This window comes from Streptomyces himastatinicus ATCC 53653, from assembly GCF_000158915.1.
GTDB lineage: Bacteria > Actinomycetota > Actinomycetes > Streptomycetales > Streptomycetaceae > Streptomyces > Streptomyces himastatinicus.
Map to the genome: position 1 here is coordinate 10,140,979 of NZ_GG657754.1, position 97,702 is coordinate 10,238,680.

Annotated in this window: 81 protein-coding genes and 3 pseudogenes; 46 read left to right on the top strand and 38 right to left on the bottom strand. The window is 70.9% G+C overall.

The genetic code is table 11. From position 1 onward, the window contains the following. Positions 1-1,385 (bottom strand): M6 family metalloprotease domain-containing protein (locus tag SSOG_RS42675; RefSeq protein WP_009720541.1); only part of this gene is annotated, 1,385 nt, incomplete at its 3' end. 301 nt (positions 1,386-1,686) lie between these two features. On the opposite strand from SSOG_RS42675, the gene SSOG_RS42680 reads away from it, so the two are divergent. Together SSOG_RS42680 and SSOG_RS57055 are read left to right on the top strand one after the other, a co-directional pair. Then, positions 1,687-3,036, top strand: coding sequence for an AMP-binding protein (locus SSOG_RS42680; RefSeq protein WP_245606513.1), 1,350 nt, complete (start codon positions 1,687-1,689; stop codon positions 3,034-3,036). 4 nt (positions 3,037-3,040) lie between these two features. Then, positions 3,041-3,310, top strand: a complete 270-nt coding sequence (locus SSOG_RS57055) for an AMP-binding enzyme (protein ID WP_245606514.1) — start codon at positions 3,041-3,043, stop codon at positions 3,308-3,310. Between the two features lie 78 nt (positions 3,311-3,388). Here the strand turns inward: SSOG_RS57055 and SSOG_RS42685 are convergent, their stop codons facing one another. Further along, on the bottom strand, positions 3,389-3,757 hold the full coding sequence (locus SSOG_RS42685; protein WP_009720543.1) for an arsenate reductase family protein: 369 nt from the start codon (positions 3,755-3,757) through the stop codon (positions 3,389-3,391). Positions 3,758-3,894: 137 nt separating this feature from the next. On the opposite strand from SSOG_RS42685, the gene SSOG_RS42690 reads away from it, so the two are divergent. Then, positions 3,895-4,179: a hypothetical protein gene (locus tag SSOG_RS42690; protein WP_039940094.1), complete on the top strand. Its 285-nt coding sequence runs from the start codon at positions 3,895-3,897 to the stop codon at positions 4,177-4,179. Between the two features lie 75 nt (positions 4,180-4,254). On the opposite strand, the gene SSOG_RS42695 is transcribed toward SSOG_RS42690, so the two are convergent. Together SSOG_RS42695 and SSOG_RS42700 are read right to left on the bottom strand one after the other, a co-directional pair. Further along, positions 4,255-5,586, bottom strand: a complete 1,332-nt coding sequence (locus SSOG_RS42695; protein WP_009720545.1) for an MFS transporter — start codon at positions 5,584-5,586, stop codon at positions 4,255-4,257. A gap of 5 nt (positions 5,587-5,591) precedes the next feature. Further along, positions 5,592-6,584, bottom strand: coding sequence for a 2-hydroxyacid dehydrogenase (locus tag SSOG_RS42700; RefSeq protein WP_009720546.1), 993 nt, complete (start codon positions 6,582-6,584; stop codon positions 5,592-5,594). Between the two features lie 124 nt (positions 6,585-6,708). Between SSOG_RS42700 and SSOG_RS42705 the strand changes: the two genes are divergently transcribed. Beyond that, positions 6,709-7,596: a dihydrodipicolinate synthase family protein gene (locus tag SSOG_RS42705; RefSeq protein WP_009720547.1), complete on the top strand. Its 888-nt coding sequence runs from the start codon at positions 6,709-6,711 to the stop codon at positions 7,594-7,596. A 4-nt stretch (positions 7,597-7,600) separates the two neighbouring features. On the opposite strand, the gene SSOG_RS42710 is transcribed toward SSOG_RS42705, so the two are convergent. Beyond that, on the bottom strand, positions 7,601-10,618 hold the full coding sequence (locus SSOG_RS42710; protein WP_245606515.1) for a SpoIIE family protein phosphatase: 3,018 nt from the start codon (positions 10,616-10,618) through the stop codon (positions 7,601-7,603). 138 nt (positions 10,619-10,756) lie between these two features. Between SSOG_RS42710 and SSOG_RS42715 the strand changes: the two genes are divergently transcribed. The 3 genes from SSOG_RS42715 (at position 10,757) to SSOG_RS42725 (ending at position 12,485) form a co-directional block, all read left to right on the top strand. Then, positions 10,757-11,236, top strand: a complete 480-nt coding sequence (locus SSOG_RS42715) for a YflT domain-containing protein (protein ID WP_050800183.1) — start codon at positions 10,757-10,759, stop codon at positions 11,234-11,236. 116 nt (positions 11,237-11,352) lie between these two features. Continuing rightward, positions 11,353-11,778 (top strand): DUF6153 family protein, encoded by a 426-nt coding sequence (locus SSOG_RS51750; RefSeq protein ID WP_009720550.1) that lies wholly within the window; start codon positions 11,353-11,355, stop codon positions 11,776-11,778. Positions 11,779-11,837: 59 nt separating this feature from the next. Then, entirely contained in the window at positions 11,838-12,485 is a 648-nt protein-coding gene (locus tag SSOG_RS42725) for a DUF305 domain-containing protein (RefSeq protein ID WP_245606516.1), read from the top strand. Between the two features lie 35 nt (positions 12,486-12,520). On the opposite strand, the gene SSOG_RS42730 is transcribed toward SSOG_RS42725, so the two are convergent. Beyond that, entirely contained in the window at positions 12,521-13,306 is a 786-nt protein-coding gene (locus SSOG_RS42730) for a M56 family metallopeptidase (protein ID WP_342634397.1), read from the bottom strand. Positions 13,307-13,430: 124 nt separating this feature from the next. After that, positions 13,431-13,799, bottom strand: coding sequence for a BlaI/MecI/CopY family transcriptional regulator (locus tag SSOG_RS42735; protein WP_009720553.1), 369 nt, complete (start codon positions 13,797-13,799; stop codon positions 13,431-13,433). Between the two features lie 229 nt (positions 13,800-14,028). Here SSOG_RS42735 and SSOG_RS42740 point away from each other — a divergent pair, with 229 nt between their 5' ends. Next, on the top strand, positions 14,029-14,559 hold the full coding sequence (locus tag SSOG_RS42740) for a TerD family protein (protein ID WP_009720554.1): 531 nt from the start codon (positions 14,029-14,031) through the stop codon (positions 14,557-14,559). A gap of 40 nt (positions 14,560-14,599) precedes the next feature. Here SSOG_RS42740 and SSOG_RS49910 read toward each other — a convergent pair whose 3' ends face one another. Both SSOG_RS49910 and SSOG_RS49915 read right to left on the bottom strand, forming a co-directional pair. After that, entirely contained in the window at positions 14,600-16,030 is a 1,431-nt protein-coding gene (locus SSOG_RS49910; protein ID WP_050800184.1) for a CHAT domain-containing protein, read from the bottom strand. After that, entirely contained in the window at positions 15,996-17,678 is a 1,683-nt protein-coding gene (locus SSOG_RS49915) for a tetratricopeptide repeat protein (protein WP_050800185.1), read from the bottom strand. The genes SSOG_RS49910 and SSOG_RS49915 overlap by 35 nt, the downstream gene beginning before the upstream one ends. A gap of 164 nt (positions 17,679-17,842) precedes the next feature. Between SSOG_RS49915 and SSOG_RS58775 the strand changes: the two are divergent. From SSOG_RS58775 to SSOG_RS42755, 4 genes and pseudogenes are all read left to right on the top strand, one after another. Continuing rightward, positions 17,843-18,778, top strand: a pseudogene (locus SSOG_RS58775) (alpha/beta fold hydrolase); the annotation flags it as partial. 507 nt (positions 18,779-19,285) lie between these two features. Beyond that, a pseudogene (locus SSOG_RS58780) lies at positions 19,286-20,148 on the top strand (ATP-binding cassette domain-containing protein); the annotation flags it as partial. Then, positions 20,134-20,637, top strand: a complete 504-nt coding sequence (locus SSOG_RS57730; protein WP_425385480.1) for an AAA family ATPase — start codon at positions 20,134-20,136, stop codon at positions 20,635-20,637. The pseudogene SSOG_RS58780 and the gene SSOG_RS57730, both read left to right, overlap by 15 nt. Continuing rightward, a complete protein-coding gene (locus SSOG_RS42755) occupies positions 20,634-21,509 on the top strand; it encodes an ABC transporter permease (RefSeq protein ID WP_009720557.1) in 876 nt (291 codons plus the stop codon). The genes SSOG_RS57730 and SSOG_RS42755 overlap by 4 nt, the downstream gene beginning before the upstream one ends. A gap of 6 nt (positions 21,510-21,515) precedes the next feature. Here SSOG_RS42755 and SSOG_RS42760 read toward each other — a convergent pair whose 3' ends face one another. After that, positions 21,516-22,700, bottom strand: a complete 1,185-nt coding sequence (locus SSOG_RS42760; protein WP_039940097.1) for an FAD-dependent monooxygenase — start codon at positions 22,698-22,700, stop codon at positions 21,516-21,518. A gap of 629 nt (positions 22,701-23,329) precedes the next feature. Between SSOG_RS42760 and SSOG_RS42765 the strand changes: the two genes are divergently transcribed. The 3 genes from SSOG_RS42765 to SSOG_RS52880 all read left to right on the top strand — a co-directional run bounded on the left by SSOG_RS42765 (position 23,330) and on the right by SSOG_RS52880 (position 27,685). Further along, the gene (locus tag SSOG_RS42765; protein WP_039940100.1) at positions 23,330-25,711 is read left to right on the top strand and encodes a glycosyltransferase; all 2,382 of its coding nucleotides are present in this window, start codon (positions 23,330-23,332) and stop codon (positions 25,709-25,711) included. Continuing rightward, a complete protein-coding gene (locus SSOG_RS42770; protein ID WP_078510673.1) occupies positions 25,708-26,958 on the top strand; it encodes an acyltransferase family protein in 1,251 nt (416 codons plus the stop codon). Before SSOG_RS42765 ends, SSOG_RS42770 begins: the two co-directional genes overlap by 4 nt. Positions 26,959-27,157: 199 nt before the next feature. Then, a complete protein-coding gene (locus SSOG_RS52880) occupies positions 27,158-27,685 on the top strand; it encodes an extensin (protein ID WP_154686051.1) in 528 nt (175 codons plus the stop codon). A gap of 54 nt (positions 27,686-27,739) precedes the next feature. Here SSOG_RS52880 and SSOG_RS42780 read toward each other — a convergent pair whose 3' ends face one another. From SSOG_RS42780 to SSOG_RS42800, 5 genes are all read right to left on the bottom strand, one after another. After that, positions 27,740-28,519 (bottom strand): lysozyme, encoded by a 780-nt coding sequence (locus SSOG_RS42780; RefSeq protein WP_425385450.1) that lies wholly within the window; start codon positions 28,517-28,519, stop codon positions 27,740-27,742. A 315-nt stretch (positions 28,520-28,834) separates the two neighbouring features. After that, a complete protein-coding gene (locus SSOG_RS42785) occupies positions 28,835-29,455 on the bottom strand; it encodes a TetR/AcrR family transcriptional regulator (RefSeq protein WP_009720563.1) in 621 nt (206 codons plus the stop codon). Positions 29,456-29,465: 10 nt separating this feature from the next. Next, positions 29,466-31,640: a xanthine dehydrogenase family protein molybdopterin-binding subunit gene (locus tag SSOG_RS42790; protein WP_039940105.1), complete on the bottom strand. Its 2,175-nt coding sequence runs from the start codon at positions 31,638-31,640 to the stop codon at positions 29,466-29,468. Next, positions 31,637-32,638: an FAD binding domain-containing protein gene (locus tag SSOG_RS42795; RefSeq protein ID WP_009720565.1), complete on the bottom strand. Its 1,002-nt coding sequence runs from the start codon at positions 32,636-32,638 to the stop codon at positions 31,637-31,639. The genes SSOG_RS42790 and SSOG_RS42795 overlap by 4 nt, the downstream gene beginning before the upstream one ends. Beyond that, positions 32,635-33,231, bottom strand: coding sequence for a (2Fe-2S)-binding protein (locus SSOG_RS42800; RefSeq protein ID WP_009720566.1), 597 nt, complete (start codon positions 33,229-33,231; stop codon positions 32,635-32,637). The genes SSOG_RS42795 and SSOG_RS42800 overlap by 4 nt, the downstream gene beginning before the upstream one ends. A gap of 50 nt (positions 33,232-33,281) precedes the next feature. Between SSOG_RS42800 and SSOG_RS42805 the strand changes: the two genes are divergently transcribed. Beyond that, on the top strand, positions 33,282-34,433 hold the full coding sequence (locus SSOG_RS42805; RefSeq protein WP_009720567.1) for an XdhC family protein: 1,152 nt from the start codon (positions 33,282-33,284) through the stop codon (positions 34,431-34,433). 81 nt (positions 34,434-34,514) lie between these two features. Continuing rightward, complete coding sequence (locus SSOG_RS42810) at positions 34,515-35,864, top strand: MFS transporter (RefSeq protein ID WP_009720568.1); 1,350 nt, start codon at positions 34,515-34,517, stop codon at positions 35,862-35,864. Positions 35,865-35,916: 52 nt separating this feature from the next. Here the strand turns inward: SSOG_RS42810 and gndA are convergent, their stop codons facing one another. The 9 genes from gndA to SSOG_RS42850 form a co-directional block, all read right to left on the bottom strand. After that, complete coding sequence (gndA, locus tag SSOG_RS42815) at positions 35,917-37,371, bottom strand: NADP-dependent phosphogluconate dehydrogenase (protein WP_009720569.1); 1,455 nt, start codon at positions 37,369-37,371, stop codon at positions 35,917-35,919. Positions 37,372-37,573: 202 nt separating this feature from the next. Beyond that, complete coding sequence (gene argB / locus SSOG_RS42820) at positions 37,574-38,515, bottom strand: acetylglutamate kinase (RefSeq protein ID WP_039942714.1); 942 nt, start codon at positions 38,513-38,515, stop codon at positions 37,574-37,576. 24 nt (positions 38,516-38,539) lie between these two features. Continuing rightward, positions 38,540-40,246 (bottom strand): carbamoyltransferase N-terminal domain-containing protein, encoded by a 1,707-nt coding sequence (locus SSOG_RS42825; RefSeq protein WP_009720571.1) that lies wholly within the window; start codon positions 40,244-40,246, stop codon positions 38,540-38,542. Beyond that, the gene (locus tag SSOG_RS42830) at positions 40,243-41,016 is read right to left on the bottom strand and encodes an SDR family NAD(P)-dependent oxidoreductase (RefSeq protein WP_009720572.1); all 774 of its coding nucleotides are present in this window, start codon (positions 41,014-41,016) and stop codon (positions 40,243-40,245) included. The genes SSOG_RS42825 and SSOG_RS42830 overlap by 4 nt, the downstream gene beginning before the upstream one ends. A 96-nt stretch (positions 41,017-41,112) precedes the next feature. Then, on the bottom strand, positions 41,113-42,351 hold the full coding sequence (locus tag SSOG_RS42835; RefSeq protein ID WP_009720573.1) for a hypothetical protein: 1,239 nt from the start codon (positions 42,349-42,351) through the stop codon (positions 41,113-41,115). A 38-nt stretch (positions 42,352-42,389) separates the two neighbouring features. After that, complete coding sequence (locus tag SSOG_RS42840; RefSeq protein ID WP_009720574.1) at positions 42,390-46,094, bottom strand: non-ribosomal peptide synthetase; 3,705 nt, start codon at positions 46,092-46,094, stop codon at positions 42,390-42,392. Beyond that, the gene (locus SSOG_RS49920) at positions 46,091-46,729 is read right to left on the bottom strand and encodes a phosphopantetheine-binding protein (RefSeq protein WP_342634398.1); all 639 of its coding nucleotides are present in this window, start codon (positions 46,727-46,729) and stop codon (positions 46,091-46,093) included. The genes SSOG_RS42840 and SSOG_RS49920 overlap by 4 nt, the downstream gene beginning before the upstream one ends. A gap of 64 nt (positions 46,730-46,793) precedes the next feature. Then, complete coding sequence (locus SSOG_RS58125) at positions 46,794-48,620, bottom strand: AMP-binding protein (protein ID WP_009720576.1); 1,827 nt, start codon at positions 48,618-48,620, stop codon at positions 46,794-46,796. Beyond that, the gene (locus SSOG_RS42850) at positions 48,617-54,292 is read right to left on the bottom strand and encodes a non-ribosomal peptide synthetase (protein WP_039940110.1); all 5,676 of its coding nucleotides are present in this window, start codon (positions 54,290-54,292) and stop codon (positions 48,617-48,619) included. The genes SSOG_RS58125 and SSOG_RS42850 overlap by 4 nt, the downstream gene beginning before the upstream one ends. A gap of 818 nt (positions 54,293-55,110) precedes the next feature. Here SSOG_RS42850 and SSOG_RS42855 point away from each other — a divergent pair. From SSOG_RS42855 to SSOG_RS58785, 5 genes are all read left to right on the top strand, one after another. Beyond that, entirely contained in the window at positions 55,111-56,448 is a 1,338-nt protein-coding gene (locus tag SSOG_RS42855; RefSeq protein WP_078510540.1) for an MFS transporter, read from the top strand. A gap of 64 nt (positions 56,449-56,512) precedes the next feature. Next, positions 56,513-58,114, top strand: coding sequence for an MBL fold metallo-hydrolase (locus SSOG_RS42860; protein ID WP_039940113.1), 1,602 nt, complete (start codon positions 56,513-56,515; stop codon positions 58,112-58,114). Further along, a complete protein-coding gene (locus tag SSOG_RS42865) occupies positions 58,111-58,869 on the top strand; it encodes a thioesterase II family protein (RefSeq protein ID WP_167542550.1) in 759 nt (252 codons plus the stop codon). Before SSOG_RS42860 ends, SSOG_RS42865 begins: the two co-directional genes overlap by 4 nt. Beyond that, positions 58,866-59,903, top strand: coding sequence for an arginine beta-hydroxylase, Fe(II)/alpha-ketoglutarate-dependent (gene vioC / locus SSOG_RS42870; protein ID WP_039940114.1), 1,038 nt, complete (start codon positions 58,866-58,868; stop codon positions 59,901-59,903). Before SSOG_RS42865 ends, vioC begins: the two co-directional genes overlap by 4 nt. Positions 59,904-60,004: 101 nt before the next feature. Then, on the top strand, positions 60,005-60,517 hold the full coding sequence (locus SSOG_RS58785; protein ID WP_425385481.1) for a hypothetical protein: 513 nt from the start codon (positions 60,005-60,007) through the stop codon (positions 60,515-60,517). Here the strand turns inward: SSOG_RS58785 and SSOG_RS42875 are convergent. The 3 genes from SSOG_RS42875 to SSOG_RS42885 all read right to left on the bottom strand — a co-directional run bounded on the left by SSOG_RS42875 (position 60,427) and on the right by SSOG_RS42885 (position 63,554). Then, positions 60,427-60,732 carry a PepSY domain-containing protein gene (locus tag SSOG_RS42875; protein ID WP_009720581.1) on the bottom strand — a complete coding sequence of 102 codons (306 nt, stop codon included), beginning with the start codon at positions 60,730-60,732 and terminating at the stop codon, positions 60,427-60,429. The genes SSOG_RS58785 and SSOG_RS42875 overlap by 91 nt on opposite strands. A 199-nt stretch (positions 60,733-60,931) precedes the next feature. Beyond that, on the bottom strand, positions 60,932-61,804 hold the full coding sequence (locus SSOG_RS42880; RefSeq protein ID WP_245606693.1) for a poly(ethylene terephthalate) hydrolase family protein: 873 nt from the start codon (positions 61,802-61,804) through the stop codon (positions 60,932-60,934). Positions 61,805-62,081: 277 nt separating this feature from the next. Then, positions 62,082-63,554, bottom strand: coding sequence for an FMN-binding glutamate synthase family protein (locus tag SSOG_RS42885; protein ID WP_425385482.1), 1,473 nt, complete (start codon positions 63,552-63,554; stop codon positions 62,082-62,084). 567 nt (positions 63,555-64,121) lie between these two features. Between SSOG_RS42885 and SSOG_RS42890 the strand changes: the two genes are divergently transcribed. Further along, positions 64,122-64,754, top strand: coding sequence for a restriction endonuclease (locus SSOG_RS42890; protein WP_009720584.1), 633 nt, complete (start codon positions 64,122-64,124; stop codon positions 64,752-64,754). 15 nt (positions 64,755-64,769) lie between these two features. On the opposite strand, the gene SSOG_RS42895 is transcribed toward SSOG_RS42890, so the two are convergent. The 3 genes from SSOG_RS42895 to SSOG_RS42905 all read right to left on the bottom strand — a co-directional run bounded on the left by SSOG_RS42895 (position 64,770) and on the right by SSOG_RS42905 (position 69,160). Continuing rightward, positions 64,770-65,654 (bottom strand): SDR family oxidoreductase, encoded by an 885-nt coding sequence (locus tag SSOG_RS42895; RefSeq protein ID WP_009720585.1) that lies wholly within the window; start codon positions 65,652-65,654, stop codon positions 64,770-64,772. A gap of 68 nt (positions 65,655-65,722) precedes the next feature. Continuing rightward, the gene (locus SSOG_RS42900; protein WP_039940116.1) at positions 65,723-67,762 is read right to left on the bottom strand and encodes a CocE/NonD family hydrolase; all 2,040 of its coding nucleotides are present in this window, start codon (positions 67,760-67,762) and stop codon (positions 65,723-65,725) included. A 93-nt stretch (positions 67,763-67,855) separates the two neighbouring features. Continuing rightward, on the bottom strand, positions 67,856-69,160 hold the full coding sequence (locus SSOG_RS42905) for an ATP-grasp domain-containing protein (protein ID WP_039940117.1): 1,305 nt from the start codon (positions 69,158-69,160) through the stop codon (positions 67,856-67,858). A 161-nt stretch (positions 69,161-69,321) separates the two neighbouring features. On the opposite strand from SSOG_RS42905, the gene SSOG_RS49930 reads away from it, so the two are divergent. The 6 genes from SSOG_RS49930 (at position 69,322) to SSOG_RS42930 (ending at position 74,677) form a co-directional block, all read left to right on the top strand. Further along, positions 69,322-69,675, top strand: a complete 354-nt coding sequence (locus SSOG_RS49930) for a hypothetical protein (protein ID WP_009720588.1) — start codon at positions 69,322-69,324, stop codon at positions 69,673-69,675. 695 nt (positions 69,676-70,370) lie between these two features. Next, the gene (locus tag SSOG_RS42910; protein WP_009720589.1) at positions 70,371-71,579 is read left to right on the top strand and encodes an FUSC family protein; all 1,209 of its coding nucleotides are present in this window, start codon (positions 70,371-70,373) and stop codon (positions 71,577-71,579) included. Positions 71,580-71,717: 138 nt separating this feature from the next. Further along, a complete protein-coding gene (locus tag SSOG_RS42915) occupies positions 71,718-72,299 on the top strand; it encodes a DUF2243 domain-containing protein (protein ID WP_050800187.1) in 582 nt (193 codons plus the stop codon). Further along, positions 72,299-73,126, top strand: a complete 828-nt coding sequence (locus tag SSOG_RS42920; RefSeq protein WP_009720591.1) for a cytochrome c oxidase assembly protein — start codon at positions 72,299-72,301, stop codon at positions 73,124-73,126. Before SSOG_RS42915 ends, SSOG_RS42920 begins: the two co-directional genes overlap by 1 nt. 211 nt (positions 73,127-73,337) lie before the next feature. Further along, positions 73,338-74,132 (top strand): SigB/SigF/SigG family RNA polymerase sigma factor, encoded by a 795-nt coding sequence (locus SSOG_RS42925; RefSeq protein ID WP_009720592.1) that lies wholly within the window; start codon positions 73,338-73,340, stop codon positions 74,130-74,132. Further along, positions 74,129-74,677: a DUF6328 family protein gene (locus tag SSOG_RS42930; protein WP_009720593.1), complete on the top strand. Its 549-nt coding sequence runs from the start codon at positions 74,129-74,131 to the stop codon at positions 74,675-74,677. The genes SSOG_RS42925 and SSOG_RS42930 overlap by 4 nt, the downstream gene beginning before the upstream one ends. Before the next feature lie 36 nt (positions 74,678-74,713). On the opposite strand, the gene SSOG_RS42935 is transcribed toward SSOG_RS42930, so the two are convergent. Continuing rightward, positions 74,714-75,286 carry a PadR family transcriptional regulator gene (locus SSOG_RS42935; protein ID WP_009720594.1) on the bottom strand — a complete coding sequence of 191 codons (573 nt, stop codon included), beginning with the start codon at positions 75,284-75,286 and terminating at the stop codon, positions 74,714-74,716. Positions 75,287-75,375: 89 nt separating this feature from the next. Between SSOG_RS42935 and SSOG_RS42940 the strand changes: the two genes are divergently transcribed. Beyond that, entirely contained in the window at positions 75,376-75,807 is a 432-nt protein-coding gene (locus tag SSOG_RS42940; RefSeq protein WP_009720595.1) for a nuclear transport factor 2 family protein, read from the top strand. 11 nt (positions 75,808-75,818) lie between these two features. On the opposite strand, the gene SSOG_RS42945 is transcribed toward SSOG_RS42940, so the two are convergent. After that, a complete protein-coding gene (locus tag SSOG_RS42945) occupies positions 75,819-76,460 on the bottom strand; it encodes an RraA family protein (RefSeq protein ID WP_039940118.1) in 642 nt (213 codons plus the stop codon). A 567-nt stretch (positions 76,461-77,027) separates the two neighbouring features. Here SSOG_RS42945 and SSOG_RS42950 point away from each other — a divergent pair. The 7 genes from SSOG_RS42950 to SSOG_RS42980 all read left to right on the top strand — a co-directional run bounded on the left by SSOG_RS42950 (position 77,028) and on the right by SSOG_RS42980 (position 83,658). Then, positions 77,028-78,404 (top strand): MFS transporter, encoded by a 1,377-nt coding sequence (locus SSOG_RS42950; RefSeq protein ID WP_009720597.1) that lies wholly within the window; start codon positions 77,028-77,030, stop codon positions 78,402-78,404. An 18-nt stretch (positions 78,405-78,422) separates the two neighbouring features. Continuing rightward, entirely contained in the window at positions 78,423-79,229 is an 807-nt protein-coding gene (locus SSOG_RS42955; RefSeq protein WP_009720598.1) for a 5-oxoprolinase subunit PxpA, read from the top strand. A gap of 19 nt (positions 79,230-79,248) precedes the next feature. Beyond that, positions 79,249-79,986 (top strand): 5-oxoprolinase subunit B family protein, encoded by a 738-nt coding sequence (locus SSOG_RS42960; protein ID WP_039940119.1) that lies wholly within the window; start codon positions 79,249-79,251, stop codon positions 79,984-79,986. Further along, complete coding sequence (locus tag SSOG_RS42965) at positions 79,983-80,987, top strand: 5-oxoprolinase subunit C family protein (protein WP_050800188.1); 1,005 nt, start codon at positions 79,983-79,985, stop codon at positions 80,985-80,987. The genes SSOG_RS42960 and SSOG_RS42965 overlap by 4 nt, the downstream gene beginning before the upstream one ends. A gap of 65 nt (positions 80,988-81,052) precedes the next feature. Next, entirely contained in the window at positions 81,053-81,850 is a 798-nt protein-coding gene (locus SSOG_RS42970) for an SDR family oxidoreductase (protein WP_009720600.1), read from the top strand. Positions 81,851-81,874: 24 nt separating this feature from the next. After that, positions 81,875-83,044: a pyridoxal phosphate-dependent aminotransferase gene (locus SSOG_RS42975; protein ID WP_039940121.1), complete on the top strand. Its 1,170-nt coding sequence runs from the start codon at positions 81,875-81,877 to the stop codon at positions 83,042-83,044. A 32-nt stretch (positions 83,045-83,076) separates the two neighbouring features. Then, a complete protein-coding gene (locus tag SSOG_RS42980) occupies positions 83,077-83,658 on the top strand; it encodes a TetR/AcrR family transcriptional regulator (RefSeq protein WP_039942718.1) in 582 nt (193 codons plus the stop codon). Between the two features lie 46 nt (positions 83,659-83,704). Here the strand turns inward: SSOG_RS42980 and SSOG_RS42985 are convergent, their stop codons facing one another. Next, on the bottom strand, positions 83,705-84,214 hold the full coding sequence (locus SSOG_RS42985) for a GNAT family N-acetyltransferase (protein WP_009720603.1): 510 nt from the start codon (positions 84,212-84,214) through the stop codon (positions 83,705-83,707). A 330-nt stretch (positions 84,215-84,544) separates the two neighbouring features. On the opposite strand from SSOG_RS42985, the gene SSOG_RS42990 reads away from it, so the two are divergent. Genes SSOG_RS42990 through SSOG_RS43005 form a run of 4 tightly spaced genes read left to right on the top strand, consistent with a single transcriptional unit; the run spans position 84,545 to position 88,452 of the window. Further along, entirely contained in the window at positions 84,545-85,603 is a 1,059-nt protein-coding gene (locus tag SSOG_RS42990; protein ID WP_009720604.1) for an ABC transporter substrate-binding protein, read from the top strand. Beyond that, a complete protein-coding gene (locus SSOG_RS42995; RefSeq protein WP_009720605.1) occupies positions 85,600-86,466 on the top strand; it encodes an ABC transporter permease in 867 nt (288 codons plus the stop codon). The genes SSOG_RS42990 and SSOG_RS42995 overlap by 4 nt, the downstream gene beginning before the upstream one ends. Continuing rightward, positions 86,442-87,197, top strand: a complete 756-nt coding sequence (locus SSOG_RS43000) for an ABC transporter ATP-binding protein (protein WP_009720606.1) — start codon at positions 86,442-86,444, stop codon at positions 87,195-87,197. Before SSOG_RS42995 ends, SSOG_RS43000 begins: the two co-directional genes overlap by 25 nt. A gap of 10 nt (positions 87,198-87,207) precedes the next feature. Next, entirely contained in the window at positions 87,208-88,452 is a 1,245-nt protein-coding gene (locus SSOG_RS43005) for a vanadium-dependent haloperoxidase (RefSeq protein ID WP_039940122.1), read from the top strand. A gap of 91 nt (positions 88,453-88,543) precedes the next feature. Here SSOG_RS43005 and SSOG_RS43010 read toward each other — a convergent pair. Further along, a pseudogene (locus SSOG_RS43010) lies at positions 88,544-89,074 on the bottom strand (P-loop nucleotide/nucleoside kinase family protein). A gap of 2 nt (positions 89,075-89,076) precedes the next feature. Beyond that, the gene (locus tag SSOG_RS43015) at positions 89,077-89,739 is read right to left on the bottom strand and encodes a TetR/AcrR family transcriptional regulator (RefSeq protein ID WP_009720609.1); all 663 of its coding nucleotides are present in this window, start codon (positions 89,737-89,739) and stop codon (positions 89,077-89,079) included. Between the two features lie 73 nt (positions 89,740-89,812). Here SSOG_RS43015 and SSOG_RS43020 point away from each other — a divergent pair, with 73 nt between their 5' ends. Beyond that, the gene (locus tag SSOG_RS43020) at positions 89,813-90,235 is read left to right on the top strand and encodes a Dabb family protein (RefSeq protein WP_009720610.1); all 423 of its coding nucleotides are present in this window, start codon (positions 89,813-89,815) and stop codon (positions 90,233-90,235) included. Positions 90,236-90,695: 460 nt separating this feature from the next. Here SSOG_RS43020 and SSOG_RS43025 read toward each other — a convergent pair whose 3' ends face one another. Together SSOG_RS43025 and SSOG_RS43030 are read right to left on the bottom strand one after the other, a co-directional pair. Next, the gene (locus SSOG_RS43025) at positions 90,696-90,878 is read right to left on the bottom strand and encodes a hypothetical protein (RefSeq protein WP_009720611.1); all 183 of its coding nucleotides are present in this window, start codon (positions 90,876-90,878) and stop codon (positions 90,696-90,698) included. Next, positions 90,875-92,233, bottom strand: a complete 1,359-nt coding sequence (locus tag SSOG_RS43030; protein ID WP_009720612.1) for an NtaA/DmoA family FMN-dependent monooxygenase — start codon at positions 92,231-92,233, stop codon at positions 90,875-90,877. Before SSOG_RS43030 ends, SSOG_RS43025 begins: the two co-directional genes overlap by 4 nt. A gap of 656 nt (positions 92,234-92,889) precedes the next feature. On the opposite strand from SSOG_RS43030, the gene SSOG_RS43035 reads away from it, so the two are divergent. Beyond that, positions 92,890-93,972 (top strand): LLM class flavin-dependent oxidoreductase, encoded by a 1,083-nt coding sequence (locus tag SSOG_RS43035; protein ID WP_009720613.1) that lies wholly within the window; start codon positions 92,890-92,892, stop codon positions 93,970-93,972. A gap of 19 nt (positions 93,973-93,991) precedes the next feature. Here SSOG_RS43035 and SSOG_RS43040 read toward each other — a convergent pair whose 3' ends face one another. Then, a complete protein-coding gene (locus SSOG_RS43040; protein ID WP_009720614.1) occupies positions 93,992-94,996 on the bottom strand; it encodes a LacI family DNA-binding transcriptional regulator in 1,005 nt (334 codons plus the stop codon). 110 nt (positions 94,997-95,106) lie between these two features. Between SSOG_RS43040 and SSOG_RS43045 the strand changes: the two genes are divergently transcribed. The 3 genes from SSOG_RS43045 to SSOG_RS43055 all read left to right on the top strand — a co-directional run. Further along, the gene (locus SSOG_RS43045) at positions 95,107-96,261 is read left to right on the top strand and encodes a Gfo/Idh/MocA family protein (RefSeq protein WP_009720615.1); all 1,155 of its coding nucleotides are present in this window, start codon (positions 95,107-95,109) and stop codon (positions 96,259-96,261) included. Next, the gene (locus SSOG_RS43050; RefSeq protein WP_009720616.1) at positions 96,258-97,256 is read left to right on the top strand and encodes a Gfo/Idh/MocA family oxidoreductase; all 999 of its coding nucleotides are present in this window, start codon (positions 96,258-96,260) and stop codon (positions 97,254-97,256) included. Before SSOG_RS43045 ends, SSOG_RS43050 begins: the two co-directional genes overlap by 4 nt. Positions 97,257-97,259: 3 nt before the next feature. Then, a partial coding sequence (locus tag SSOG_RS43055; protein WP_009720617.1) for a Gfo/Idh/MocA family protein occupies positions 97,260-97,702 on the top strand: 443 nt, incomplete at its 3' end.

Below are 97,702 nucleotides of genomic sequence, written 5' to 3' on the forward strand. Positions count from 1 at the left end.
TTGTTCTTCGTCTTGCTGATCAGCACTCCGTTGTCCGGGGTGAACGAGTCCATGCCCATGCGGTCCACGACCTCGACGGTGTAGTTGTCGTAGCCGCCGCCGTCGCACAGGGGGTCGGTCTTCCGGTCGCAGGACGGCGAGAGGTCGCTGCCCAGGGTGATGTTGACGCCCGCGAGCCCCTTCTCGCCCGGTGGCGCGGAACGCGCCGTGACCCGGGCGACGGCCATTCCGGAGTCCGCCAGCGCGTCCCGGTCCAGGCGCAGCACGTTCTTCTCGTCCACGATGCCCAGCTTCAGCTTGTCGCGCAGCACATGCTGGGCGCCCATCGAACCGCCGGCAGTGGCGGGTATCTGCCACCGGGTGTGCGGGCCGCCGGGGCCGTTGAACGAGCCGCGGGAGAGCATGCCCCAGATGCCGGTGTAGGAGCGGCTGAGGGGAGTGCCGTACGGGTTGTTGTAGTTGTCGCCTATGCCCAGGATGTGGCTGAGTTCATGGGCGTACACGGCCATGCCGGAGCTCTCGGTCTGGAGGGACGAGCCGTCCGTGGCGTTGGGCCAGATACGGGCCGCGGCCTGCCACGACGTCCACGGTACGTAGCGGGTCGCCGCCGCGTTGCTCCCGGTGGAGACGGGCGGGCCCCACACGGCCGGTACGTCCTGCCGGTCGGCGAACTTCATCTGGCCGAACTCCTGCCAGGTGGACGACTCGTCCTGCCCGGCCGTGAGATAGAAGACGAAGTCGAACTTCTTGGTCTCCTCGTCGCCCACCTCGGCGGTCCACGCCGCCTTCCCGTCGGCCCGGATGTCCATGTCGCAGGTGTCCCCGGCCGGGCAGGCGCCGGGGTTCATCGAGTCCTCCACCCCGTACTGGTAGGACTTCGCGGGCATGCGGTACACACCGAACGCCGTCAGGTCGACGCCGATGCGGCCACCGGAATCCTCCATCCAGTACTCGTTGATGGTGTGACCGTTGTTGAGCGCGCCGGGCTTGTTGAGGAAGTCCTCGTAGAACTGGGGCAGACGGTCGCGCGGTATGCCGGAGGCGGACGGCTGCGGGTTGCCGAACAGGGTCGATCCCGCGGGCTGGCTGACCGTGAACTCCTCGTCCGGATAGTCGAGGAGCACCAGCGCGCCCTTGAAGGTGCGCTGGGTGGGCTCGACGTCCGGGTCGGCCCAGCGGGTGCCGGGGACAGCGCGGTAGTCGGCCCACGTCATGTCGTCGGGGTTCTGCCAGCGCTGGGGGTCGATCGGGTCGACGAGGGGCGGCCGGGCGCTCGGCGTACGGTCGGGTGCGGCCCCCGCGGGCCCCGCCGCGACGGCGGCCAGGGCGGCGAGGAGGGTGGCGACGACCGTTAATCGGCGGACTCGTCTTCGGCGGAGGAACAAGGCTCACCTCTTGTCCGGAAGTGGTGCTCAGACATGACCAGACATGCGAACGGGAGGACTACGGCTGCCACGGTAAGCCGGGGGTCGAGGTGACGCCAGAGTGCCGTTGTGGCTTCCGCGACAGAAACCGCACGTGCCGCCACCGCGCTGACGAGCCGTTCGAGCCGTTGACGAGCCGGAATCCCACCGCACACGGCTGCGGAGCACATCGGAAAGCGCGATAGCGTGTACAGGCCAACGGGAAGGCTGGCGCCGACCTCCCGTATGGCGCGACGTGTGGAAACCAGTCCAAGGAGCCCTCTTGACCAGCCCAGAACAGCGTATGGCTGACCTGCTCAAGACCTTCGGTGAGCCAGCGGCGTGCACCGCGTATCTGCTGTGCGACCGGCATCCGTCCGACGCCGTGGCGTTCACCTTGGTGAGCAAGGACCTGACCAGCCATGACATGACGTTCGCTGAGCTCCGCGACCGCTCGTCGCGCATGGCAAGTGCCCTCGCCGCCCTGGGCGTCGGGGCCGGTGACCGGGTGGCCACCCTGATGGGCAAGTCCGCCGAACTGCTCATCGTGTCCCTCGCCATCTGGCGGCTCGGGGCCGTCCAGGTGCCGCTGTTCACCGCGTTCGCCCCGCCCGCCATCGCGCTGCGGACCATCGGCAACGGCACCAAGGCGGTGGTCACGGACGCCGACCAGCGCCCGAAGCTGGACCCGGAGTCCGGTTTCCCCGGTGAGCGGCCCTGGCAGATCATCACGACCGGCCCGGTCACCGGCTCCGACCTCGCCTTCTCCGAGCTGCTGGAGTCGCACGCACCGCAGCCGGAGCCGGTGGCGGTCGGCGGTGACGCCCCCATCGTGGAGCTGTTCACCTCCGGTACCGCGGGCTCTCCGAAGGCCGTGCCGATCCCGCTGAGCGCCGTCGCGGGCTTCGTGATGTACCAGGAGTTCGGCCTGGACCACCAGGACACCGACGTGTTCTGGAACGCGGCCGACCCGGGATGGGCGTACGGCCTGTACTACGCCATCATCGGCCCGCTCGCCCTCGGCCGTCGCAGCCTGCTGCTGAACAGCCTGTTCTCCGCCGAGGGCACCTGGGACGTGCTGTCCCGCTTCGGTGTCACCAACTTCACCGCCGGGCCCACCATCTACCGTAAGCTGCGCGCCGCCGGTGGCGCCCCCGGCGACCTGCGGTTGCGCTGCTGCTCCGCGGCCGGTGAACCGCTGCCCCCGGACGTGGTCGACTGGGCGCGGGAGGCTCTCGGCGTCCCCGTACGCGACCACTACGGCCTGACCGAGACCGGCATGGTCATCGCCCACGCCTGGCATGCGGCGCTGCGTACCGACCTCAAGACCGGCTCCATGGGACGCCCGCTGCCCGGCTGGAGCGTGAAGATCCTGCGCGAGGACACCAACTCCGCCGAGGCGGCGACGGGCGTCCCCGGCCGGGTGGCGATCGACGTCGCGGACAGCCCGCTGATGTGGTTCAAGGGGTACCTGGGCGCCCCGGAGCGTACGGCCGAGAAGTTCAGCCCCGACGGGCGGTGGTTCTACACCGGCGACACCGCGGCGCAGGACGAGGAGGGTGTTCTGTTCTTCTCCGGGCGCGGCGACGACGTCATCTTGATGGCGGGCTACCGCATCGGCCCCTTCGAGTGAGAGCGTGCTCCAGGAGCATCAGCCGTGTGAGCCGTCGCGTGGCATCCCCGACGACGAGTACGGCGAGGTCATCGAGGCGTTCGTCGTCCTGCGTCCCGAGGCCCGGCCGGGCGAGGCGCTCGCCGCCGAGCTGCAGCAGGTCGTCCGGGACAAGTTCGCCAAGCACGCGTACCCGCGGCAGATCCACTTCGTGGACGCGCTGCCCAAGACCTCCAGCGGCAAGACGCAGCGCTTCCTGCTGCGTCCGCAGCCGACCACCGGCCGGGGCCGCTGACGCGGCGGACCCCACGGCCATGGGCCCCGGTTCCCGTGCGCGGCACGGGGACCGGGGCCCAAAGTGTGTGTACGGGCGTCAGCTCGTGGAGCGCGACAGCGCTTCCCGCACCGCCTCCTCCGTACGCCCCACCACCGCGGAACCGTCGTCGGCGGTGATGATCGGCCGCTGGATCAGCTTGGGGTGTTCGGCGAGCGCCGCGATCCAGCGGTCGCGCGCGCCCTCGTCGCGCGGCCAGTCCTTCAGCCCCAGCTCCTTCGCCGCGGCCTCCTGCGTCCGGGTGATGTCCCACGGTTCGAGCCCGAGCCGGGCCAGCACGCCGCGGATCTCGTCCTGGCTCGGTACGTCGTCCAGGTAGCGGCGGACGGTGTACCCGGCGCCCTCGGCGTCGAGCAGACTGAGCGCGCTGCGGCACTTCGAGCACGCCGGATTGATCCAGATCTCCATGGCGCAACCGTACCGCGAGACCCCTCCCGCAACGCCCGTCGAATCCCGGTCATCTGGCGCCTGACCAGGCTGCTTTGTCAGTGCCCCCCAGTAGAATGGAGGCATTGAAAGAGAGCGTGACCGACCGTCCCAGGAGGATGCCGATGGCCACTGCCGCTACCCCTCTTCCGGACCTGCCGAGCTTTACGACCCTGCCGAAGAAGCGCATGCCCGCCGGGCGTCCGCGTGAGTGGTACGAGACCCACAACCGCCGGCTGAAGGCCATGCGCCTGGCCATCGCTCTGCTCAACTCCGGTGTGTACCGCCCCGAGCAGGCGCGCAACCGCAAGATACGGGCCACCGCGGTCCGGATCGGCGTGCACCCGCCGTCCAACACCACGTGCCGCATGGTGCGCGCGCTCCTTCAGGAAAACGACCGCTGACCGGCCCGGGTCCCCGCCGCGCCCTCTTCACCGGGGCGCGGCGGGGACCCCATCCCCCTCACTCCGATTCCCCTGTCACTCCGCCAGCTTCAGGCGCTCGACCTTCGGCAGCAGGAACGCGTAGGTGGCGGCGCCGAGCAGGGCCACACACCCCGCCAGGGCCAGGGGCAGCATGAACGAGTGGGTGATGCCCTTGAGTACCCCGAGCAGCAGCGGAGAGAGGATGCCCGCGATGTTGGCCGCCGTGTTCTGGATCCCGGCGATCGAGCCGACGTGTGCGGCCGTCGGGGCCACGTCGGCGGGCAGCGCCCAGACGCTCGCCGCCGCGAAGGTGGAACAGAAGTAGGAGACCGACAGGGCGGTCAGCGCCGTGCCGACACCCGGCGAGATGACCGCGAGCGCGATCACCGAGGTGCCCAGCAGCCCGCCGACCAGCGGGATCTTCCGTGCCTTCGTGCGCTCGGTACCGCGCCGCACCAGCCAGTCGGAGAACAGCCCGCCGGACCAGCCGCCCAGCATGGACGCGATGCCGGGAATCATGCCGAGGAACCCGAAGGACAGCGCGTCGAGGTGGTATTCGTCCACCAGAAAGGTGGGGAACCAGGTGATGAAGAAGTACGCGACGAAGTTGACGCAGAAGAAGCCGAGCATCATCGCCCAGATCATCCGGAAGCGGAACAGGTCCCGCCATCCGATCCGGGCGCTCGCCGCGGCCTCCTCGGCCGTCTCCTTCTCCTGTCCCGACTCGATGTACTCGCGCTCCGCGGCGCTGAGCTTCGGGTGCTCCTTCGGGTCGCGGTAGTAGAGCCACCAGCCCAGCGCCCACAGCACCCCGAGGCCGCCCGCGATGGCGAACGCCCAGCGCCAGCCGAGGCCGGTGACCACCAGGGTGACCAGCGGGATGGACAGGGCGCCGCCGACCGCGTTGCCGTTGTTGAAGGTCGCCGAGGCGAAGCTGCGCTCGGACGCCGGGAACCAGCGGGAGACCACCTTGGCGCTCGAGGGGAAGCTGGGTGCCTCGCCGAGGCCGAGCAGGGCGCGCAGCCCCACCAGCGACGCCACGCCACGGGCCATGCCCATCGCGGCGGTGGCCAGCCCCCACCACAGGCTCGCGACCGCGAGCATGATGCGCGGGCCGACCTTGTCGGCGAGCCAGCCGCCGGGCATCTGCCCGAAGGCGTACGTCCAGAAGAACGCCGACAGCAGCAGTCCGCCGACCCCGTCCGACAGGCCGAGGTCATCGGTGATGTGCGGCAGCGCGACGCTGAGCGTGGCGCGGTCGATGTAGTTGATCGTGATGCCGGCGAACAGCAGCCCGAGGACGACGAAGCGGACCTTGCCTACGCGGCCGCCTGATCTCTTCGGAGCGGTGACCGGGGCCTGTGCGGATGTCTTGCCGAGAGCCATCGCACTCACACCCCCGCCGACGGCCGGACGCCGTCGCTGATGACACCGTTGACCACGTTGCGCGGGGCCTCGCCCGACAGCACCCGGTCCACGCTCTCGACGAGCCGTGCCCGGATGGCGTGGTACGCCTCGACCGTGACCCCGGCGGTGTGCGGGGTGAGCAGCACATCGGACCGGCCGCGCAGCGGGGAGTCCGCGGGCAGCGGCTCCTCGGCGAACACATCGAGCGCGGCGCCCGCCAGCTGTCCCGAGTCCAGCGCCTTGACCAGCGCGTCCTCGTCCAGGACACCGCCACGTCCGGCGTTGAGGACATAGCTCCCCCGGGGCATCCGGGACAGCAGGGCGTCGCCGACGACACCACGGGTGGCCTCGTTCAGCGGCATGTGAAGGGTGAGTACGTCGGAGCGGGCGGCGAGGTCGTCCAGGCCCACATACGTACGGTCGGGCTCGGAGGGCACCGGGTCGTGCACCAGGACGTCGCTTCCGAAACCGTCGAGGCGGCGCGCGACGGCGCGGCCGATGCTGCCGAACCCGGCGATGCCCACGGTGAGCGCGGACAGATCGCGCCCCCGCAGCCCCTCGGGCCCCCAGCCACCGCTTTCGATCTTCGCGTGACCCGCCGCGTAGCGGCGCAGGAGGGAGAGCAGGGCGCCGACCGTCCAGTCGGCCACGGCGTCGGTGTTGAAGCCGGGGATGTTCGCGACCGGTATGGAGTGCTCGGCGGCGGCGTGGTGGTCGACGCCGTCGAAGCCGACGGCCACCGACTGCACGAGGCGGCAGCGCCGCATCCCGTCGAGCAGCTCCGCGGTGATGCGGCGCTCCTTCTCCAGCGGGGCGAGGACGATCGTCGCATCGGCCAGCGCGTCCCGGTGGTCGTGCGGGTCCTCGTCCGGCCCGATCTCGGTGATGCGCAGATCGGGGTGGCCGGGCAGCAACCGACGTAGCTCGTCGGCGCCGAGATCGTTCAGGTGGTACAGGGTCACGAGATGTTCGGACATCACATGCGGCTCCTGGAGTGATGTTGGGGGCCCTGGGGGGTGGCATGAGTTTTCGCCACGGTTACGATCGCTGTCAACGGTTAACCGAAAACGGATAACGGTTTTCCGAGTGAGGAGTACGCACATGGACCGTCAGCGCACCGTCGTCACCGCGCTCACCACGCCGTTCACCCCGAGTGGCGATCTCGACCTGGACGCGGCACGCGCCCAGTACGGCTTTGCCGCCCGCACCACCGGACAGCTGCTCGTGGCCGGAACCACCGGAGAGTTCCCCGCCCTGAGCGAGGGCGAACGGCTGCTGCTGATCGAGACCGCGTTGCAGGAGGCGGGCACCGACGGGGTGATCGCCCACATCGGCGCGGCCGACGCGCACACCGCCGTCCGGCTCACCCGGGCCGCCGTGGCGGCCGGTGCCCGGCGCATCGCCGCGCTCACCCCGTACTACCTGCCCGCGAACGCGGACGAACTGGAGGCGTACTTCAGCCGCATCCGGCTCGCCGCCCCCGATGCCCAGCTGTACGCGTACCTCTTCCCCGAGCGCAGCGGCCTGACGGTCGACCCGGTGGAATTCGGCAAGCTGGCCGCCTCGTGCGGGCTGGCCGGCGTCAAGCTGAGCGGAACCCCCTCCACCGAGGTGGCCGCGTACCGCGCCGAACTGCCCGAGGAGTTCGAGGTCTACTCGGGCAACGACCAGCGGCTCGCCGATGTGCTGGCCGCCGGTGGCGCCGGGGTGGTCTCCGGCTGCTCGGCCGCCTTCCCCGAGCCCTTCCTCGACCTGGCAGCGGCGCTGCGCGACGACACCACCGACCCGGCCCGGCTCGCCGCGCTCCAGGACCTGGTGGACCGCACGGTCGGTCTCCTCGGCCCCAGCATCGGCCGGATCAAGCACGCCCAGACGGCCCGCGGGCTGCCCGCCGGAACCTCGCGGATGACCGTCGGCGACCCGGACCGGGCGACCGCCGCCGACATCGAGGCGCTGGCCGGTGAGGTGTCCGGCCGCCCAGGCGCCTGAGCGATCAGCTCGCGGGCAGCGGCTGCTCCGCCCAGATGCACTTGCCCGTCGGCGTGAAGCGGGTGCCCCAGCGGTGGGAGAGCGCGGACACCAGCTGGAGGCCCCGCCCGCCCTCGTCGGTGTCCGAGGCCCGGCGGATCCGCGGCGTGGTGGGGCTGCCGTCCGACACCTCGCAGATCAGGCTGCGGCTGCGCAGCAGGCGCAGCCTGATGGGGCCCTTGGCATGCCGGACCACATTGCCGACCAGCTCGCTGACCAGCAGCTCGGTGGTCATGGCCAGCTCGTCCAGCTGCCAGGCGCCGAGCTGGTCCCGGACGTGGTGGCGGGCCTCCCCGGCGGCGATCGGCGCATCGGGCAGCCGCCAGGACGCGATGCTGTCCGCGGTCATCGAATGCGTCCGGGCCACCAGCAGCGCCGCATCGTCCTGGGTGCGCGACTGCTCGGGCAGCAGGGTGGCGACGAGGGTGTCGCACAGCCGGTCGAGCTGGCCGAGGACACGTCCGTCGCCGTCGTCCACCGCCGAACCGCCGTCACCGGTGGCGCTCGGACGCGGCAGCAGATCCGGCGTCCTGGCCAGCGCGTCGGCCAGAATGCGGGAGAGGTACGCCATCCCGTGGTCGATGTCACGGGTCGCGGACTCGATCAGCCCGTCCGTGCACAGCACCAGGATGCTGTCCTCCGGCAGCTGCACCTCGATGGTCTCGAACGGCGGGGTCGCGGCGCCGAGCGGCGGGTCGGGGGAGAATCCGGGGGAGTGCACCGTGCCATCGGGGTGGATGATGGCGGGCGGCGGATGCCCCGCGCACGCGAAGGCGCACACGCTGGTGGTCGGGTCGTAGATGGCGTACAGACACGTGGCGTAGAAGTCGTCGCCGAGCGCCCCCACCAGATCGTTGAGGTGGGTCAGCAGCTCATCCGGCGGCAGCTCCAGATCGGCCAGCGTGTGCACGGCGGTCCGCAGCCGCCCCATGGTGGCCGCCTCGGACAGCCCGTGGCCCATCACGTCGCCGATGACCAGCGCCACCCGCTCCCCGGACAGCGGGATCAGGTCGTACCAGTCGCCGCCAACCTCCATGCCCTCACCGGCCGGCAGATAGCGCGCGGCGGCCGTGACGGCGGGCAGCGCGGGCAGGGTACGGGGGAGCAGTCCGCGCTGGAGCTCCTGGGCGCGGGTGTGCTCGGCGTCGTACAGCCGGGCCCGCTCCAGCGCCTGGGCGACCAGCCCGCTGATCGCGGTGAGCAGCGTGCGTTCCTCGTCGCTGAAGTGGCGCGGCCGGTCGAACGAGACGACGCAGTAGCCGGCCCGGTGGTCCGAGGCCACCAGGGGGAGGAATGCCCACGCCTTCTTCTCGCTCAGCGGCAGATAGCCGACCACCTCCGGGAAGCGCTTGGCGTAGTCCTCGGGCGAGGAGATGAACAGCGGGGTGCGGGAGCCGAGGATCTGGACGACGGGCGTGTGGAGGGGGGCTTCCGGCGGCAGGGGAACGTTGTCGAGGAAGCTCACAAACGCGTCCGAGTAGCCGGTGGAACCCACCACCCGCAGCCGCTTGTCCTCGATGAGCTGGCAGATCAGCCCGGTCGCCCCGAACGGCGGCAGCACCCGGTCCGCGACCGCCTTCACCACGTCCTGCGTGGTCAGCGCCTCGGCGAAGGCACTGGTCAGCTCGGCGATCCGGGTGGCGCGCTCGGTGGCGGCGTGTGCGGCGGCCGAGCGCTCGGCGTCCAGCGCCCGGCGGTCGGTGACATCCGTGATGTGCACCGTCATCCCGTCGGGCACCGGGACCAGCCGGATGTGGTACCAGCGGTTGCTGCGCGGCCAGCGGGCATGGAAGTCGATGGGCGCCCGTGCCTCCGCCGCCCGCCGGAACCGCGGCTCCACACCGATCGCCCGCGCCCGCGGAAGCTCCCACAGCACCTGGCCCCGCAGCTCCCCGGAGGCCCCGAGGAAACGCTCGGCCTCGACGTTGCCGAACATGATCCGCCCGCCCTCGTCGACCACCAGGAACCCGTCGCCCATGTATCGCAGGGCGCGGCTGAAGGCGTCCCGGGAGCGGCGGGTCTCGGTGATGTCCCACAGCGTGCCGACCACCTGGGCCGGAACGCCGTCCGTGCGGGCGGCCACGGTCCCGCGCGCCTGCACCCAGCGGTACGTCCCGTCGGGCTGCCGCACCCGGTACTCGACGCTGTACTCGTCGCGGCCGCGCAGCGCCTCCGCGTTGGAGACCGCCTGCACCCAGGGCATGTCCTCGGGGTGGATGGCGCTCAGCCAGGTGTTGACCTGGCCGTCGAAGCTGCCGGGCTCGAACCCCAGCAGCGTCTGCGCCTGGTCGTCGCAGGTCAGGGTGGCGCCGCGGAGATCCCACTCCCAGGCGCCGATCCGCGCTGTGTGCAGCGCCCGCTGCACCCAGGGGCCGGATCGCCGCTCCTCCGGCTCCCGGACCCGGTCGCCGTCCGCGGTGGCCGTCGCCAGCAGCCGCAGCCGCCGGGCCAGCCAGCCGGTGACCGTATGGGCCAGATGGCGCTGGGCCGCGTCGCCCGCCCGTGGCGCGGACGTCAGCACCGACAGCACCGCGAGCGGCGGCCTGCCGTTCATGGGCACCGGGATGGCCGCCATGCACACACCGGGCGGGATGCTCAGGGCGAGGGGGCCGCCCTCGGCCGGGGCGGCGGCCCAGAGGGCGGCGCCACTGTGGAAGGCGGTCATCGGAGCGACCGACGCGCCCCACTCGATGTCCTGCCACGCCCTGAGCAGCGGACCACTGATGCCGCTGGTGGCCACCAGCCGCAGCCCCAGCCCGTCCGGCCTGCGCAGATGCGCCATGCCGCCCAGGCCCTGGAGCCCGGACACCAGATGGTCGAGCGCCAGCCGCAGCAGCTCCGCGTCGCCGACACCTCCGCTCGCGGCTTCGAGCAGCCGCAGCCGGGCCCGCTCCGCCTCCCGCGCCGGGGTGCGCTCCTGCGCCGGGGGATGGTTCTGTGCCGGTGCATGGCCTTGTGCCGGGTGCCGATCGTCTACACCCACGCGATCACCTGTGCTCTGCGAGGCGGACGGACTGGCCCGGCCCTCGGCGGGGTCAGTCTCTCTAGTAAGAATATGTCCGTATTTTCAAGCGTTTCACCCTCGATGGCGCTGTCAATGCGCCGCGGAGGGAGTTCTGCGATGACCCAGCAACTGCCGTCGGCGGTGGTCGACCGTCCGGTCGTCGGTTCGTACGCGACCTACGCCGCCGCCCAGCGCGCGGTCGACTTCCTGTCGGACAACAAGTTCCCCGTCGAGCACACCGCGATCATCGGCTCCGACCTGCGCATGGTCGAGACGGTGCTCGGGCGCCTCACCCGCGGCCGCGCCGCCCTCGCCGGGCTGGGCACCGGCGCCTGGTTCGGTCTGCTGATCGGGCTGCTGCTGTCGGTGTTCGCCCAGGGGTCCCACAGCGTGCTGGTGCTGATCCTGAGCGGCATCCTCTACGGCGCGGTCTTCGGCGCCATCGCGGGCTTCGTCGGACACGCCATGACCGGTGGGCACCGCGACTTCTCCTCCCGGAGCCAGATCGTGGCCGCGCGCTATGACGTGGTCGCGGACACCGAGGTGGCCGAAGAGGCGAAGAACATGCTGGTCAAGCTGGACTGGCGGGAGGGCTGACCCGCCCGGCCCCCGCCTCCGGCGGCTGACGGGGGTCCCCGTCGTGTACTAATTGCCTTAGCAGTAAGGTGATCGCGACGGACTACCCATCATCGTCATCTGTCGGAGGGGACGGCATGCACGCGAGCGGACGCGTACGAGCGGGCGGCGTCCTGCGACGCCTCTTGTTTGTCGTCCTGCTCGCGCTCGGTGTGCTGATGATGCACTCCATGGGCCACCCCGACGGCGGCCCGGGCACTTCCGAACATGCCTCCGCACACGTCTCCGGTGGGATGCACCAGGCGACGGGGAGCGATGTGCGAACTGAGCGGCCCGCCATGACCTCGCACGACACTCAGTCCGCACCCATGGCCGGGATGGACATGGCGTCGCTGTGCGTGGCGGTGCTCGGTACATGGGTGCTCACGGCCGTGCTGCGGGCCGCCTTCGTACGGCGCCGTGGCCCGCCCCCGCCCCGCTCCGCACCGGTGGCCGCCGTCCCGCGGCCCGTCCCTCCCTCGCCGGGACCCGACCTCACGACGCTGTCGGTCCTGCGGATATAGGCCGTACCGCCGCCACCCCGCAGAACACCGACATCACACACGACATGAGGTACATCGGCATGACCAACTACCGACACCGCCGCCTGGCACTGGTGGGCATCGTCGCCACGGGCGGGCTGCTGCTCACCGCCTGCGGCGGGAACGACGACATGAAGAGCATGGACCACGGGAGCAAGGACTCCTCCGCCTCCGCGAAGGCCACCGGGACCCCGGCGCCGGGCGGTTTCAACGACGCGGACGTCTCGTTCGCGCAGATGATGATCCCGCACCATCAGCAGGCGCTGGAGATGGCGAAGCTCGCGGACGGCCGGGCCGGGGACCAGCAGATCACCTCGCTGGCCGGGAAGATCGAGAAGGCCCAGGACCCCGAGATCAGGACCATGAAGTCCTGGCTGAAGTCCTGGGGCAAGTCGGTCTCGCCCTCCTCGGGCGGTAAGGACAGCATGCCCGGCATGGATCACGGATCGGGCGGCATGGACGGGATGATGTCCGAGAAGGACATGGACCGGCTGGAGGCCGCCAAGGGCGCCGCCTTCGACCGCGCCTTCGCGCAGATGATGATCGACCACCACAAGGGCGCGATCACCATGGCCGAGGACGAGCAGAAGAAGGGCCGCAACGTCACCGCCAAGAAGCTCGCCGGTGACGTGATCAAGAACCAGTCGGCCGAGGTGACCACCCTGCGGAAGATCCTCGACCGGCTCTGACGGCTCTGAGCCGCGGCGCCCCGGGGGCGGCTACATCATCCCCGGGGCGCAGCCCACCACCACGGGCAGCAGCGGGAGGGCCGCGGCGGCCGTGGCCACCGCGAACCGGAGTGCGGGATGCGGGCGGCGGTGCGGGCCCAGCATGCGGCGCAGCCGGAGCCGGACCAGGGGCACCCGGGGCCACCGGCCGCGAAGGCCCCGCGGGGGGTACGGCCCGCCGCCATCTCGTACAGCGCCGTGGCGAGCGTCTCGCGCGGGTGGCGGCGCAGCGCGCGGTCGTCCGCCGCCATCTCCAGCAGCATCGCCGTCTGCTCGCGGGCGGCGCGGGCCAGCGGCAGCCACCGGAAGGCCCTGGCGAACGCCTCGGCCGCGGCCAGCGCCAGATGGTGGCGGCCCACGATGTGCGCACGCTCATGGTCCAGTACGGCGTCGAGCTGGGCGCCGGACAGCACGCGCAGCGCCCCCGTACTGACGACCACGCGCGGGCAGCGCCCCGGCAGGCAGTACACGGCGGGCAGCTCATGGTCGAGGACGGTGGCGCGCAGCCCCGCCGAACGCCGGCCGACCAGGTCCAGTACGCCCAGGTGGCGGGAGCGGGCCCGCCGCGCCCGTAACACCTCGAGACCGAAGCGGGCGAGCGTGAGCAGCGCCACGAGGAGCGGCAGCACGACGGCCGGGATATCGAAGGGGCCGGGCACGGGAACGCGGGCGTGCCACGTCAGCCCGCAGAAGTGCACTAAGCCGGACACTCCCGCGTCGAGGTGTCCGGTCGGGACGGCGAGGTGGTACGCGGCCAGCGCCAGCGCGTCCGTGAACGACACAGCCAGGCCCTGCACGCCGGCTCGGCGAGCGCGGGGGAGCGGTGCGGCCAGGCGCTGCGCAGCAGGATCCGCGGGGCCAGGATGCCGACCGCGGCCGCGTAGCAGGCCAGGGCGAGCGCCGGGATCACTCCTGGTTCCGCCGCCCGGCCGCCCGCAGCGCCTTGCGCAGGGCGCTGACCTCCTCGGGGCCCATCTGCTCGACGAAGTGGGCGAGCGCCGCGGGGCGGTCCTGGCTGGTGCCCAGCGCGTCCTCCATCAGCGCGGCGGAGTACTCCTCACGGCTGCGTACCGGCGAGTACAGCCAGGCCCGGCCCTCTTTGCCGCGCTGGAGCCAGCCCTTGTTGTAGAGGATGGTGGCCACGGTCATCACCGTGGTGTAAGCGACCGGCCGCTGTGTGTTGATGTCGTCGACGATCTCCCGCACCGTCGCCGGACGCCGCCACGTCCACAGACGGTCCATGATCTCCGCCTCGAGATCCCCCAGCCGCCGCATGGACGCTTCCTTCCGCCGTCAGACGCTTACCTCCGTTAGTACGGAGGCCCATAGTAGAGAGCCCTCGTCGCGAGGTGGACACCGGGGGGAATGCCGGGCGGGCCCGGAAGATCGCCGATCATCCGGAGCGCCGGGCGTTCCGCCCCTGGCCAAAGCCTCAACTGGCCTTGCGCACGATAGGATTGACCGGACGCGTATTCAACACGGGTAAGGGGAAAGGGAAGTCTGGATGAGTGGTCTGAACAAGGGGCTCGGGAAAATCGAGGTGGCCCTCAAGTGGGACCCCAGCCCCAGCGGGGAGCCCCCCAATGATCTCGACATCGTCGCCGGGACCTACCGTGCGGCCGATCCGTACGGTGAACCCGCGTATCTGGTGCATTTCGACAGCCGGTCGCCCGACGGCACCATTTACCTCAACCGGGACAGCCGTACCGGCCAGGGACTGGGCACCGACGAGGCGATGACCTTGGAGTTCGAGCGGCTCTCCGAGGAGTACTCCCGGGTCGTCGTGGGTGTGGCCATCCAGCAGAACGCCGGGCGGAAGACCTTCGGCGATGTCCGGAACACCAGCGTCCGGATTGTCGAGGGATATACCGAGCTGATGGAAGGCGATTTCACCGGCGTCCCCGGAGCCACAGCAGCCACGGTTGCGGAGTTCACCCGGGACGAAGCGGGGGAGTGGGGAATCCACAGCGTCATCCGTGGATTCGACGTCGACCCGGAAGCGTTTACGGATGTGATGGGCAAGGATTATTCCTGACCGCATTTGTGCGTTTTCTCTGTCGCCCGGGCGCACCCCGCTACGGGCCGATGTGAATCATTGACGCCCAGAACAGCGGTCCCGCGTAGCGCCGTTCAGTACGCAGCCGCTGGACCGCCCGGTGCAGCGCGTGTGCCGAGCCTGCCGTCGACCGCGCCGCGCCCAGCGCCCCGTACGTGTCCCGGGCGAGAGCGGGTGTGATCGCGTCCTTCAGCGTCCACAGGCTGCCGATCACATGGCGGTAGCCGCACAGCTGGAACGCCGAGGCGAGCGTGATCACCTCGTCGACCAGGGCGGTGCCGGGTGCGGCGGTGTGGCAGGCGGACAGATAGGCGAACTCCGCCTGGTCCAGCCGCTCGGTGGTCAGATCGTGCACGGTCAGCTCGCCGCCGTGCAGCAGCAGCCCGCCCGCCGACGGATCCTCGGGGTCGTACGAGCCGTGGCACGCCAGATGCGCGCACGGAGCGTCGCGCAGCGCGGCGAGTACGGCCTCGGGGGTGGCGTCCGCGCCCAGCAGCCGGGACTGCCCGACCGCCAGCCCGGCCACCGCCGCCAGCTCGTCGTACACCGCGGGTAGCGGCGGAAGCGCGGCGCCGTCCGCACCGGGCGGGGGCGCGGGCACTCCCACCGCGACCAGCGCGGGCGGCCTGCCGGACGGTGCCGCCCGGTCCCGGGCGTGCAGCAGGGCGCCCAGCGTCGGGGTGTACGACGACACCACCCGGTCCTGCACATGGCTGCCGTCCGAGGGGCACCGCGCCGCGTGCAGCGGCAGCAGGGCCAGGGGTCCGGTGGGACACCACCACAGCCGTGGCCACTCCCCGCCCTCGGCCCCCACCGGCCGGTCCAGCCCGAGCCGGGTGAGGACGGGGCCCGCGATGTGCTCCCACAGCCACTCCAGTGTGTCGTCCATGGTCCGCTGGTGGGTGTCCGCTTCGGCCAGACCCGCGGCGGAGGACAGCGCCGCGACCGCGGCGTGGAAGCCCGCGGAGCGGCGGCCGACCTCGGTCCGGGTGATCCCGGCGAGCGGAAGCACGTCGACGCCGGTCCCGCCGTCGGCGTCGGCGCGCAGCAGCAGGGCGTCACAGCGCAGCTCCGCGATGTTGAGCACCACGACCGGCCCGTGCGCGGCCACCGTACGCAGCCGCTCCCAGTCGAGCGGCCGGTGGAACCGCTCGAAGCCCTCGAGCCGCCGGATCTCGGTCAGGAGGGACGCGAACTCCGCGTTCAGGGCGGCGCGTTGCGGGGCGGTGCCGCGCTCCTCGATCAGCTCGGCGCACACCCGCTCGAACCGCCCGGCCAGTTCGGGCGCCGCCGCGTCCAGTTCGGGGTGGCGGCCGCGCAGCCGCAGCGCCTGGGCCAATAACACGCCACGGCCCTGTTCGAGCCGTACCAGCGCTTCTTCGGGACGGCCCGCGCTGATCTCGACGGCGGCGGCGCTACAGGCCGGCGACGGCAGCTCGCGCAGCCGCACCTCCCTGGACCGCCGGTCCAGCGCCCGGCCGGTGAGCTTGTGGTTTTAGATCGTCCAGCGCGACCCCGAACGCCCGCGTGGCCTCGGGCAGATCGCCGAAGTACGCGCCGTTCAGCCCCCAGAGGCAGGCCGCGCGCAGCCGGATGCGGATGTCCTCGCCGGGTGCGAGCGCGGTGGCGCGGAACTGCCGCGTGGCGGCGAGGAGATCTCCCGGGGCGTGGGTGATTCCCGAACGTGCCGTCAGGAGCGCGCCCAGCTCCATGCTCGCCGCCTGCCAGTGCGGGCTGGCGGCCGGAAGCCCGGCGAGCACCGACCGCAGCACCTCGACACCGCGGTCGACCTCGGCGACCTGCCCGGTGTGCCGCCCGCGCGCCCCGAGGGCCACGGCCAGTTTGATCCGCATCACGGGATGGTCGTGCTGATGGGTCGGAGTGGCGGCCACCGCGTGCTCCAAGTGGCGGATGGCCTCAGCCAGTTCTGCCAGTGCGCCGTGGGCCTGGAAGCGTGTGTGCAGGACGGCGGCCAGATTGGTGAGCAGCTGGCCGTGGTGGGGTGACAGGGGAGTGCTGCCCGCCATCGCGCTCCGGGCGGCCGCGGTCGCCGCGTCGAGGTCGGCCGGGTCGCCGGTGTTGACGTACTGGTCGAGGAGGGCGAGGCCGAGCAGGGAGTACGCCGGGGACCGCAGCGCGTCGTCGGTCACGGTCCGCAGGGTGTCCCGCAGGAGGCCGATGGCCTCGGTCAGATCGCCGAGGTGGCCGGTGGCCTCGAAGCGCATGCGCAACAGATTGCCCAGACTGATCCGGTGCCCCTCGCGGGCCGGATCGCCGGTGGGTGTGGCGTCCAGTTCCGCTCGTACGCCCGCGATGGAGGTGTCCAGATCGCCCGGCGCCCCCGTCAGGCCGTACCGGGCCATGCGCCCGCCCGGCGTGGCATCGTCGGCCGCGGGGGCGGGCGGTGCCACTTCGGCCTGCGCCGCGGCCAGCGCCTCCAGCACCGCGGCGGGCGGCTCCTCGTCGTCGGGGAACGCCGCCACGGCCTGCCGCATCAGCGCGACCGCCGCGATGATCAGCGTCTGATCCCCGGTGAGATCGAAGAGCGTGGCCAGCGCGGAGCCCTCGTTGAAGAGGATCCGGGGAGCGTCCTTCTCGGGCGCCATCTCCCGCGTGTGACGGAACATCTCGGCGGCCCGCCACAGCCCGGCCTCGTCCCGGGCGGACGCACTGGCGGAGAACAGCACGACGGAGATCGCGTGCAGGATCTTCCAGGCCGGTGCCACGCGCGCGGTCGTGCCGGCCAGCCCCTCCCTGAGCGACCGGGGGAGGGCGGCGGGCCGCAGCGCGTGCACGACCGAGAAGAGGAAGCCCGCGGCGAGGCGGTCCTCCGCGGCCTCGGCCTCGGGGGCGTGGGGGCCTCGGGCCAGATGGAAGCAGGCCGCCAGATAGACCGCCTCGATGTCCACCTCGGCCGGACTGACCTGCGCGGGCGTCAGACGGCCCCGGGCGCGGTCGACGATCCCGGCCATGTTGCGCAGGGTCTCCGGGGACAGCACCGACTCCCGGCGGTCGGCGGAGAACGGGCGGTTACGGTCGGGATCGGCCATCGCCTCGCGGAGCAAACGGCGCAGATTTTCGTCCAGATAGTCCCCCATGGGCCACATTGTGACGCGTGCCGCACCTCCGCGAGGGCGGAACGGAGTGATCCGCGGCGTACCGCACCGGGTGTACGGCGCGTTGCCGGATACTCCTTGAGAAGCAGGACGGAATCCGTCTGATGTCAGCGCCGACGTCGGGATCTCATGCCTAGGGTTCTGTCATGGATCTCCGAAAGGCCCTGCGCGGTCGGCGGCTGCTCGCGACGGTGGCCGCTGTCGCCGTCCTCGCGGGCACGGGCACCTGGGCCACCGTCGTAGCCGCCGACGACCGGCCGGCCGTGCACCGTACGGACCGGGTGCTGGACATGCCCGGGACGCGTCTGGACACCTCGTACTTCACCGCGGGCCAGGGCCGCCGTCCCGCGGTGCTGCTCGCCCACGGTTTCGGGGGCAGCAAGGAGGACGTCCGGGAGCAGGCCGAGGAGCTGGCCCGGGACGGCTACGCCGTCCTGACCTGGTCGGCGCGTGGCTTCGGCACATCGACCGGCAAGATCGGGCTCAACGACCCGGACCATGAGGTGGCCGACGCCCGGCGGCTGATCGACTGGCTGGCCAAGCGGCCCGAGGTGCGGCTCGACGCCCAGGGCGATCCGCGCGTGGGCGTCGCCGGAGCCTCGTACGGCGGGGCGATGTCGCTGCTCGCCGCGGGGTACGACCGACGGGTCGACGCGATCGCGCCCGAGATCACCTACTGGAACCTGGCCGACGCGCTGTTCCCGAACGGCGTCTTCAAGAAGCTGTGGGCCGGGCTCTTCTTCACCACCGGCTCGGCCGATCTCTCCGGAGGTCAGCAGGGCCAGGACTCCCAGGGCTCCGAGGACGAGTCCGGCCCGCAGGGCGGCGGCGGAGGCGGCCAGGGCGGTGCCCAGGGCGGTGGTCAGGAAGGCCAGGGCGGTCAGGCCGCCCCGAGCGCCCCGCCCGGCGCGGACGGGCGGAACCAGGGCTGCGGCCGGTTCGAGAAGCAGCTGTGCGCGATGTACGAACGCGTCGCGGTCGCCGGGAAGCCGGACGACGCCGCCCGGCGCATGCTGGAGGCCCGCAGCCCGTCCGCCGTGGCCGACCGGATCAAGGTCCCGACGCTGATCTTCCAGGGCCAGTCCGACTCCCTCTTCCCGCTCGGCCAGGCCGATGCGATGGCGAAGGCGATCAAGGCCAACGGCGCCCCGGTCGACGTCGACTGGACCGACGGGGGACACGACGGCGGCGACCGCGAGACCGGGCGGGTCCAGTCCCGCACCCGGGACTGGTTCGACCGCTACCTCAAGAACGACAAGGCCACCGACACCGGGCCCGCCTTCCGGGTCACCCGCTCCGGCGGGGTCGACTCCACCAACGGCGCGATCCAGCTGCGCGGCGCCACCGGCGACCGCTACCCGGGCCTGGAGGACGGCCGCCGGAACGTGGCGCTGCGCGGCCGCGAGCAGTCGTTCGCGAACCCGCCCGGCGGCGGACCGCCGTCGGTCTCCACGGTGCCGGGCATCGCCGCGCTGTCCCAGGCGTCCTCGTTCGGGATCGGCGTCTCCCTCGACGTCCCGGGCCAGTTCGCCCGGTTCGACTCCGCGCCGCTGAAGCAGTCCCTGCGCATCACCGGCACGCCCGAGGTGAAGGTCCGCGTGCGGGCGGACACCGACGACGCCGTGCTGTTCGCCAAGGTGTACGACGTCGGGCCGGACGGACAGCAGACACTGCCCTCCCAGCTCGTCACCCCCGTTCGCGTCACCGACGCGAAGAAGGGGAAGACCGTCACGCTCCGGCTGCCGGCCGTGGACCACGAGGTCATCGCGGGCCACTCGCTGCGACTCGTGCTCGCCTCCACCGACCTCGGCTACGCCTCCCCGGACCAGCCCGCCACGTACCGCGTCGCACTCGCGGGCGACGGCCTGAGCGTGCCGACCGCCCCCGGGGTGCACACCGAGCCCGCCTCGCTGCCGTGGTGGGTGTGGGGGCTGCCGCTGGGCGGCGCCGTGGTGGCGCTCGCCCTGCTGCTGACCGGCAGGCGGCCGACGTCCGCGCCGCCGCCGGACCCCGCGCTGACCGACGTACCGCTCCAGATCACCGACCTCAGCAAGCGCTACGCCAAGTCCGCCGACCGGTACGCCGTGCGCGACCTCTCCTTCCGCGTCGAGAAGGGACAGGTGCTCGGACTGCTCGGGCCGAACGGCGCCGGAAAGACCACCACGCTGCGCATGCTGATGGGCCTCATCAGCCCGGACGGCGGGGAGATCCGCGTCTTCGGCCAGGCCATCAGGCCCGGCGCGCCCGTCCTGTCCCGGGTGGGCGCCTTCGTCGAGGGAGCGGGCTTCCTGCCGCATCTGACCGGACGGGCCAACCTGGAGCTGTACTGGGGGGCCACCGGGGGGCCCGCCGGAGGACGCGCACCTCGACGAGGGCGCTGGAGATCGACGGACTCGGCGAGGCACTGGAGCGCGCGGTGCGCACGTACTCCCAGGGCATGCGGCAGCGGCTCGCCATCGCCCAGGCCATGCTGGGCCTGCCCGATCTGCTCATCCTGGACGAGCCGACCAACGGCCTCGACCCGCCCCAGATCCGCGAGATGCGCGAGGTGATGATCCGGTACGCGGCCGCAGGCCGCACGGTGATCGTCTCCAGCCATCTCCTGGCCGAGGTCGAACAGTCCTGCACCCATCTGGTCGTCATGGACCGCGGGCGGCTGGTGCAGGCGGGCCCGGTCGGCGAGATCACCGGCACCGGGGAGAGCCTGCTGGTCGGCCACGAGGGCGAGCTGAACGACGCCCTGGTCGACAAGGTGAGCGCGCTGCCCGGCATCACCTCCGCGGTGCGCACCGACGCCGGGCTGCTCGTCCTGGTCGACGGCGCCGCCCCGGCGCGGCTGCTCGCCGAGCTGGTGCGGCTGGAGATCCCGGTGACCAGCTTCGGGCCCAACCGGCGCCTGGAGGACGCGTTCCTGACGCTGATCGAAGGAGGATCCGCATGAGCAGCTCCGTGAGCCCCGTGAGTTCCGTTACGGAGGCGGCGCCCGGCTACCGGGCGCGCCACACCCTGCCCCTGCGGGTCGAGGCGGTACGGCAGCTGCGCCGGCGCCGCACCCTGGTGATGGGCGTGGTGCTGGCCGCGCTGCCGTTCGTCCTCGTCGCCGCGTTCGCGATCGGCGGTACGCCCGAGGGGCGGAACGACCGGGTCAGCCTGATGGACACCGCCACCTCCTCGGGCGCCAACCTCGCCGCCACCGCGCTCTTCGTCTCGGCGGCCTTCCTGCTGGTCGTGCCCGTGGCGCTGTTCTGCGGTGACACCGTCGCCTCGGAGGCCAACTGGTCCTCGCTGCGCTATCTGCTGGCCGCGCCCGTGCCCCGGGCGCGGCTGCTGGCCGGAAAGCTGGCCGTGGCGCTGGCGTTCAGCGCGGCCGCGATGGTGCTGCTGCCGCTCGTCGCGCTGCTGGTGGGGACGGTGGCGTACGGCTGGGGGCCGCTGAGCCTGCCCACCGGGGGCGAGCTGGCCACGGGCGATGCCCTCGCCCGGCTCGCCCTGGTGGTCACGTACATCTTCCTGTCCCAGCTCATCACCGCCGCCCTCGCGTTCTGGCTCTCGACCGTCACCGACGCACCGCTGGGTGCGGTGGGCGGCGCGGTCGGGCTGACCATCGTGGGCAATGTGCTGGACGCCGTCACGGCGCTGGGCTCCTGGCGCGAGTTCCTGCCCGCGCACTGGCAGTTCGCCTGGGCCGACGCACTCCAGCCCCAACTGGAGTGGGGCGGAATGCTGAAGGGCACGGCGGTGTCGGTGGCGTACGCGCTGGTGCTCTTCGCCCTCGCCTTCCGCGGCTTCGGCCGGAAGGACGTGGTGTCCTAGGGGCCCTCAGTAGTCCTTGAGGGTCAGCGAGTCGACCAGCTTGTAGAAGTCCTCCACGTAGAAGTCCTCCGGGGCGAACTCGTCCTGGCCCGTCCCGGTGGCCTCGGCTTCCATCCGCTCCCGGTTCTCCAGGGCGAGATTCTGGTTGGCGGTCACGAAGTCGCGCAGCTCCCGCTCGTAGGCGGCGAAGGCCGTGGTGTGGTCACCACCCGCGGCCTTCAGCTCACCCGCCAGGACGTACGCCCCGATCAGGGCCATGGAGGTGCCCTGGCCGGAGGCGGGCGAGCCGCAGTAGCCCGCGTCGCCGAGCAGCGCCACCCGGCCACGGGACCAGGAGTCCATATGGATCTGGGCGACCGCGTCGAAGTGGAAGTCGGGCGCTCCCCACATGTACTCCAGCAGCCGTGGAACCTCCCAGCCCGCGCTCGCGTACCGCTCGGCGATCAGCTGTTTGTGCTCCGAGGAGGTCCGTTCGCCGAGGATCCGGGCGGGCGGCTCGTCCGAGTCGAATCCGACGAAAACCCTTGCCTCGGTGTTGTCACGGACGCTCATCACCATCGCGCCCCACGCGCTGCTGTCCTTCGTCAGGTAGGCCACCTGCCAGCGGTCCAGGCCGAGATAGTTCGGCACGGTCCACACCGCCAGATAACTCCCCAGTGGGCGGAGGAAGTTCTCTTCGGGGCCGAATACCAGCCCCCGGGTGCTGGAGTGCACTCCGTCGGCGGCCACCACCAGATCGAAGGTGCGCGACACACCGCTGCGGAAGGTGACGGCCACTTCGTCGGGACCCTGGGCGAGTGCGGCGATCGAGTCGTCGAAGAGATATTCGATGTTCTTTCCTCCCGCGCCCACGAGAATCGTCGCCAGATCGTCGCGGAGAATCTCGACGTCGGGGCGGTCGAGCTGCCCGCCGCTCATGGTGCGTTCGGTGGTGCTGGACAGTTCCTTTCCGTCCTCGTCGACCGTCGACATACCGCGCAGACCGGTGCTGTGGGCGCGGACCTCCTCCAGGACTCCCATGCGCTCGCACACCTCCAGCGCCGTGCCCCGGACATCGATGGCCTGCCCGCCGGGCCGCAGCCGGGCGCTCCGCTCCACCACGGTGACCTCGTATCCGTAGCGGTCCAGCCAGTACGCCAGAGCCGGTCCGGCGACACTGGCGCCGGAAATCAGGACTCGCATATTCCGCATCGTGAACTCCTTTTCCGTCCCCCGAAACCTTCTGCTCGTAAGAGTGAGCGATGCCACCGACACCGCACCGACGCACCGCCTATGCGGCACCGACAGGACACCGACGAGATGCCGACGGGACGCCGACGGGACGCCGACAAGGCCGAACGCCGCGGGATCTACCTGCGCGCAGTGATCGATTAATGAGAGTGTTACCTGATGGTGTTGTGCGGTTCTGTTGTCATCGATGAGACTGGGGTTTCCGACTGGCCCGTACAAAAAGCCGGTTGGTCGCACTGGTGACGTTCGGTCCTCCCCCCACGATCCGAACAAGGATGGGCCCCATGCACACTTCGCTGGAACACGCTCGCGTGTCCCGCGGCCCGGCAAGAGCGGTACGCGCCTGTTCCGGGCAGCGCCGGAGACCCGGCCCTTGCGGCCGCGGACCGGCCACGGCCTCCGCGTAGCAACGCCGAAAACCCTCACGCGAAGCCTCACCAACGGCGATTCGCCATTCCACAGGCCCCTCGGGCGGCTATTCGGTCGCGCTCGGCATATGCCCCCGCGCGGACGGCATTCCGTATGCCCCGGCATAGCGCCCCGGTGTCCCGTTCGGTGACGCACGACCTGGCAAGGAAGGAAATCCTCAGGTGCTGATTTCGCACCATCCGCGGTCACTCGAATCATCCGAAACATCGTCCGAAGGAACGTCCGGAGGATCGGCCGAACCCGGCGCGTCCGGGACGCCCCAGGCCATCGCCGACGGCCCGAGCGGACATGTGCTGGCGGTCGGCGATCCCGGCCCGGGCATCGACCGGCTGACCCGGACCCTGGTGTCCGCGGGCCACGAGGTGAGCCACGCCCGGCCCGGCGACGTGGACCGACAGCTCCGGCAGACCCCGCCCGACGCCATCGTCGCCCTCGACGGCAGCGACGACGGGCTGGAGGTGATCCGCGAGGTCCGTGCCGCCCCCGCGGGCCGGGCGCTGCCCCTGCTCATGGTCACCACGGACCCCGGGCCCACCGGCGTCGCCGACATGCTGCGCGGCGGCGCCGACGACTGCGTACCGGACACCTCCGACCCCGTCGAACTGGCCGCCCGCATCGAGGCCAAGCTGCGCCGGGTCCCGGTGCCGGTCGAGAACCTGCTGCTGGACCCGCGTACCGGCCTGTACTCCCAGCCGCACTTCCTGGGCGAACTCGACCGGGAACTCAAGCGCGCCGACGACAGCCGCAGCGGCGGCGTCGTGGCCATGGTCGGCGTCGCCGAGATGGCCGCGCTGGAGGTCCGGCTGGGGCCGCGGGTGCGCCGCGAGGTCGCCGAGCGGCTGGCCGGCGTGGCGGAGAAGCTGGGCGGGGTGTGCGACCGGCTCGGCTGGGACGACGACGGGCGGCTGCTGATGCTGATGCCCGGCGTTGACGAGGACACCGCGCGCGGCGCCCTCCAGCAGTTCGCCAACACCGTGGCCGGCACCCGCTTCGTCGTCGCCGACGAGAACGTGCGGCTGACCCCCGCCATCGGCTGGACCCCGCTCACCGACTGCCCCGACCGCCACCAAGCCGTGGACCAGGCCCGGGACGCGGTGGCCGAGTCCATCCGCCACCGGGATCTGCGCCCGGTCAAGTACGCGGCCTGGATGCGCGGCGCCCCCCGCGCACGACGCCGTGTCACCGTGGCGGTGCAGGCCCTGCTGTCGGCCCTCTCGCCCTTATTCGTCCTCGTCCTCGGCGTGGCCATCCCCTTCGTGTTCTACCAGCAGATGTACGAACTGGGCTGGGACATCGGATCGGCGGCCTACTGGGTGGTGGTCGGCGGTCTCATCGTCTCCGCGGTGCTCATCGTGCTGGAGTGCCTCTTCTCGCTCGACGCCGCGTCCCGCCCCGAGCGGCCCGCGCAGCCGTATCCACCGGCCAGCGCCGTCATCGCCGCCTATCTCCCCAATGAGGCCGCGACCATCGTCGACACCGTCGAATCGTTCCTGCGGCTGGACTACCCCAACGAGCTCGAAATCGTGCTCGCCTACAACACCCCGCACCCGATGCCCGTCGAGGACACCCTCCGGGACATGGCCCGCAGCGATCCGCGTCTGGTGCTGCTGCCGGTGGCGGGATCCACCTCCAAGGCGCAGAACATCAACGCCGCCGTCACCCGGGTGCGCGGCGACATGGTCGGCATCTTCGACGCCGACCACCACCCGGCCCCCGACGCCTTCAAGAACGCCTGGCACTGGCTGTCCCACGGGTACGACGTGGTCCAGGGCCACTGCGTGATCCGCAACGGTGACAGCTCCTGGGTCGCCAAGCTGGTGGGCGTGGAGTTCGAGGCCATCTACGCCGTCAGCCACCCGGGCCGCACCCGGCTCTACACCTTCGGCGTCTTCGGCGGCTCCAACGGCTTCTGGCGCACCGATCTGCTCGCCCGCACCCGGATGCACGGCTCGATGCTCACCGAGGACATCGACGCCACCATGCGCGCCCTCCACGAGGGCGCCAAAATCGCCACCGACCGCACCCTCGTCTCCCGCGAGCTGGCGCCCACCACCGTCAAGGCGCTGTGGAACCAGCGGTCGCGCTGGGCCCAGGGCTGGCTCCAGGTGTCGCTCAAGTACCTGTGGCCCGCGCTGCGTTCGTCTGCCTTCACCTTCCGGCAGAAGGCGGGGCTGTTCGTCCTCCTCGGCTGGCGTGAGGTGCAGCCGTGGCTGACCCTCCAGATCCTGCCCGTCCTGCTGTACGCGGCCTGGCGCGCGGGCGGCCCCGGTGAACTCGACTGGGCGGTGCCGATCGGCCTGCTGGCCACGCTGGTGACGCTCTCCGCCGGAGTGGTGCAGGCGCTGTTCGCGTGGCGGCTGGCGATACCCGAACTGCGCCGCCGCAGGGCGTGGTTCTGGCGGTATCTCTTCGTGGCGACCTTCTTCTACAGCCACTTCAAGAACATCGTGGCCCGTCAGGCGCTCCTCAAGGAGGTGCTGCGGGACCAGCAGTGGCGGGTCACCCCGCGGTCCGGCGGCGGCAAGGCGGTGCCCCGCGCATGAGCACCCTGTCCACGGTCAACAACAACACCCACCACCCCGCCGCGTCCACGGCCGTGAAACCGGCGCAGTCGGCGACCGGCCGCCGCCGCAACGGTGAGATCCAGGGCTACCGCGGGCTGGCCGCGATGGCCACGGTCGTCTTCCACGTGTGGCAGCAGTACTTCACGTACGACCAGGACGGCTCCCACGCCCCGGTGGCCAACCCCTACGCGAACGCGCTCGTCTCGCTCGAGGTCATCGACTTCTTCTTCGTCCTCTCCGCGTATCTGCTGACCCTGTCGTACGCGCGGGCCGCGATCGACGGCGGCTCGACCAAACCCGCCCGGGTGTTCCTCTTCCGGCGCGCCATCCGCATCGTGCCGCTGTACTTCCTCGCCATCCTGTTCATCTGGGCGACCCGCAATCCGTCCCTGCCAGGAGACTGGGCCGACCTGCTCCGGCATCTCACCTTCACCCAGGTGTTCGACAAGGAGCAGATCTTCTACACCATCGGCCCCACCTGGTCGTTGTCGCTGGAGATCATGTTCTATCTGGCGCTCGTCGCACTCGGCCCGCTGGCCGCCCGCGCCTGCCGGCTGCTGCGGAGCAGGGCCGCGCGGGTGGCGGTGTGCGCCGCCGGATGCGCGCTGCTGTACATCGGGCCGATGGTCTGGATCGCCGTCGCACACTACGGGTTCGAGGTGCCGTACACCGAATGGCCGGTGTACTTCGGGCCGCAGGCCCGCTTCGGCGGGTTCGCGGCGGGCATGGGGCTCGCGGTTCTGACGGTCGCCCTCGGCGACCGCGGACGGCTCGGCCCGAAGGTGACGATCCCGCTGCGCGTGGCGCCGCTCGTGGCCCTGTACGTGCTGTCGCTGCTCAGCGCGGGCCCCGAGGACTTCGCCACCACCTTCTACCATCCGCTCTCCGCCGTGCTGTGGACCGTGCTGCTGTTCGCCACCCTCCATGTGCGGAAACCGGGGCGCTGGGAAGCGTGGCTGTCGGCCCGGTGGCTCACCGCGATCGGACTGGCCAGCTACAGCCTCTTCGTCTGGCACGAGCCCATCATGCTCGGCCTCTACGAGGGCGGACTGCTGCCGCCCGCGGGCCAGGAGGGCTTCCCGTTCGCCGTGCTGATCGTGCTGGTGGTGGCGCTGGCCGCGGCGTTGGTGAGCTACTGGGTCATCGAGTACCCGGCGAGCCTGCTCGGGCGGCTGAAGGACGCCAAGGGGCGGTCGCGGGACTTCTATCCGGAGGTGGCGCGGTAGCAACCTGCCACAGTAAGTGCTGGTGTGTCACGTGTTGTCCCCGGTGTGCGGCTCTTCGCACACCGGGGACACGTGACTATGATCTGGCTTGTTCTTGACGTCATAACGGGGAGACATCAGCGATATGGGCCGACACAGCCGTCCCACCCCTGCTCAGCTGGCCCGAGCCAACTCGCTCAAGGCGGTCACCGTCCTTGGCGTGGCCGGGACCATAGCCTTCGGCCTTCACTCCTCGGTCGGGGGCGACAAGTCCACCCAGGCACGCTCCGATGTCCACGCGTCCCAGGAGCAGAAACCGGACATCGACCCCACGGCCGATGACAAGCCCTCGGGCAGCCATATTTCGCCATCCGAGTCCGCGAAGCCCCGGCCACTCCCGGACCAGAGCGACCACACGGACGGTTCGGGCGGCGGCGGTACGGAGCCCTCTGGGGCGGCCACCCCGTCGCACACCCCGACCGCGACGCCCTCCACGCCCGCGCACACCGATGTGGCCACCTCGCCCACCCAGCGTGGCGACCAGGCCCCCGCCGCCCCCTCGTCGCCGGCCCGGACGCTCAGCGACGACCCGTCCACTCCCGGCACCCCGAGCGGGCAGCCCAGCGAGTCGCCGCAGCCGGGGAACGGCGGCGGCCAGGGGAAGGGTGTGGTCGGCGACGTGGTGGACGGCGTCGGCAACACGCTGGACGGTGTGGTCGGCGGCCTGAGCGGCGCACTCGGCGGCTGACCCGCTCCCGCACCCCGCCCCGGAGCGGGGCGGGGTGGTTACCCTGGTGGGCGGTTACCCCTTGGCCAGCGCCTTCAGCGCGGTCAGGCTTCCGTTGAAGCGGTTGTGGTCACCCACCACCGGGCCCGTGGAGGTGTACTGCCAGAAGGTGTGGGTCTTCCACCCCGCGGGCAGCGCCCCCGGCGAGGCGGTATAGCGCGCCACCCACAGCGGGTTCTTCGAGGCGAAGGCGCCGCTGTTGCCGGTGCAGGACTTCCACCAGCTGGTGGTCGTGTAGATCACCGGATCGCGGCCGGTGAGGGATTTGACCCGGCTGCTGAAGTCCTTGATCCAGCCGACCATCTGAGCCTTCGTCTTGCCGTAGCAGGTCCCGCCGTACGGGTTGTACTCCATGTCCAGTACGGGTGGCAGCGTCTTGCCGTCGTTCGACCAGTCGCCGCCGTTGCGCACGAAGAAGTCCGCCTGCTTGCTGCCGCTCGACTTGTTCGGCAGGGCGAAGTGGTAGGCGCCGCGGATCATGCCTTTCTTGAAGGCGCCGTTGTATTGCGAGGAGAAGGCGGGGTTCTTGTACGTCGTGCTCTCGGTCGCCTTGACGTAGGCGAACCGGACGTTCTTGTTCCAAAGGGATGTCCAGTTGACCGAGCCCTGATGGTTGCTGACGTCGACACCCTCTACCGTCGCGGCGTCGGGAGTGGCCGCCGGAGCCGCCTTCGGGGCGGCCTTCTCGTGCGCGGAGAGCGTCGAGCCCATCCAGTCCCGCTCGGGGTGCGGGACGGACGCGGACAGGGTGCGGTTCGGGGCGGAGTCGGTGTCAGGTTCGGTCGTCGATGCCATCGCGGGCACGAGAGTGGCGAGGGCGGCCGCGCCGACCGCGGCCCCCAAACCGCCGATGGCATACGGCGAGCGCCAGCGCGAGGGGGCCCGGTGTCGCCCCTTTCCGGCCTTTAAGGACATCTGTTCCTCCGGAATTGGTGCTCCGTGGGGAGAGCAGTCCGCACCGAAGGTACGCGCGTAGATGAAACATATGGAAGAGATTTTGGAAATTCCATGGGTCCACCGTGCGGTTGCCGCCGTCACCGCCGACGATATGGCCGACCATAAAGCGGGATAACTTGAATTTCCGTTCCGGGCAGGGAATTTCGGAGGAAATCAGTCGTCCGCCGAGGTGACGGAAGATCCCGCCACCAGGGCCCGCGCCGAGCGCGTCGCCCGGGCGGCGACATCCTCCGCCACCTCGTCCGGGTCGCCGAACACGCCGTCGAGCAGCAGGGTGGCGTACCCGCGGGCCAGCGCCTGCAACGCCTCCAGCAGCGCCACCGCCGCCCCGTGTTCCTCCGATACCACCTCGAAGGCGCTCGGCAGCAGCAGGTCCACGAACTCCCGCTTGGCCGTCACCACATCGGGGTGGGCGGTGCGCACACCGGGGGCGTAGAGGAGTTCGTACCCGCCCCGGAAGCGGGCGGCCGCCCGCACCACGCTGCCCGCCATGGTGGCCAGCCGCTCCTGCGGCGACTCGACCGTGGCCACCGCCTCCAGATAGAGGGCCCGCAGCCGCCGCGAGACCTCCAGCGCGGCGGCCGCCAACAGCGCGTCGCGGTCGGCGAAGTGGCGATAGGGCGCGCCGGGGCTGACGCGGGTGCGGCGCGCGGCCTCCGCGACGGAGAAACCGCGCACCCCGACCTCGTCCACGATCTCCAGCGTCACCCGCACCAGCGCGGCGGCGAGATCGCCGTGGTGGTACGTGGCGCGCCCCTTGCAGCTGGGTGCCATCCGGGCGACCCTACCCGACCGGTTTTCCCTGCTCCGCCGCCCCCGGCCCGCGCTTTTGGGCCTCGGCGCGCGCCGCCCGCAGGGCCTCACGCGAGCGTTCGACGCGGATCGGCAGATCGCGCACCCGCTGTCCGGTCGCGTGGTGGAAGGCGTTGGTGACCGCCGCCGCGGCGCCCACGATGCCCAGCTCGCCGATGCCCTTGCCGCGCACCGGATTGGGGTTGTCGTCCTGCTCGTCCAGCCAGAGCGCCTCCAGCTTCGGGACATCGGCGTTGGCCGCGACGTGGTAGCCCGCGAAATCGTGGTTGGCGAAGTCGCCGAAGACCGGGTCGACCTCGCCGATCTCCAGCAGCGCCATCGACAGACCCATCGTCATGGCGCCCACGAACTGCGAACGGGCCGTCTTCGGATTGACGATCCGCCCCGCGGCGAACACGCCCAGCATCCGGTCGACACGGATCTCGCCGGTGTCGGTGTCCACCCGGACCTGCGCGAAGTGGGCGCCGAACGAGTGGCGGGAGAACGACGCCCGCAGCTCCACGTCCTCGGTGGTGTCGGCCCGTACCTCCAGGCCCCCGTCCGGGACGGCGCCGCCGTACGTGTCCAGCTCCGCCAGCAGCGCACGGCACGCCTTGTCCACCGCCCAGCCCCAGGACGCCGTGCCCAGCGAGCCGCCCGCGAACGGCGCCGGGCCGAGCGAGGCCCGCCCGATCTCCAGCCGCAGCCGTTCGACCGGGATGCCGAGGGCGTCCGCCGCCAGCTGGGTCAGCGCGGTGCGCCCGCCGGTCCCGATGTCGACGGCGCCGACCCGCACCGTGAACGTCCCGTCGGCCTCGGCACGCGCCGTCGCCGACGAGGGGAACACATAGTCCGGGTGGTGTGCGGAGGCGACGCCGGTGCCCACCAGCCAGCGCCCCTCGCGCCGGATGCCGGGCTTCGGATCGCGCAGCGCCCAGTCGAAGCGCGCGGCGCCCTCCCGCAGACACGCCACCAGACCGCGGCTGCTGAACGGCTTGCCACTGTCGGGGTCGACACCGGTGTCATTGCGGATCCGCAGCTCGACGGGGTCGATCTCCAGCTCGGTGGCCAGCTCGTCCATGGCCGACTCCAGCGCGAACATGCCCGGTGTGTGGCCGGGTGCGCGGAACCACGCCGGGGTGAGCACATCGAGCGGCGCCGTCTTCACCGTCGTACGGATGTTGGGCGCCGCGTACATCACCCGTGTCGAGGACCCCGTCTGGTCGGCGAACTCCGCCATCGCGGAGCGCTGCTGCACCACCTCGTGGTCGATCGCGGTCAGCCGGCCGTCGCGCTCGGCGCCGAGCCGGATCCGCTGGATGGTGGGGGCCCGGTAGGGGATCAGCTGGAACATCTGCTGCCGGGTCAGCGCGATCTTCACCGGCCGCCCGAGGTGCTTCGCGGCGAGCGCCGCCAGCACGGCGGGGGAGCGCGGAATGCCCTTGGAGCCGAAGCCGCCGCCGATGTACTCCGCGACCACCTCCACCGCGCCCTGGTCGAGCCCGAACACCGCCGCCAGCAACTGGGAGGACATGAACGGGCCCTGGTCGGCGTTGTACAGCGTCAGCCGGTCCTCGTCCCAGGCGGCGATGGTGGCGTGCGGCTCCATCGGGCTGGTGTGCTCGACCGGCGTGGTGTACATCGCCTCGGTCCGCACCGGCGCGGCCGCCAGCGCGCCCTCGGCGTCCCCGTGTTCGACGAACCCGGGGCTGCCGTCGGTCACCGTCTCAGCGACCTGGGCCCGCTCGTCGTCGAAGCGCAGCACCACATCGTGCGGCTCCTGTTCGTAGCTCACCCGTACCGCCGCCGCGCCCTCGCGCGCCGCCTCCAGCGAGGTGGCCACCACCGCGGCCACGATCTGCCCGTGGTACGCCACTTCGGGGGACTGGAGCACGAACAGATCGGGGCCCGCCTGCGCCTCCGTGTTCAGCCGCGGGGCGTTGCCGGAGTCCAGCACCGCCAGCACACCGGGCCGGGCCAGCGCCGGGGCGCCGTCGACCTCCGTCACCCGGCCACGGGCGATGGTGGCCTGCACCGGCCAGACATAGCCGACGTCCGGCGTCGGGAACTCATACGCGTAGGTCGCCGCGCCGGTGACCTTGTCGAGGCCGTCGACGCGGGTCATCGGCGTGCCGACGGTCTGCCGGGTGGTGGTCGCGGTGGTCATGCGCGGTCCTTCCTCGCGACGAGATCGCGGATGACCGCGACGATGAGATCGGTGGCCAGGTCGACCTTGAACGCGTTGTCCGGCAGCGGGCGCGCCTGCTCCAGTTCGGCCCGGGCCGCCTCGCGCAGTGTCTCCTCGTCCGGCCGGCCGCCGCGCATCCGCTCCTCGGCGATCCGGGCGCGCCACGGGCGCGGCGCCACACCGCCGAGCGCGATCCGCACGTCCGCGAGCGTGCCGTCGTCCGCGACCGCCACCGAGGCCGCCACGCTCACCAGCGCGAACGCGTACGACCAGCGGTCGCGCACCTTGCGGTACCGCATGGCCGCGCCGCCCGGCGGCGGGGGCAGCTCGACGGCGGTGACGAGGTCGCCGTGGCCGAGCACGGTCTCACGGTGCGGAGTGTCGCCGGGCAGCCGGTACAGCTCCGCCACCGGGACGGTGCGCGTCGTGCCGTCCACCGACCGCAGATGCGCCACCGCGTCCAGCGCGACGAGCGCCACCGCCATATCGGACGGATGGGACGCCACACAGTGGTCGGAGGTGCCCAGCACGGCCAGATCGCGGTGCGCGCCCCCGATGGCCGGACAACCCGACCCCGGCTCGCGCTTGTTGCACGGTTTGGACACGTCCTGGAAGTACACGCAGCGGGTGCGCTGGAGCAGGTTGCCGCCCACCGTGGCCACCGTGCGCAGCTGACCGGACGCGCCCGCCAGCAGCGCCTGGGCCAGCAGCGGGAAGCGCTCCCGTACGCCGGGGTCGCCCGCCAGATCGCCGTTGCGCACGGTGGCGCCGATCAGCACCGAACCGTCGTCGCGGTGCTCGATCCGGTCGTACGGCAGCCGGGACACGTCGACGAGCAGCCCCGGGCCCGCCACTCCGAGCTTCATCAGGTCCACGAGATTGGTCCCGCCGCCCAGATACGTGGCGTCGGGCCGCTCGGCCATCAGCGCGGCCGCCTCGGCGGCATCGCCCGCACGGGCGTAGGCGAACTCCTTCACCGCACGCCTCCGGCAGCGCTCGCGGACCGGGCGCCCTCGACGCCCTCGGCACCGGCCGCCTCCATGACGGCGTCCACGATGCCCCCGTACGCACCGCAGCGGCACAGGTTGCCGCTCATGCGCTCGCGCACCTCCGCCTCGTCCAGCCCCGCCACGTCCGGCACACCGGCGGCGGTGTCCTCGGTGACATGGCTGGGCCAGCCGCGCCGCGCCTCGCCCAGCGCCCCGATCGCCGAGCAGATCTGGCCCGGGGTGCAGTAGCCGCACTGGAGGCCGTCATGGTCGAGGAACGCCTGCTGCACCGGGTGCAGCCCCTGACCGTCCGCCAGTTCCGCGACCCCCTCGATCGAGACGATCTCGCGTCCCTCGGCGGCCACCGCGAACATCAGGCAGCTGTTCACCCGCTCGCCGTCCATCAGCACCGTGCACGCACCGCATTGCCCGTGGTCACAGCCCTTCTTGGTGCCCGTGAGACCGACCCGCTCGCGCAGCACATCGAGCAGCGTCGTCCGGTTGTCGATGGTCAAGGCGTGGGTCGTCCCATTGATCCGCAAGCTGATGTCGCTACTCGGAGAGCGATGTGAGAGGCTCATACATTGAATGTATCAACCTCTTACATGCATGGCGAGGGGAATGGAGTTCCATGCGAGACGTCGAAGCGGAGATGCACCGATGGTGGCGCGCCGGCGAGCCCTTCGCCCGGGCCACGGTGGTCGCCACCTGGCACTCCTCACCGCTGCCACCGGGGACGAGCATGCTGGTCGGCCCGGACGGCTCCGCCGTCGGCAGCGTCTCCGGAGGGTGTGTGGAGGGCGCGGTCTACGAACTGGCCCAGGAGGTCACCGAAAGCGGCACTCCGGTCCTGGAGCGCTATGGCGTCAGCGATGACGACGCCTTCGCGGTCGGACTGACCTGCGGGGGAGTCATCGACGTCTTCGTGGAGCGCATCGACCCCGCCGCCTTCCCCGAATACGACGACGTGGCCGCGGCGGTGCGCGAGGGCGAGCCGGTGGCCGAGGTCATCTGCGTGGCGGTCGACGGCCCCGACCCGGCCGGGCGGCTCGGCCGACGGCTGGTGGTCCGGCCGGACACCGCCACCGGCTCGCTGGGCTCGGACCGGCTGGACGCGGCGGTCGCCGAGGACGCGCGCGGACTGCTGGCCGGCGGGCGCACCGGCACCCTGCGCTACGGCTACGACGGCACCCGCACCGACGAGGAGCTGACCCTCTCCGTGTCGGTACACGCCGCACCACCCCGGATGCTGGTATTCGGCGCCGTGGACTTCGCGGCCACCATGGCCCGTATCGGCACCTACCTCGGCTACCACGTCACCGTCTGCGACGCGCGGCCCGTCTTCGCCACCAAGCGCCGCTTCCCCGAGGCCCACGAGGTGGTGGCCGACTGGCCGCACCGCTATCTGCGCACCGAGGCCGAGGCGGGCCGGGTGGACGAGCGGACCGTGGTCTGCGTCCTCACCCACGACCCCAAGTTCGACGTACCGCTGTTGGAGGAGGCGCTTCGGCTGCCGCTGGCGTACGTCGGCGCCATGGGCTCCCGCCGCACCCACGAGGACCGGCTGCGCCGACTGCGCGACACCGGGATCGACGAGGGCCTGCTGGCCCGGCTCGCCTCCCCGATCGGCCTGGACCTCGGCGCCCGGACCCCCGAGGAGACCGCGGTCAGCATCGCCGCGGAGATCATCGCCGACCGCTGGGACGGCAGCGGCGCCCGGCTGACCTCGCTCAGCGGCCGCATCCACCGGCCCCACTCGGTGCACCCGGCGGCCGAGGGCTGAGACGGGGGCACGGCGCTTGGCCGTGGACCGTCACAATGGTCCGCGACCGAAGTGAGTGGAGTGAGGGACTCAATATCTGCCGTGGAGACGACGCGAGGCACCGACGACGCCAGAGAACCGCTTCCCGACGACACCCCCGCCGACCGGGCAACCGACCCGGACGCCCCGCCGAAGACCGGCTGGCGCCGCTGGGTCATGGACACCCGGCCGCTGCGCCACCGCCCCTTCCGACGACTGTGGACGTCCACCACGGTCACGGCCGTCGGCAGTCAGCTGACCGCCGTCGCCGTACCCAAGCAGATCTACGACATCACCGGCTCCTCGGCCTGGGTCGGCTACGCGAGCTTCGCGGGACTCCTGCCGCTCGTGGTGTTCGCGCTGTGGGGCGGTGTGGTGGCCGACCGCATGGACCGGCGCACCCTGATGCTGGTCACCAACGTGGGGATCGCCGTCACCTCGCTGCTGTTCTGGGCGCAGTCCTTCGCCGGTCTCGACTCGGTACCGCTGCTGATCGGGCTGCTCGCCGCCCAGCAGGGGTTCTTCGGGATGAACTCCCCTGCCCGCAACGCCTCCATCGCCCGGCTCGTCCCCGCCGATGAGCTGCCCGCCGCGGGCGCCCTCCAGTCCACCGTCGCCCAGACCGGCATGATCGTCGGCCCGTTGCTGGCGGGCGCGCTGATACCCGTCCTCGGCCTGCCCATCCTCTATCTGGCCGACGCCATCGCGCTCTGCGTCACGCTGTGGGCCGTCTGGCGGCTGCCCGCGATGCCGCCCCTCAAGGACCTCAAGGACCTCAAGGACAGCGGTGGTGGCAGGTCACGGGCCGGATGGCGGGATGTCGTGGACGGCTTCCGCTACATCACCGCCCACCGCGTGCTGCTGCTGTCCTTCCTCGCGGACATCATCGCCATGGTCTTCGGCATGCCCAGGGCGCTCTTCCCCCAACTCGCCTCGCACACCTACGCGCCCTGGGGCGAGGGCTTCGCGCTTGGCCTGCTCTTCGCCGCGATCCCGCTCGGCGCGGTGGCGGGCGGGCTGCTGTCGGGCACGTTCTCCCGGGCCCGCCGCCACGGCCTCATGGTCATCGTCGCCGTGGTGGCCTGGGGCGTGGCCATCAGCGGCGTCGGCCTCAGCTCCAGCCTGTGGTGGGCGGCGGTGTTCCTCACCGTCGCGGGCGTGGCCGACATGGTGTCCATGGTGTTCCGCGGCGCGATCCTCCAGTCAGCGGCCACAGACGACATGCGCGGCCGGATGCAGGGCGTGTTCACCGTGGTGGTGGCGGGCGGCCCGCGCATCGCCGATCTGCTGCACGGCACGGCGGGCTCCCTCCTCGGGCCCCGCACGGCGGTCGCCGCGGGCGGGCTGCTGGTCGCCGTAGCGATGCTCGGCCTGGCCGTCGCGGTGCCCGACTTCCGGCGCTACACGGCCTGACGGCCGCCCATGCGCGCGCCCATGGACGGGCGCGCGCACGGGCCCGGCCTTTTTAGGCCTCGCGCTCGCTGCGGTCCTGGCCCCAGAGGGTGTGGAACGAGCCCTCGCGGTCGGTGCGCCGGTAGGTGTGCGCGCCGAAGAAGTCCCGCTGCCCCTGCACCAGCGCCGCGGGCAGTCGCTCCGAGCGCAGCGCGTCGTAGTACGCCAGCGCCGCCGAGAAACCGGGTGCCGGTACGCCCAGCTCGACGGAGGTGGACACCACCCGACGCCATGCGTCCTGCGCCTCGCCCAGCGCCTGCGCGAAGTAGTCGTCGGCCAGCAGCGTGACCGGCTTGTTGTCCTTGCCGTACGCCTCGGTGATCCGGTTCAGGAACCGGGCCCGGATGATGCAGCCGCCCCGCCAGATCCGGGCCACCGCCCCCGGGTCGATGTCCCAGCCGTACTCCTGGCTGCCCGCCTCGATCTGGTGGATGCCCTGCGCGTACGCCACGATCTTCGACGCGTACAGCGCCTGCTCGACCTCATCGGCGAACCGCTCCGCCGCCTTACCCGTGAGCTGCTTGGCCGCGGGCCCGGGCAGCCCCTGCGAGGCGTCCCGTACGTCGGCGTGGCCGGACAGCGAGCGGGCGAACACCGCCTCGGCGATGCCGCTCACCGGAACGCCCAGGTCCAGTGCGGTCTGGACGGTCCAGCGGCCGGTGCCCTTCTGCTCGGCCTGGTCCTGCACCACGTCCACGAACGGCTTGCCGGTCGCGGCGTCGGTGTGCGCCAGCACCTCGGCGGTGATCTCGATCAGGTACGACTCGAGACGGCCGCCGTTCCAGGTGCGGAACACCTCCGCGATCTCGCCCGGCGTGAGCCCCAGCGCGCGCCGCAGAAGGTCGTACGACTCCGCGATGAGCTGCATGTCGGCGTACTCGATGCCGTTGTGCACCATCTTCACGAAGTGTCCGGCGCCGTCCGGGCCGATGTGGGTGCAGCACGGGGTGCCGTCCACCTTGGCGGAGATGCTCTCCAGCAGGGGACCGAGCGACTTGTAGGATTCCGACGATCCGCCGGGCATGATGCTGGGCCCGTTGAGCGCGCCCTCCTCGCCACCGGAGATGCCGGTGCCCACGAAGTGCAGCCCGCGCTCACGCAGGGCCTTCTCCCGGCGCCGGGTGTCATCGAAGTGCGCGTTGCCCCCGTCGATGATGACGTCGCCCTCTTCGAGGAGGGGTGCGAACTCCTCGATGACGGCGTCGGTGGGCGCACCTGCCTTGACCATGATGACGAGCCGCCGCGGCCGCTGGAGGGCGGCGACGAACTCCGCCGCGGTCTCGGCCGGGACGAAGCTTCCCTCGTGGCCGTGCTCCTCGATCAGCGCCTTGGTCTTGGCGGACGAGCGGTTGTGGACAGCCACGGTGTGCCCGTGCCGGGCGAAGTTGCGGGCGAGGTTGCTGCCCATGACGGCGAGCCCGGTGACGCCGATCTGGGCGGTGGGCTGGGTGGAGGACGGGCTGGGCATACGGTGTTCCACTCCTGTCACGCGCATCGAAAACTTGTGCGAGCAGCAACGATGAGGGGACGGTGATCTTCCCTCTCGGTCAGCCGGGTTTCGCCCGGTCATAGTTACACGATGTGCTCGACGCCGTGATGTGTGTCCAAAGAATGCGGCCGGAGTGTGTCACTTTTCCACTGCCCGGGACGGGTGTCGGGTTGTGGGGTTTCTACATTGAGTGACTGAGGGGCGCTCCGGGGTGTTGTTTCGTCCCTGGACCGCGCGGGTCGGATCCCGTGGTTCCGGGCCGGACCGTGGTGCCCAGGGCTTCCCCGGCGAACACTTCGTGCAGGAGTACGTGCGGCACCCGGCCGTCGAGCACCCGGGCGCGTCCGACGCCGGACCGGAGCGCCCGCAGGCACGCCTCCATCGGGGGTCGCCAGGTATTGCCCAACTCGGGTAGCAGGTGCTCCAGCTCACCGGTGGTGAGCAGACCGATCACCGATCGGCCATGAAGCCGGTTCGTGGGCAGGCCCTCGGTGTCGGACAGCAGGACGAGCCGTTCGGCCCGGAGGGCGGCGGCGAGGGCCGCGGCTGCGGCGTCGGGGCTCACGCGGCAGATGTCACCGTTCGTGCTGCGGGCGATGCTGGAGACGACCGGGATCCGGCCGTTGTCGAGCAGAGCTTGGACGACGTCGGCGTTGACCTCGCCGACGTCGTGGACCGCACCGGGGCCGAGCGGTTCGCCGTCCGCTGTCGCCCGGCGCGCGCCGGCGGTGATGGTGTGTGCGTCCTCGCCGGTCAGGCCGATGGCGAACGGGCCGTGCCGGTTGAGCAGTCCGACGAGTTCGCGCTGGGCTCGCCCGGTGATGACCATGCGGACCAGGTCCATGGGCTCGGCGGTGAGACCGGAATCCCGCCCGAGTCCGGTGAGATGGGCCTTCACCTCGGACTCGTCACCGTGCACGACGACGGGTCCGAGGCCCGCGCAGCGCAGGAACGCCACGTCCTGGGCGAAGGCGCGCTTCAGCGTCTCGTCGGTCATGGTGCTGCCGCCGGCCCGGATGACGATGGTGCTGCCGTGGAGCCGCTGCAGCCACGGCAGGGCTTCGATGAGCGCGTGGGCCTTGGCCGCCGTCGCCCGCCGCACTCCGTCGTCGGCGACGGCCATCCCGCCGTCCACGACCCGGGTTCCTCAGCCGCCGGTCCGCTGGTAGAGGGTGCCCTCGCTCCAGATCCGGTCCACCTTGCCCCACGCCATCGCGGACGCGACATCGGGGAAGAACCCATGGCCGTTGAGGTTGGCGCTCGTGTTGCACAACACCGGTACGCCACTGATCCGGTGGAACTCGGCGAGAACTTCGGCCAGGAGCGGATCGTCGTCCGGTGCCACCGTTTGCAGCCGTGCGGTTCCGTCGAGGTGGATGACGGCCGGGATCCGGGCCACCCATGCGTCGCGCACCGCGTGGTCGAAGAGCATGTGCGGATCCGGCGTGCCGGGTTCGAAGATCTTCCGGGCCTCGTCGACCGCACAGATGGGGGCGACGGGGCGGTAGGACTCACGGCCCTTGATCCGGTTGAGCGTGTCCTTCATCGCCGTCCCGATCGGCGAGGCGAGGATGCTGCGGCCGCCGAGCGCGCGAGGGCCCAGCTCGGCCCGGCCGTTGAGGACCACCACCGGCTCATCGGTGTCGTACAGCACCCGGGCCAGCTCGGCGGGCGCGCACGCACGGGCCGACCAGCCGTCGGGGATGTCGGGGGTGGGCGACAGGCGCGGCCCGAGGCGGGGATTCCACTCGATGGCCTGGAGCCCACGGTGCTGGATCATGCCCAATACGGCGGCGCCGATGGCGGATCCCGAGTCGTTGGGGAAGGGCGGTACCCACATCTCGCGGACAAGCGGAAGGGAGCGCAGCGCGCTGTTCCACTTGATGTTCAGCGCACAGCCGCCGGCGAAACTCAGATTCCACGGGCCGTCGCCCCGGTGCTGCCGCACCTTGGCGGAGAGGCGCTCCGTCAGGAGCTCTTCGAAGAGGTGGTGCACGCTCGCCAGAACGTCCTCGTCCGCGATCCCGGCGCGTTCCGCCCGCTCGCGCACGGCGCCGTAGAACGCGTGCACCGGAGGCACGGACGGTTCGAAGAGACTCCCGAACCCGCCCACGGCCCGGCGGTATTCGACGGCCGGTGCGCTGTCGCCCTCGAAGGTCCGGTGGAACTCCTCACGGAGGATCGTCATCGCCTCCTCCCGGACCTGTCCCAGCGCGATGTACGCCATCAGCTTCCCGGCGACCGTCAGGTCGTCCACGGTCGGCGACTGGGTCGGCCGGCGGAACGGCCCGAAGTGGTGGCCCGCTATCGCGTAGGCGTGCCCGAGCACCGGGAACAGCTCACCGAGGTTCTCCACGCCGGTCTTCGGGTCCACCCAGTACAGGCGGGGGAAGAGGCCGCCGTCCCAGATGAGGACGAAGGAGGGTTCCCGGCGTTCCGCGAACGGGCTGGAGCAGTAGGTGCTCGCCACATGGCCGGCGGCGTGCGCGTAACTGGTGTACGGGTATGCCTGGCCGCCCATGGTGAACTCGCCGGACGCTCCGGGGCGCGCGAGGTCGGGGCAGGCGGCGGACTCGCGGTACGGGCCGACGACCACCTCGACCGGTTCACCGTGGTCCAGCAGGGCGACCCGGCCGTCCACGTCCCCGTCCCAGCCGTCGATGACCCATTCGTCCACGTGCTCGGTCTTGTAGCCGAAGTCGGCGAGTATCCCCGGGATGACACCGAAATCGGAGACGGTGCTGTAGCGACGGCCGTTGGCGATCTTCTCCATCTCGATGCTGAAGACCAGCCGGTCCCCGTCGAGCAGGGCCACGGCGCCGTCATGCGTCAGCTTGAGCCCGCAGATGATCACGAATTCCCCTCCTTGCGCCCGAAACCCAGGCCGAAGGGCTGGTCGGCGGGCATGAGCTCAATCATGTTGATGTTGACGTGGGGCGGTCTGGAGAGGCACCACGAGACGGCCTGCGCCACATCGTCCGCGGTCAGCGGCGTGACGCCCCGATACAGCTCCTCCGCGCGTTCCTCGTCGCCGTCGAAGCGGACGAGCGCGAATTCCGTCCGGGCCATCCCGGGCGCGATACAGCTGACCCTGACGCCGGTGCCCTCCAGGTCGACCCGCATGCTGAGGGTCAGCTGATGCACGAACGCCTTGGTGGCGGCGTACACATTGCCCCCCATGTAGGGGTAGTTGGCCGCGATGGAGCCGACGTTGACGATGTGGCCGGACTTCCGGGCGACCAGGCCCGGGAGCAGGAGATCGGTCAGGTTCAGTACGCCGGTGATATTCGTGTCGACCATCTCCTGCCAGTGACGGCTGTCGGCGGACTGGAGGGGCCCGAACCCTTTGGACAGGCCGGCGTTGTTGACCATGGCGGAGATGTCCCGGTACGCGTCCGGCAATCCTTCGAACGCTGTTCGCAGCGCGGCCCGGTCCCGGACGTCCACGGACAGGGCGTGGATCCGGAGCTCCGGATGTTCCTTCTCGAGCGTGGCCAGCCGTTCGCCCCGGCGGGCCAGCGCGACCACCCCGTACCCCTGCTGCGCCAGTACCTGGGCGGTACGGGCGCCGAAGCCGGACGAAGCCCCCGACACCACTGCCACACCGCGGTCCTCGTACGTCATTGCACAGCCTCCTCAGCCCTCCACGTCCCGCCACCGCCACCCGAGGGGAAACCGGCGCGTGCGCTGCGGGACGGCCCGCGGCGCACGCGACCGGGTTCAGCGACGCAGCCCGAGCGTCTGGTACAGCGGCACCTTGCCCGCCGTCGGGGAGTCGAGCAGCACCTCGACCTCGGTCAGCGCGAGGTCGATGTGGAACGGGGTGAAGCCGCCGAGTCCCAGGCCGATGTGAATGCCGGGCCAGCGCTCGTTGGGGTGGAAGTTGCTGCGCAGCCGGTTGGCGCAGCCGGGGTGGGTACCGAAGCCGAATTCATGGATCTTGCGGTACTGCGGTTCGGCGTCCACCAGGGCGCGGAAGGTGTCCCGCAGGCGCTTGGCTTCGGGGATCGGCGCCGTGAAGTCGTGGATGTAGCCGTTCCGGACATGGGCCACGACGGGCAGGTCCTCCATCGGGGCGAGCCGCAGGTAGGTGTCGGCGGTGTGCTCCGATGTCACGGTCCGGTCCCCGCGGTGGATGATCGGGGACCCCTTGAACACGATCTCGCCGTCGATGGGCATCCGGCTGTCGCGGCTGTACGCGCCGGAGCCGTCGGCGAGCGTGGAGATCTCCCCGGTCGGCAGCACGGTCTGGTCCGCGAAACGCAGCGGCCCGTGGAGCGAGAACCAGTGCTCGGTCTCCTGGTGCCGGAACACGCACCGGGTGTCCAGCTCGGGTGTGGTGAGGACCAGGGCGTCGGCCTCTTCCAGCAGGGACAGCAGATGGCCCTCGACCGCGAGCTCCGACTCGTAGTCGGTCCCGGTGATGATCCGCAGGTAGTGGCTCAGGGAGAGCGGGGTGAACTCCGAGGAGAAGTACGAGATGGCACCGAGCTTCACGCCCTCGGCGTCATCGTCCAGCAGATGTTCGAACTCGTCCTCCGCGATCCACAGGGCGGAGGCCCTGCGCCCCTCGGCGCGCCAGGCCCGAAGCTGACCGACGAAGGCGGACCGGGTGTCCGGGCCCTTCCACTCCAGCTCGTGCAAGGGCTGCGGGATGTCCGCCACCAGCCGGATGCCGCGGCGTACCCGCTCGGAGGTGATGAGCAGGAACTCGTCCCCGAAGTCGCCGTCGTACAGCGGCAGCAGCCGGGAAAGGCGCAGCTCGACCTTGCCGTCCGAACCGACGGCGATGTCACCGGGCTGGGCGGCCTCCGGTTCCGGGAGGGCTTCCAGCAGGTCGGCGGTGGAGCAACTCGCCTCATCCGCCGTGCACATGGGCCCGTCGGGGCCGGTCGCGAGTTCCCTGGGGTCGGCTCGGAGGCACGGGCAGTTGCCTCGGGTCACCTTGATCCTGCTCATGACGCTCCTTCAGATCGGGAAGTGCTGTTGGCGCGGCATCAGTTCGCCTCGAAACGGAACCCCCCGAAGTCCGGCCGCGGCGGGGAGGTGGAGTCCTGGTCGGGGTGGAGGTCGAGGTCGGTCCAGGGCGCCGAGGGGGTCTCGGCGATGGCGGTCAGTGCGAGGACCACCTGATCCAGCAACAGCTGGGCGGTGTCCGGCAGATAGAGGTCGCGGTCGTACTGGAGGAGCAGGCTCAGCCCGTCGGGGCGTTCGCACCCCTGGAAGGACAGCTCGAACATCCCGGTGTCCAACGGGACGGGGCCGCCGGTCAGGGTCAGCCCGGGACCGCTGCCTGCCGAGATCCGCGGATAGCACGTGACCCAGACGTCGAAGAGCGGATTGCGCGACGGAGCGACGGGCGGGGCGAGTTGCCGGACCAGGTGGTCGAACGGGTAACGCGCGTGATCGATCGCCTCGTGGACCCGCTCGGCGACCAGGCCGAGCAGGCCGGCGCAACTGCCGCCGTGCAGCGGCAGCCGCAGCGCCACCGAGTTGACGCAGCAGGTCAGCTGGTCGGTGAGGGCCAGTTCACCGCGGAGGTTCACCGGGGTCCCCAGGCACAGATCGGTGCTCGATGTGGCCCGGTTCAGCGTCATGGCCACGGCCGCCGCGACGGGGGTGAGCAGACCGCTGCGCACCTCGCGGGCGAGAGCGCGCAGGGCTTCGGTCGTGGCCTCGTCCAGTTCCGCACGGACCACGTCGCAGTGCCGTCCGGCCCGGCCGGTCCGCGGGAGGTCGACGGGGAGCGGGAGCGGCTCGGGGTGGGGGACCAGCAGGGCCCGCCAGTACTCCAGCTGGTGGTCGAGCGCCCCGGATTCGAGCAGCGCGGCCTGTGCGGCAGCCGTCCGCGACGCGTCGCGGACGAGTCCGGGCAGCTTGCCGGGTTCCTGCCGGGCTGCCTCGTCATGGAGGGCACACAGGTCACGGGCGAGGATCTCCAGGCCGGGCCCGTCGCACACGATGTGGTGGGCGACGGTCAGCAGCCGGTGCCGCCCGTCCGGGAGCACGAAGAGGGTGACCCGCAGCAGGGGCCCGTTCTCCAGGTCGAAGGGGCGGTGGGCGCGCTCGCGCACCGCCGCCGTCAAGGTGGCCTCGGGGTCCACCGCGCGGGACAGGTCGACCGTCTCGGGCAGCAGCTGCGGCCCGTCCAGCCGGACGTACGGCCTGCCGTTCTTCCCGGTCAGCACGGCTCGCAGGAGCGCATGGCGCTGCCGTAGCCCGGCCAGCGCGGTGCCGAGGGCGAGCGGGTCGAGCGCGCCCCCGCAGTCGAAGAGCGCGGGGACGTTGTACGCCGCGTCGCCCTCCGGCCGGGTCTGGTGGAGCAGCCATTGCCACTCCTGGACGGGGAGCAGCCCGAACTCTCCGGTGTCCGGGTCGGATCCGGCCGGGAACTCGTCCTCGGGATGTTCGGCGATGCCTCGTTCGAGGGCGCGGCCGGCCAGTGCCGAGGGGGTCGGGCACTCGAAGACGTCGATGGCTCGGATCCGCGCGCCGAGACGTTGCGCGAGCGCGGCAGCCAGTTCGGCGGCGGCCAGGCTGTGGCCGCCGAGTACGAAGAAGTCGTCGTCGGCGCCGACGGCCGGTGCGGACAGGACGGCGGCGAACGCCGCGCGCGTCGCGTCGAGCACGGGGCCGCCGACCGTGCCGGGCTCGGCCCGCACCTGGGCGCGGGGCAGTTCCCGGGCGGCGAGCAGCCCTCGGTCCACCTTGCCGTTGGGGGTGTAGGGGACGTCCGTGAGCGCCACCACAGCGGTGGGGACCATGTAGGAGGGCAGCTCCTCGGCGAGCCGTTCCCGCAGCCGCGCCGGGTCCGGTGCGGGGGTGGCGGCGCTTCCCACCACGTAGGCGACCAGCAGCCGTTCGGTGGGCGCCTCGTGCACCACGGCCACGGCCGAGTCGATGCCCGGCAGCGAGGTCAGGACGGTCTCGATCTCGCCCAGTTCGATCCGGAAGCCGCGCACCTTCACCTGGTTGTCGGCCCGGCCCCGGAAGTCGAGGTTCCCGTCCGGTCGGAAGCTGACCAGATCGCCCGTGCGGTAGAGGCGGCCGGGGTCCACGGACGGCATGACGACGAACTTCTCGGCGGTCGCCTCCGGCAGCCCCGCATAGCCCGCCCCCGGCCCCGCGCCCCCGATGAACAGCTCTCCGATCGCGCCGGGGACGGTGTGCCCGCCCCACGGGTCGAGGACGTAGTAACGCAGGTTGTCCATGGGACGGCCCACGGTGGGCGGTGGCTCGGCGGCGCCCGCGGCGCAGCGGTGCCAGGACTGGAAGACGGTGGCCTCGGTGGGTCCGTAGACGTAGATGAGGTCACGGCCGGGCTGCCAGCGGTCCACCAGGTCCTGGCTGAACAGCTCGCCGCCGGTGACGACGGTGCGCACCCCGGGGAACCTGTTCGGGTCGAGATGGGACAGCAGCGAGGAGAGCGCGAAGACGGTGTCGGCCTCGTGGCGTGCGACGTACTCGGCGAGCGCTCCCGGTGAGATCTCGGCCTCTTCGAAGGGGACGACCGCGGCCCCGGCGTACAGCGCCGCGAAGATCTCCCAGACGCAGACGTCGAACCCGGGGCTCGCCAGTTGCAGGCAGCGCCTCCCCTCACCCAGCCCGAACTGCCGCGCGGTGGTGGACAGCAGGTTGCGCAGGCCCTGTTCGAGGATCACGGCGCCCTTGGGCGTTCCGGTCGAGCCGGAGGTGTGCATCACGTAGGCGACGGACGACGGCGACCGCTCCACCGGCCATTCGCCGTCCCCCGGGGACGGGCGCGCCGCGAGGTCGTCCAGGTCCACGGTCACGTTCGTGGTGTGCGGGACCAGGTGCGTGGTGGACGGCACCGACACCAGGGTGGGCACGTCTGCGGCGATACGGCGGATCCGGTCCGGCGGATAACCGGGGTCCACCGGTACGCAGACCGCGCCCATGCCGAGGACGGCCACCCAGGCGACCACCAACTCCGCGCCGCGCGGCAGGCACAGATGGACCGGGTCGCCGGGGCCCACACCGCTGCGGCGCAGGTCCGCGGCGAGGGCTGCCGCCAGGGACTGGAGTTCACCGCGGTCGAGGGTGCGGCCGGTGGTGACGACGGCCGGCAGCTCCGGCCGGTCGACGGCCAGCCCGGCCAGCACCCGGGCCACCGATGTCGTGGGCAGGGCGGTTTCGGTGCGGTTCAGGTCCTTCACCGACCACTTCCGCTCGTCCGGGGTCAGCAGCGGCAGGCGTGACAGCGGGGTGGCCGTGCTCCGCGGGTCGGCCAGGAAGCCGGCCACGGCCGTCAGCATCGAGACGATCCGGTCCGCGGTGAGCGAGTCGCGCCGTCCCGTGCCCGCGCCCGTGCCCGTGCCCGCGCCCGTGCCCACGCCGAGGGTGACGGTGGGGTGAGCGGCCCCGGAAGGCCAGCTGATGACCGCCTCGGTACGCGGGCCCGCCACGAAGTCACCGTCCAGGTCGAGCACCCGGGTGGGGTCGTGCGCGGTGGCGTCGGTGGCTTCGGCCAGCGCGGACCGCGCCGCCTCCAGCAGCGCCCGCCCGTCGTCGCCGGGAGCCGTCCGGAGCGTGACGGACCGGGGCTTCGCCGCCTGCCATACGGTCAGGGACGGCAGGCTCTCCCCGTCGAGGTGGCCCAGGACCACTCCCGCGGCCGCGAGGGCCACCGCCGGATCGAGGGATACCGCCGGATCGAGGGATACCGCCGAATCGTGGATCATGCCCCCTCCCGGGACGTCCGGACCATCTTGCAGACGCCGGCCGGCGTGGGGGTGGCGAAGAAATCGTCCACTTCCACGTACACATCGAGCCGCTCCGCCAGTTCCATCACCAGGCCCAGCGCGAGCAGACTGTCGCCGCCCGCCGCGAAGAAGTCCTCGTCCGTCCCGACCGAGTCGACGTTGAGCACGCCCGCGAAGACCGCACGTACGTCGTCCACCAGATCCAGCAGATCCGGCAGATCCGGCAGATCCGGCCTGGACCCGTCGGTGCCGGTGCCCGTGCCGGGGGCCTCCGCCGGGTCCGCCGGTGCCGCGCCCGGCACCGGCAGGAAGGGACCGCAGCGCAGGTCCGCCGCTGCCCGGACGCCCAGCTCCCCGCGGTCCGCCTTGCCGTTCACTGTCAGCGGCATGGCAGCCAGGCCGACGATCGTCGCGGGGACCATCGGGGCCGGGAGCGTGTCACGGACCCGCTCGCGCACGGCGTGCACATCCTCGGCCGCCGGTCCGCTCACATAGGCCACCAGGGCTTCGGTGACGACGCCGTTCCCGACCGGGACCACGGCCACCGCCTCCACCCCGGGCAGGGCCGCGAGGGCGGCCTCCACATCACCGATCTCGATCCGGTTGCCGCGCACCTTGACCTGCGCGTCAGCGCGGCCGAGGAACTCCAGAACGCCGTCCGGGCGCCACCAGCCCCGGTCACCGGTGTGATAGCGGCGCCCGCCCGGCTGCCGCGGGGCGGCCCGGAACGCCTTGGCGGTGGCCGCCGGACTCCGCCAGTAACCGTCGGCCAGTCGGGGCCCGGACAGACAGATCTCCCCGGCGAATCCCGGTGGAACCCGGCGGCCCCGCGAGTCCAGCACCTGGACGACGGTCCCGGCTACCGGGAAAAAAGATCGGGTGGCCGAACGGCGGTTCCGAGCCGTGGTCCAGCGCCGTCGAACCGACCGAGTTCTCGGTCGGCCCGTACTCGTTCACGAGCCGGACGCCGGGCATCAGCCGCAGGTGGCGGGCGACGAGTTCCGGCGGCACCGCCTCCCCGGCCACCACGACGGTGCGCAGCGTGTCGCGGTGTGCGGCGAGCCCGTCCAGGACGAGCTGGTACAGGCTGGGCACGAAGGTGGCGTGTGTGACGCCTTGCCCGGCCACCAGCGCGCACACCTTCTGTACGTCCAGCCGGTGGCGCTCCTCCAGCAGCACCAGCCGTCCGCCGGAGGCGAGAACGGCGAAGACGTCGGCCACCGAGCTGTCGAAGAACAACGACGGCACCAGCAGCATCCGGGTGTCGCGGCCCAGCCCCTGGTAGCGGCGCCGCCATCGCAGGAACGGGTGAACGGCACCGTGCCGGACCACCACGCCCTTGGGCCGTCCGGTACTGCCCGATGTGTAGATCACATAGGCGGTGTCCTCCGGGCCGGGCGGCGGTACGTCCACATCCACCGCGGCGTCGCCCACGTCCCCCGCCACGGCGGCCAAGGACAGCACGGGACAGTCCGGCGGCGTGGCGCCGGGCGGCAGCGTCACGCCGGGATCGAGCACCACGGCGGCCGGGGCCAGATCCCGCAGCATGGCGTCCAGCCGCGCTCCCGGCGCGCCCGGGTCGAGCGGTACGTACGCCGCTCCCGCCCGCAGCGTGCCCAGGACGACGGCCAGGGTGCGCCAGGACTTCGGGCCGATCACGACCACCGGGCTGCCGTCTCGTACGCCGCTCAGGCGCAGCTGCCGCGCGACCCTCGTGGCGGCGGCCAGCAGTTGGCCGTAGGTCAGCTCGGCTCCGCCGACGTCGACCACGGCGATGTCGTCCGAGTGAGCCGCCGCGTGGGCCTCGACGCCGGAGAGCAGCGTCCCCGACTCAGGCGCCGGGTCGTCGCCGGTCTCCCAGGCGGCCACGTCCCCGGCCCAGTCGCCGCCCTCCGGTATCGGGGCCCGGTTCGGCATGGGATCCCAGTCCGCCAGGGGATCCCGGGGCCGCTCGAACGCGCTCAGCGCGTGATCGAGGACCCGCACCAGGACCTCGGCGAACCACCGCTCGTAGCGGCTCCGGTCCATGTCCACCCGCAGCGCGCGACCGCCGTCCGCGTCCTTCGCGAGCAGCGTCACCGTGAGCGGCGCCAGGATCTCCGGTTCGGCCACGGCCGCCGACGCGACGAGAACCTCGGCCCCGTGGGGTTGTGGCGCACCCGCCTTGACCAGGCCGTCCACCGCCAGCACCAGATCGGCGGGCGTCGCCGCCGCGGTCACGTCCACCGGGCAGGCCACTCCGCCGTCCGGCCGCTGCACGTGCAGCACGGCCTGTTCGCCGGCGTCGGCACCGGCCGCCACCAGCGACAGCGCCGCGGCGAGCACCACGAGCTCCTCCGGAGCCCGGCCGCCGCTGATCCGTTCCAGGCCCCCGCGGGCGGACGGCGACAACGCGGCTTCGGCCACGACCCGGCCCAGCACCGGTGTTCCGGTCAGCCGCGGCCGCAGCCCGCCCGCGCGTGGAACCGGGGAGGTGTCCGGGGCCGCGGCTGTCTCAGAACTCATAGCTGGTGGTCCCCCAGGTGGTGGTGGTGTCGGTGGCCGCGCGCGGCTCGGGCGTGCCCCCGGCCGGGGCCGGAGGCTGCGACAGCGGCCGCTCGGGCGTGGTGTGCAGGGCGACCAGTTCGGCGGCCACCTCGTCGGCGAGCGCTCCGGCCCGGTCCTGGCCGAAGAGCGCCGGGTCGTAGGAGAGTTCCAGCAGCAGCCGGCCGTCCTCCTCCCGGGCGAACAGGCGCAGGTCCGCGGTGACCGGCGGGGTGAGCGGGGGGTACTCGCGGGTGCGGAACGCCCGGCCGTCCGCGTCGCCGCCCGGTCCCGGCCGCGTTCCCTCCCAGCTCACCCCGGCGTCGAAGAAGAGCTGCCGTCCCGGGTGCCGTGGCGGTCGCAGCTCCCGGACCAGGCGGTCCAACGGCACTCGCCCGTGTTCGTACGCCTCCAGGGGCCCGGTCCCGGACCTGGGAGAGCAGGCCGCGCCGGGTCAGGTCCGGGGCCGGCTCCAGACGCAGCGGCAGCTCGTCGACGAAGCATCCGACGACCGTCGGCCGTTCCACCGGGCTGATCGGGAAGCCCAGCAGCAGGTCCCGCGCCCCGGAACTCCGCCGCAGCACGGCGGTGAAGGCGGCCACCACGGCCATGAAGGTGCTGGCGTCGCAGGCCGCGGCGCACGACCGCACGGCGGCGCTCACCTCGGGGTCCAGCCGCCGCCGGACGACACCGGCAACCGGCGAGCGCTTCGCCGGGCGGTCGGGCGTGCCGGACAGGTCGAGCAGCGGCAGCGGTGGGGCCAGCCGCGCACGCCAGTAGGCGAGGGACGGCTCGGCGGAGACGGAGTCCAGCCACGCGTCCTCCGCCGCGGCCCACTCGCGCAGGCCCGCCGACGCCGTCGGCAGCCGGGGCGGTCCCGTACCGGTCTGTGCGCAGGCTTCCAGCAGGTCGCGGGCGAAGACGTCCAGGCTCGCCCCGTCCCAGATCAAGTGGTGGGCGGTGACCACGAGGACGTCCCCGCCGCGTACGCCCCGCAGGTGCCGGATCTGGAACAGCGGGCCGTGCTCGGGGTCGAACACGACCTCGCGGGCGTCCATGGCGACCGTGGCCACCGCCGGGTCGTCCGGGCCGGTGTCCGCGGGCAGTTCCACGGACACCAGCGGAAGGGGAACGGATCCGGCCGGTACGACCTCCTGGAACAGCTCGCCGTCCGCATGGCGGAACCGCGTGCGCAGCGACTCATGCCGCTCGATCACCGCGCGGACTGCCTCGCCCAGCGGCCCGGGTTCGAGGACGTACGGCAGCAGAAGCGCCGCCGAGACGTTGAACGCCGTGGGCGGTCCCGAACGGGTGGCGAGCCAGATCCGCCGCTGGGCGCTCGTCGCGGGGCTCCGCATGGCCGGGACCGCGTCCTTCGGACGGGCCGCCGCCGCGCGCGGTTCGCCGTGGCCGTCGATCGCGGGCTGACGTGCGACGAACGCGGCGAACTCACGTACCGTCTGGTGCTCGAAGGCGGCGCGCAACGGCACCTCGACCCCGAAGACCGACCGGGCCATCGCCACGATCCGGGCCGCGGTGAGGCTGTGTCCCCCGAGCTCGAACAGGCCGGCGTCCGGGTCGGTCACCGGGTGTCCGAACACCTCCGACCAGAGCTCGGCGACCGGGCCGAGCAGGGGTGTGTCCCCGGTCGGCGCGATGTCGCCCGCGGGCCGGGGGAGGTGTTCCGGTACGACGGACGGGGGCGCCGGAGCCGGAATCGGGCGGGCCGCCGTGGCGGCCTGCGCGAGCGGGGCGTGCGGGTCCCGCACCAGCTCCTGGAGCAGCTCGCGCAGCTGCTCGCCGAACCGGGCCGCGCTGCGTGCCGTGAACAGGTCGTCCCGGTAGCCGACCCAGACCTCGGCCGGATCGCCGGAGTCTCCCTCCGGTATCAGGAAGCCGAAGGTGAGGTCGAAGTCGCAGACTTCGGGGGCCGCCCGCAGATGCCGGGCCGTCAGCCCGGTGCCGCCCGCGTCGGCCGAGATCGTCCCGGACAGGACGGTCTCGACCAGGACGTCGAAGAGCGGGTTGCGGCCGTGCTCGCGGCGGATGCCGAGGTCGTCCACCACCCGGTCGAAGGGGTACTCCTCGTGCTCCTGCACATCGAGCGCGGTACGGCGCACCGCCTCCAGCAGATCGGCGAAGGAGCCGTCCGGGGCCAAGGGGGTGCGCAGCACGACGGTGTTGACGAAGAGGCCCACCTCGTCGGCGGTCCCGGCAGCACCGCGTCCGGCCACGACCGTGCCCAGCGGCAGGTCGGCGGCTCCCCCGAGGCGGTGCAGCAGGACCCGTACCGCCGCCACGTACACCATGAACGCGGTGGCGCCGCTCCGTACGGACAGCGCCCGGACGTCACCGGTCAGCCGCTCGCCGAGGCCGATCCGCGCGAGCCCGCCCGCGTTGCCGCGGTGCCTGCCGGGCGGGTGGTCCACGGGCAGCGCCGCCGTCGGGGGGAGTCCGGCGAGGGCGTCGCGCCAGAAGCGCGCGTGCTTCTCGCCCGGGGCGCCGGTCAGCCGCCGCTCCAGTGCGCGGGAGTGGGCGAGATAGCCGGTGGACCGGGGCAGCCGGGGCTTCTCCCCGCGCTCGAACGCCGCGGCGGCCGTCATCAGGTCCCGCACCAGGACGGTGTACGACCACCCGTCGTTCACGGCGTGATGGATGTTGAACAGCAGTACGGGCGGGCGGCCCGCGCAGGACAGATAGCGCATCCGGAACAGGGGTCCGGAGGCCAGGTCGAACCTCCACCGGGCCTCGTCGGCACGGCAGCGGAGCAGCGTGGCGTCGTAGGCATGGGGCTCGACGGACTCGACGAACGGCCGCACGAGCAGCTCGGAGGGCTCCAGCACCACCTGCCGCAGTTCACCGTCGCTCTCGCCGTCGCCCTCGGGCAGCACGAAGACCGTGCGCAGCGCCTCGTGCCGGGCGACCAGGTACTGGACGGCGGCCTCCAGCGCGTCCTGCTCCAGGGGGCGGTTCAGCGCGTAGGTCTCCACCATGTTGTAGGTGCGGACCTCGCCCTCGTCGAGCGATTCCAGCAGCCACATGCGCCGCTGGGCGTTGGTCGCGGCGCGCCACCGTTCCCGTGGCCCGGCCGGTTCGTCAACCGGTTGGTCCGTCAGTTCGTCCGTCGGCTCGTCGCGGTCGCGCTCCAGGCTCTGCCGCAGCGCCGTGGTGAGCGCGCCCGGGGTGCGCGCGGCGAAGACCTGGCGCACCGCCAGCTCGTGCGCGGGGGAGCCGGCGCACAGCGCGCCGACCAGCTGGGCGGCGGTCAGGCTGTGGCCGCCGATCTCGAAGAAGTCCTCGCCGGCGGAGCGCGGCGGACGGCCGAACACCTTCTCCCAGGCTGCGGTCACGGCGTGGGAAGCCTCGTCCGTCGGTACCCACGAGGCGGCCGCCTCCGGCTCGGGGGCGGCGAGCAGCGCGGCCCGGTCGATCTTGCCGTGCGGGGTCCTGGGAAGCCGTGCCGTCTGCCGGTACGCCCGGGGCACCATGTGCGGCGGGAGCACGGCCGCCATATGCGCGCGTACGGCCTCGGGGGCGACGGCCGACTCGGCCGTGTACCAGGCGGCCAGGGTGAGGTCTCCCCGCGGGCCGGGGCGGGCGAGTACGACGGCCTCGCGGACCCCGTCCACCTCCACCAGCGCCTGTTCGACCTCGCCGGGCTCCACCCGGTTGCCGTGCACCTGGATCTGGTCGTCGGCGCGGCCCAGGAAGTCCAGCGTTCCGTCGCTGTTCCAGCGGGCGAGGTCACCGGTGCGGAAGACCCGTCCGACGCCGGGCAGCGGGCACCGCACGAACCGCGCCGCGGTGGCCTCGGGTTCGTCCAGGTAGCCGTCGGCCACTCCGGGGCCGGCCACATACATCTCGCCGGGGACCCCGACGGGCGCCATCGTGTTCCACGGCGTGAGGACCAGCACGCCGAACCCCGGGGACGGGCGGCCGATCGGCACCGCGTCCAGTGCGGCGGCCCGGTCCCCGCCGGACAGGAACGTCGTGCATTCGATGGTGGCTTCGCTCGGCCCGTAGAGGTTGGCGAACGTGTCCACGCGCAACCGCCCACGGGTACGCGGCAGCAGCCCGCGCGGGACGGTGTCGCCGCCGAGGAACACATGCCGCAGCGGCAGCCCGGCGTTCTCCGGGAGGACATCGAGCATCGCCGACAGCAGGCTGGGCACGCAGTTCACCATCGTGACGCGCCGCGAGCGGATGCGCTCCCAGAACGTGACCGGGTCCAGCTCGTCGGGCGCCCCGACGGCCACCAGCGTGCCCCCGGCACCGAGGGTGACGAAGATCTGGTACGTGGTGGCGTCCGAGGAGATCGCGGAGAGCAGGGCACACCGGGTGTCCTCGTCGATGCCGACCAGGGCGGCCGAGCTGACGGCCTTGTGGCGGATCTGGTCGTGCCGCAGGGCGATCGGGCGCGGCAGTCCGGTGGAGCCGGAGGTGAAGAACACCACGGCTTCGTCCCCCGGCCGTACGGGGTCCGGCCGTACGGGGTCGGGCCGGGGGCCCTCCGGCGCCGGGTTCCGCGACACGGTACGCAGCTCATGGGCCGTCACGGTCGGCAGGCCCTGGTCCGCCGGGGCGGCGCCGATGACGATTCTGGCACCGCTGCGCCGCAGGAGCCTGCGGATACGTTCTTCCGGGTGCTTCGGGTCGATGGGGACGTACGCGGCGCCCGCGCGCAGCACGGCCAGCACGGCGAGGACCAGTTCCGCGCCGCGCGGCAGGAGCAGCGCGATCCGGTCGCCCCGGCCGACACCGTGCTCCTCGGCGAGGAATGCGGCCGCGTGCCGCGACCGGCGCATGAGGTCGCCGTGGGTCCAGCGCGTCCCTTCGTCCACCACCGCCACGCGTTCCGGGTGCCGTACGGCTGAGGCGTCCACGAGGTCGACGAGCGTGCGCGGGGCGAACGCGTCGAGCAGCGGCAGTCCGCTCCAGCGCTCCAACTCCGCACGCTGGTCCGGGCCGAGTGCATCCAGTCCGCCGGCCCGCTGGTGGGGGTCGGCCACGATCGCGGCGAGAGCCGCCACGGTGCAGCGGGCCAGCGCCGCCACGGATGCGGGCACCCGGCCGTCCGGCCCGGTGACCCGTACCTCCAGACCGCCTCCGGCCTCGGACCGGCCGCGCACCGAGACGTCGGCGGGGCACGCGGGGCCGGGGGAGGGGTGGGCGCCCTGCCAGCTGACGGCGAGCTGGCGGACCGCGGAGCTCTCGGCATGGCCGACCGCGTCGAGCCGAGTGACGAGCGCCGCCCGGTCACGCAGCGGGAAGCCCGCCGCTGCCACCAAGTCGCTGTGCAGCCGGCCCAGAAAGTCGCTCACCCGTGTCTCCGGCTCCAGCCGGGTACGGAGAATCAGTTCGCCGGGCCCGGACGAGCTCGGCACGGGGCACACCACCGCCAGGTCCTCGCCGGCGCCGAAGGAGGCCATGGCGAGTCGGGTGGCCGCGAGCAGCAGCAGGTGGAGGCCGACCGGGTCGTCACCTCCGATGCGGCGCAGCGCCGCGGCGACCGGTGGCGGGACCCGTTCCGGAGCTGGTGCGGGCACCGTGGCCCCGCCCGGTGGCAGGAGCTGATCCCGGGTCATGCCGCGCAGGGCCGTGAGCCAGTGGGCCCGGGTGGCGGCGTGATCCCCATCGGGCCGGTGCTTCGACAACAGTGGCTCCTTGGAAATTCGGCACCGAGGCACTGGCAACAGCAATGGTGGTTCCGCCGAAAGATTCAGCTGCCCGACCCAGGCAGTGGATCTGAAAAAAAGTGGCCTGGGGTAGAAGAAATTCGCCCCAGGCCCGAGCTCAGCCCTGCAGCTTGTCGTACGAGCCGTAGCGCTTCACCTTGCCGCTGATCGGGGCCTTCTTCACGGGCTTCGGAGCGGTCTTCTCAGCCATGAGATCTCCTTCGGTCGATGAATCGGGCTACCGGGAATATTTCCTCGGCGACATCAGATTGCATGGCGGAAGAGCGTGTGTCAACAACCGATAGTCGGGTTTTTGATCAGGGTGTAGAGCGCCTTTTCGGCCAGTGATGAGGTTCCTTTCAGCCGGGCGCGCAATTGGTCTGACCAGGCGATAGCCCGTGGTCATGCGTACTAATGGAATGCGGAAGTCCGTTAAGTGCTCGGGAGGCAATCACGGCTGGTTTTCTCCCTGGTTGCCGCTGCCGGGACGGGGTGCCGTACGGTCCTGGCGGATGAGCGGGAAGTCGGCCGGTCCGGTCGCGGATCGCGTCTTCTATTACTTGATCTTGACATCGGCGATCCTTTTGTCGGGTTACGCGTGTGTCCCCGTCCGGGTGTTTTCTGACAAGCTGTGGATTTGTCGGGCTGAGGACCGGGATGAGGGTCGGAGTGAGGGTCGGGGTGAGAAAAGCCCTCAGGCTGTCGTGATCGACGGAGCTTGCGGGTAGATTTGCTCCTGCCGCCCGACCGGTCGAGTGGGCAAATCGGAATCCCTCATTCTGCGAACGGTGAACTGCATGAATTCACTCCAGCTCTTCCGTGTGAATCCGGACTTCAGGCGCTACTGGACGGCCCGGTCGATCTCCCTCATCGGGGACGGCGTGGCCATGGTCGCCCTGCTGCTGTTGGCCGGGAACAGTGACGCGGGAGCCGCTGGAGTCGCCGCCGTCCTCCTCGCTCAGTCGGTGCCCCGCTTCTTCGGCCCGGTCGCGGGCGCCTTGCCGGACCGGTTCGAGGTGCGGCGCATCCTGCTGGTGGCCGAACTCGGCCAGGGAGCCGTCTTCGTCGCCATCGCCGCCGTGCCGTCCACCACCGCGGCGCTGGTGCCGCTGGTGGCCCTCTCCTCCTGTCTGGCCACCGTCTTCGTCGCGGCCGGCCGCACCGTCATGCCCCGGCTGGTCGAGGAGCCCCAACTCATGTCGGCGAACGCGTGGATGGGCACCGCGTTCAACCTCCAGGCGGCCGTCGGCCCGGTGATCGGCGGTGCCCTCACCGCCGCCTTCGAGCCCCGGGGCGCGCTGCTGGTCAACGCGCTGACCTTCTTCGTCGGCGCCTTCTTCCTGCTGCGCCTGCCCCGGCTGGAGCCCGTACGGGACGCCACGGGCAAGCGCGGGAACTTCCTCGCGGACATCGGCGCCGGCCTGGTGTTCACCTGGCGCCACCGGGCGGCCCGGGTGATCGTGCTGCTGCTGCTCTTCGGCGTCCTGTTCGGATCGCTGGACAATGTGGCCCTCGTCCTGCTGGCCAGTGACGTCCTGGACGCCGGGCCGCTCGGTTTCGGGCTGCTCGGTACCGCCTCGGGCGTCGCCATGGTCGCCGCGTCCCTGTGGCTCACCCGCTCGGCGACGACGTTCTCGCCCGCGACGATCATGGCCGGCGGCTGGATCATCACCGGAGCCGGGCTCGCGGCGACCGGTCTCTCGCCGGTCCTGGCTGTCGCCGTCGCCGCGCAAGGGGTGGCGGGTATGGGCAACAGCCTCGCCATGGTCGGCGAGGAGACGCTGCTCCAGAAGAGCGTCCCGGCCGCCATGCTCGGCAGGGTCGGCGGGGCCGTCTCGTCCGCCGCCTTCGCCGGCAGCGCACTCGCTTACGCGGCCGGCGGCTATCTGGCCTCGGTCCTGTCCCCGCGGACCGTGCTGATCATCGCCGGCACCGGTCTGATGGCCGTCACCGCGGCCTGCGTACCCGCACTTCGCGTCGCCGGCCGGCAAGACCGCGAGGCCACCACGGACGACGACGAACCCGGAACGAAGCCCCCGGCGAAGGACGATGCCGCACAGGACGCTGCCGCACAGAGCGACGCGGCACAGGCCGGTGCCGCACAGGACGACGCCGCGCCGACCTCGCGGGCGTGAACGCCGTGAGCGCCGCACCACCACAACGGCGCACAGCCGCCAGACCGAGACAGAAGGGCACGCCATGAGCGTCAACCAGAAGCGCTATCTGCACTCCTCCGTGGCGGCGCAGCCTCTGCTGCACCGCTGGTACGCGTGGCCCTATCTGATCGCACCGCACACCGGCGCGCTCAATCTGCGGGACCGGTTGCTGCCGATCCTGCGGAGCTACCTCCAGGGCGCGCATCTGCATGCCAAGGCCCTGGCCGACCCGGCGCGCTACGGCGGCCCCTTCCTCGACCCGCAGGGGGCCTCCGACGCTGAGGTGGAGGCGCTGCTGAACCGGACGCTGTCCGCGGGAGAAGCCCGGCTGACGCTGGCCGACGACATCGACCAGCTCCGGCGCCTGCTCCGGGAGAAGGCGACGGGCGGCTCGCTGGAACCGCTGTACCCGGACGTTCCCGCGTCGCTGCGCGGCTGCGTCGAGCTGGTCTACGACACCGCCCATCGCCCCTCGTTCCGGTTCTTCGAGCCGCTGCTGTACCGCACACCCGCGGTCGAGCCGCACAGCCAGAGCGTCTCCCTCGGCCCGGTGCCCACCCGGCAGCAGCCCTTCGTCTACGGGAGCCCGGTGCTGCCCCGGGCGGACCGGCTCACCGTCACCGTGCCCTTCTCCTCCGCCGACTGGGACGCGCTGTTCGCCGCCCGGCTGAACGCCACGGATGTGCGGGCTCTGGCGGAGCGGCTGGGCCTGGACGCGGCTGACCGTGACCGCTTCCCGGCCCTCTTCACCGACGACGCGCCCGCGCCGTACGCCGGGGCCGAACCCGGCACCGTGCGCACGCGCTACTTCGGTCACGCCACCGTGCTGATCGAGACCTCCGACGGCTCGGTCCTGCTCGACCCGCTCATCGGCTACACCGACGACGGCCACGAGCACTTCACGATGGCCGATCTGCCGCCCCACATCGACGCCGTGGTCATCAGCCACTTCCACTCCGACCACTTCTCGCTCGAGACCTTGCTCCAGTTACGGACCAGGGTGGGGACGATCGTGGTCCCGCGTGCCTCGGGCGGGTCGCTTCAGGACCCCAGCCTGAAAACGATGCTGGAGGCGCTGGGCTTCGACCGGGTCCGGGAGGCGGGCGAGCTGGAGACGGTCCACGTCGCCGACCGCATGGACATCGTGGCGCTGCCGTTCATCGGTGAGCACGCCGACCTCGACATCCGGACCAAGATGGTGCCGCTGGTGCGGGCGCTGGGCCGGTCGTTCATGTTCGCGACCGACATCACCCCGATCGAGCCGAAGCTGTACGACCTGGTGAGCGACGTGGTCGGACAGGTGGACGCGCTCTTCGTCGGCCTCGAATGCGTCGGAGCACCGCTCAGCTGGTTGTACGGCCCCCTCATGGAGGAGAAGCTGTCGCGCGAGCACAACCAGAGCCGACGGCTGAAGGGTTCCGACGCGGCGCTGGCGGACGGCCTGGCCCAGCAGGTGGGCGCCGGCCATGTGTACGCGTACGCCATGGGCCTGGAGCCGTGGCTGAAGCACCTGACCGGTTCGGACTTCGACCCGGACTCCGAACAGGTGAAGCAGAGCGCCCTGTTGAAGGAGCGGTGCGCCGGGCGCGGGGTCGGCTCGGAACTCCTCTACCGCCAGGCCGAGCGGGTATGGCAGGGCCGGTGACCGCAGGCGATTCCTGGTTCGTCGAATGGGCGCCACCGAAGACGGCCAAGGTGCTTCTCGTCTGTCTGCCGCACGCGGGCTCGGGCGCCCATCAGTTCCGGAAGTGGCAGGAGCTGATGGGGCCGGAGGTCGCCGTACTCGCGGTGCAGCTTCCCGGGCGTGAGAACCGCTGGCGGCAGCCTCCGGCGACGGACGCGGAGGAGGTCGTCGGGCAGCTGGCCCCCGCGCTGTCCGCCCGCCTCGACCTGCCGTACGTCGTGTTCGGCCACAGCATGGGGGCGCTGCTCGGGTACGAGCTCGCCCGCACGCTCGGATCCCGGCACGGGCAGTGGCCAGCGCGGTTCGTCGCGTCGGCCTGCCGTGCGCCGCACCGGCAGGGCGAGGACGCCGGGTCGGCGGAACTCAGCGACGGGCAGCTCGTGGCCGAGCTGATCCGGCGCGGTGTCGTGCCCGAGTACGTCGCGCGGGACGACCGGCTGGTGCGGCTCGTCGTCCGGCCGCTGCGGGGCGACCTGGCCATCTGCGACACCTACGTCCACACTGCGGGCGAACTCCTCCCCTGTCCCCTCAGCGCCTGGCGCGGCAGGGACGACACGGGGGTGACCCGGCAGCACATCCAGGAGTGGGGCGGCTACTCGGCCGCCGGCACGACGGTGCGCACCTTCGACGGGGGCCACCTCTACCACCTGGCGAACTCGCAGGAAGTCACCGATGGGCTGCGCCGACTGGTGACTTGTATGGAGGAGGAGAAATGACCACGACCACGGATACCGCCTCCCGGACGGGGCTCCGGCTGACCGCCGGGGAAGCGGAGGAGACCGCCGCGCTGGCGCTGGACGTCTCGCGGCGGTTTACGGCCGCGGACGATGCCGCGCTCCTTCAGGAACTGCCGCTCCTGGCCTCCGGGCTCCCACCGCGCGTCCAACGGTTCCTGCGCGCGTTCTCGCTGGACCAGCTGAACGGGTTCTGCACGATCGCCGGGCACACGGTGGACGAGGACCGCATCGGACCCACTCCGGTGCACTGGAAGGACGACACCCGGCCGCACGGCGAGTTCCCCGAGGAGATCCTGCTCCTGCTCTACGCCGCTCTCCTCGGGGAGCCGTTCGGCTGGGCCACGCAGCAGGACGGCCACCTGGTCAACGACGTGTTCCCCATCAAGGAGTACGAGCACCAGCTCCTGGGCACCGGCAGCAAGAAGGCGCTCACCCTGCACACCGAGGACGCCTTCCACCCCTACCGTGCCGACTACATCATCCTCGCCTCGCTGCGGAACCCGGGCCGGGTCCCCGTCATCGTGGCGGAGGCGGACTTCACGGAGCTGGACCGGGACGACGTCGCCATCCTCTTCGAGGAGCGCTTCACCATCATTCCGGACAGCTCGCACCTCCCCAGGAACAACACCGTTCGCAGCGAGGCCGACCGGCTCCACTTCGAGAGCATCGAGAAGATCATCAACGAACGCAGGCCCGTGTCGGTCCTGTTCGGATCGCGGACCGCACCGCTGCTCCGCTTCGACGCGTCCCACATGGCGGCCGTCGAGGGGGACGAGGAGGCAGCCCGGGCGTTCGCCGCCGCGCATGATCTGCTCAGCAGGAACCTGCACCCGGTCGGGCTCGAAGCGGGCGAATTCGCCTTCCTGAACAACCACCGCGTGGTTCACGGGAGAAGCTCGTTCGTCGCGCGCTACGACGGCTTCGACCGCTGGCTCAAGCGGATCAACGTCACCCACGATCTGCGGAGGTCGCGCAGCCTGCGACGGACCACGGGATCGCGGCTGATCGGATAGCCGCCGTACGAGGAGCCGTCGTACGAACTCCGAGCCTCTCGGAGCTGTTCCAGCGGCTGGACCGGTCGCCGACGACGACCGAGCTGGCCGAGCACCTGAACCTGAGCGAGGACGAGGCCCTCGACGGGCTGGTGGCCAGCAATGGGTACAGCACCTCGTCGCTGGACGCGCTCGCCGATCCCGAGACCGGGACGACCCGCGTCACCACGTACGCGGACCGGACCGCTACAGCCCTTGCCCCGCCGATCGACGACCCGGACACATCAGATGTGTGCTGGGTTGTGGGATATCCACAAGATGGGCGCTTGATCCGGAACGGGCGAAGGGGCCGCGCCCGCCGGACAGTGGCGGGGGCGGGCCCCCTTCGGGCTCATGAGGTGTCAGGCGCGGGCTGGTCAGTCGTTGTCGTCGCTGTCGTTGTCGTCGTGGTCGACGTGCTGGCCCAGGACCTTGGCGTTTGGGGGGCGTCCACGGTGATGTCGTGGCTCTTGTGGTCCTTGCCCAAAAACGTCGACCTCCCAGATCAGGGAGCCGTTGCGGTCGGCGTGTCCAGCTCGGCGGAGGTCGCGGTGCCGGGCACGGCCTTCAGGGCGGCGGCGGTGGCCTGGTCGTAGGTGACCTTGTCGGCCTTGACCTCGGTGCGGTCCTGGGCGGTGTCGTCCAGGTGACGCTCGTTCTGGGTGAGCTGGACCGAGGAACGCGGCGCCGGGCCGCCGTCGTCGTCCGCGAAGGCGCTGGCCGCGCCCGTCCCGCCGATCACGGCGACGGCGGCGGCCGCGGCGAGGACGACGGCGCGGGGGGCGAGCGTGCGCTTGACGTTGGCCTTCATGGGGGCGGTTCCTCCGGTTCGTGTGGCGTGTTGTGCTTCCGCCGGTCGGGCCCTGTCGCGCCCTTCCGACAACCACTACGTTGCCGAACGGAACCTGAACGCAGCCTGAAGTCCTGAAGCCCTCTTCAGGTTCACGGGGCCGAATGGGCTCGTGAGGAGGGCTCCCGCGGGGGACCGCAGGAGCCCTGCGCAGACCCACTCAGAGCGGACAGGTGTCCTGCCAGCGCGTGACCAGGGAGGCATTGTTCTTGTCCGCCTCCCGCGCGGCACCGCACAGGAACGGGCTGAAGCGGGTGTCGCCGTACAACCAGCGGCTGAAGAACGACACGATCCACTTGCCCTGCTTGGCCTTGTTGCCGTAGCCGGTCATGGGGCAGAGATGGTCGCCGGGAACCTCGATGTAGAGCTTCTCGGCCTGGGACATGGAGTTGTACCAGGGCAGAGCGTAGGTATTGCCGTGGGCGACGGGGTCGCTCTGACAGGTCATGAAGAAGGTGGGGTCGGTGACTCCGGAGAAGTTCTGGTTCGGGTTGTACGGAGCCAGGGGCACGCCCGCCTTGAAGCGGGAGTCGTCCCGTAGGGCCGCCATCACCCCGCCACCGCCCATCGAGTGACCGGCCGCACCGAGCGTGCCGTTCACCTTCCCGTGGATCGGGTTGCCGGAGGCGGAACTGAACGAGAGCAGTTGGGTACCGGCGGCGCTGATCTGGCGGCCGCGCGAGGCGGGGTCGTCGGTCAGCGTGTGGGTGCCGACGTTGAGGACGACGAAGCCCCAGGAAGCGAGGCGGGGCGCGAGCCACTGAAGGTTCTGCTGGGTGCCTTGATAGCCCGGCATCAGCACGACGCCCGGGTACGAGCCACCGGCCGTCGGGTAGGTGATCGTGCCGGACCCGTAGCCGCTCGGGTTGGGAACGGCGTAGGTGGCAGTGGCCAGCGGCCCGTTCGTGGCCTCGAGCGAAGCGGTGGTCGGATTCGGGATCCGTGCGAGGGGCTGCCGCTCGGCGGCTGCGGTCGGTGTGACGGAGACGGTCAACAGCGTGGAGACGAGGGTGGCCGCCAGCGCGATCAGCATGGCCACGGCCCGGGACCGTAACGGCGAAGTCCTGCCGGACGAACGACGGGTTGGACGCATCGATGGACCTCCAGGATGCGGCGCGGGTGCGCGCTGCCGGAAGCGCAGCGCGACCGCAGCGTAGATTGCGCTACGGAGACATGGAAGGTGCGCACAGGGCGGAGTCTGGAGCGCCCGGCTCGGGCTCTGCTTGACCGCCCCGGCGAGGAGCCCGCGGACGAACTGGTCGCTCAACCCTGCCCGGCGCCCCGTGAGGCCCCCTTGAGACGGCCGCGGGTCAGACCGTGAAGCGGCCGGGGTCGGCGGCGGCCCAGTCCTCGGCCCACGTCGCCGGGGGATCGGCGAGCAGTTGCCCGGGGCCCAGCCACTCGTACAGCTCCGCGTGGGAGCGGACGGTGAACGGGTCGATCCGCGTCCGCAGCATGTGCGGACGCAGCTCGGCAGGGTCATGGACGCCCATGGACGCCATGATCTGGAGGGCGCCGTGGACCGTGGCCCGCTGGAACCGCTCCACGCGTGCCGATTTGTCACCCACATCCAGGGCGCGGGCCCGCCGGGGGTCCTGCGTGGCCACCCCGACGGGGCAGGTGTTGGTGTGGCAGCGCTGGGCCTGGATGCATCCGGTGGCGAACATCATCGCCCGCGCCGCGTTGGTGTAATCGGCCCCCTGCACCATCCGCTTGACCATGTCGGACCCGGTGGCGACCTTGCCGCTGGCGCCGATCCTGATCCGGTCCCGCAGCCCCGTACCGACCAGCGCGTTGTGCACGGTGATCAGGCCCTCGGTCAGCGGCGTGCCCACATGGTCGGCGAACTCCAGCGGAGCCGCGCCGGTGCCCCCTTCGGCCCCGTCCACCACGATGAAGTCCGGGGTGACGCCCTCGCTCAGCATCGCCTTGCAGACGGCCAGAAACTGTTGACGGGACGTGAGGCACAGCTTGAGGCCGGTGGGCTTGCCACCCGACAGCTCCCGCATCCGGCCGATGAACAACACCAGCTCCCGCGGCGTGGAGAACACCCGGTGGTACGGAGGCGACACCACCGTCTGCCCCTGGGGCACGCCGCGCACCTTCGCGATCTCCGCGTTGACCTTGCTGCCCGGCAGCACCCCGCCCATGCCCGGCTTCGCGCCCTGCGACAGCTTGAGAGAGACACACTTCACCTGGTCATGGGCCGCCTTGTCGGCGAAAGTGGCCGCCTCGAAGTCTCCGTCGTCCGTCCGGCACCCGAAGTACCCGGTGCCGATCTCCCAGATCAGATCGCCGCCGTGGCGCAGATGGTATTCCGAAAGACCACCCTCGCCCGTGTCCTGCGCGAAACCGCCCTGGGCCGCACCGCGATTGAGAGCGAGGATCGCGTTGGTGGACAGCGAGCCGAAGCTCATCGCCGAGATGTTCAACAGCGCCATGTCGTAGGGCTTGGCACAGTCCGGCCCGCCGACCCGCACGGTGGGCGGCTGGTCCGGCGTGGCCCTGGGCGCCAGCGACGGCACCAGGAACTCGTACCCCGCGGCACCCACTTCCCGCTCCGTTCCGAACGGTTCCTCGGCGTCCACGCCCTTCGCCCGCTCGTACACGATGCTGCGCACATCGCGGTCGTACGGGCGGCCGTCGTAGTTCCGCTCGATGAAGTACTGCTGAAGCTCCGGCCGTATCGCCTCCAGCAGATACCGCAGGTGCCCCAGCAGCGGATAGTTGCGCAGCACGGAGTGCTCGCGCTGCACCACGTCCCGCACCGCCACGGCAGTCATGGCCGTGGCCGCGACGACCAGAAGCCACCACCACGCCGATACGCACCACGCGAGAGCCGCGCCGAGCGCCACGGCCAGCGCAGGACCAATCACCAATACGAGTCTCAGCACGTCCGCACGGCTACCCCTCTCGCACCAGTCGATGCGGGGTCACCGTTCGATGCGCCGGGCATCGGGACGACCCCGGACCGTTACCTCCGCCGGGTCGAGCCGGACCGTGCGCGAAGTGTGCGCACGACCTCCCGAACGACCGCTACGGGGGTCACTCCGTGGGGGCCTCGGCCGAGACGCGAGGGGGTGCCGGTCGGGCGCTTCCTCCGGGACATCCCGATGAGGCGCAGTCCCCGGTCCAGGCGGTGCAGGGCGGAAGTCATGGCGGATATCTCCTCGTCAGAGTGCCGGAATGGTTTGGTGTGCCCGGCTATCGGCTTCCCCTCAGCCGACGCGCTATGCGCGGTGGACACCGCGGTCTGCGGCAGCGCTGATCCGCACGGGGTGTGGAGGCGGCGTACCAGGGCAGTCGGCAGTGGCGATCTTGATGTCACCACGTGAGGGGGACTGCCACCCATGGCCACTCCCGGCCGTCGGCCGCGCAGCGGGCGTCAGTACGCCTTCAGCCTGCGGAATCTCTCGGTCTGCTTCGGGCTGATCGCCATCGTTCTCTTCGCGGTGGGGGTCGCCGTAAGAGCCGGTGACGGCACGGCCGAGGATCTTTCTGCTGCCGCCGTGGCCATGGGGCTGCCAGCGCTTTTCGTCGTCCTCATGATGCGCCGCCGCCGTGTCGCCCCCGCTCCCCCCGAGGAGGATCTCCTCGAGGAGGTCGACTTCGAGGCGATGGCTCCCGGTGAGTTCGAGCAGGAGGTGGCGGACCTGTGCGAACGGGACGGCTGCCAGGTCATCCGCGTGGCCGGCGGCGCGGGTGACCTGGGCGCGGATGTTCTCGCCACCGCCCCCGACGGGCGGCGCCTGGTCATCCAGTGCAAGCGGTACGACCCGACTCACAAGGTCGGCTCCCAGGATGTTCAGCGCTTCGGAGGAACGTGCTTCGCCGTCCACGACGCTCAGATCGCCGCGGTGGTCACGACCAGCGAGTTCACCGAGCCCGCCGTCGAGTACGCCGCGCAGTGCGGAATCCTGTGTATCGACGGGCATGAGCTCGCCACGTGGGCAAGCACGGGCCCGGCTCCGTGGACGGAGTGACGGTGGCGAGACACCCTAGGGCAAGGGTGTGCCGCCCGTGGCATTGAGGATTTCGGCGGTGACGTAGCCGGCCTGCTGTGATGCCAGGAAGACGTACGCGGGCGCCATCTCGGCGGGCTGGGCCGGGCGCCCCAGGGGGCTCTGCTCGCCGAACTTCGAGGTGTCGGGCAAGGTGGCGGGGATCAGAGGTGTCCACACAGGGCCGGGGGCGACGGCGTTCACCCGGATGCCGCGCTCCGCCAGATTCCCGGCAAGGCCCTGGGTGAACGTGACGATGGCGCCCTTGGTCGTGGCGTAGTCCAGCAGGTGAGGGCTGGGCTTGTACGCCTGGACCGATGTGGTGTTGATGATGCTGCCGCCTTCCGAGATGTGCGGCAGGGACATCTTGCAGAGCCAGAACATGGCGTACAGATTCGTGCGCATCACGCGGTCGAACTGCTCGGTGGTGATGTCTTCCAGTCCCTGTGACTGTGCCATCTGGAAGGCAGCGTTGTTGACGAGGACGTCGATCGAGCCGAAGGCGTCGACCGCGCGGTCCACCAGGGCCCTGCAATCGGCTTCGTCGCGGATGTCGCACGCCATCGGAACCGCCCGCCGCCCGGCCTCTTCGACCAGCCGCACCGTCTCCTGGGCGTCTTCTTCTTCCTCCGGCAGATAGCTGAACAGGACGTCCGCGCCCTCCCGGGCGAACGCGAGGGCCACCGCCCGGCCGATCCCGGAGTCCCCGCCGGTAATCACGGAATGCCGGTTCTCCAGCAGGTTATGGCCCTGGTAGCTGCGTTCACCGTGGTCGGGCCGCGGCTCCATATCGTCCGTGGCGCCAGGATGCGGTTGGTCCTGCTGCGGGAATTCCGGCTGCGGGTACCGCTTGCCTGGATGCTCCTGGTCCTGGTCGCTCATGTGATGTCCTCCCGAGAGGTAAAGGAAACCGGGCGCCCCGGGCGCCATTCTCTCCCCCGCGGGGTCGCTCACAGGTGATCGCGGGGGAGTGTCTCGTTCCAGGTACGGGAGAACACCCGCCGGTCGTTTTCGTAGCCGTCAAGCGTGGCGTCCACGAAGAGGTCCGTCTCGCTGGAGCGCAGCACGGTGTGGGTGACGACGCGTACGTCCCAGTCGTCGCGCTGGAAGCGCATGGTCCAGGCCGACTCGCCACTGACCGAGGTGAAGTCGTCCGCGACGGCCGTGTAGCGCTCGTAGGCGCGGCGGTGGACATCGAGGCCGGTGTCCTCGTAGCGCACCGTACCGGCGTCCTTGACGATCTCCAGCGCGGATCGGTAGCCGACCAGATCGCGGGTGACGTCCCACCGCATCTCCGGCGGGTGCACCTGCGTGGTGGCGACGGGCGGGGTGCCCTCCGGTTCGCCGAACGGCTGCTGGGGGGCTTCGTCGGGCTCATGGGTTCCGCGCAGCGGCAGGGTGAGGGTGCTGGAGCCCTCGTACACGCTCAGCAGGACCGGCCGCGGCGGTGGCCAGGCGAGGGGCCAGTAGGACGTGGACAGCGACAGCCGGATGCGGTGCCCGGGCGGGAACGCCTGCGCCACGCCGTTGAGCTCCACCGTGGCCCGGTAGCGGCGCCCGGGCTCCAGCGGTTCAGGAGCGCCGATGCCGTCGCGGTGGGTGAGGTTGAGCAGGCCGTAGGTGACACGGGTGGCGCTCCCGTCGGGGGACACGTCGGACAGCCGGGCAGCCACCATGGCCACCGGTTCGCTCACCGACAGCTCCAGCTCGACGGAGGGCGAGCCGAGGATCTCCACGGGCTCGGTGAGGACATCGGTGTCGAACACCAGCGAGCCCCCGTCCTCCTCGCGCTGGTCGTACGGCAGGTCCGGCGGGGCGTTGTACGAGGCCCACTTTCCGGCGAACTGCCCGACCGACAGCGGCGATTGCACCGTCAGCTCCTCGCCTCGCCCCGCCTCGTCCGACGAAGGCTCACCGGGGGCGCCGATGCGGTGCCGGGTGAGCGGGTGAGCGGCCGGTTCGACGTGCGGTGAGGGCCAGTCGGGTTCGCCGACCCAGCGGCCCGGCCGCTCCTCGTACGACGTGGACGGCGGCACACTGTCCTGCATCCACGCGTGCAGCATGGGGCCGTCCATGGCACCGTTGTCGGCGCCCTTGAGCCAGTGGTCCCACCAGCGCACGACTTCCTGGAGGTAGCCGATGGCCGGGCCGGGCTCGCCCAGGTGCGGGAACTTGTGCGACCAGGGACCGATCAGCCCCTTGCGCGGTACGTCCAAGTGGCCCAGCAGCCGTGTGACGGCGTTGGAGTAGCCGTCCGCCCAGCCGCTGGAGGCCAGCACCGGACAGCGTACGGCCTCGTAGTCCTCGCACACCGACGCGTGGCGCCAGTAGTCGTCGCGGCGCTGGTGGCGCAGCCATTCCAGCACCCAGGGACGGGTCTGTTCCATCCGTTCGTGCCACATCTCGCGCCAGCGCTCGCCGACCACGACCGGGTCGGGCGGGCAGGTGGCGTACGCGAACATGGTGCCCGCCTCGGCCAGGTTGTCCGACAGCAGCGCACCGCCCATGTAGTGCATGTCGTCGGCGTACCGGTCGTCGGTGAAGGAGGCGATGACGATGGCGCGCAGGCCCGGCGGCTGCCGGGCGGCGACCTGGAGGGCGGCGAACGCGCCCCAGGAGATCCCCATCATGCCGGTCGTGCCGTCACACCAGGGCTGCTCCGTGAGCCAGGTCAGGATCTCCTCGGCGTCGGCCTGCTCCTGCTCCAGGTACTCGTCCCGCAGCACGCCCTCCGACTCTCCGGTGCCGCGCAGGTCGACGCGGACACAGGCGTACCCGTGACCGGCGATGTACGGGTGGTGGACGGAGTCGCGTACCGACGTCAGATCGCGTTTGCGATAGGGGATGTACTCCAGCACCGCGGGCACCGGCTCCCCGTCCGAGGACGTGGGGCGCCAGATGCGCGCCGACAGGCGGGTGCCGTCGGACATGGGGATGGTGACGTGGTCTTCTTCCTTGGTCTCACAGGGCAGATTGCTCAGGAAACGCATGCGGCCGGCTACTCCTTTCGCTGCGGCACGCCGGACGAGTGCCCGGTGTCGCGGTCGGCACACGGGCCGATCGCGACACCGGGGGTTGAGGGGTCAGTTCTTCTCGTCCCGGCTGCCCGGTGTGGTCTCCTCGAACGTGAGTTTCAGGGCCGCGACACACCGGTCGTACTTCTCCCGCAGCTCGTCCTCGCTGTCTCCGCCGGTGAAGATGTGGGCCAGCTCGAAGCTGTAGCTGTCCTGCTGGTCCATCTCCGAGAGCCGCTGGCCCTCCTCGGGCACCACCTCGATCCGCACCTCGGGGATCTCGCGCTCGATGCGCTCGATGTCCTCCTCGGTGGGCACGCGGCACGCCACACCGTCGGCGAACCACCGGTGGTACCACTTGGCGGCCATCCTGGAGGGGCCCTCGCGCTTCGGCAGGCTCGGGTCCCTGCCCAGCGCGAGGCTGAGCATGCAGTGGTGATTGGGCACCCCGTCGACGTACTCGAACAGCTCGGCGTGCGACTGGGAATGCCGGGGATTGATCTCCAGCAGATTGATCTCGTCCGTCTGCGGATCGTAGAAGTACTCGATGCTGAACGTCGCCGAGTCCATGCCGATCTGCCGCATCACGCGCTTCGAGACGTCGTGCAGTCGCTGTACCACCGGCTCCGGCAGAGTGGAGGGGTACTGGTGGCGCAGAAAGCACGGGCTGTCGGGGTAGGCGATGGAGTCCAGCGCCCCGTAGACGGTGACCTCACCGCCCCGGACGTAGCCCTCCACCGCCACCTGGATCCCGGACAGCGCTTCCTCCGCCAGGCACACCTCACCGCCCACACCGGCCATCTCCGGCGGGAGCTCCAGCCGGTCCAGGATGTAATTGAACGGTCGGCCGACCCGGCCGATGCCCTCGCGAATCTCGGCCACCGCCGCGCGGAACTCCTCCTCATCCTTCACACCGAAGGCCAGCTCCGACGAATACGCCAACGCGGGCTTGAGCCACATGGGAAAGCGCACGCCCTCGGGCGGCCGCGGTTCCCGCGCCTCCAGGTCGACCCGGCCGAAACGGGGATGCTCGTCGATGACCTTCTGCTGTTCCAGCCGACTCCAGTACTTGTGCTCGCACTTGACGACCGACTCCAGGCTGGTGCTGTGCGTGCCGTAGCGCTCGCTCAAGAGCGGCACGAGGGTGCTCACCGGAAAGTCCCAGTAGCCGACGATCGCGTCGATACGGCCGTCGAAGGCGTCCAGCACCTTCTCCGCCTTCTCCATGAGATCGGCCACGGACACCTCACCGACCTGCAACTCCTCAATGCTGAGGAGCGGGTGAAATCGGTACTCCCGTGCATCTGGAACTTCGCGCAGACTGGGCAGATTGGCCTCGTCCAGGCCGATCACAAAGATGTTCTTCACGCTCACCGGCTCTCCCTCGGTATCGCCCCGATGTCCGGCGGCCCAGTACCCCTCTGGGTGTTATTTACCCTCCGCAGTTACCTCCGGCAGTGCCGGTTATAAGTGGGAGCCGAGGGGCACTCGGGCCGCCCAGGCCGTCGGTGTGATACCGAAAGAAAGGTTGAACAATGCCTGCTGGAGCCAGCCGTAAGCGGGAACGGCAGTACGAACACATCAAGGAAGGCGCGGAGAAACGCGGTACGTCTACGGGCCGTGCCAAGGAAATCGCCTCCCGTACCGTCAATAAGGAACGCGCGCGTTCGGGAGAGGCGAAATCCGCCAGTAAGACGTCGACGCAGGACCGGAAGTCCGCGCCGCAGCGAGGCGGTGAGCGTTCCCACCGCGGCTCCAAAGGCCCGACTCGCGATCAGTTGTACAACGAGGCCAGGCAGCGTGGCATCGAGGGCCGCTCGAACATGACCAAGCAACAGCTGGCCAAGGCGCTCGGCCGCGCTTCGGATACCGCCCGTGGACACCACTGACAGCTTCGGCGAGGCCGGGTAGGCCCGGCCTCGCCGAAGGGTTGCTCATGCCTCCGGAGTGAGGACGGAGTCGTCTTCGGCTCGGGCGCCGGGGAGCTGGTGGCGGGCGGCGATCAGGGCCGCGTCGATGTCGCGGGGTGGCCGGTGGCGGGTGCACAGCGTGTAGGGCGATGTCTTCGAGGCGCCTGCTGGGCCTCAGGGCCCGCCGTTTCTCGGCATGCAGGCGTGAAGGGTTTCGGTACTGGCTGGACGAGGTCGGGGGAGAACCGCGGGGTGGGCACATGGACAAGGACAGGCTCCTTCTCTGTCGGCGTTGCGGGTGGCGCGGGGCGTCAGGCGGCAGCGGCCTGTTCCAGGTCATCCATGGGGCGGTGGGTGACGGTGGCGGGCGTGCGCTGATGTGGTGCTCATCGGTGTCATCCGCTCTGCTCCCTGCGCTCGTTGCTGTTCAGTAGCGCGGGAGGCCGACACGGCACATCTGGGGCCCACAGCGCGTACGCGCGGCTCCCGCCAGGTGTGCCTGCTTTCCGAAGCACCTCGGTCACTGACTCTCCTAGCCCAGCGCACTGACGTCAAACCACCGGCTCTCGTTCGGTGCAACGACCGCGAAAAGGGGAACCGGGGCAGGGGACCGGGAGGGCCCGCGCATCTCGGCGTTCACCGGTCGGCGAGCACGGCGGAGGACAACGCGAGGGGTGACGACGGTGCCGCACGGTGGGTGGGCGTGGCAGTGGCTGGGGCGGGTCAGGGCCGTGGTGGGACGTAGGTCGCAGGCCCTGGAGCTGATCGGCAAGAGCACCCTGGCAGCGGGCGCTTCGTGGTACGTGGCACATGACCTGGTGGCCGCGCAGACCCCCGCGTTCGCGCCGTTCGCGGCTGTGCTGATCATGCAGGTGACCGTCTACCAGTCGATGCTTCAGGCACTCCGCTACCTGGCCGCGGTCTGCGCCGGGGTCTTCGTGCAGGCCGGTCTGGGCATCATGGCCGGACCCGGCCTGATCACGTTCGTACTCGTGGCGCTGATCACCCTGGCAATCGGCAGGTGGCGGCATCTGGGAGCCCAGGGGACCGAGGTGGCGACCGCGGCGTTCTTCGCCTTCTCCGCCTATTCGGCCTCTGCCGGTATGAGGCAGAGCGTGGAGCAGCTCGGCCAGATCATCCTGCTGGTCGCGATCGGCTGCACGATCGGCGTGGCGGTCAACCTCCTTCTATGGCCGCCGATGCGCTACCGCAGCGCCGAGTCCGGCATCCACACCCTCGCGGGGGACCTCTCCGACCTTCTGGCGGACATCCATCCCTCGCTGCGCGAGCACGGCTTCGACGAAGAGCGGGCCCGGCAGTGGCGGCGGCGCGCCACCGAGATCGCCTGGCTGGTCAGCCAGGCTCGGGCGGCACTGCACACCGCGGTCGAGAGCCGCCACTACAACCCCCGGCGGCTGCTGCCCGGCAACAGCCGGCACAAGGACTTTTCCGCGTACCGGGACGTCATCGACGCGCTGGAACGCGTCACCCACCAGCTCGCCTCCCTCACCCGCACCCTCCACCAGTGGCCACAGAGCGAAGAAGGCAACGAGTGCAACCGTTTCCTGCGCGACTACGCCGACCTGCTCGAAGCGTTTGCCGACTTCACCCGCCCCTTCAGCGAGATCGACGAGAACCGGCTGCCGCGCCAGGCAGAAGAGCTGTGCGCGGCCGCCACGACGGTCCAGGACAAGCGTGGGCGGCTGGTCGACCGCGCCCAGGACTCCTCACTCGCCTTGAACGACCCCTCCCGCCCCTACGGCATCCTCCTGGCGGAAGCCACCCGGCTGACGGAGGAAGCCGAGCACTCCTGCGACATGCTCCACCACGCCACCGAGTGCAATCACCGAACCGACGGCACACCAGCCGGAAACACCGCCTGACCGCGGTGCGGAAGAAGGAGGACCTTCCGTACGCACACGGAAGGGGGAACTTCCGCCCCCGGCGTGACACCAGCGACGTCGGCGGGAAACGCACGGTGACGGATGGTCCGCTCACCCCTGGAGGAATGGAGACAGCTGATGGCGACGACTGCTGACGGGGCCTTACCGGAAGAGAACGCGGCGCGCGGTCTTCAACTGCCGGGAATCATCCTGGGGATCGGGCTCGGAGGGTTCCTCGACGGCATCCTGCTGCACCAGCTGCTCCAGTGGCACCACATGCTCACCAGCACGAACCACGACCGCATCGGGGTGAAGTACTACAGCCCGCACTCCGTCTCCGGTCTGGAGATGAACACGGTCTGGGACGGCATTTTCCACACCGTGTGCTGGCTCGCCGTCCTGACGGGCCTGGCGATCCTCTACTCCCGCGTCACCCATCACCGCCGCCGCGTGTGGTCCTCCCGGGTGCTGTGGGGATGGATCCTGGCCGGGTGGGGCCTGTTCAACCTTGTCGAAGGCGTGCTGGACCACCAGCTCCTCGGAATCCACCATGTGCACGGCGGGCCGCACCAGATGTGGTGGGACATCGGTTTCCTCGTGCTGGGAGCACTGCTGCTCGTCGGTGGTTATGGGCTCCAGCGGGGCGGGCGCACCTTCGACCCGGAAGCGCCGGAAGCGCCGGAAGCCCCGGACGTCCGGCAACCCGGACGGCCTGACTGATGGGTGGCGGCCATCCGCACACCGGCCACGGTGCGGGCAGCGACGTCCTGGAGGCCGCGCTGCCCGCCACCCTCATGCTCCTGTGCGTCTGCGGCTATCTCCGGCTCGCCCATCGGGCCAGGCTCCGCAACCCGGCGCGGGGCTGGAGCCGGTGGCGGTCGGCCTCCTGTGCGACCGGGACCCTCCTGCTGGCCGTGGCCCTGCTGCCGCCCTTGGCCACTTTCGCGCACACCGACTTCCGGGGCCACATGGCCCAGCACCTTCTCATCGGCATGTACGCCCCGCTCGCCCTCGTCCTCGGCGCCCCCGTCACCCTGCTCCTGCGGAACCTGCCCGCCGCCCACGGCCGACGGCTGACCACGGCCCTGCACAGTCGCCCCGTCCGGCTCCTGACACACCCGGCCACCGCGCTGCTGCTGGCTTCCGGCAGCCTGCTGGTGCTCTACTTCACCCCGCTCTACCGCACCGCCACGAACTGGCCGCCCGGGCACTGGCTGATGCACGTCCACTTCCTGCTGTCCGGCTGCCTCTTCGCCCACGTCATCGCGGGCTCCGACCCCGCTGCCAGGCGGCCCGGCGTACCGGTGCGCCTGGTGTGGCTCGGCTGCGCCATCGCCCTCCACGCAGGGCTGTCGCAGCTGATGTACGGCGGCTTCTGGATCGATATCCCGGCCCCTGTCGCCGAGGTCCGGGGAGCGGCGGAAATCATGTACTACGGCGGTGACATCGCCGAACTGCTGCTCGCCGGCGCGCTCGTCGCCGGGTGGCGCCCCGAGCGCCGAACTGGGCGATGCTCGACAGCGACCCGCCACCGAGTCAGCGTGTGATGGGAACACCCGGGACACTCGGTCAACCTGCGGGCCACGCGATGGGATTGTTTGCGGGTGCTCGCGCCGGGCAGGCGCATCAATGTGCTTCGGAACAGAGGCACGCCCAAGGGAGCGGTTCGGCTGCTCGGGGTGTGCTCTGTTCGGCGCCCCAGACAGTCGGCTCTTCTCCCCATGGTGCTACCGACCACAGGACGAGGGAGACCGGCGCATGACTGCCGTACGCACACGCAGCAAGCACTCGCACGACGACGCTCCCGACACCTCCGCCGAGTTCCGGCGCATTGCCACGTTGCCCGAGGGGCCCGAGAGGGAGGCGCTGCGGCAGGATGTCGTACGCGCGTGGATGCCGATGGCGGAGCGGCTGGCCCGGCAGTTCCGCAACCGCGGTGAGTCCGCGGAGGATTTGCGGCAGGTGGCGATGCTCGGCCTGGTCAAGGCCGTCAAGCGCTATGAGCCGGACCGTGGCAGCGCTTTCGCGAGCTTTGCCGTGCCGACGGTCGTGGGTGAGATCAAGCGCCATTTCCGGGACCACATGTGGGGCGTGCATGTGCCGCGCCGGGTGCAGGAGTTGCGTAACCGTGTGCGCGCTGCCGCCCAGGAGCTGACGCGTACTCCCGACGACCGTTCCCCGAGTGTGTCGGCCATCGTCGAGCACACGGGGATGAGCGAGGAGGATGTGCTGCTGGGGATGGAGGCGATGGAGAGCTTCTCGGCGCTGTCCCTGGACGCCGAACTGCCGGGCGCCGAGGACGGATACTCCCTCGCCGACACCCTCGGCGCACCGGAGCCCTCCTACGACCGCGTCATCCAGCGCGAGGCCCTCAAACCAAGGCTGCGCGCCCTGCCCGAACGCGAGCGCCACATCCTCTACCTGCGCTTCTTCCGCGAGGAGACCCAGGGTCGTATCGCCGAACAACTCGGCATCTCCCAGATGCACGTCTCCCGGCTGATCAACCGGACCTGCGCCCGGCTGCACGACCAGATCGAGGCCCCGGCGGCATGACGATTGCAGGCCCGCATCTTGCGGCAGTGCGTGACTCATCATGCCCGTCGTGCACGAACGCGCCGTCATCCCAAGAGCACGAACGGCCGGAGACTGCCCGCGAGCGCGTCAACCGGAAATGGAACGAGATTCTCCAAGAGACGAGGGTCGCGCAGACCGGTGTGCAGATCCTCTTCGGATTCCTGCTCTCCCTCGCCTTCACACCCGCGTTCGGGGACCTGGAAGTCTTCGACCGCACCCTTTACGTGGTGACGGTGGCGTTGGGAGCCTCGTCGGTCGCCGCTTTGATCGCTCCGGTTTCGATCCACCGCTTTCTCTCCGGGCTGCGCATGAAGGATGAGATCGTGGAAGCTGCCGGCCGGCTCATGGTGTGCGGAATGGTGCTGCTGGCGCTCACCATCGCCTGCACCCTGCTGCTCATCCTCAATGTCGTCACCGACAGCGTTGTCGCCGAGGTGATCGTCGGCCTGGTCATGCTCTGGTTCGCCATCTGCTGGTACGTCATCCCCTTGCGGCTCCGGCGCAAGTCCCGGCGACGACGGTGACCAGGCCGGGCCGGGGCACGAGGTCAGTCCCGCGGGTCATCGGCGTGGGGCATCGGCACCTTCTCTATCCCGGAGGACGGTGACCGTGCGCTCGCACCAGTCGAGGTTGCCTTGCTCGAAGGCCAGGCCGCGCAGGCAGGTGAGGTAGGGGCCGATGCGCTCGCCGTGGCGCAGGAACTCCTCTTCGGTACGGTCGCCCCGCATGCCCCGCAGGAGTTTGCCGAACAGGTCGATCTTGGCCTGGGCGAGCGCCGCGCGCTCGGTCAGTCGCGCGATCAGCGTCCGGGTGTCGACGTGATCGGCGGCCTGGACCTTGACGACCAAGTCGTCCCGCACGAAGGACGGTTTGGCGGCGGTGTCCGTGAAGTGGTCCAGCTCGGCCAGACCGGCGTCGGTGACCTGGAACAGACGCTTGTTGGGACGGGTGTCCTGGACCACTTCACGGCCCGTGATCAGCCCGTCCTTCTCCAGCCGCGTCAGCTCCGCGTACACCTGCTGCGGCTGCGCGTGCCAGAAGTTCGCCACACCGAGATCAAACGCCTTGACCAGCTGGTACCCGCTCAACTCCTCGTCGAGTAGCGCCGCGAGAACCGCGTGCCGCAACGCCATCGGGCCCTCCTCCTTGCGGTGTCCCTGGGAACGGCCTCATCATACTCATCAATCTGATTAGTCATATTCATGAGTATGAGGTGAGAGTCATGACCGCAGCCGCACGGTTCCGCGCCGCTGTCGACAACGGCGACCTGGCAGCCCTGGAGGACCTGTTCACGGACGACATCCGCTTCTACAGCCCCGTGAAATTCACCCCCTTCGAAGGCAAGCCCATGGTGCTGGGCCTCTTCGGGGTCCTGCTGCGCACCTTCGAGAACTTCCGCTACGTCGGCCACCACGACGGCACCGCGGAGACGAGCGCCGACGGCGGTGTCTCCGCCTCGGCGGTCCTGCTGTTCCGGGCCGTCGTGGGTGGTAAGGAGATCCACGGCATCGATCTGCTGCACTTCGACGACGACGGCCGGATCAAGGAGTTCACGGTCATGGTCCGGCCACAGTCCGCCGTCCACGCCCTGGGTGAGGCCGTTCTCGCCGGGCTGGTCGCCGACGGCCTCCTGCCGGCCCCCGTGGAGCGGTAAGGGGGTGAGCGTTACGAGGCGGCGGTCTTGCTTCGCAGGGCTTCGACCTCGGCGTCCAGTGCCGCTTCGCGGGCGACGATCTCGCTGACCGACTTGAGCGCTTCGTCGGCGCGGTGCGGCGGAATGACGATGACACCGTCCCCGTCGGCGGCGATGATGTCGCCGGGGTTCACCACGACGCCGCCGATGGCGACCGATTCGCCGATCGTGCCCGGTCCGTTCTTGAACGGGCCGGCGGGAGTGAGCCCGCGGGCGAAGATCGGGATGCCGAGCTCTTCGATGATCGCGGCGTCGCGGACGTATCCGTCGATGATCGCGCCCGCGGCACCGTACGCGGCGAACCGCTGAGCGAGGTTGTCGCCGATGATGGCGCGGCCGTCGTAGCCGAAGGCGTTGATGACGAGGATGTCACCGGGGCGGATGTGTTCGAGCGCCGCGATCACGGCCTTGTTGTCGCCCGCGACGGTGAGGACCGGAAGCGCTGTGCCGACGGCCTTGGCCCCGTTCCAGATGGGGGCGATGCCCCCGTCGACGATGTTGAGCCGGTCGAGGGCGTCGCCGAGGTTGGCCACGGAGTGGGTGCGGAACTGATCGAGCACATGCCCGTCGACGCGTTCCCACGCGGTGTCCACGCGCACGTTGTCCTGAGTCATCGCAGGCTCCTTCAGGTGGTGGGGGCCATGGGTTCATCCCGCCCCACCTAGAAAATGCGAAAGCTTTCGCGTTTTGCGAGAGACAGTGTGCATCCATCCGTGTCGCAAGACAAGGGGTGATGTGACCGGACGGGGCTGGTGGGGGGCCCTCCGGCTGCCGGGGTCGGTCAGGTGGTGGCGGGAGAACCCTGGCGATCCGGTAGGGAAGCGCGATCGGAGCGCAAGGTTAACGCCGGGGCAACGTAAACCCTTGACCACTCCGAGAATGCGAATCTATTCTCATTCGCGATTCAAGTCGCAACTTTGATGTCGGCGCCGCTCTGCGGCCCCGTACCGTGACGTCTCCTCCCGGCCCCACTCGGGCGCACAGCGACGGCAACACGGCGGGTGTCCGGCATCGAGCCCCCGCAGGTCCTGTACGGGCGGATTCCTGAACAGCACCGAAGCCACGCAACCACCCCGAGATGCCGTCACCGCGTTCCCCGTGGAGACCGGAACGGTGACCACGTTCAGCGCATGATTCTCAGGACGCCGTTCCGGAGTCCGCGACACCGAAAGTGAACGCGAATGACAACGTCAGACCGGCTTGACAGAACATCGGACCGTCACGAGGCAGCGTCGGAAGAGTCCGGCGCGACCGCGGTCGACGTCGCCGCCGCCAACGACACGGTCGTCCGCAAGGCCACCGTCGCCGGTGCGATCGGCTCCTTCGTCGAGTGGTACGACTACGGCATCTACGGCCTGCTCGTCACCTATCTCGCGATCAACATCATGGGGGAGGCCGACGCCGGAAACCTCTTTCTCACCAACGTCGGGTTCCTGGTCAGCTTCATCGCCCGCCCGTTCGGCAGCGTCATCTGCGGATACCTCGGGGACAAGATCGGGCGGAAGAGTCTCCTGGCCACCCTCCTGGTGCTGATCTCCGCCGCGACCGCGGCCATCGGTCTCATCCCGTCCTCCACCGTCATCGGTGTCGCCGCGCCCGTCCTTCTGGTCCTCCTCCGGGTGCTCCAGGGCTTCTCGGCGGGCGGGGAGGTGGCCGGTGCCATGTCCTTCGTCGGCGAGTACGCCCCGAACGCACGCCGCAACTACATGATGAGCTTCATCGCCGTCGGCTCGTTCATCGCCCTGATGTTCGGCAGCGCCTTCTCCGCCATCCTCATCACGACGCTCGGCGAGGACACCATGACCTCCTGGGCCTGGCGGGTGCCGTTCCTCCTCGCCGTCCCGCTCGGCTACGTCGGCTTCTACATCCGCAGCCGGCTGGAGGAGACCCCGCACTTCAAGGTGCTGCGCGAGCAGAACACCGTCGCGCGCAACCCGCTGCGGGACGCTCTGACCTCCCCGCGCCACCTGAAGGCGATCGCGCTCACGATCTTCCTCCCGGCGCTCAACGGCCCCGGCTACTACCTGCTGTTCGTCTACATGCCCACGTACATGAAGACCTCGCTCGGCGAGCACAACTTCTCGATGCTGCGGGCCCTCATGGTCACGGCGTTCAGCCTGGTCGCCATCGCGGTCTGTATCCCGCTCATGGCACGCCTCTCGGACCGGATCGGCCGCAAGCCCGTCCTCGCCTACTCCGCCATCGCGATGGCCCTCGTCTCGTACCCGATGTTCCGGCTCATCACCACGGGAGAGTTCGGCCTGGCCTGCATCGGCACCATCGTTCTCGCGGTCGCCTTCTCGGGCCACGCCGCCGTCGTCCACACCGTCCTCGCCGAGATGTTCCCGACCACCGTGCGCTACTCCGCCTACAGCATCGGATTCAGCATCTCCACGATCATCTTCGGGGGAAGTGCCCCGCTTCTGATGACCGAGCTGATCGAGTCGACCGGCTCCAACCTGATCCCGGCTTTCGCCTCCATCATCACCGCCCTGATCACTCTGGTCGCCATCGCCTTCGTGCGAGAGACCAAGGGCCAGCCCCTCGCATCCAGCTGAGACACCCCGGGAGACACCATGGGAATCAACTCCGTAGCCGTCGTCGCCGACCTCGGCGAGAGCTTCGGCAACTACACGATCGGCGACGACGGCGCTCTGCTCGGCCTCGTCACCTCGTCGAACATCGCCTGCGGCTTCCACGCCGGAGACCCGCGCATCATGGACCGGACCGTCGCCGACTGCGTCGAGCGCGGCATCGAGCTGGGCGCCCACCCCGGATACCCCGACCTCGTCGGCTTCGGCCGCCGGCTCATCGAAGCGACCGAGGAAGAGATCCGCACCGACGTCCTGTACCAGCTCGGCGCACTCGACGCCTTCGCGCGGGTGCACGGTGGCACGATCAGCCATGTGGCCCCGCACGGCCGGATGGGCTCGATCGCGCAGACCGACGCCAAGCACGCGCGGGCCATCACCGACGCGATCGCCGCGTACAACACCGACTACGTCGTCATCTGTCAGCGCGGTCTGCTCGCCGAGGAATCGCGCAAGCGCGGACTCGAGGTCGGCTACGTGTTCCTGGCCGACCGGGGATACGGCGACGACGGCATGCCCGTCTCCCGCTCCCACGAGGGCGGCCTGATCTACGACCCCGAGCTCATCGGCCGCCGCTCGGTCCAGGTCGTACAGGAGGGGACCGTACGCTCGGTCAACGGCAACGTGGTTCCGCTCGGACACGACGCCGACGTCCTGCTCCTGCACGGTGACCACCCGTCCGTCCTCGAGAACGGCACCGCGCTGCGGAAGGCGCTCGGCGCGGCGGACATCCGCGTCGCCGGTCTGCGGGACGTCCTGGCGGAGAAGGCGGAGGTCGCGCTCGCCCGCTGAGGGCCGAGCCCATCAGGAGATGACCACAGCACAGTACGGTGCCATCACCGTCGAGCCCTTCGGGGACTCGGCGGTGATGGTGACCATCCCCCACGCCGACCAGGCCATCCGCAAGTCCGGGATCGTGGCCTTCCGCGAGCGGTTCCTGGCCCACCGCCCCCACGGTGTGCTGGACGTCGTCTCCGGTCTCGAGTCCCTGCTCATCGAGTTCGACCCGCTGACGACCGCGCTCCAGCACGTGGAGTACGCGGCCCGGCTGCTGGCGGCGTGGGCCCCGGCACCGTCGGACGGTCCGGACCACCTGCGGACGGTCCGGCAGTTCGCCATTCCCGTGGTCTTCGACGACGAAACGGGCCCCGATCTGGCGTCCGTCGCCGACGACATGGGCCTGGCCCCCGCCGAGGTCGTCGAGGCGATCGCGGAGTCCAGCTTCACGATCTCCCTCCTCGGCGCGGCGATGGCCCCGATGATGGACGGGCTCAAGGTGCCCAGGCCGGTGCGCCGGCTCGCCGAGCCCCGGACCGATGTCGCCCCCGGAGCGATCATGATCGCCGGTACTCACGCGATCATCCAGCCGTTCCCCGGTCCGACCGGCTGGCGGGTGGTCGGGCGCACCCCGCGCACCATCGTCGACATCTCCCGACCGGACCCCGTCTCGTTCGGCACCGGCGACATCGTGCGCTTCGTCCCCGTCACCCGGGACGAGGCCGCGGTCCTGGGGCCCGGTTTCCTGCTGCCGGTGGGGGAGTCCGTATGAAGACCGTGGCGCTCGAGATCACCAGCACCGGATGGATCACGACGTTCCAGGACCTCGGCCGTCGCGACACCGAGCGGCGCGGTGTCCCCACCGGCGGCGCGGCCGACCAGCACTCGGCGGCCGTCGCCAACCTCCTCGTGGGCAACCCCCGCGGGGCGACCCTGATCGAGAACCTCGGCGGCGAACTGGCGCTCGTGCCCGACGCCGACGTCCTGCTCGCCGTGACCGGCGCCCCCGCCCGGGTCACCGTGGGCGGCGGGGCCGTCGAGAGCTGGTCCCCGCTGGTGGTGCCGGCGGGCCACGAGGTACGGATACAGGGGGACGTGAGCCGGGGGACCCGTACCTATCTGGCCGTGAACGGCGCGCTGACCGCGGAGACCCTGCTGGGCAGCGCCGCCCCGGACGCCCGGATGGGGTTCGGGCAGGCCGTCGTCCGGGGTTCGTGTGTCCTGCTGGACACGGAATTCCGGGGGTTCAGCCGGCGGCTGTTCGAAGCGCCGTTGTTCCGGCTTCCCGTTCCGGTCCCGCGCTTCGACGCCGGGCCCTGGGACATCGATGTCGTCCCGAGCCATGGGATCCATACGATCACCGGGATCCGTGAGGTGATCGAGGAGGCGACCTACGTCGTCACCAACCGCTCCAACCACGTCGGGCTGCGGCTCGACGGGCCGGTGCTCCACCCGGACTCCGACACCGAGATCGTGTCGCACGGGGTGCCCGTCGGCGCACTACAGATCCCGCACGCGGACGAGCTGATCGTGCTCGGCCGCTACCGGAGCCTGACCGCGGGCTACCCGATCGTCGGTGTCGCCTCGCGGGCGTCCCTGTCCTTGCTCGGGCAGGCCGGTCCGGGGCGGGAGCTGCGGTTCCGCTGGAGCGACCGCGAGAGCTCGCTGCGCCGGTTCGCGCGGCGCGAGGCGGAGGTGCGCGCACTGGAACACGCGGCCACGGAGGCATTCGGCGCTCTCGGCTTCATGGCACCCTTGCCCCACACAAGATGAGAATGTATTCTCACTTGAAAAATCCATCTCATATCAGTCATGGAGTCAGCCATGGAGGACGAACGGTGACGACGTCGGGCGGCAGGACCGCGCTCATCACGGGAGCGGGCAGCGGGATGGGACTCGAGACCGCACGGCTGCTGGCCCGGGACGGCACCGCCGTGGTGCTCATCGGCCGCAGGCAGGAGGCACTCGACGACGTCGCGGCCACGATCCGCGCCGAGGGCGGGACCGCCCTCGCCATCGCCGCGGACATCACCCGCGCGGACGACGTCACACGAGTCCTCGACCGTGTCCGCTCCGAACTCGGGCCGGTCGACGTCCTCGTCAACAACGCGGGCAGCGCCTCGTCGGTGCTCAACCCGCAATGGCTTCCCCACGACGAGTGGCGCCAGGTCCTCGACGTGAACCTCACGGCGGTCTTCCAGCTCACCCAGGCCGTGCTGCCCGACATGCTCGACCGCGGCACCGGGACCATCGTCACCGTTTCCTCGCTCGCCGCCGTCAACCCCAACCTGCTCGGCGGCGCCGCGTACGGCGCGGCCAAGGCCGGGGTGCGCAACTTCATGACGTTCCTGCACAACACCTTCCGCAACCAGGGGCTGCGGGCGATCACCGTGCTGCCCGGCGAGGCGGACACCCCCATCCTCGACAACCGTGCCCGGCCCCCGGCGCCGGAGGAACGCGCCAACATGGTGCAGCCCGAGGACGTGGCCGAGGCCATCCGCCTCGCCGTCACCCTTCCCCAGCGCGTCGTCCTCCAGGAGATCGTCGTCGCCCCCACGCGCCAGCGCGACACCTCCGCCGACCTCGAGATCAGCCGTTGGGCGGGCGCACCCGCCGACGCCGCACCGCAGGCCTGACCAACCCGCCACCAGGAGGAGCGCATGCCGCCCACCATCACCACGCAGCCGCCCCTGTTCGCCCCCGCTGAGGCCGTCGCCCGGATCGCCGCCGCCTCCCGCCGGACGCAGCAACCGCAGTCGAAGGGCGACCTCGTCTCCCTCGCCATGGGCGAACCCGATTTCGACACACCCCCCTCGGTGACCGAGGCGGCCCACGCCTCGCTGCGCGCCGGACGCACCCACTACTCACCGCTGCTCGGCGAACCCGCCCTGCGCGAAGCGCTCGCCGACAAGCTCACCGGCATCGCCGGGGCACCGGTCTCCGCCTCCGACATCCTGATCACCCAGGGCGGAACCGCCGGGCTCGCCGCCTCGATCCTCGGCATCGTCGACCCCGGCGACAAGGTGGTCATCCCCGACCCCACCTACTCCCTCTACGCGGACCTGGTCAGCATGGCCGGGGGCACCGTCGTACCCGTCCCCCTCGCGCCGGACCTGCACTGGGACCTCGACCGGCTCGCCGACGCCCTCACCGGCGCCAAGCTCTTCGTCTTCTGCAATCCCAGCAACCCGACCGGCATCGTGCACAGCCGCGACGAACTCGACGCGCTCGCCACGTTGCTCGACGGCACCTCCACGATCGTCATCTCCGACGAGGCGTACTCCGACCTCGACTACACCGGCAGGCCCTTCACCTCGACGATCTCGATCGACGGCCTGCGCGACCGCACCGTCTACTGCCAGACCTTCTCCAAGAGCTACGCGATGACCGGCTGGCGCGTCGGCTACCTCTGGGGACCGGCGCCGCTCATCCAGGCGTCCGCCCGCATCCACAACACCTTCAACGGCTCCGCGAACACCGTCGTCCAGGACGCCGCCCTCGCCGCGGTGCAGAGCTGCGACGAGGACGTCGCCCGCATGCGTGCCGCGTACGAGCGGCGCGGTGAGATCATGCGCACGGAACTGGCCGCGATCCCCGGCCTCACCCTCAGCGCGCCGGAAGGAGCCTTCTACCAATTCCCGCGCTACGACCTCGACGTGCCCTCCGTGGAGGTCGTCGCGGCGCTGCGCACCCACGGTGTCGCCGTCCGTCCTGGAAGCGAGTTCGGAGCCCGGGGCGAGGGACACCTCCGGCTGTCGTACGCGGCCAGCGAGGAATCCATCACCGAGGGCGTCCGCCGACTGGCCCGTGGCCTCTCGGCTCTTCGGTGAAGGCCGTCGCGCAGGTCACGGGGGGCCGGCCCATGCGCAGTGACACCGAACGCAACCGCAGGTACCTCATCAAGGCCGCCGCGCGGCTGTTCGAGAACTCGCCGACGCCGGTCAGCCTGGCCGAGATCGCCAAGCACGCCGAGGTGTCCACCGCGACGGCCTACCGGCACTTCTCCTCCGTCGAGGAGATCCTGCACGCCTTCCGCGCCGAAGTGGGCTCCGAACTGTGTGACTTCAGCGCACAGCAGACCACGCGGGGCATGGCGAGGCTCGAGGCGGTGTCGCGCTGCTGGGTTTCCCTCGTCCTCGAACACGGCGGCGCGATGGCGCAGATGCGTTCGCACCGCGGCTACCTCGAGCGGCTGCGTGAGGGGACCGGCTACCTCGCCCCGCAGGCCGAGGCGCTCGCCGAGCCACTGCGGCAGACCACCGAGGAACTCGGCCTCGGAGACCTCGGGGACGAAGCCCTGTACCTGTGGAACACGTTGTTCGACCCACGCGACATCCTCGACCTCATCAAGAGCGGACGCACCGAGGAGGAGGCCGCCACCCGCCTGGTGGCCGCGCTCCGCGGCGCCCTGACCGGCTGGTCCCACGGAGCCGCGATCGGATGAGTGAGGGGTCGGGGCGCGAGCCGCGGGTCCCTCAGGGGAAATCCCGTTACTGCTGGGCTTCGACGCGGTATCGACGCAGGCCGCGCTGCTGGTAGTTGCGCAGCGCGTGCGGGTGGTCATGCGTAGAAGTGTGGAGCCACACCCGGCGTACCGCGTCGGCGCCTACGGGCTCGGTCGCCCAGGCTTGTCGAAGTGCGAGCGTCAGGGCGTACCCTCCGAGGCCCTTGCCGACGTACTCCGGCAGCAGCCCGAAGGCGGTGATCTCCACGTCCCCGCCGTGCTGCGGTTCCAGACAGACGATCCCCGCCGTCTCCTGCTCGTGCGTGATCAGCCAGTACTGGCGCAGCGGACACGCTTGGATCTTCGCTTCCCATTCGTCCTCCGTACGGGAGGCGCTACGCCAGCCGTACGGCTGCCCGACCCGAGCCTGTGTGGTGCGCATCAGCGGCGAGGAGCTGTCGATCCGGAGCAGGCCGAGAGCGAATACCACCGGGGCAAGAACAGAAAGAACATCCGGAGCGGTCATCTCCACGTACGTCGTGACGGTCCTTTTCACAGCGGCAGGCTATCGGTCATGCCGCTCGACGCGTACATGTAACGCGCATATGGCGGCCGTACGAAGTCGTGATTGCCGCTTTCCGGAAGCGTGAACGGGCACTTGACCCGCTCTTGACGTCCTCGCTAGCTTCAGCGGCATGCCGATTTCTCTGCGGTTCACGCAGCGGTGTCCTGTCGATCTGACGCGCCTCGCCGCCGCGCTGTGTAGCTGAATTCCAGCAGCACGCACACCGCTCATCCGCGCGCTTCCCCCGCACTTCTCCCCCCGCGATACCAGTTCATTTTCCGTACGCGCCGATGCCGTACGCCCTGCCCCCGGGAACCCCGTATGCCCAGGCACACCCCGCTCCTCACGGCTGCTCTGGCCTGCACTTTGCTGCTGTCCGGCTGCGCCGACAACACCACCTCATCGACCACCGCCGACAGTAAGAACGTCGCCCACATCAAGATTCCGGACAAGGTGAAAGCCGGCACGTCGATTACGATCGGCGCGCCGGACACTCAGGTGGCGCTGAAGCTCTCGGGGCAGATCAAAAAGCTTCCCTTCAAGGTCAAGTGGGCCAATATCAGTGGGGGACCGCAGTGCTCCGAGGCATTCCGTGCGCATTCCCTGGATCTGTGCGCGTCGGCGGAGATCCCGTCGATACACGCTCACTGGACCGGTCTTGACACCAAACTCGTGGCCGCGGAGTTCCGCAAGGATCCGCTGAAGCACCCCGTCTACGAGCTCGGAATCGCTCCCGGGGCCCACATCGACACCCTGGCGGACCTGCGCGGCAAGAAGATCGCGTACAGCCCGGGGCAGGCCCAGGGCGCGCTGGTGCTGCGGATCCTGGCGAAGGCGGGACTCACCAAGAAGGATGTGCAGCTGGTCGAGCTGCCCAGCACGGGCGACGTGTACCCGACCGCGCTCGGCAGCCACCAGGTGGATGCCGCGCCGCTCGGCGGCGTCAACATCAAGCGCTATCCGGCGAAGTACGGCAAGGACGGCGGGAAGACCATCCCGCACGGCCTGCGGGACGATCCCGCCCATCTGTGGGCGCCGACCGCATCCGTGAGCGATCCGCAGAAGGCGGCCGCCATCAGGGAGTTCATCAAGTTCTGGGCGCGGTCGGAGATGTGGATCGAACAGCACCCCAAGGAATGGATCGACGGCTATTACGTCAAGGACCAGGGCCTCACCCGCGCGGACGGCGAGTACCTGGTCAAACAGAACGGACAGGTGGACATCCCGGACGACTGGACGCCGGCCATCGCGCGCCAGCAGAAGACGGTCGACCTGCTGGCGAAGGAGACGGGCCAGAAGAAGTTCGACACGGGAATCCTCTTCGACCGCCGGTACGAGTCGGTCGCCGCCGACGCGATCGCGAAAGCGGGGAAGCCATGAGCACGGACGTCACGGGCGAGCGGCTGTCCCTCGTCAAGACGGCACCCGCCGCTCCCGCGTCCCCGGCCGCCCGGCGCGAGCGTACGCGCCGTCGGCTCGGCCCCGGGCGGCCCATCCCGTACGGCAGGGCGCTCGGCCCCGTTCTGCTGCTCGCGATCTGGTCGGGCGGTTCGGCCACCGGCCTCATCGACGCGCGCAACCTGTCCGCCCCCTGGACGGTGGTGGCCACGGCGGGCGACCTCATCGCGGACGGCAGGCTCCAGACCAACGTGTGGACATCCGCCGAGCTGGCCGTGTCCGGTCTGGCGTACGGCGTGGCCGCCGGGCTCGTGCTGGCGCTGATCGCGGGGCTCAGCAGGCTCGGCGAGGGAGTGATCGACGGTCCCGTGCAGATCAAGCGGGGCATCCCCACCCTCGCACTCATACCGCTGCTGATCCTGTGGTTCGGCATCGGAGAGTCCATGAAGGTCATCACGATCGCCCTCAGCGCCTTCGTCCCGGTCTACATCCACACCCACAACGGGCTGCGCACCATCGACGCCCGGTACGTCGAACTCGCCGAGACGCTGGGGCTGAGCCGCCCGCGGTTCCTGCTGCACATCGTGTTGCCGGGCGCGCTGCCCGGCTTCCTCCTCGGGATGCGCTTCGCCGTGACCGCCGCCTGGCTGGCCCTGGCCGTTGTCGAACAGGTCAACGCCACCAGCGGGATCGGCTACATGACGGGGCTCGCGCGCACGTACGGGCAGACCGACATCATCATCGTCGGTCTCGTCGTGTACGGACTTCTCGGGCTGCTCTCCGACGGACTGGTACGGCTCGTGGAGAGGAAGGTCCTGTCATGGCGACGCACGCTGGCGGACTGACGGCCACCGCTCGGGAAGCCTCCGCGGCCGTCCGCATCGAGGGACTCGTACGGGCCTTCGGCACCCGCACGGTGCTGGACGGGCTCGACCTGACCCTGCGCCCCGGGGAGTTCGTGGCCATGCTCGGCCGCAGCGGCTCCGGCAAGAGCACCCTGCTGCGCGCCCTCGCCGGACTCGATCACGAGACCGGAGGCGAAGGCGAACTGAGCGCACCCGACCATGTGTCGGTGGTCTTCCAGGACGCCCGGCTGCTGCCGTGGAAGCGGGTACTGGCCAACGTCACCTTGGGCCTCACCGGCACGGACGCCGGGGAACGGGCCCGCACGGCGCTCGACGAGGTGGGCCTGGCCGGGCGGGAGGACGCCTGGCCCGTGGAGCTGTCGGGCGGTGAGCAGCAGCGGGTCTCGCTCGCCCGCTCCCTGGTGCGTGAGCCCGAACTGCTGCTCGCGGACGAGCCGTTCGGCGCACTCGACGCGCTCACCCGGGGCCGCATGCACACCCTGCTGGCCCGCCTGTACGAGCGGCACCGTCCCGCCGTGCTGCTGGTCACCCACGACGTGGACGAGGCCATCGCACTCGCCGACCGCGTGGTGGTCCTGGACGGGGGCCGGATCGCCGCCGACCTCGCCGTGGAGCTACCCGCGCCGCGGCGGCACGGCACCCCCGAGTACGCCGCGCTGCGGACCCGACTGCTCGCCCGGCTGGGCGTTGACGGACCCGACCATCTTTAGGAGTTTGCCGGTGAGTCACATCGCCACCCGACCGTTCCTCCTGGCCCTCGGCGCCGCGTCGCTGCTGGCCACCTCGGCGGCGGTCCCCACCGCCGTCGCCGCGCCCGCCGAGCCCCGTACCCCGGTGGTGCTCGACTGGTACGACACCACGGCCGAGACCATCGCGGCGGCCGGGGCGCCGACCCAGGTGACGAACAGCCGCACCTGGGCGGTGAGCTGGCTCGCGGGGGCACGCGCCACCCACGGGGTGCCCGCGGGCGTCGACCGGAGCGACTACCAGGACGCGGCCCTGGCCTCCGCGGTACACCGCTCCCTGGTGGCCCTCGCGCCGGCGCGCACCGAGCAACTGGACGCCGCGTTCCGCCGCACCCTGGACCAGATCCCGGACGGACCGGCCGAGAACCGGGGCGTGGCGGCCGGTGAGCGGCAGGCCCGGTCCGTCCTCGCGTCCCGGGAGGGCGACGGCCTGGACCCGGCGTCGGTCGACGCCCCGTTCACCGTGCCGCCCGCGTCCCCCGGGGTCTGGCAGCCCACGCCGCCGTCGTACGCTCCCGCCACGCAGTACGGCAACCGCCTCGCGCGGCCGTTCGTCCTGTCGGGTGCCGGTCAGTTCCGGCTCGGGCCGCCCCCGGCGCTGGACTCGCGGACGTACCGGTCGGACCTGGCCGAGGTGCGTGCCTACGGCGCGGCGGACAGCACACAGCGCTCCGCGCGTCAGACAGAGACCGCGAACTTCTGGTACGGCTCCTCGCTGACCCTCTACACCGAGCCGCTGAGGGTGGCGCTGGCCCGGTCCGCCCGGTCGGTGGAGGAGCGGGCGAAGCTGGTGGCGCTGTTCCACATCGCGTCGGTGGACACGCAGATCGCCACCTCCGACACCAAGTACACGTATCAGCGGTGGCGCCCGGTCACCGCCATCCGCACCGGCGCCATCGACACCGACCCCGGCTGGACACCGCTGCACAACACACCGGCGCACCCGGACTACCCGAGCGGCCACAACACCTACTCGGGAGCGGCGGAGGAGATACTGTCCGCGCTGGTCGGCCCGCGCACCGCGCCGTTCGAGCTGACCAGTTCCACCGCGCCGGGTGTCACCCGCGAGTACACGGGCTGGCACCAGCTGACGGCCGAGAACGTCGACGCCCGGATCTTCTCGGGCATCCACACCCGCTCCGCGGACGAGGCGGGCGTCACCCTCGGCAAGAAGGTGGCCGCCCAGGTACTGCGCGAGTCCGGTCGGCTCTTCCGCTGACCGCGCACCACGCGCCGCCGCCCGCCGTGTTCCCCGGCCGACCGGGGAACACGGCGGGCGTTTGCCGAGCGGTGGGCCCTCGCCGGTTGCCTCAGTCCCGGCGGGACGGGGCCGCCACCGCCACTTGGCCGATGGCGCGAAGGACGTCGGTGAGGCAGTCGGCGACGTCGCGCCCGGCGGTGTCCACCACAAAGCGGTCCCGATCCCACGGCTCGTACTCGCGGTTGACGATCTCGGCCCAGGTGGGCAGGGGCAGCCCGGGGATGTCCACGCTGCGCGTGGCCACCCGCCGCTCGTGTTCCACGGGATCCGAGCAGACGACTTCGACCTCCGTCACCGGGACCCCCGCCCGGACCGCCACGTCCCGCCACGCGTCACGTGTGACGGCCAGGGGGTTCACGCATTCGGCAATCACGGTCAGCCCCTGGCCGAGGTGTTCCCCGGCCAGCGCGTAGCCGACGACGTAGCCTGCCGGACCGACCGGATGCGGCTCCAGTCCCGATCACACGATCGCCTGCTCGATGGTGTCGACGCGCAGGTGCACGGCCGCTGTCCGCCGGGCGAGGGCGCGCGCCAAGGTGGTCTTTCCGGTGGCCGGCAACCCGCACATGACGATGAGCATGGTCAAGCGTGGCCCTCTGCGCCGTACGCACGGAGGAAGGCGTCCACCGCGGCATCCGCCACGCCGCGCAGCTCGGCGGCGGGGACGCGACGGGTGCCCAGCCGGGAGCGGACCTCCAGGGGGCCGGTGAGCAGGGCGAGGAAGTGTTCCGCGGCCTGCTCCGGGTCGCAGGGGCGCAGGCGGCCGGAGAGCGACAGGCGGGCCAGCCGATCGGCGAGTGCCGCGTGGGGGCGGTGTGCGGTGCGCTCCTGCACGGTCTCGATCAGGTCGGGGAATCGCGTCACCTCGGCGTAGGTGAGCCAGCGAAGAGCGCGGGCGCGTTCGCCGCAGCACACCCGCAGCAGCCGCTGGGCCAGGTCCGTGAGCGCCGCCCGCAGGTCGTCGTCCGCGGCTCGGTCGCGCAGCCGCTCGACGACCGCGAGGCTCTCCGCCGACAGGGCGTCGGCCGCCGTCTCGATGGCGGAGCGGAAGAGGGTCTCCTTGTCGTTCAGATGGCTGTAGACGGTCGGCTTGGCGACGCGCGCTTCCTCCGCGATCTCCTGGACGCATGCCTGCGCGTATCCGCGCCGCGCGAAGACAGCGAACGCGGCGTCCAGGATGGCCTGCCGCTTGTCGACACGCCCGCGCGGGACACCGCTGGCCCCACTTGACGTTGCTGAACCCATGGGTTAACTGTACCGTCCTTACCGGCTAGGCAGATCTACTGAACCAGTCGGTTCAATCGAAGGAGCGGGAAACATGATCGTTCACACGCTGCGCTTCGCTTTCAAGGACGGGACGAGCGAGGAACAGAAGGAACACGTGCTCGCGCTGATGCGGCGAACGGCGGCCATCGAGTCGGTCTCGTTCGCCACCGTCGGGCAGAGCCTGAGCGACCCGGCCGAAGGCCTCACCCACGCCTACTGCGTGGGCATCGAGGATCTGGCGGCTCTGGAGCGGTATATGCACGACCCGGTGCACCTGGCGGGAGATCCCGAGATCCTCCCGCATCTGGACAGGCTCGCCATCGGCCCCGATCTCTCCGACGACATGAACCCGGAGCTGGCCGCCGAGCTCATGGCGCTGCATGAGAAGAAGGCCACGATGTACCCGGAGTGGGCCGCCCAGGTCGAACCGCTCCTCGACATACGGGTCGCCACCCCGGGGCCGTCCCGTTCCTGACCTGACCGGACCCTGTGCCGTTCAGAAGTACGTGTGCGCCGGTGAGGCCGGGACGGGGCCTCACCGGCGCACACAAGGTTGCAACGGGACAGCAACACCACGCTGTTGACGAAGCGCGCCCGACACGCGGAACATCGGTCGGAAGGAACGCTCGACGAATCGGCCGAGCCATCCGCGCGGAACCGAGGGGAGTCGCGATGCAGCACTGCCAGCCGGTGTCCGCATATGACGCGCCCCTGGCCCCGTGCCGCGCCTCCCGCCTGGCCATGCGTCTCCACGTCGATCTGCGGCGCGTCTCCAGCGCGATCTGTCACGCCTGACGGCTCCGGCCGCCCCGCACACCGCTTGCGGTCAACGCCGCGCCATTCCCGCGCCGCACGCTGAATTCCTGTGGCACCTTTCCCGTTTCCCACGGCCCCACCACCCCACGGCCGTACGCACGGCCATGACACACGGGAGATCACCGCATGCCCGTCCCCGCTGAAAACACGCTCACCGTCCGCCCCGTCGCGGGCCAGGGCGCGCTGTTGCGGCTGCGGAAGCCCTCGACGGTGAGGTCCGCGATCCGCTCGTACTCGTCCGGCCGGGCGAAACGCACGCCGACGCCGAGGGCCGGGGAGCCCGGGGGAGCGGTGGGGATCATGCCGCGACGCCGCGGTGCGGGGCCGGTGCGAGACCGAGGTGGTCGCGGAGCGTGGTGCCCTCGTACTCCGTGCGGAAGGCACCGCGCTCCTGAAGTTCGGGGACGACGGTGTCCACGAACTCGTCCAGACCGGTGGGTGTGAGGTGGCCCGAGATGATGAACCCGTCGCAGGCATCGCCCTGCACATAGGCGTTGATGTCCGCAGCCACCCGCGCTGGAGTTCCGGTGAACGCGTACCGGCCGGTCAGCTCGATGACCAGCTCGCGGATGCTCAGCTTCTTGGCCTCCGCGACCTCCCGCCATCTGCGCGCCACCGCCAGCGGGTCGTGGTGGTGGCGCGCGCGGTCCCGGGTGATGTTCACGCCCTCGGTGAGCGGTTCGAGATCGGGAAGCGGCCCGTCGGGATCGTAGCCGGACAGATCGCGACCCCAGACCTGCTCCACGTGGGCGATCGCCCCCTGTGGGGTGACCTGCTGGAGCCGGATGTGGCGGGCGCGCTCGCGGGCCTCCGCCTCGGTGTCGCCCAGCACGAACGTGGCCTGCGGCAGGATCTTCAGGTCCTCGCGGGCCCGCCCGTACTTCGCGAGCCGGTCCTTGACGTCGGCGTAGAAGGTCTGACCTGCCTTCAACTCGGCGTGGATGGTGTAGATGGCATCGGCGGTCGCGGCGGCGAACTCGCGGCCGTCGCTGGAGTTTCCGGCCTGGATGAGTACCGTATGGCCCTGCGGGCTGCGGGGCACGGTCGGGTGCGCCGTGATGTCGAACTGCGGCCCCTGGTGCCGTACTTCGGCGATGGCGCCGTCCCGTACGAAGACCCCGGCCCCGGCGTCGGCGACCACCGCGTCCGCCTCCCAGGAATCCCAGAGCTTGCGGGCGACATCGACGAACTCGGCGGCGCGCGTGTAGCGGTCGGCGTGGGCGAGGAAACCGCCCCGGCGGAAGTTCTCGCCGGTGAACGCGTCCGAGGAGGTGACCACGTTCCACGCCGCCCGGCCGCCGGAGAGGTGGTCCAGCGTCGCGAACTGCCGTGCCAGCTCGAACGGTTCGTTGAAGGTGGCGTTGACCGTCCCGGCCAGCCCGATGTGGTCGGTGACCGCCGCCAGCGCGTTCAGCACCGTCAGGGTGTCGGGCCTGCCGACGACATCCAGATCGAAGATCTTGCCGCGGTGCTCACGCAGCCGCAGCCCCTCGGCGAGGAAGAAGAGGTCGAACTTGCCGCGCTCGGCGGTCTGCGCGAGGTGGCGGAAGGAGGAGAAGTCGATCTGGCTACCCGAGCGCGGATCGCTCCAGACGGTGTGGCTGTTCACGCCGGGGAACGCGGCCCCGAGATGAACCTGCTTGACGGGCTTGCTCATGCGGGGATCCCGATGGTGGCGTAACGGCTGTGTCTCGTCGTGCAGCGGAATGACGCGCGCGTTCCTCAGGATGTCGCCCTGGACGGCTTTGATATCCACCGTGCGTTCACCGGGTCGAACTCGGTGACTGCGCATTGCCGAGCAGTGCGAAAGGCCCCCTTGGGTACCAATGGGCAGCACTGGGCGTATCGGCGTGCCGCCTGATGAAAGGGGTTTGTGAGGAAATCAGGAATCTGATTCCGGGGCGCAGAGCAGATCCTAAACGCCCGGGCCATCAACACCGCGCGCTGGAAACCCTGAGCAGGTCGACACAGCGTTCACTGGTCAGTAGCGGGTTCGAGGTCATGAGGAGAGAGTCTGAGGTGGCCCGATAATCGTTGTCAACCACGTCTTGGAATCCGGACGGGGATTACTGGGCGCGGGAGCTCGTTGACATTCCGAACGCTCACGCAGAGACTTCATCACATGTGTGAGGTCCTGCTGCTGACCAGTGAGCGCTGCGTCGACCTTGTCCGCGTGTCCAGCGCGCAGTGTTGATCCTTCGGTCCACCCTGCCTGCGCTGTCCCCTCACCCTCACCCTCACTCAGATCCGGTGCCACGCGTCGGCCGCGTTCCGTCGTGCTCGGTACCGCACTAAGCAGCGATCGGATCCCTCATGAGCCTGGAATTCCTCTGGTACATACCCAACACCGTCGAACCGGGCCACCGCGGTGACGACACCACCTCCGGCTGGGGATCCATCGAGTACTCGACCGACCTCGCCCGGCTGACGGAGGACCGCGGCTGGGACGGCGCACTGCTCGGTACGGGATGGGGGCGCCCGGACACCTTCACCGTCGCAACGGCCCTGGCGGCCCGGACCACCCGCTTCAAGCCCTTGATCGCGGTCCGTCCCGGCTACTGGCACCCGGCGAACTTCGCCGGTGCGGCGGCCACGCTCGATCAGCTCAGCCGTGGACGCGTTCTCGTCAACATCGTCAGCGGGCTGGACAACCCGGCCGCGTACGGCGACACCACCGTCGAACCCCCCGAGCGGTACGCCCGCACACAGGAGTTCCTGCATCTCGTACGGCGCCTGTGGACCGAGGAGGATGTCACCTTCCACGGCGAGCACTTCCAGGTCACCGGGTCAACGGTGGCACCCCGCCCCTACGCCACCGAGTCCAGGGCGCATCCGACGCTCTACTTCGGTGGCGCGTCCCCGGCCGCCGAACGAGTGTCGGCGAGCGAGGCCGATGTGCAGCTCTTCTGGGGTGAACCACTCGATGGGATCGCCGAACGCGTCGACCGGCTCAAGACCTTGAGCGACGAGGTGGGCCGTCGGCACAAGCCGCTCGAATTCGGGCTCCGGATCACGACGCTGGTGCGCGACACCACCGAGGAAGCATGGCGCGCGGCCGAGGAGAAGGTCGCCAAGATGGCGGCCGGCGCCGGTAAGACGAACTGGACCGGGAACCGTAAGGCGGCGGTAGGCCAGCAGCGGCTCTTCGACCTCGCCAGCCGCGGTGAGGTGCTCGACACCTGCCTGTACACCACCCCCGGCACATTCGGCGGTGGGGGAGCGGGAACCACGTGGCTGGTCGGCTCCGCCGACGACGTCGCCGCGGCGCTGAACAGCTACCGCAAGCTCGGCATCACCCACTTCGTGCTCTCCGACACCCCGTACAAGCAGGAAGTCGGCCGCGTCGGCGACCAACTGCCGGACAGGCTGCGGGAACTGGTCCGGCGTGCCCCGTGACGCCGGTCCGACGAAGATCTCAGTCCGTCGCGGGTGGCGCCGTGGTGCCCCGTACTTCGAGGGCCGGCGGCGAGAGGACGGTCTCTGCCGGGCGCGCCGGGTCCGCGATCCGGTCGAGGAGGTGCTGCGCGGCGCGGCGGCCGACATCGTGGCCGGCGTTGTCCACCGTGGTCAGCCACAGGTGCCGCAGGCGTGAGAGGTAGGTGTTGTCGTACCCGACGAGGGAGAGGTCCCGTGGGACCTGGAGGCCCGACTCCTCAGCGGCCGACAGGGCGCCGACGCAGGCGATGTCGTTGAAGGCGAAAACCGCGCTCGGCCGTGGAGTGGAGCTGAGCAGCCGGACCATGGCCCGGTAGCCGCCTTCCTCGGTCAGGTCGCCCTGCTCGACGCGCGCGGTGCCGCCCAGGCCGTGCTCGCGCATGACCGTCTCGAAGCTGCGTCGGCGCAGCTCGCCGACGACGCCCTGGCCCGCGATGTGGGCGATGCGGCGGTGGCCGAGCCCGATGAGGTGCTCGGTGGCCAGGCGCGCACCGTGTTCGTCGTCGTTGGCGACGACGTCGACGCGGGGCAGCACCGGTTCGCGGGCGCCCGCCACCACGGTGGGGATGTGGGTGGCCGCGGCGCGCAGCACGTTCGAGGGGGGCAGGGTGCCCACGGCTATCAGCCCGTCGACCCGCAGTTCGGTGAAGGTGCGGGTGAGGTCCTCGCCGAGCCGCCGGTTGAGGTGGCCGTCGGCGAGCAGCATGTGCAGACCGCTGTCGTGGAGACGGGAGTTCATGCCGTCCAGCAGCTCCACGAACCAGGGGTTGCGCATGTCGTTCAGCAGCACGCCGACCGAGCGGGTGCGGCGCTCGCTCAGACTGCGGGCGGCGGCGTTGGGCCGGTAGCCGAGATCCTCGACGGCGGCCAGCACGGCCTGCCGCTTCTCGGGGCTCACCTGCTCGGAGCCACGCAGCACCAGGGAGACCAGCGATTTCGACACGCCGACCCGTTCGGCCACGTCACGGATCGTCGGAGGTCTCATGGATGGACCGTTCCACAGGCCGGTGGCGGGTGTCAAAGGCATTGACACGAGGGAGGACGAGACTCAGGGTGAGGTGGAGCAAGAATGGAACGGTCCAATGAAGGGCAGTCATGGCAAGCACGCTCGGCGTCGCCGTCGTGGGATTCGGGTGGATGGGCCGGGTGCACACCCAGGCGTACGCCCGTGTCCCGCACCATTTCCCGGAGGTGGGCGCGCGCCCACAGCTGATCTCGGTGGCGGAGGCGGTGCCCGGCCGGGCCGAGGAGGCCGCGGCGCAGTTCGGGTTCGCCTCGGCCACCCGCGACTGGCGCGAGGTCGCGCGGGACCCGCGGGTGCAGGCCGTCAGCATCACCGCGCCGAACTTCCTGCACCGGGAGATCGGCGTCGCGATGGCCGAGGCCGGGAAGCACATCTGGATCGAGAAGCCGGTCGGCCTGACCACCGATGACGCCCGCGCGGTGGCCGACGCCGTCGCCGCGGCCGGTGTGCAGGGAGCGGTGGGCTTCAACTACCGCAACGCGCCCGCCGTCGAGGCGGCCCGCGAGCTCATCGCCTCCGGCGAACTGGGCACGGTCACCCACGCCCGCGTCCGTCTCTTCAGCGACTACGCGGCCCATCCGGACGGCGCGCTGACCTGGCGGTACGAGCGGGCGCGCGGGGGCAGCGGAGTGCTGGGCGACCTGGCCTCGCACGGCGCGGACCTGGCCCGCTTCCTGCTGGGCGACATCGCCGCCCTGACCGCCGACACCGCGGTCTTCGTCCCCGAGCGGGCCCGTCCCACCGGTGCCACCGCCGGTCACACCCTGGCCACCGGCGGCGAACTCGGCCCGGTCGAGAACGAGGACTACGTCAACTGCCTGCTGCGCTTCGCCTCCGGCGCACGCGGTGTGCTGGAGGCCAGCCGGATCTCGGTCGGCGAGCAGAACAACTACGGCTTCGAGGTGCACGGCACCAAGGGCGCGGTGTTCTGGGACTTCCGCCGGATGAACGAGCTGGGCGTGAGCCGCGGGACGACCTACCAGGACCAGCCGGTCAGCACGGTGCACGTCGGCCCGGGCGCCGGTGAGTACGGCGCCTTCCAGCCGGGCGCGGCGACCAGCATGGGCTACGACGACCTCAAGGTGATCGAGGCGTACCGCTTCCTGCGCTCCATCGCCGAGGGCACACCGTACGGGGCCACCCTGGACGACGCCGTACACAGCGCGGCTGTACTGGACGCCATGACAGCGTCCGTCGACAGCGGAGCGTGGGTGAACCTGGTATGAGCGGCGTACGCATCGGCGTGATCGGCGCGGGCAACATGGGCGCCGACCACGTCGCCACGCTCCACCGCCAGGTCTCCGGCGCCGAGGTCACGCTGGTCGCGGACATCGACAAGGAGCGTGCGGCCTCCGTCGCGGGCACCGTGCCCGGCGCCCGCTCCACGGACGACGCCTACGCGGTGATCGGCGACCTGGAGGTCGACGCCGTCGTCATCGCCTCGCACGACACCACCCACGCCGACCTGTCCCTTGCCGCGGTACGGGCCGGGAAGCCGGTGCTGTGCGAGAAGCCGCTCGCCCCCTCGCTCGAGGAGTGCGTACGGGTCGTCCGCGAGGAGCGGCGGGCCGGAGGGGGACTGATCTCGCTCGGGTTCATGCGCCGCTTCGACCCCGCCCACACGGAACTGAAGTCCGCCGTGTCCGCAGGGGACTGCGGCAGTCCGCTGCTCGTGCGCTGCGTCAGCCGGGGCGTGTCCTCCGCACCCGGCTGCACCGATGAGCTGAGCATCACCGGGTCCGCCATCCACGAATTCGACACCGTGCCGTGGCTGCTCGACTCGCCCGTCACCGAGGTCAGCTGGCATGCGCCGCGCTCCACGGCCGCGGTGTCCGGCTTCCGGGACCCGCAGCTGATCCTGCTGCGCACGGCCGACGGCGCCCTCACCACCGTCGAGGTCTTCCTCAACGCCCGCTATGGCTACGACATCCGCTGCGAGGTGGTGGGTGAACACGGCACCGTCGCCCTCACCCATCCGGCCCGGATCGTGGCGGACTCGGCCCGGACCCGGTCCAGCGGCTACCCCGCCGACTGGCGCCCCCGGTTCGCCGACGCCTACCGGCTCGAACTCCAGGCATGGACCGATGCGGTGCGTTCGGGGGCCGCGTCGCCGATGGCCACGGCCCAGGACGGGCTGGTGGCATCCGCGGTGGCCGGGGCCGTCGTCGCGTCCATGCGGGACGGTGGCAGGACCGTCCCCGTGCAGGTCCCGGAGGTCTGACGCATGCCCGCCGCTCCCACCGCCCTGCCCGCCGCCCGCACCCCTGACCCGATGGACGCCCCCGCCCTGCGCTGGGGCGTCATGGGCACCGGCTGGATCGCGGAGCGCTTCGTCCGCTCCGTCCAGGGGCACACCCGCCAGCGGTTCACGGCCGTGGCCTCTCGCGACGCCGCCCGCGCCGAGGACTTCGCGGGCCGCCACGGCATCTCCGGGTCCTACGGCTCGTACGAGGACCTCGCCGCCGCGCCCGACGTCGACGTCGTGTACATCGCCACCGGGCACACCGCCCATCTCGCCTGCGCCCGGATCGCGCTGGAGGGCGGCAAGCACATCCTCGTGGAGAAGCCGATCGGTCTGGACGCCGCGCAGGCGGTCGAGATCGCCGAACTCGCCGAGGAGCAAGGGTTGTTCTGTGCCGAGGCGCTGTGGACGTTCTTCCTGCCCAA

Bases quoted from the DNA above. Each gene is read 5' to 3' on its own strand.
- SSOG_RS42685 (WP_009720543.1), bottom strand. From the start codon at position 3,757: ATGGAGATCTGGATCAATCCGGCGTGCTCGAAGTGCCGCAGCGCGCTC.
- SSOG_RS42690 (WP_039940094.1), top strand. From the start codon at position 3,895: ATGCCGATGGCCACTGCCGCTACCCCTCTTCCGGACCTGCCGAGCTTT.
- SSOG_RS42695 (WP_009720545.1), bottom strand. From the start codon at position 5,586: ATGGCTCTCGGCAAGACATCCGCACAGGCCCCGGTCACCGCTCCGAAG.
- SSOG_RS42700 (WP_009720546.1), bottom strand. From the start codon at position 6,584: ATGTCCGAACATCTCGTGACCCTGTACCACCTGAACGATCTCGGCGCC.
- SSOG_RS42705 (WP_009720547.1), top strand. From the start codon at position 6,709: ATGGACCGTCAGCGCACCGTCGTCACCGCGCTCACCACGCCGTTCACC.
- SSOG_RS42715 (WP_050800183.1), top strand. From the start codon at position 10,757: ATGACCCAGCAACTGCCGTCGGCGGTGGTCGACCGTCCGGTCGTCGGT.
- SSOG_RS51750 (WP_009720550.1), top strand. From the start codon at position 11,353: ATGCACGCGAGCGGACGCGTACGAGCGGGCGGCGTCCTGCGACGCCTC.
- SSOG_RS42725 (WP_245606516.1), top strand. From the start codon at position 11,838: ATGACCAACTACCGACACCGCCGCCTGGCACTGGTGGGCATCGTCGCC.
- SSOG_RS42735 (WP_009720553.1), bottom strand. From the start codon at position 13,799: ATGCGGCGGCTGGGGGATCTCGAGGCGGAGATCATGGACCGTCTGTGG.
- SSOG_RS42740 (WP_009720554.1), top strand. From the start codon at position 14,029: ATGAGTGGTCTGAACAAGGGGCTCGGGAAAATCGAGGTGGCCCTCAAG.
- SSOG_RS49915 (WP_050800185.1), bottom strand. From the start codon at position 17,678: ATGGGGGACTATCTGGACGAAAATCTGCGCCGTTTGCTCCGCGAGGCG.
- SSOG_RS57730 (WP_425385480.1), top strand. From the start codon at position 20,134: ATGCGGCAGCGGCTCGCCATCGCCCAGGCCATGCTGGGCCTGCCCGAT.
- SSOG_RS42755 (WP_009720557.1), top strand. From the start codon at position 20,634: ATGAGCAGCTCCGTGAGCCCCGTGAGTTCCGTTACGGAGGCGGCGCCC.
- SSOG_RS42760 (WP_039940097.1), bottom strand. From the start codon at position 22,700: ATGCGGAATATGCGAGTCCTGATTTCCGGCGCCAGTGTCGCCGGACCG.
- SSOG_RS42770 (WP_078510673.1), top strand. From the start codon at position 25,708: ATGAGCACCCTGTCCACGGTCAACAACAACACCCACCACCCCGCCGCG.
- SSOG_RS42780 (WP_425385450.1), bottom strand. From the start codon at position 28,519: ATGGCATCGACGACCGAACCTGACACCGACTCCGCCCCGAACCGCACC.
- SSOG_RS42785 (WP_009720563.1), bottom strand. From the start codon at position 29,455: ATGGCACCCAGCTGCAAGGGGCGCGCCACGTACCACCACGGCGATCTC.
- SSOG_RS42790 (WP_039940105.1), bottom strand. From the start codon at position 31,640: ATGACCACCGCGACCACCACCCGGCAGACCGTCGGCACGCCGATGACC.
- SSOG_RS42800 (WP_009720566.1), bottom strand. From the start codon at position 33,231: ATGAGCCTCTCACATCGCTCTCCGAGTAGCGACATCAGCTTGCGGATC.
- SSOG_RS42805 (WP_009720567.1), top strand. From the start codon at position 33,282: ATGCGAGACGTCGAAGCGGAGATGCACCGATGGTGGCGCGCCGGCGAG.
- gndA (WP_009720569.1), bottom strand. From the start codon at position 37,371: ATGCCCAGCCCGTCCTCCACCCAGCCCACCGCCCAGATCGGCGTCACC.
- argB (WP_039942714.1), bottom strand. From the start codon at position 38,515: ATGGCCGTCGCCGACGACGGAGTGCGGCGGGCGACGGCGGCCAAGGCC.
- SSOG_RS42830 (WP_009720572.1), bottom strand. From the start codon at position 41,016: ATGACGTACGAGGACCGCGGTGTGGCAGTGGTGTCGGGGGCTTCGTCC.
- SSOG_RS42835 (WP_009720573.1), bottom strand. From the start codon at position 42,351: ATGAGCAGGATCAAGGTGACCCGAGGCAACTGCCCGTGCCTCCGAGCC.
- SSOG_RS42840 (WP_009720574.1), bottom strand. From the start codon at position 46,094: ATGATCCACGATTCGGCGGTATCCCTCGATCCGGCGGTATCCCTCGAT.
- SSOG_RS58125 (WP_009720576.1), bottom strand. From the start codon at position 48,620: ATGAGTTCTGAGACAGCCGCGGCCCCGGACACCTCCCCGGTTCCACGC.
- SSOG_RS42855 (WP_078510540.1), top strand. From the start codon at position 55,111: ATGAATTCACTCCAGCTCTTCCGTGTGAATCCGGACTTCAGGCGCTAC.
- SSOG_RS42860 (WP_039940113.1), top strand. From the start codon at position 56,513: ATGAGCGTCAACCAGAAGCGCTATCTGCACTCCTCCGTGGCGGCGCAG.
- vioC (WP_039940114.1), top strand. From the start codon at position 58,866: ATGACCACGACCACGGATACCGCCTCCCGGACGGGGCTCCGGCTGACC.
- SSOG_RS42875 (WP_009720581.1), bottom strand. From the start codon at position 60,732: ATGAAGGCCAACGTCAAGCGCACGCTCGCCCCCCGCGCCGTCGTCCTC.
- SSOG_RS42880 (WP_245606693.1), bottom strand. From the start codon at position 61,804: ATGCTGATCGCGCTGGCGGCCACCCTCGTCTCCACGCTGTTGACCGTC.
- SSOG_RS42885 (WP_425385482.1), bottom strand. From the start codon at position 63,554: ATGACTGCCGTGGCGGTGCGGGACGTGGTGCAGCGCGAGCACTCCGTG.
- SSOG_RS42890 (WP_009720584.1), top strand. From the start codon at position 64,122: ATGGCCACTCCCGGCCGTCGGCCGCGCAGCGGGCGTCAGTACGCCTTC.
- SSOG_RS42895 (WP_009720585.1), bottom strand. From the start codon at position 65,654: ATGAGCGACCAGGACCAGGAGCATCCAGGCAAGCGGTACCCGCAGCCG.
- SSOG_RS42900 (WP_039940116.1), bottom strand. From the start codon at position 67,762: ATGCGTTTCCTGAGCAATCTGCCCTGTGAGACCAAGGAAGAAGACCAC.
- SSOG_RS49930 (WP_009720588.1), top strand. From the start codon at position 69,322: ATGCCTGCTGGAGCCAGCCGTAAGCGGGAACGGCAGTACGAACACATC.
- SSOG_RS42915 (WP_050800187.1), top strand. From the start codon at position 71,718: ATGGCGACGACTGCTGACGGGGCCTTACCGGAAGAGAACGCGGCGCGC.
- SSOG_RS42920 (WP_009720591.1), top strand. From the start codon at position 72,299: ATGGGTGGCGGCCATCCGCACACCGGCCACGGTGCGGGCAGCGACGTC.
- SSOG_RS42925 (WP_009720592.1), top strand. From the start codon at position 73,338: ATGACTGCCGTACGCACACGCAGCAAGCACTCGCACGACGACGCTCCC.
- SSOG_RS42930 (WP_009720593.1), top strand. From the start codon at position 74,129: ATGACGATTGCAGGCCCGCATCTTGCGGCAGTGCGTGACTCATCATGC.
- SSOG_RS42935 (WP_009720594.1), bottom strand. From the start codon at position 75,286: ATGGCGTTGCGGCACGCGGTTCTCGCGGCGCTACTCGACGAGGAGTTG.
- SSOG_RS42940 (WP_009720595.1), top strand. From the start codon at position 75,376: ATGACCGCAGCCGCACGGTTCCGCGCCGCTGTCGACAACGGCGACCTG.
- SSOG_RS42945 (WP_039940118.1), bottom strand. From the start codon at position 76,460: ATGACTCAGGACAACGTGCGCGTGGACACCGCGTGGGAACGCGTCGAC.
- SSOG_RS42950 (WP_009720597.1), top strand. From the start codon at position 77,028: ATGACAACGTCAGACCGGCTTGACAGAACATCGGACCGTCACGAGGCA.
- SSOG_RS42955 (WP_009720598.1), top strand. From the start codon at position 78,423: ATGGGAATCAACTCCGTAGCCGTCGTCGCCGACCTCGGCGAGAGCTTC.
- SSOG_RS42960 (WP_039940119.1), top strand. From the start codon at position 79,249: ATGACCACAGCACAGTACGGTGCCATCACCGTCGAGCCCTTCGGGGAC.
- SSOG_RS42965 (WP_050800188.1), top strand. From the start codon at position 79,983: ATGAAGACCGTGGCGCTCGAGATCACCAGCACCGGATGGATCACGACG.
- SSOG_RS42975 (WP_039940121.1), top strand. From the start codon at position 81,875: ATGCCGCCCACCATCACCACGCAGCCGCCCCTGTTCGCCCCCGCTGAG.
- SSOG_RS42980 (WP_039942718.1), top strand. From the start codon at position 83,077: ATGCGCAGTGACACCGAACGCAACCGCAGGTACCTCATCAAGGCCGCC.
- SSOG_RS42990 (WP_009720604.1), top strand. From the start codon at position 84,545: ATGCCCAGGCACACCCCGCTCCTCACGGCTGCTCTGGCCTGCACTTTG.
- SSOG_RS42995 (WP_009720605.1), top strand. From the start codon at position 85,600: ATGAGCACGGACGTCACGGGCGAGCGGCTGTCCCTCGTCAAGACGGCA.
- SSOG_RS43000 (WP_009720606.1), top strand. From the start codon at position 86,442: ATGGCGACGCACGCTGGCGGACTGACGGCCACCGCTCGGGAAGCCTCC.
- SSOG_RS43015 (WP_009720609.1), bottom strand. From the start codon at position 89,739: ATGGGTTCAGCAACGTCAAGTGGGGCCAGCGGTGTCCCGCGCGGGCGT.
- SSOG_RS43020 (WP_009720610.1), top strand. From the start codon at position 89,813: ATGATCGTTCACACGCTGCGCTTCGCTTTCAAGGACGGGACGAGCGAG.
- SSOG_RS43025 (WP_009720611.1), bottom strand. From the start codon at position 90,878: ATGATCCCCACCGCTCCCCCGGGCTCCCCGGCCCTCGGCGTCGGCGTG.
- SSOG_RS43030 (WP_009720612.1), bottom strand. From the start codon at position 92,233: ATGAGCAAGCCCGTCAAGCAGGTTCATCTCGGGGCCGCGTTCCCCGGC.
- SSOG_RS43035 (WP_009720613.1), top strand. From the start codon at position 92,890: ATGAGCCTGGAATTCCTCTGGTACATACCCAACACCGTCGAACCGGGC.
- SSOG_RS43040 (WP_009720614.1), bottom strand. From the start codon at position 94,996: ATGAGACCTCCGACGATCCGTGACGTGGCCGAACGGGTCGGCGTGTCG.
- SSOG_RS43045 (WP_009720615.1), top strand. From the start codon at position 95,107: ATGGCAAGCACGCTCGGCGTCGCCGTCGTGGGATTCGGGTGGATGGGC.
- SSOG_RS43050 (WP_009720616.1), top strand. From the start codon at position 96,258: ATGAGCGGCGTACGCATCGGCGTGATCGGCGCGGGCAACATGGGCGCC.